The 115,343-nt window shown below is 45.8% G+C and carries 115 protein-coding genes (1 of these 115 running past the window's edge); 5 read left to right on the plus strand and 110 right to left on the minus strand.

The features are described from left to right. From dapA to ACDJ59_RS14880, 74 genes are all read right to left on the minus strand, one after another. Positions 1–814, minus strand: the 5' portion of a protein-coding gene (gene dapA, locus ACDJ59_RS14515; RefSeq protein WP_036670403.1) for a 4-hydroxy-tetrahydrodipicolinate synthase. 65 nt of this gene lie to the left of the window's left edge; the window shows 814 of its 879 coding nt (coding positions 1–814); the start codon lies at positions 812–814; its stop codon lies off the left edge, out of view. Between the two features lie 47 nt (positions 815–861). After that, positions 862–2,082 carry an aspartate kinase gene (gene dapG, locus ACDJ59_RS14520; protein WP_036670402.1) on the minus strand — a complete coding sequence of 407 codons (1,221 nt, stop codon included), beginning with the start codon at positions 2,080–2,082 and terminating at the stop codon, positions 862–864. Positions 2,083–2,460: 378 nt separating this feature from the next. Continuing rightward, entirely contained in the window at positions 2,461–3,057 is a 597-nt protein-coding gene (locus ACDJ59_RS14525) for a dipicolinate synthase subunit B (RefSeq protein ID WP_062833836.1), read from the minus strand. Continuing rightward, positions 3,054–3,953, minus strand: coding sequence for a dipicolinate synthase subunit DpsA (gene dpsA / locus ACDJ59_RS14530; RefSeq protein ID WP_413409601.1), 900 nt, complete (start codon positions 3,951–3,953; stop codon positions 3,054–3,056). Before dpsA ends, ACDJ59_RS14525 begins: the two co-directional genes overlap by 4 nt. Before the next feature lie 156 nt (positions 3,954–4,109). After that, positions 4,110–4,556, minus strand: a complete 447-nt coding sequence (gene dut, locus ACDJ59_RS14535) for a dUTP diphosphatase (RefSeq protein WP_017689132.1) — start codon at positions 4,554–4,556, stop codon at positions 4,110–4,112. Beyond that, a complete protein-coding gene (locus tag ACDJ59_RS14540) occupies positions 4,516–5,799 on the minus strand; it encodes a M16 family metallopeptidase (protein ID WP_076318531.1) in 1,284 nt (427 codons plus the stop codon). Before ACDJ59_RS14540 ends, dut begins: the two co-directional genes overlap by 41 nt. Positions 5,800–5,898: 99 nt before the next feature. Next, positions 5,899–6,894: a polysaccharide deacetylase family protein gene (locus tag ACDJ59_RS14545; protein ID WP_047842504.1), complete on the minus strand. Its 996-nt coding sequence runs from the start codon at positions 6,892–6,894 to the stop codon at positions 5,899–5,901. A 175-nt stretch (positions 6,895–7,069) separates the two neighbouring features. Continuing rightward, positions 7,070–9,172 (minus strand): polyribonucleotide nucleotidyltransferase, encoded by a 2,103-nt coding sequence (gene pnp, locus ACDJ59_RS14550; RefSeq protein WP_413409602.1) that lies wholly within the window; start codon positions 9,170–9,172, stop codon positions 7,070–7,072. A 259-nt stretch (positions 9,173–9,431) separates the two neighbouring features. After that, positions 9,432–9,701 carry a 30S ribosomal protein S15 gene (gene rpsO / locus ACDJ59_RS14555; RefSeq protein ID WP_017689136.1) on the minus strand — a complete coding sequence of 90 codons (270 nt, stop codon included), beginning with the start codon at positions 9,699–9,701 and terminating at the stop codon, positions 9,432–9,434. After that, positions 9,679–9,813 carry a hypothetical protein gene (locus tag ACDJ59_RS14560; RefSeq protein ID WP_268745224.1) on the minus strand — a complete coding sequence of 45 codons (135 nt, stop codon included), beginning with the start codon at positions 9,811–9,813 and terminating at the stop codon, positions 9,679–9,681. Before ACDJ59_RS14560 ends, rpsO begins: the two co-directional genes overlap by 23 nt. A 47-nt stretch (positions 9,814–9,860) precedes the next feature. Continuing rightward, positions 9,861–10,799, minus strand: coding sequence for a bifunctional riboflavin kinase/FAD synthetase (locus ACDJ59_RS14565; RefSeq protein WP_413409603.1), 939 nt, complete (start codon positions 10,797–10,799; stop codon positions 9,861–9,863). A 70-nt stretch (positions 10,800–10,869) separates the two neighbouring features. After that, the gene (gene truB / locus ACDJ59_RS14570; protein WP_076318528.1) at positions 10,870–11,793 is read right to left on the minus strand and encodes a tRNA pseudouridine(55) synthase TruB; all 924 of its coding nucleotides are present in this window, start codon (positions 11,791–11,793) and stop codon (positions 10,870–10,872) included. After that, positions 11,787–12,764 (minus strand): DHH family phosphoesterase, encoded by a 978-nt coding sequence (locus ACDJ59_RS14575; RefSeq protein ID WP_047842502.1) that lies wholly within the window; start codon positions 12,762–12,764, stop codon positions 11,787–11,789. Before ACDJ59_RS14575 ends, truB begins: the two co-directional genes overlap by 7 nt. Before the next feature lie 19 nt (positions 12,765–12,783). Continuing rightward, positions 12,784–13,143 (minus strand): 30S ribosome-binding factor RbfA, encoded by a 360-nt coding sequence (rbfA, locus tag ACDJ59_RS14580; RefSeq protein ID WP_017689140.1) that lies wholly within the window; start codon positions 13,141–13,143, stop codon positions 12,784–12,786. Between the two features lie 25 nt (positions 13,144–13,168). Further along, positions 13,169–15,754, minus strand: coding sequence for a translation initiation factor IF-2 (gene infB, locus ACDJ59_RS14585; RefSeq protein WP_413409605.1), 2,586 nt, complete (start codon positions 15,752–15,754; stop codon positions 13,169–13,171). Next, positions 15,747–16,076, minus strand: coding sequence for a L7Ae/L30e/S12e/Gadd45 family ribosomal protein (locus tag ACDJ59_RS14590; protein WP_017689142.1), 330 nt, complete (start codon positions 16,074–16,076; stop codon positions 15,747–15,749). The genes infB and ACDJ59_RS14590 overlap by 8 nt, the downstream gene beginning before the upstream one ends. Continuing rightward, positions 16,069–16,374 carry an RNase P modulator RnpM gene (gene rnpM / locus ACDJ59_RS14595; RefSeq protein ID WP_036609307.1) on the minus strand — a complete coding sequence of 102 codons (306 nt, stop codon included), beginning with the start codon at positions 16,372–16,374 and terminating at the stop codon, positions 16,069–16,071. The genes ACDJ59_RS14590 and rnpM overlap by 8 nt, the downstream gene beginning before the upstream one ends. A gap of 25 nt (positions 16,375–16,399) precedes the next feature. Beyond that, on the minus strand, positions 16,400–17,497 hold the full coding sequence (gene nusA, locus ACDJ59_RS14600; protein ID WP_036609309.1) for a transcription termination factor NusA: 1,098 nt from the start codon (positions 17,495–17,497) through the stop codon (positions 16,400–16,402). Between the two features lie 123 nt (positions 17,498–17,620). Then, positions 17,621–18,082: a ribosome maturation factor RimP gene (gene rimP, locus ACDJ59_RS14605; RefSeq protein WP_047842499.1), complete on the minus strand. Its 462-nt coding sequence runs from the start codon at positions 18,080–18,082 to the stop codon at positions 17,621–17,623. Between the two features lie 256 nt (positions 18,083–18,338). Beyond that, positions 18,339–22,658 carry a PolC-type DNA polymerase III gene (locus ACDJ59_RS14610; RefSeq protein ID WP_413409609.1) on the minus strand — a complete coding sequence of 1,440 codons (4,320 nt, stop codon included), beginning with the start codon at positions 22,656–22,658 and terminating at the stop codon, positions 18,339–18,341. Between the two features lie 343 nt (positions 22,659–23,001). Beyond that, entirely contained in the window at positions 23,002–24,456 is a 1,455-nt protein-coding gene (proS, locus tag ACDJ59_RS14615; RefSeq protein ID WP_091031854.1) for a proline--tRNA ligase, read from the minus strand. A 62-nt stretch (positions 24,457–24,518) separates the two neighbouring features. Beyond that, positions 24,519–25,790, minus strand: a complete 1,272-nt coding sequence (gene rseP, locus ACDJ59_RS14620) for an RIP metalloprotease RseP (RefSeq protein ID WP_211081632.1) — start codon at positions 25,788–25,790, stop codon at positions 24,519–24,521. A gap of 113 nt (positions 25,791–25,903) precedes the next feature. Beyond that, complete coding sequence (locus ACDJ59_RS14625; RefSeq protein WP_413409612.1) at positions 25,904–27,043, minus strand: 1-deoxy-D-xylulose-5-phosphate reductoisomerase; 1,140 nt, start codon at positions 27,041–27,043, stop codon at positions 25,904–25,906. 70 nt (positions 27,044–27,113) lie between these two features. Next, a complete protein-coding gene (locus tag ACDJ59_RS14630; protein ID WP_413409613.1) occupies positions 27,114–27,908 on the minus strand; it encodes a phosphatidate cytidylyltransferase in 795 nt (264 codons plus the stop codon). Between the two features lie 16 nt (positions 27,909–27,924). Next, positions 27,925–28,692, minus strand: coding sequence for an isoprenyl transferase (locus ACDJ59_RS14635; protein ID WP_017689151.1), 768 nt, complete (start codon positions 28,690–28,692; stop codon positions 27,925–27,927). An 89-nt stretch (positions 28,693–28,781) separates the two neighbouring features. Continuing rightward, entirely contained in the window at positions 28,782–29,336 is a 555-nt protein-coding gene (gene frr / locus ACDJ59_RS14640; RefSeq protein WP_017689152.1) for a ribosome recycling factor, read from the minus strand. Further along, positions 29,336–30,064 (minus strand): UMP kinase, encoded by a 729-nt coding sequence (pyrH, locus tag ACDJ59_RS14645; RefSeq protein WP_017689153.1) that lies wholly within the window; start codon positions 30,062–30,064, stop codon positions 29,336–29,338. The genes frr and pyrH overlap by 1 nt, the downstream gene beginning before the upstream one ends. A 232-nt stretch (positions 30,065–30,296) precedes the next feature. Beyond that, on the minus strand, positions 30,297–30,947 hold the full coding sequence (tsf, locus tag ACDJ59_RS14650; protein ID WP_036609326.1) for a translation elongation factor Ts: 651 nt from the start codon (positions 30,945–30,947) through the stop codon (positions 30,297–30,299). Between the two features lie 115 nt (positions 30,948–31,062). Further along, positions 31,063–31,761 (minus strand): 30S ribosomal protein S2, encoded by a 699-nt coding sequence (gene rpsB, locus ACDJ59_RS14655; RefSeq protein WP_017689155.1) that lies wholly within the window; start codon positions 31,759–31,761, stop codon positions 31,063–31,065. Positions 31,762–32,057: 296 nt separating this feature from the next. Beyond that, positions 32,058–32,684 (minus strand): hypothetical protein, encoded by a 627-nt coding sequence (locus ACDJ59_RS14660; protein WP_413409616.1) that lies wholly within the window; start codon positions 32,682–32,684, stop codon positions 32,058–32,060. 3 nt (positions 32,685–32,687) lie between these two features. Beyond that, entirely contained in the window at positions 32,688–33,272 is a 585-nt protein-coding gene (locus ACDJ59_RS14665; protein WP_036609330.1) for a hypothetical protein, read from the minus strand. 65 nt (positions 33,273–33,337) lie between these two features. Continuing rightward, positions 33,338–33,652, minus strand: coding sequence for a hypothetical protein (locus ACDJ59_RS14670; RefSeq protein WP_036609332.1), 315 nt, complete (start codon positions 33,650–33,652; stop codon positions 33,338–33,340). Between the two features lie 52 nt (positions 33,653–33,704). Beyond that, entirely contained in the window at positions 33,705–35,114 is a 1,410-nt protein-coding gene (locus tag ACDJ59_RS14675; protein WP_413409618.1) for a DUF342 domain-containing protein, read from the minus strand. 62 nt (positions 35,115–35,176) lie between these two features. Further along, entirely contained in the window at positions 35,177–35,965 is a 789-nt protein-coding gene (locus ACDJ59_RS14680; RefSeq protein ID WP_017689160.1) for a FliA/WhiG family RNA polymerase sigma factor, read from the minus strand. 15 nt (positions 35,966–35,980) lie between these two features. Further along, the gene (locus ACDJ59_RS14685; protein WP_017689161.1) at positions 35,981–36,424 is read right to left on the minus strand and encodes a hypothetical protein; all 444 of its coding nucleotides are present in this window, start codon (positions 36,422–36,424) and stop codon (positions 35,981–35,983) included. Positions 36,425–36,428: 4 nt separating this feature from the next. Next, on the minus strand, positions 36,429–36,926 hold the full coding sequence (locus ACDJ59_RS14690; protein WP_017689162.1) for a chemotaxis protein CheD: 498 nt from the start codon (positions 36,924–36,926) through the stop codon (positions 36,429–36,431). Continuing rightward, positions 36,919–37,539: a chemotaxis protein CheC gene (locus tag ACDJ59_RS14695; protein ID WP_413409820.1), complete on the minus strand. Its 621-nt coding sequence runs from the start codon at positions 37,537–37,539 to the stop codon at positions 36,919–36,921. The genes ACDJ59_RS14690 and ACDJ59_RS14695 overlap by 8 nt, the downstream gene beginning before the upstream one ends. Before the next feature lie 10 nt (positions 37,540–37,549). Continuing rightward, complete coding sequence (locus ACDJ59_RS14700; RefSeq protein WP_036609340.1) at positions 37,550–38,011, minus strand: chemotaxis protein CheW; 462 nt, start codon at positions 38,009–38,011, stop codon at positions 37,550–37,552. Positions 38,012–38,052: 41 nt separating this feature from the next. Continuing rightward, positions 38,053–40,125 (minus strand): chemotaxis protein CheA, encoded by a 2,073-nt coding sequence (locus ACDJ59_RS14705; RefSeq protein WP_249911086.1) that lies wholly within the window; start codon positions 40,123–40,125, stop codon positions 38,053–38,055. A 32-nt stretch (positions 40,126–40,157) separates the two neighbouring features. After that, positions 40,158–41,600 carry a chemotaxis-specific protein-glutamate methyltransferase CheB gene (cheB, locus tag ACDJ59_RS14710; protein WP_413409620.1) on the minus strand — a complete coding sequence of 481 codons (1,443 nt, stop codon included), beginning with the start codon at positions 41,598–41,600 and terminating at the stop codon, positions 40,158–40,160. 32 nt (positions 41,601–41,632) lie between these two features. Continuing rightward, positions 41,633–42,520, minus strand: coding sequence for a MinD/ParA family protein (locus ACDJ59_RS14715; RefSeq protein WP_413409622.1), 888 nt, complete (start codon positions 42,518–42,520; stop codon positions 41,633–41,635). Further along, positions 42,517–43,869 carry a flagellar biosynthesis protein FlhF gene (gene flhF, locus ACDJ59_RS14720; protein WP_413409623.1) on the minus strand — a complete coding sequence of 451 codons (1,353 nt, stop codon included), beginning with the start codon at positions 43,867–43,869 and terminating at the stop codon, positions 42,517–42,519. Before flhF ends, ACDJ59_RS14715 begins: the two co-directional genes overlap by 4 nt. Then, positions 43,866–45,899 (minus strand): flagellar biosynthesis protein FlhA, encoded by a 2,034-nt coding sequence (flhA, locus tag ACDJ59_RS14725; RefSeq protein ID WP_036670372.1) that lies wholly within the window; start codon positions 45,897–45,899, stop codon positions 43,866–43,868. The genes flhF and flhA overlap by 4 nt, the downstream gene beginning before the upstream one ends. Positions 45,900–45,924: 25 nt before the next feature. After that, positions 45,925–47,007, minus strand: coding sequence for a flagellar biosynthesis protein FlhB (gene flhB / locus ACDJ59_RS14730; RefSeq protein WP_413409625.1), 1,083 nt, complete (start codon positions 47,005–47,007; stop codon positions 45,925–45,927). Positions 47,008–47,030: 23 nt separating this feature from the next. After that, positions 47,031–47,819, minus strand: coding sequence for a flagellar biosynthetic protein FliR (gene fliR / locus ACDJ59_RS14735; RefSeq protein ID WP_036609353.1), 789 nt, complete (start codon positions 47,817–47,819; stop codon positions 47,031–47,033). 10 nt (positions 47,820–47,829) lie between these two features. Continuing rightward, positions 47,830–48,099: a flagellar biosynthesis protein FliQ gene (fliQ, locus tag ACDJ59_RS14740; RefSeq protein WP_017689172.1), complete on the minus strand. Its 270-nt coding sequence runs from the start codon at positions 48,097–48,099 to the stop codon at positions 47,830–47,832. A 25-nt stretch (positions 48,100–48,124) separates the two neighbouring features. Beyond that, positions 48,125–48,880, minus strand: a complete 756-nt coding sequence (gene fliP / locus ACDJ59_RS14745; RefSeq protein ID WP_413409627.1) for a flagellar type III secretion system pore protein FliP — start codon at positions 48,878–48,880, stop codon at positions 48,125–48,127. Further along, the gene (locus tag ACDJ59_RS14750; RefSeq protein ID WP_100529395.1) at positions 48,877–49,413 is read right to left on the minus strand and encodes a flagellar biosynthetic protein FliO; all 537 of its coding nucleotides are present in this window, start codon (positions 49,411–49,413) and stop codon (positions 48,877–48,879) included. The genes fliP and ACDJ59_RS14750 overlap by 4 nt, the downstream gene beginning before the upstream one ends. Positions 49,414–49,424: 11 nt before the next feature. Beyond that, the gene (locus ACDJ59_RS14755; RefSeq protein ID WP_017689175.1) at positions 49,425–49,790 is read right to left on the minus strand and encodes a response regulator; all 366 of its coding nucleotides are present in this window, start codon (positions 49,788–49,790) and stop codon (positions 49,425–49,427) included. 28 nt (positions 49,791–49,818) lie between these two features. Then, positions 49,819–51,093 (minus strand): flagellar motor switch phosphatase FliY, encoded by a 1,275-nt coding sequence (fliY, locus tag ACDJ59_RS14760; protein ID WP_413409628.1) that lies wholly within the window; start codon positions 51,091–51,093, stop codon positions 49,819–49,821. Next, complete coding sequence (fliM, locus tag ACDJ59_RS14765) at positions 51,083–52,081, minus strand: flagellar motor switch protein FliM (RefSeq protein ID WP_413409629.1); 999 nt, start codon at positions 52,079–52,081, stop codon at positions 51,083–51,085. Before fliM ends, fliY begins: the two co-directional genes overlap by 11 nt. Positions 52,082–52,121: 40 nt before the next feature. Further along, the gene (locus tag ACDJ59_RS14770; protein WP_091017295.1) at positions 52,122–52,583 is read right to left on the minus strand and encodes a flagellar basal body-associated FliL family protein; all 462 of its coding nucleotides are present in this window, start codon (positions 52,581–52,583) and stop codon (positions 52,122–52,124) included. Next, complete coding sequence (locus ACDJ59_RS14775) at positions 52,583–52,804, minus strand: flagellar FlbD family protein (RefSeq protein ID WP_017689179.1); 222 nt, start codon at positions 52,802–52,804, stop codon at positions 52,583–52,585. Before ACDJ59_RS14775 ends, ACDJ59_RS14770 begins: the two co-directional genes overlap by 1 nt. Positions 52,805–52,872: 68 nt before the next feature. Next, complete coding sequence (gene flgG / locus ACDJ59_RS14780) at positions 52,873–53,688, minus strand: flagellar basal body rod protein FlgG (RefSeq protein WP_074094563.1); 816 nt, start codon at positions 53,686–53,688, stop codon at positions 52,873–52,875. Positions 53,689–53,769: 81 nt separating this feature from the next. After that, positions 53,770–54,153, minus strand: a complete 384-nt coding sequence (locus ACDJ59_RS14785) for a TIGR02530 family flagellar biosynthesis protein (RefSeq protein ID WP_047842481.1) — start codon at positions 54,151–54,153, stop codon at positions 53,770–53,772. Further along, a complete protein-coding gene (locus ACDJ59_RS14790; RefSeq protein ID WP_413409631.1) occupies positions 54,150–54,707 on the minus strand; it encodes a flagellar hook capping FlgD N-terminal domain-containing protein in 558 nt (185 codons plus the stop codon). Before ACDJ59_RS14790 ends, ACDJ59_RS14785 begins: the two co-directional genes overlap by 4 nt. Before the next feature lie 19 nt (positions 54,708–54,726). Then, positions 54,727–56,115: a flagellar hook-length control protein FliK gene (locus ACDJ59_RS14795; RefSeq protein WP_413409633.1), complete on the minus strand. Its 1,389-nt coding sequence runs from the start codon at positions 56,113–56,115 to the stop codon at positions 54,727–54,729. Positions 56,116–56,154: 39 nt separating this feature from the next. Then, entirely contained in the window at positions 56,155–57,096 is a 942-nt protein-coding gene (locus ACDJ59_RS14800; RefSeq protein ID WP_413409635.1) for a MotE family protein, read from the minus strand. Between the two features lie 43 nt (positions 57,097–57,139). Continuing rightward, positions 57,140–57,592 (minus strand): flagellar export protein FliJ, encoded by a 453-nt coding sequence (fliJ, locus tag ACDJ59_RS14805; protein WP_413409636.1) that lies wholly within the window; start codon positions 57,590–57,592, stop codon positions 57,140–57,142. A gap of 11 nt (positions 57,593–57,603) precedes the next feature. Further along, positions 57,604–58,923: a flagellar protein export ATPase FliI gene (fliI, locus tag ACDJ59_RS14810; protein WP_036609365.1), complete on the minus strand. Its 1,320-nt coding sequence runs from the start codon at positions 58,921–58,923 to the stop codon at positions 57,604–57,606. Further along, positions 58,910–59,773: a FliH/SctL family protein gene (locus tag ACDJ59_RS14815; RefSeq protein ID WP_413409638.1), complete on the minus strand. Its 864-nt coding sequence runs from the start codon at positions 59,771–59,773 to the stop codon at positions 58,910–58,912. The genes fliI and ACDJ59_RS14815 overlap by 14 nt, the downstream gene beginning before the upstream one ends. Next, positions 59,766–60,782: a flagellar motor switch protein FliG gene (gene fliG / locus ACDJ59_RS14820; protein ID WP_036609368.1), complete on the minus strand. Its 1,017-nt coding sequence runs from the start codon at positions 60,780–60,782 to the stop codon at positions 59,766–59,768. The genes ACDJ59_RS14815 and fliG overlap by 8 nt, the downstream gene beginning before the upstream one ends. An 11-nt stretch (positions 60,783–60,793) precedes the next feature. Then, entirely contained in the window at positions 60,794–62,377 is a 1,584-nt protein-coding gene (gene fliF / locus ACDJ59_RS14825; RefSeq protein WP_413409639.1) for a flagellar basal-body MS-ring/collar protein FliF, read from the minus strand. Between the two features lie 137 nt (positions 62,378–62,514). After that, the gene (fliE, locus tag ACDJ59_RS14830) at positions 62,515–62,826 is read right to left on the minus strand and encodes a flagellar hook-basal body complex protein FliE (RefSeq protein WP_017689190.1); all 312 of its coding nucleotides are present in this window, start codon (positions 62,824–62,826) and stop codon (positions 62,515–62,517) included. 58 nt (positions 62,827–62,884) lie between these two features. Beyond that, positions 62,885–63,334 (minus strand): flagellar basal body rod protein FlgC, encoded by a 450-nt coding sequence (gene flgC, locus ACDJ59_RS14835; protein WP_017689191.1) that lies wholly within the window; start codon positions 63,332–63,334, stop codon positions 62,885–62,887. 6 nt (positions 63,335–63,340) lie between these two features. Beyond that, positions 63,341–63,748: a flagellar basal body rod protein FlgB gene (flgB, locus tag ACDJ59_RS14840; RefSeq protein ID WP_036670359.1), complete on the minus strand. Its 408-nt coding sequence runs from the start codon at positions 63,746–63,748 to the stop codon at positions 63,341–63,343. A 981-nt stretch (positions 63,749–64,729) separates the two neighbouring features. Beyond that, positions 64,730–66,130: an ATP-dependent protease ATPase subunit HslU gene (gene hslU / locus ACDJ59_RS14845; RefSeq protein ID WP_047842474.1), complete on the minus strand. Its 1,401-nt coding sequence runs from the start codon at positions 66,128–66,130 to the stop codon at positions 64,730–64,732. Positions 66,131–66,246: 116 nt separating this feature from the next. Further along, positions 66,247–66,789, minus strand: coding sequence for an ATP-dependent protease subunit HslV (gene hslV / locus ACDJ59_RS14850; RefSeq protein ID WP_017689194.1), 543 nt, complete (start codon positions 66,787–66,789; stop codon positions 66,247–66,249). A gap of 26 nt (positions 66,790–66,815) precedes the next feature. Beyond that, a complete protein-coding gene (gene trmFO / locus ACDJ59_RS14855) occupies positions 66,816–68,159 on the minus strand; it encodes an FADH(2)-oxidizing methylenetetrahydrofolate--tRNA-(uracil(54)-C(5))-methyltransferase TrmFO (protein ID WP_413409641.1) in 1,344 nt (447 codons plus the stop codon). A gap of 51 nt (positions 68,160–68,210) precedes the next feature. After that, a complete protein-coding gene (topA, locus tag ACDJ59_RS14860; RefSeq protein WP_047842473.1) occupies positions 68,211–70,310 on the minus strand; it encodes a type I DNA topoisomerase in 2,100 nt (699 codons plus the stop codon). Between the two features lie 116 nt (positions 70,311–70,426). Further along, complete coding sequence (gene dprA, locus ACDJ59_RS14865; protein WP_413409642.1) at positions 70,427–71,557, minus strand: DNA-processing protein DprA; 1,131 nt, start codon at positions 71,555–71,557, stop codon at positions 70,427–70,429. A gap of 244 nt (positions 71,558–71,801) precedes the next feature. After that, on the minus strand, positions 71,802–72,731 hold the full coding sequence (gene sucD, locus ACDJ59_RS14870; protein WP_036609382.1) for a succinate--CoA ligase subunit alpha: 930 nt from the start codon (positions 72,729–72,731) through the stop codon (positions 71,802–71,804). Positions 72,732–72,794: 63 nt separating this feature from the next. Continuing rightward, positions 72,795–73,955 carry an ADP-forming succinate--CoA ligase subunit beta gene (gene sucC / locus ACDJ59_RS14875; RefSeq protein ID WP_036609384.1) on the minus strand — a complete coding sequence of 387 codons (1,161 nt, stop codon included), beginning with the start codon at positions 73,953–73,955 and terminating at the stop codon, positions 72,795–72,797. Between the two features lie 243 nt (positions 73,956–74,198). Then, positions 74,199–74,654 carry a MarR family winged helix-turn-helix transcriptional regulator gene (locus tag ACDJ59_RS14880; protein ID WP_036609387.1) on the minus strand — a complete coding sequence of 152 codons (456 nt, stop codon included), beginning with the start codon at positions 74,652–74,654 and terminating at the stop codon, positions 74,199–74,201. 478 nt (positions 74,655–75,132) lie between these two features. On the opposite strand from ACDJ59_RS14880, the gene ACDJ59_RS14885 reads away from it, so the two are divergent. Further along, a complete protein-coding gene (locus ACDJ59_RS14885) occupies positions 75,133–76,743 on the plus strand; it encodes a YifB family Mg chelatase-like AAA ATPase (protein WP_413409645.1) in 1,611 nt (536 codons plus the stop codon). 172 nt (positions 76,744–76,915) lie between these two features. Here ACDJ59_RS14885 and ACDJ59_RS14890 read toward each other — a convergent pair whose 3' ends face one another. From ACDJ59_RS14890 to rplS, 10 genes are all read right to left on the minus strand, one after another. Further along, positions 76,916–77,467, minus strand: coding sequence for a nitroreductase (locus ACDJ59_RS14890; protein ID WP_124114062.1), 552 nt, complete (start codon positions 77,465–77,467; stop codon positions 76,916–76,918). Between the two features lie 285 nt (positions 77,468–77,752). Further along, on the minus strand, positions 77,753–78,931 hold the full coding sequence (locus ACDJ59_RS14895; protein WP_413409647.1) for a carboxypeptidase-like regulatory domain-containing protein: 1,179 nt from the start codon (positions 78,929–78,931) through the stop codon (positions 77,753–77,755). Positions 78,932–78,991: 60 nt separating this feature from the next. Then, complete coding sequence (locus tag ACDJ59_RS14900) at positions 78,992–79,153, minus strand: paeninodin family lasso peptide (RefSeq protein ID WP_139331839.1); 162 nt, start codon at positions 79,151–79,153, stop codon at positions 78,992–78,994. Between the two features lie 321 nt (positions 79,154–79,474). After that, positions 79,475–79,873, minus strand: a complete 399-nt coding sequence (locus ACDJ59_RS14905) for a YraN family protein (protein ID WP_100529387.1) — start codon at positions 79,871–79,873, stop codon at positions 79,475–79,477. After that, positions 79,867–80,178 (minus strand): EscU/YscU/HrcU family type III secretion system export apparatus switch protein, encoded by a 312-nt coding sequence (locus tag ACDJ59_RS14910; protein ID WP_036609395.1) that lies wholly within the window; start codon positions 80,176–80,178, stop codon positions 79,867–79,869. Before ACDJ59_RS14910 ends, ACDJ59_RS14905 begins: the two co-directional genes overlap by 7 nt. Then, complete coding sequence (locus ACDJ59_RS14915; protein ID WP_413409648.1) at positions 80,175–82,229, minus strand: DNA ligase; 2,055 nt, start codon at positions 82,227–82,229, stop codon at positions 80,175–80,177. Before ACDJ59_RS14915 ends, ACDJ59_RS14910 begins: the two co-directional genes overlap by 4 nt. Positions 82,230–82,259: 30 nt before the next feature. After that, complete coding sequence (locus ACDJ59_RS14920; RefSeq protein ID WP_091017327.1) at positions 82,260–82,961, minus strand: ribonuclease HII; 702 nt, start codon at positions 82,959–82,961, stop codon at positions 82,260–82,262. Positions 82,962–83,424: 463 nt separating this feature from the next. Then, positions 83,425–84,288: a ribosome biogenesis GTPase YlqF gene (gene ylqF, locus ACDJ59_RS14925; protein WP_036670353.1), complete on the minus strand. Its 864-nt coding sequence runs from the start codon at positions 84,286–84,288 to the stop codon at positions 83,425–83,427. Positions 84,289–84,318: 30 nt separating this feature from the next. Continuing rightward, positions 84,319–84,939 carry a signal peptidase I gene (gene lepB, locus ACDJ59_RS14930; RefSeq protein WP_336765000.1) on the minus strand — a complete coding sequence of 207 codons (621 nt, stop codon included), beginning with the start codon at positions 84,937–84,939 and terminating at the stop codon, positions 84,319–84,321. Positions 84,940–85,296: 357 nt separating this feature from the next. After that, complete coding sequence (rplS, locus tag ACDJ59_RS14935) at positions 85,297–85,638, minus strand: 50S ribosomal protein L19 (protein ID WP_017689212.1); 342 nt, start codon at positions 85,636–85,638, stop codon at positions 85,297–85,299. 357 nt (positions 85,639–85,995) lie between these two features. Here rplS and ACDJ59_RS14940 point away from each other — a divergent pair, with 357 nt between their 5' ends. After that, on the plus strand, positions 85,996–86,961 hold the full coding sequence (locus tag ACDJ59_RS14940; RefSeq protein WP_413409649.1) for a polysaccharide deacetylase family protein: 966 nt from the start codon (positions 85,996–85,998) through the stop codon (positions 86,959–86,961). Between the two features lie 3 nt (positions 86,962–86,964). Here ACDJ59_RS14940 and ACDJ59_RS14945 read toward each other — a convergent pair whose 3' ends face one another. The 21 genes from ACDJ59_RS14945 to ACDJ59_RS15045 all read right to left on the minus strand — a co-directional run bounded on the left by ACDJ59_RS14945 (position 86,965) and on the right by ACDJ59_RS15045 (position 106,977). Next, the gene (locus tag ACDJ59_RS14945; protein ID WP_413409650.1) at positions 86,965–88,212 is read right to left on the minus strand and encodes a hypothetical protein; all 1,248 of its coding nucleotides are present in this window, start codon (positions 88,210–88,212) and stop codon (positions 86,965–86,967) included. 154 nt (positions 88,213–88,366) lie between these two features. After that, the gene (locus tag ACDJ59_RS14950) at positions 88,367–88,741 is read right to left on the minus strand and encodes a glyoxalase (RefSeq protein WP_413409652.1); all 375 of its coding nucleotides are present in this window, start codon (positions 88,739–88,741) and stop codon (positions 88,367–88,369) included. Between the two features lie 198 nt (positions 88,742–88,939). Beyond that, a complete protein-coding gene (trmD, locus tag ACDJ59_RS14955) occupies positions 88,940–89,707 on the minus strand; it encodes a tRNA (guanosine(37)-N1)-methyltransferase TrmD (protein WP_413409654.1) in 768 nt (255 codons plus the stop codon). Between the two features lies 1 nt (position 89,708). After that, complete coding sequence (gene rimM / locus ACDJ59_RS14960; RefSeq protein WP_413409655.1) at positions 89,709–90,221, minus strand: ribosome maturation factor RimM; 513 nt, start codon at positions 90,219–90,221, stop codon at positions 89,709–89,711. Between the two features lie 301 nt (positions 90,222–90,522). After that, on the minus strand, positions 90,523–90,753 hold the full coding sequence (locus tag ACDJ59_RS14965) for a KH domain-containing protein (RefSeq protein ID WP_017689218.1): 231 nt from the start codon (positions 90,751–90,753) through the stop codon (positions 90,523–90,525). Positions 90,754–90,776: 23 nt separating this feature from the next. Continuing rightward, a complete protein-coding gene (rpsP, locus tag ACDJ59_RS14970; protein WP_017689219.1) occupies positions 90,777–91,049 on the minus strand; it encodes a 30S ribosomal protein S16 in 273 nt (90 codons plus the stop codon). A 53-nt stretch (positions 91,050–91,102) separates the two neighbouring features. Further along, positions 91,103–92,482: a signal recognition particle protein gene (ffh, locus tag ACDJ59_RS14975; protein WP_017689220.1), complete on the minus strand. Its 1,380-nt coding sequence runs from the start codon at positions 92,480–92,482 to the stop codon at positions 91,103–91,105. 62 nt (positions 92,483–92,544) lie between these two features. Further along, a complete protein-coding gene (locus ACDJ59_RS14980; protein ID WP_413409656.1) occupies positions 92,545–92,895 on the minus strand; it encodes a putative DNA-binding protein in 351 nt (116 codons plus the stop codon). Between the two features lie 262 nt (positions 92,896–93,157). Further along, entirely contained in the window at positions 93,158–93,805 is a 648-nt protein-coding gene (gene trhA, locus ACDJ59_RS14985) for a PAQR family membrane homeostasis protein TrhA (protein WP_413409657.1), read from the minus strand. Positions 93,806–93,951: 146 nt separating this feature from the next. After that, on the minus strand, positions 93,952–94,965 hold the full coding sequence (ftsY, locus tag ACDJ59_RS14990) for a signal recognition particle-docking protein FtsY (protein ID WP_036609455.1): 1,014 nt from the start codon (positions 94,963–94,965) through the stop codon (positions 93,952–93,954). A 108-nt stretch (positions 94,966–95,073) separates the two neighbouring features. Beyond that, positions 95,074–98,643 (minus strand): chromosome segregation protein SMC, encoded by a 3,570-nt coding sequence (gene smc / locus ACDJ59_RS14995; protein ID WP_413409659.1) that lies wholly within the window; start codon positions 98,641–98,643, stop codon positions 95,074–95,076. Between the two features lie 410 nt (positions 98,644–99,053). Continuing rightward, on the minus strand, positions 99,054–99,758 hold the full coding sequence (gene rnc, locus ACDJ59_RS15000; RefSeq protein WP_036609458.1) for a ribonuclease III: 705 nt from the start codon (positions 99,756–99,758) through the stop codon (positions 99,054–99,056). A gap of 13 nt (positions 99,759–99,771) precedes the next feature. Beyond that, positions 99,772–101,010 (minus strand): beta-ketoacyl-ACP synthase II, encoded by a 1,239-nt coding sequence (fabF, locus tag ACDJ59_RS15005; protein ID WP_036609459.1) that lies wholly within the window; start codon positions 101,008–101,010, stop codon positions 99,772–99,774. A gap of 177 nt (positions 101,011–101,187) precedes the next feature. Next, complete coding sequence (gene acpP, locus ACDJ59_RS15010; RefSeq protein WP_024630176.1) at positions 101,188–101,421, minus strand: acyl carrier protein; 234 nt, start codon at positions 101,419–101,421, stop codon at positions 101,188–101,190. A 152-nt stretch (positions 101,422–101,573) separates the two neighbouring features. Continuing rightward, on the minus strand, positions 101,574–102,323 hold the full coding sequence (gene fabG / locus ACDJ59_RS15015) for a 3-oxoacyl-[acyl-carrier-protein] reductase (protein ID WP_413409660.1): 750 nt from the start codon (positions 102,321–102,323) through the stop codon (positions 101,574–101,576). 37 nt (positions 102,324–102,360) lie between these two features. Beyond that, complete coding sequence (gene fabD / locus ACDJ59_RS15020; RefSeq protein ID WP_413409662.1) at positions 102,361–103,293, minus strand: ACP S-malonyltransferase; 933 nt, start codon at positions 103,291–103,293, stop codon at positions 102,361–102,363. Positions 103,294–103,318: 25 nt separating this feature from the next. Beyond that, on the minus strand, positions 103,319–104,308 hold the full coding sequence (locus ACDJ59_RS15025) for a beta-ketoacyl-ACP synthase III (RefSeq protein WP_036610885.1): 990 nt from the start codon (positions 104,306–104,308) through the stop codon (positions 103,319–103,321). Between the two features lie 8 nt (positions 104,309–104,316). Next, the gene (gene plsX / locus ACDJ59_RS15030) at positions 104,317–105,312 is read right to left on the minus strand and encodes a phosphate acyltransferase PlsX (protein ID WP_413409663.1); all 996 of its coding nucleotides are present in this window, start codon (positions 105,310–105,312) and stop codon (positions 104,317–104,319) included. Further along, positions 105,309–105,857 (minus strand): transcription factor FapR, encoded by a 549-nt coding sequence (fapR, locus tag ACDJ59_RS15035; protein WP_047842457.1) that lies wholly within the window; start codon positions 105,855–105,857, stop codon positions 105,309–105,311. The genes plsX and fapR overlap by 4 nt, the downstream gene beginning before the upstream one ends. Before the next feature lie 372 nt (positions 105,858–106,229). Continuing rightward, entirely contained in the window at positions 106,230–106,403 is a 174-nt protein-coding gene (gene rpmF / locus ACDJ59_RS15040; RefSeq protein WP_017689233.1) for a 50S ribosomal protein L32, read from the minus strand. A 67-nt stretch (positions 106,404–106,470) separates the two neighbouring features. Then, positions 106,471–106,977, minus strand: a complete 507-nt coding sequence (locus tag ACDJ59_RS15045) for a YceD family protein (protein WP_036609465.1) — start codon at positions 106,975–106,977, stop codon at positions 106,471–106,473. Positions 106,978–107,440: 463 nt separating this feature from the next. Here ACDJ59_RS15045 and hmpA point away from each other — a divergent pair, with 463 nt between their 5' ends. Next, positions 107,441–108,676, plus strand: coding sequence for an NO-inducible flavohemoprotein (hmpA, locus tag ACDJ59_RS15050; RefSeq protein WP_413409665.1), 1,236 nt, complete (start codon positions 107,441–107,443; stop codon positions 108,674–108,676). A gap of 218 nt (positions 108,677–108,894) precedes the next feature. Further along, positions 108,895–110,127: a nucleotidyltransferase gene (locus tag ACDJ59_RS15055; RefSeq protein WP_413409666.1), complete on the plus strand. Its 1,233-nt coding sequence runs from the start codon at positions 108,895–108,897 to the stop codon at positions 110,125–110,127. 364 nt (positions 110,128–110,491) lie between these two features. On the opposite strand, the gene ACDJ59_RS15060 is transcribed toward ACDJ59_RS15055, so the two are convergent. Continuing rightward, the gene (locus tag ACDJ59_RS15060) at positions 110,492–111,532 is read right to left on the minus strand and encodes a SepM family pheromone-processing serine protease (protein ID WP_413409667.1); all 1,041 of its coding nucleotides are present in this window, start codon (positions 111,530–111,532) and stop codon (positions 110,492–110,494) included. A gap of 251 nt (positions 111,533–111,783) precedes the next feature. Here ACDJ59_RS15060 and ACDJ59_RS15065 point away from each other — a divergent pair, with 251 nt between their 5' ends. Continuing rightward, positions 111,784–113,121: a nucleoside recognition domain-containing protein gene (locus ACDJ59_RS15065; protein WP_413409669.1), complete on the plus strand. Its 1,338-nt coding sequence runs from the start codon at positions 111,784–111,786 to the stop codon at positions 113,119–113,121. On the opposite strand, the gene coaD is transcribed toward ACDJ59_RS15065, so the two are convergent. The 4 genes from coaD to ACDJ59_RS15085 all read right to left on the minus strand — a co-directional run bounded on the left by coaD (position 113,099) and on the right by ACDJ59_RS15085 (position 115,322). Continuing rightward, the gene (coaD, locus tag ACDJ59_RS15070; RefSeq protein ID WP_085981453.1) at positions 113,099–113,605 is read right to left on the minus strand and encodes a pantetheine-phosphate adenylyltransferase; all 507 of its coding nucleotides are present in this window, start codon (positions 113,603–113,605) and stop codon (positions 113,099–113,101) included. The two genes, ACDJ59_RS15065 and coaD, sit on opposite strands and share 23 nt — an antisense overlap. A 1-nt stretch (position 113,606) precedes the next feature. Beyond that, positions 113,607–114,215 (minus strand): 16S rRNA (guanine(966)-N(2))-methyltransferase RsmD, encoded by a 609-nt coding sequence (gene rsmD, locus ACDJ59_RS15075; RefSeq protein ID WP_413409670.1) that lies wholly within the window; start codon positions 114,213–114,215, stop codon positions 113,607–113,609. A 302-nt stretch (positions 114,216–114,517) separates the two neighbouring features. Beyond that, on the minus strand, positions 114,518–114,952 hold the full coding sequence (locus ACDJ59_RS15080; RefSeq protein WP_413403874.1) for a hypothetical protein: 435 nt from the start codon (positions 114,950–114,952) through the stop codon (positions 114,518–114,520). A gap of 127 nt (positions 114,953–115,079) precedes the next feature. Further along, on the minus strand, positions 115,080–115,322 hold the full coding sequence (locus tag ACDJ59_RS15085; RefSeq protein WP_413403876.1) for a hypothetical protein: 243 nt from the start codon (positions 115,320–115,322) through the stop codon (positions 115,080–115,082). Positions 115,323–115,343 lie beyond the last annotated feature (21 nt).

Here is a 115,343-nt window from a genome sequence, read left to right on the forward strand (position 1 = left end):
GTACGGAACCAACGTCTAGACCACGCAATGTCAGCGCATATTTCACCGCTACGGGGTTTGGTAGAGGCTGTGGACACTCAAACAGGCCTTTGAACACTGGGAACAACTGCTGATGAATCTGAGCAGCCTGAAGAGGTGCTCCGCCATAGAAGGCGTCAATCATTTTCTTCATTTCTGCCCCTACGACATGACTGGCCACACTGACAATTCCATGTGCTCCAACCGCAATCGCTGGCAAGCCTGAAGCATCATCACCGGAATAAACTCTGAAATTTTCTGGAGCACTTGCTGCAATCAGCGTAACCTGCTCCATAGACGCACATTCCTTCGTAGCGACGATGTTAGGAATCTGTGCAAGACGAAGCGTTGTCTCTGCTGACAGGCTGGTTACTGTACGCCCAGGCACGTTGTAGAGCATAATTGGCAGCTTGGTGGAGCCTGCAATCGCTTCAAAATGTTTGAACAAACCTTCTTGGCTAGGTTTGTTGTAATACGGAACAACCAACAATATGCCATCCACTCCGGCACGTTCAGCTTCCTGTGTCAAATGGATGGAATGTGCCGTGTTATTGCTTCCCGTTCCGGCTATAATTTTGCACCGACCGGCCGCATGTTTCACTGCAAATTCGAATAATTGAACTTTCTCAGTATCACTAAGTGTTGGAGACTCCCCTGTTGTTCCAGAAACCACAAGCGTCTCCGACTTTTGATCTACAATCAGATAGTCGATTAGACGTGCCGTTTCCTCCCAATGAATCTCTCCTTGTTCATTGAACGGAGTGACCATTGCTGTAATCAATCTTCCAAAGTCCAATTCGATTCCTCCTTCAAAACAGGTTTGGCTCCTCTAACTTCAGTTATTTACAAATGAAGTTCGAATGAGGCGTGAAGTGCCCTCAGGGCCTGAACCATATCTTCTTTTTTTACGAGTACCCAGATCGTTGTATTCGAATCTGCCGATTGCAGGATCTGAATGTCTGCCAGTGTCAAGGACTCCACGATTCGAGCCATGATTCCAGGTACACCATTAATGCCTCCGCCAATGACGGACACTTTGGCACAACCGGATAGGCTTTGTGGCTTGAGACCTATCTCCTGCAATACCTGTATGGCTTTCTCGGAATCACTGTCAAAAACCGTATAGACAACTCCCGAGGGGGTAACATTAATAAAATCAACGCTGATTGAATTCTCAGCCATGGTTTTGAACACTTTTAGTTGCAATCGATCTGCACCACCACCAGGCACATCCACCGTAATTTGCGTTACATTGCTTACGTAGGCGATGCCTGTTACATAACGGTCAACAATGCCTGTCTGCACATCCTGGAATCCTTCCGGATGCGTAACCAGCGTTCCTTCCGTGTCTGCAAAAGTAGATCTTACCCGCACTGGAATCTGGGATTGCATCGCAATCTCAACCGCACGTGGATGGATTACCTTGGCACCGTGGTGGGCCATGTTACAGATCTCTGCATAACTCACAACAGTCAGTGGACGTGCATCCTCAACAATTCGCGGATCAGCGGTAAGTATCCCGTTCACATCTGTGTAGATATCCACCATTTCAGCACGTAATGCTGCACCGAGAGCTGTAGCAGAAGTATCGCTTCCCCCACGACCCAGTGTCGTGAAGTCTCCGTTCTCTGTCTGCCCCTGGAATCCGGTTACAACAACGACACGCCCAAGCTGAAGCTGCTCCAACACACGAACAGGACGGACATCCAATATCCGGGCATTCCCGAAATTGTCGTCCGTCACAAAACCTGCTTGTGCACCGGTCAGCACTGTAGTTGGAATGCCTTCATGTTCGAGTAAACTGCTCAACGTTGTCGCCGATATGATTTCACCACAGCACAGCAGTAAATCCTTTTCGCGTGCGGATAGTGCGTTTCCGTTCTGTGCAGCCCAGTCCAGCAACGTATCGGTCGCATATGGCTCGCCGCGGCGCCCCATCGCAGACACAACGATGACCAGACTCAATCCTGCTTCAAGTTCACGTTTAACATGACGGAGCACATGCTCTCTCGCCTGAACAGTGGAGAGAGACGTGCCTCCGAATTTCTGTACCATGATACGCATCTTTATTCCTCCATTTGTGTACGCAAGAAGACTGGACACGGGTCAAATCAACAAATGGATCACTCTAGGGAGCGTTCTGATGCGATAATTTCAGCATTTTATACGGCATTCCATGCCGCTCCTTATTTTTTTGTAATTGTCTGGGACAATCGCAAATCAAAGGTCGCGGTTGTTATCGAGGTCATGATGCATACATTCACAATAGACCTCTCCCGCTTGCTTAACCTGTACTGCCTGCAAGCAGGAATGCCTTATAGACAGGAACGTGGACATAGTAACTGTTCAATCCAGCATATTGTCCCCCATGATTTTCTTTGTCTCTCGAACCCTTCTTCATTTCTCCAAGCGCATAAACGTTGTCACCAAATCATTGTTCCATCAAGCCTGTGAAGAACGCTCCACAATCATCGGCTGCAACTGTTTGCCCTCAAGAGCACTCCAGCAAGCCTCTGGAATCAATTCCATTTTGGCGACTAACGAGTTTGGTTTTTTCACTGGATCGTCTTGCCCAAATGGCACAAAATACAAGTATTTAGCCACGAGCAATTTGGCGATATTCGCAGCATTCAAGCCCAGACCGTCATTCGTGGAAATCGCGAGCACAAGTGGACGCTGATTGCGCATCTGCGCTTTGGCTGCCATTAGCACTGGACTGTCGGTCATCGCATTAGCCAGCTTGCTTGTTGTATTCCCTGTGCATGGAGCAATAACCAGCACATCAAGCAGCTTGGAAGGCCCTAATGGCTCCGCTTCAACAATTGTAGAAATGATATCATTACCTGTTATATCTTTCAACTGTTTTTGCCAATTTTGCGCCGTACCGAAGCGTGTATCCGTCGTCAGAACCGAATTCGAAATAATCGGAATGACGTTGGCACCTTCAGCTACGAAGCGGCTAATTACCGGCATAACCTCTTCAAACGTACAATGAGAACCCGTAATTGCATAACCTACCGTTTTTCCCTGCCAGTTCATGATTTAACCTCCCGTGCGTTCTGTTCTTCCAAAAGCAAACGGATCAACGCGTCGGCAATAATGCCGCCAGCCGTTTTGGGAGCAACAATGCCGGGGAGGCCTGGCGCAAGTAGCGCTTTAATACCGCGTTTGTCGGCATACCTGAAATCACAGCCGCCAGGAGCGGATGCGAGGTCGATAATGACAGCCTTTTGCGGCATTCTGGACAGGATTTGTGCTGTGATTATCATAGTCGGTATCGTATTAAAAAGCAAGTCAACTTCCCCGGTCTGAGCGGCCAAATCCGTTGTCATGAAAGGCCTCCAGCCCATTATTGTAGCGCGGGCAGCATCCTCTTCCCGCCTGATTCCCACCCGTACATTTGCTCCAAGTCCCTGCAGTGTTTTGGCCATTGTGAATCCTGTTCGACCAATGCCAAGCACAATGCATTCCGAACCATGGATTGTGAAGTCCGTCTCCCGAATAGCTATGGCGATGGCTCCCTCAGCTGTTGGAATAGAGTTATAAAGTGCAATATCATCACGATCAAGTACTTCAACAAGTCGCAGCCCATTTTCAAGACAAAGTTCGCGCAAGAACGGCTTTGCCATACCTGTGAACACAATACAATGCTCTGGTAATGCTGCAATATGTTCCTTTTTCAAATAGATCGGTGTGTCACTGAATGAAGTACTTACTTTTCCCTGCTCATCGCAACCGACAACAGGCAGTACGAGTACATCTGCGGAAGCAAACACTTCATCCTCCAGTTCCTGGTGCTCGATCCCTGGAATGGAACGCTCTATTTTATCGAAACCCACCACACTTACCGTTGCATCCAGCTCAGCGCACTTTTGAATGACTTCAAGCTGCCGCGCATCTCCGCCCAGGACTACAATCCGGACTCCGGTCAGCATCGGGACGTCACTCCTTTCACCACATGTATGCCTTATCGTATGCAGGGGCCCACAGGGGGGTGAAAACAATAATTGCATTCCACTGTCCGTTTCTCAAATGTAAAAAAGAGCCGCCCCTGTCAGGGACGACTCTAAAGAATGAGTATATTTACGTTCTTATTTCCCGGTATGACCGAATCCACCTTCGCCACGTACCGTTTCCGAAAGTTCATTCACTTCCGTCAATTCAACCGCAGGCACGGTCTGGAAGACGATCTGTGCGATGCGCTCTCCCCGTACAATCGTGAACGGTTCCTGACCCAGATTAATCAACAGCACTTTAACTTCTCCGCGATAATCCGCATCAATGGTCCCCGGTGTGTTGAGGCAAGTAATACCATGTTTGAAAGCCAGTCCGCTCCGAGGACGGATCTGTGCTTCCAATCCAGCTGGCATTGCCATCGCAAGTCCGGTCGGAATCAGTGTACGCTGACCCGGCTGCAGTACAACATCTTCCTGAAGTGCAGCTACTACATCAAAGCCGGATGCCAGCTCCGACATTTTTTGAGGCAGTTTAATATCTTCATTGCCCGGCAGTTTCTGTATTTGAACGTAATGCAACAAAATCATCCCTTCTCAATCCAGCGATCGTTTTATCTGAAGCGCCAACCATAGCAAGTGCAAAAGGTTCAGCAAACATCAGATCAAGTACCGCGTTAATATCGTCCATGGTAACTTGCTCAATTTTGGTGATCATTTCATCCAGCGTATGGTGTCTGCCCAGCATGAGCTCGTTTTTACCCAGACGATTCATGCGACTGCCTGTGCTTTCCAAGCTCAGAATCAAGCTACCTTTCAGCTGTTCTTTTCCTTTACGAAGCTCATCTTCGGACAAGCCGTTTACAGCCAAGTCGCGTAGAACCTCTTTGGTCAGATCGAGCACTTCTTTGGTCTGTTTCGGTGCTGTACCCGCGTATATCGTGAAAAGTCCACTGTCCGCATGAGAGCTATGATAGGAATACACGGAGTACGCAAGACCCCGTTTCTCACGAATTTCCTGGAACAGTCTGGAGCTCATGCCTCCACCAATGGCGTTATTCAGAACAACCATAGCAAATTGCAGCGGATCTCCGATTTTACAGCCCGGGAACGAGATACAGATATGATTCTGTTCCGTTTTCTTTTTGTGAAAGAGCTGCCCGCTTTGGAATGCTGGCATCGTGACTGCTTCCGATACTCCATTTACATCAAAAGCACCAAAATGCTTCTCCATCAGATCGATTACACTGTCATCAATATTACCCGCGATACTAATGACCGTGTTCTCAATCGTGTAATGCTCCTTCATATATGCACGCAGATGGCTGGAATCCATCGCTTTGAGACGTTCTTCCGTACCCAGGATTGGGTATGCGAGTGGATGCTCACCATAGGCGGCCAAGGCCATCAGATCATGAACCATATCATCAGGCGTATCTTCATACATCGAGATTTCTTCCAGAATGACGTTTTTCTCCTTGATCAATTCACCATCATCCATTTTGGAGCGGAAAAACATATCAGACAATACATCAACCGCAATCGGCAAATGTTCATCCAATACTTTAGCATAATAACACGTGTATTCTTTGGAAGTGAATGCATTCACGTTACCGCCAATCGCATCGAACTGCTCCGCAATCGCCTTGGCATCATAACGATCTGTTCCCTTGAATAACATGTGTTCAATAAAATGTGATACTCCGTTACTTGCAGGTTGCTCATTGCGCGAACCTGTCTTGACCCATATTCCGAAAGACACAGAACGGCAGGTCGGTATCTGTTCCATGACAACTCTGAGGCCATTGCCCAGCTGAATTTTTTTCATGGTTGGCCCTCCTACATCTCTATAATTGCGTTGATCTCAACCTTGAAATTGAAATCGACATTTGGTTCCAACTGTTTGATATTAACAAAAAAACAACGTTCACTCAACCGCAGAGGTATTTACACGTTCCGAAGACAGCGTTTCACTTACTGTTCCGAGCACCAGACCCTTGGCCCGTATGGATTGAATCATGCCCTTTAAAGCTCCCGAGGAAGCAGCTGTAGGGTGCATTAGAATTAACGTTCCAGCCTCGGTATTTTTAGCAATTTTGGCAACAACGGCATCCGGACTTGGCTTACGCCAATCCACAGTATCTACTGTCCATAACACGGTTTGCAGTCCCATGGATGAAGCAATGTCAACGGTCTTCTGATTAAAGTCACCGGAAGGCGGAGCAAACCAACGATTCTCTACGCCCAGTGTTTTATGGAGCAGATCCTGGGTTTTGCTAATTTCCAGCTTGGCCCGTTCTGCGCTCAATCGACTCATATTAGGGTGAGAATATGCATGGTTGGACATCTCATGCCCACGCTTCTGAATTTCTTTGGCCAGTTCAACATTTTTGCTTAACCAACTTCCATCCAGAAAAAAAGTAGCCTTCACTTTCTCGGCATCGAGCGTATCCAGCATCGGTTTGATGTATTCGTTCCCCCAAGCCACATTAATCATAAAAGAAACCATCGGTTTGTTTGCATTCCCCCGATAGATCGGATGTGCACCCAAATCCTTAAGCTGGATCTCCGGCTCAATCTGACGGTAGACATACGCTATTTTGGTATTCAACGTTCCACTCAGCGCCTTACGGTATGTCGCTTCCACATCAATCTCCATGCCATTATAACCAGGAATTGCTTTCCATACCCGATCCACTCTGGCATTTACCGGAGCAATTTTCGTTTCAGCCGCTTTATCCCGAATCGCAGACAAAAGCGCATCTTCTCCAGTTGCCTCCTTAAACATATCAAAAGCATTTTGCGTACCTGGCCCATCACGGATCTCCGTAATGTATGTACGTACACTGCCAACTTGTCCGATCAATATGACCGCAGTCACACCCGCCAGAACAGCCGCCAGCTTTTTGGATTGGTTTCCCACAGCTCCATCCTCCCGCCGTCTTTGTCCCCATCATATGAGGACAAGGGCAAAAATATGAATGCTAAGCCATGGTTTCATCCTTGCTTTACGTATTTAAACGTTAAAAAAAGAGCCAGAAATTCACATTCTGTCTCTTCATTCAATCTATCCATTTATAACCTGTCGCTTCGGTATCCTAGGATTGAGCCGGAGCTTCAGCAGTCAAAACTGCTTTACGGGACAAGTTGATTCGACCTTGTGGGTCAATTTCCGTTACTTTTACCGTAATGGAATCACCGATAGCTACAACATCTTCCACTTTGGCAACACGTTCAGTTGACAGTTGCGAGATGTGTACCAGACCTTCTTTGTTTGGAAGTACTTCAACAAATGCACCGAATTTCTCTACGCGTTTTACTTTGCCGACATAAATCTCGCCGACCAATACTTCGCGCACAATACCTTCGATGATCGCTTTGGCTTTATCATTCATCTCCTGGTTGGAAGAAGCGATAAAGACACGTCCATCCTGTTCAATATCAATTTTAACACCGGTTTCTTCGATGATTTTATTGATAATTTTACCACCTGCACCGATAACATCACGGATTTTGTCCGGATTGATATGCATCGTTGTAATTTTAGGCGCATATTGTGATAACTGCTCACGTGGAGTTTTCAAAATTTCGTTCATTTTGCCCAAAATGTGCATACGGCCTTCTTTGGCTTGCGTCAATGCATCAGACAAAATTTGACGATTAATACCAGCAATTTTAATGTCCATTTGAATTGCGGTTACACCTTCTGGTGTTCCTGCTACCTTGAAGTCCATATCACCGAGGTGATCTTCCATACCTTGAATATCACTCAGAATGGATACATGATCTCCATCTTTGATCAGACCCATAGCCACACCCGCAACCGGAGCTTTGATTGGAACACCTGCATCCATCATAGCTAAAGTGCTGGCACAGATACTTGCCTGAGATGATGAGCCGTTGGATTCCAGAACTTCAGATACCAAACGAATCGTGTACGGGAAATCCGTTTCGGAAGGGATCACTTTGGAAAGAGCGCGCTCACCCAGTGCACCATGTCCGATTTCGCGACGACCTGGAGCACGCAATGGACGCGCTTCGCCTACGCTGAATGGTGGGAAGTTATAGTGATGCATGAATCGTTTCGTTTCTTCAAGACTGATTCCGTCCAAAATCTGAACATCACCCAGTGCACCCAGTGTACAAACACTAAGTGCTTGCGTTTGACCGCGCGTAAACAGTCCTGTACCATGTGCACGTGGCAGCAGAGATGTATCACATTCAATTGGGCGAATTTCAGCAAGTCCACGTCCATCCGGACGAACTTTATCATGCGTGATCAGACGACGCACTTCTTCTTTGACGATATCGTGCAGAACTTCCTTCACGTCTTTGAACAATTCCGGACTTTCAATATATTTCTCTTCAAAGTGAGCAACGGTTTCGTCATTCACTACATCGATTGCATCTTGACGAGCATGCTTCTCGGCGATTTTAACCGCTTCGACCAGACGAGCGCTGGCGAATTCACGCACACTGCTGTTAACTTCAGCATTAACGGTACGCAACTTAACAGCCATTTTTTCTTGTCCAGCAACTTGTACAAGTTGTTCGATTACAGCAATAATATTTTGGATCTCATCATGTCCAAACATGATTGCTTCGAGCATCACTTCTTCCGGCACTTCGTTTGCTTCGGCCTCAACCATCATGATGGCATTTTTGGTTCCTGCAACGACCAGTTCAATATCACTGACTTCAAGCTGTGCAATCGTTGGGTTAATGATGAACTCGCCATCAATACGTCCCACTTTCACGCCACCAATCGGTCCGCTGAATGGAACATCCGAAATGCTCAATGCTGCTGATGTACCAATCATTGCAGCGATTTGCGGTTCGCAATCCTGATCCACACTCATAACGATATTCAGAACTTGTACATCATTCCGGAAGCCTTCCGGGAACAAAGGACGAATTGGACGGTCTGTCAGACGGCTTGAAAGAATGGCTTTCTCACTCGGTCTGCCTTCACGTTTAATAAATCCTCCCGGGATTTTACCTACGGCGTACAATCTTTCTTCATAGTTCACCGTTAATGGGAAAAAGTCCAGATCTTTCGGCTCACTTGATGCTGTCACGGTACACAATACCACGGTATCCCCGTATGTTACCTTAACGGCAGCATTAGCCTGCTTGGCCAAACGCCCGGTCTCAAGCGTAAGCTTTCTTCCACCAAGCTGCATTTCAACACGCTGTTCCATGAAACCCCTCCTTTTATTCGTTCCTAATTCAATGGATTCTGCATATTCACAGTATTTCCTGCTTGTCCTGCATTCATTAGCTATGTATGGAACTTTCAACATGCTAACCTGCACAACAAAAGCTCCTCACGGAGCCCCATCTACAAATATATGGCAACATGTTCATCTACAAAACAACCCGGCTGTAAGTTCCGCTTGTCCTTTTAGACAAAAGAATGACGGATAACAGCCAGGTTGATTTTGAAAACATGTACGATAATTAACGACGCAATCCGAGTTTTTCGATCAGTGCGCTGTAACGTTTAACATCTTTGTTTTTCACATAAGCCAAAAGCTTACGACGTTGACCTACCATTTTCAAAAGTCCACGACGTGAGTGGTGGTCTTTCTTATGCGTACGCAAGTGGTCTGTCAAACTTGTGATGTTTTCCGTAAGGATAGCAACTTGCACCTCTGGAGATCCTGTATCGGACTCGTGAGTTTTGTGCTCGTCGATCAGTTGTTGTTTACGTTCTTGAGTCAATGCCATCCTGTTCACCTCCTTCAATATAATCGCCATTAGCCTCGTCACCGCCGGTGAGAGCAAGCAACCAAGCCAAGGTTAATGTTGCCTCAATCGACAACGTAGTACAGTATATCATAATTGCCTAGTTAAAGTAAATGTAAACATGCATTTAATCCTGAACCTTTAAGATAACAGGCGGCCGGCAGTTAATGCATCTTCACGAATCTGGCTAATCAATGCCTCAATGGAGTCAAACTTTCGTTCTGCACGAATATAGTGAACGAGCTCAACCTTTAGTTCCTGGTCATACAAGTGTCCATCAAAATCAAGCAGGTGCACTTCAAACGTAGGTTTCATCCCACTTTCGTGAAACGTAGGTTTCACACCGAGATTCATTACGCCATGCAGTTCCTGTTCGCCATACTGCACACGAACAGCGTAAACACCCTTCGACGGGGTAACGTAATGATCCGTGAGTTCAAGGTTCGCTGTAGGGAATCCAATCGTTCGTCCACGCTTCTCCCCGTGAATGACGGTTCCTCTGATGCTGTAAGGTCGGCCAAGCCACTGACTGGCCTCATCCATCTCCCCACGCTTCAATAGGCCACGAATGAGAGAACTGCTCACTTTTTCACCATTTAACAAGAAAGGGGGAACGGTTTCTACCATCATCTCTCCTTCTCCCAAAGTACGAAGAAGTTGTTCATCCCCTGCACCCTTGTGACCAAAACGGAAGTCAAAACCCACCACCGCTGTTCGTGTCTGAAGAGGAATCAACAAGTCGTGTACGAATTGTTGCGGCGTCAACCGTGAGAAATCTTCATTAAACTCCACCACATAGAGTACATCAACGCCCATTCCTGCCAAGATGTCTTCTTTATCTCTCAAGGGAGTTAAATAACCCTCGTAATCCCCTTTGCGCATAACTTCCTTCGGATGTGGATGAAAGGTCATAACCGCTGCCTGCATGCCCGTTTCCCGCGCAATGCGGACAGCTGATAAAATGACACTTGCATGTCCGAGATGCAGTCCGTCGAATTGACCAATCGCAAGCACTTGGGGCAGTGTGCTCAGCTCAGTCGAATGTAACGTCTGCGGATAGGTTAGCATTACGGTTTTCACAATCATTCACCTGCATTTCACTAGATAGGCCAAGCTTGAGCATCACCACAACTTCAAGCCCGAAACCTCTTTATTCCGGCAAAAAGACTTTAACTGCCCTCACCGTTGGTTTTAGTTCATCCCGTTCAAATATCCCCAGAAACGTACCATCCTGAGCATACAACCGCAATAAACCAGGTTGCTCTACAGGCGGTTCCAGAAGACGCGCAGACAGTTTCTGACCTTGAAGTGCTCCTTTGGCCTGTTCTTCTCCAACCTTGTGGGCCGGAATTGAAGCAATAGCCTCGTCAACAGGAATCAGCGCCTCCGCCAAAGTCCCGTCAGCCATCAGTTGTTCCACTTCTTCAATACGAAGACAACGATCTGCAGAGATACCTGCCGATATCGTACGCTCCAGTTGAACCATGGTTGATGGATATCCAAGTTGCCGGCCAATGTCTACACACAATGTCCGAATATAAGTACCTTTTGAACATAAGGCCCGGAAGGATATATCGGTGGTCTCACCCTGAGTCTCAATCCCTGTAAGTTCGAGCTCATAGATTGTGACCTCACGGCTCTTACGCTCTACCGTCTTACCTTCACGAGCAAGCTCATAAAGACGTTTGCCGTCTACCTTTACCGCAGAATACATGGGTGGCACCTGTGAGATCGTGCCCAGAAACTGCTCAAGTACCTGTTGAACCTGTTCCTGTGTTACTTCCACAGTCGTTTCAGCCCGCTCAATGACTTCCCCTGTCATATCCTCTGTGTCAGTAGACAGTCCCAATCTGAGCGTAGCCAGATACTCCTTCGGAAGCTCCTGCATATACTCCACCACACGTGTCGCCCGTCCAAGACAGAGCGGCAGAACGCCTGTAACTTGTGGGTCAAGTGTGCCCGTATGCCCAATGCGTTTCATTTTGAGAATGCGACGCATTTTGGCTACAACATCATGAGAAGTAAATCCCGCCGGTTTATATACCGGAAGTACACCTTCAAATGGCTTTACCATTGTGAATTCACCTGCTTCAGTACTTTTGCGATAATATCATCAAGTCTGCCTTCCAGACGACATCCGGCTGCGAGCACATGCCCGCCTCCGCCAAAGGTCTGTGCTAGTGCAGCAACATCAATCTTACCAGCTGAACGCAAAGAAACCTTAACTGCATTCTCGTTGATAACTTTGAAAAAGATACCAACTTCCACGCCCTGAATGTTGCGCGGATAGTTCACTACCCCTTCAAGATCTTCATTAGCTGCTCCACAAGCCACCATATCATCTGGTGTAATAACAACCCAGGCTATCTTTCCATCATCTGTCATCTGCAGGCTTGATAGTGCCTGATTCAAAATCCGAACTTGCGGAAGAGTCACCTGCTCCAACAAGGTCTGGGCGAGATAGGGTCCATCCACGCCATGTTCAAGCAGTCTCGAGGCCGTTGTCATTACATTTGGGCTGGTGTTGGCATAGCGGAATCCACCTGTATCGGTAAGCAATCCTGTATAAACTGCCGTCGCAACATCTTTATCCCATGTTACTTGGAACAGGTTAAGAAAATCGAACAAGATTTCAGCCGTTGCAGCAGCATCAGACTTAATGATGTTGACTGTACCATAACCGTCATTTGTAGGGTGATGATCAATATTCAAGATAACAGCATCTTCTTCGAAATAATGACGTGTCAAACCTACTCTGGCAAAGTCTGCACAATCCACACAGATAACAGCTTTATATTTTCGCTGCGGTGGTTGTTCGGTCATGTTCACAATGTTGCCTGCTTCCCACAAAAATTGCATGCGCCCGGGGATTTCACCTTCATTAATCATCGTGAATGTCTTACCCAGACATGACAGCAGCCAGCCCACCGTTACCGTCGAGCTGACTGCGTCACCGTCCGGCTGTACATGCGACACGACCAGGTAATCATCATGCTCCAGCAGAAATTGCTTTCCGGCCTGGAGCGCCTGTTCATAAGTGTGCATTGCCGTCTCCTCTATTCTGTTACTGGGATTCGTTCTTGTCGGAACCAATATCGCCAAGCAGCTTCTCGATTCGGCTGCCATAAGCGATGGATTCGTCAATCTTGAATATCAACTCGGGAACATGCCGGAACCGGATACGTTTGCCCAGCTCCGAACGCAAAAATCCATTTGCTTTTGCCAGAGCTTTCAGCGTGTTATCTTTTTGTTCCTGTTCACCGAAGACACTCAGATAAACTTTGGCTTGCGACAAGTCTCCTGTCACTTCGACTCCCGTTACCGTAATAAAGCCGATACGTGGATCTTTCAGTTCAGACTGGATGAGCAGACTTATTTCTTTCTTAATCTGCTCGCCCACTCTACCTGTACGAATCTTAGCCATCGTTGTTCACCTCATGCTTCCTTGCTTATCGTTGTACTGTCTCCATAATGAAAGCTTCGATAACGTCGCCTTCTTTGAGATCATTATATTTATCAAGTGTGATACCGCACTCGTAACCTTGTGCTACTTCTTTGGCATCATCTTTATAACGTTTCAGGGAATCCAGCTTACCTTCGTAAAGGACAATGCCATCACGAATCAGGCGTGCTTCCGCAGAACGCGTAATTTTACCCGAGGTAACCATACAACCAGCGATGGTACCCACTTTACTGATGGAGAACGTGCTCCGAACTTCAGCATGACCGATAACTTTTTCTTTGTAGATCGGATCAAGCATACCTTTCATCGCTTGTTCAATTTCTTCGATAACACTGTAGATCACGCGATGCAGACGAATGTCTACTTGCTCTTGATCTGCAGTTGATTTCGCCTGGTTATCAGGACGAACGTTGAAACCGATCACGATAGCATTGGATGCTGCAGCTAAAATGATGTCGGATTCTGTGATTGCACCAGCGCCGCTATGAATGATTTTCACGCGTACACCTTCAACTTCGATCTTCGCAAGGGAACCTTTCAATGCTTCAACCGAACCTTGTACATCACCTTTGATGATTACGTTCAGATCTTTGATCTCGCCATCTTTGATGTGCTGGAACAGATCATCCAACGTTACGCGAGTATGTGTACCCAGATCGGATTCACGTTGCGTAATCGCACGTTTGTCAGCGATGGAACGCGCTTTGCGCTCATCTTCAAACACCATGAATGGATCTCCCGCACCTGGAACTTCAGTCAGACCTGTGATTTCTACAGGTGTTGAAGGTCCAGCTTCTTTCAATTTGCGACCTTTGTCATTGACCATCGCACGAACACGACCGAAGCAGTTACCTGCAACGAAAGCATCGCCGACTTTCAATGTACCGTGCTGTACGAGGATACGTGCAACTGGGCCACGTCCTTTATCCAGCTCGGCTTCAATCACTGTACCACGGGCACGTTTGTCCGGGTTCGCTTTGTATTCGTTCACTTCTGCAACGAGCAGAATCATTTCAAGCAGACCTTCCAGACCCATTCTTTGTTTCGCTGACACGTTAACAAAGATGGTATCTCCGCCCCACTCTTCCGGAACGAGTTCATAGCTGGTTAATTCTTGTTTCACTTTATCTGGATCAGCGCCCGGCTTGTCAATTTTGTTGACAGCCACGATGATTGGTAGCCCAGCAGCTTTGGCATGGTTAATCGCCTCAATGGTCTGTGGCATAACACCGTCATCCGCAGCTACGACAATAATCGTCATATCCGTAACTTGTGCGCCACGTGCACGCATCGCTGTAAACGCTTCGTGACCCGGAGTATCCAAGAACGTGATTTTTTTGTTGTTAATTTCAACTTGATAAGCACCGATATGTTGCGTGATTCCGCCTGCTTCGCCATCGGATACATTCGTGGAACGAATCGCATCCAGCAAAGTAGTTTTACCATGGTCAACGTGACCCATGATCGTAACTACTGGTGGACGAGCCTGCAAGTCAGCAGCATCATCATTCTCTTCCAGTGTTTCGAAACGGTCATCTTCAAGCACAATCTTCACTTCAACCTCAACACCGAATTCACCTGAAAGCAGAAGGATCGTTTCGATATCAAGTTCTTGGTTGATTGTTGCCATAACGCCCATAGCGATGAGCTTTTTGATAACTTCGGAAGCATCCTTATGGAGCAACTTCGCTGTTTCACCAACGGTCATATCACCACGAACGATGATTTTCTTAGGTGTGTTATCAATTTTCTCACGTTGTTGGTACTGTTGTTGATTTCTGTTGCGGTTGTTCTTGCCACCACGGTTACCACGGAAGTTACCGCCACGGTTGTCATCATAACGACGTCCACCGCCACCGCTGTTCGAACGGTTACCACTATTGTTGTTGCTGCCAGTAGTACCACCTGGGCCGCTTCTACGTTGGCCTTGTCCTTGGCTCTGACCTTGGCCACCGCTACGGTTGCCAGCAGTACCTGTATTACCACCGCTGTTAGGGCCTGAAGTTCTTACTTGACCGCCACCGCTGTTATTCGGACGTTGACCCGTTCCTTGCGGACGGGATGCAGTACTGCTTTGTCCACCTTGAGCTGGTCTTGGACGGTTAGTTGATTGTCCTCCTTGGCTTGAGCCTTGGGAAGAGTTCGTTCTGTTGCGACTGTCTTGGCCGCTGGGTCTTTGAGTGCCATTGTTATTGTTGGAATTTGGTCTATTGTTCATACCTACCTGCTTTTCCTGTTGTATTTTTGTTTGTACGGGACTACCGGATGGGTTGCTGCTAATCGGCGTGTTCACTCCGCCGGCCGGCTTGTTGCTGTCCACTGGTTTGTCACTACGTACTGCCGAAGTTGCAACTGGTTTTGCATCGTTGCCTTGTTTCGAAGCAGCAGTGGATTTTATATCTTTAAAAAATTGTTCCACCTTACCGACTGAACCATTCTCCATGACACTCATATGATTGTTTACGGGAATTTCCAGCTTTTTAAGAATGGTTATAATTTCTTTACTACTCATATTAAGGGACTTCGCATATTCATAAACCCGCAATTTATCCTTGTTTTCCTGTTTACTCAATATACTCCACCTCCGACATTATACCGACTTGCTTGGAGATCATTTTTGCAAACCCTCGATCCGTTACTGCAAGAACAACACGCGTGTCTTTACCGATACTTGAACCCAGACTATCCCGGTCAAATCCGATCAACAGAGGAACCTTATAAGTTCCGCATTTATCGCGAAATTTCTTTTGTGTATTGGCTGAGGCGTCACCCGCAACAATAACCATTTTAGCTTCGGAAGAACGGATCGCTTTAAGTACAATTTCTTCACCTGTTACAAGTTTACCTGCACGCATAGAGAGTCCCAAATAAGACAGCGTTTTAATATTAGTCATGTTCACGCTCCTGTGCTGCTATGAATTCATCCTCAACCGCGATGAAGTCAGCTGCTAATTGCTCGTAAATTTCAGGTGAGACTTTGCCTTTTAACGCCCGATCCAAAGCCCGGTTTTTGAGTGCGAGCTTAAAACAGGACTCTTTGCCGCATAAATAGGCACCACGTCCGGATTTTTTGCCAGTCAAATCGATCAGCACTTCATCCTCTGGCGTTTTAACAATGCGAATCAGCTGCTTTTTGGGCATCATTTCTTGGCATGCCACACATTTGCGCAGCGGCACTTTTTTTGGTTTCATACGTCAGCGCCCCCCGTACTTTACTTTAGTCGACGGAGACGGAATCCTGATGCATTTCAGAAGAAGAATCTTTTTCTCTGCCGAATTCCTGTTCCGCCTGGCTCTCGCTCTTAATGTCGATTTTCCAGCCGGTTAATTTGGCTGCCAATCTGGCATTTTGGCCTTTGATACCAATTGCGAGCGACAGTTGATAGTCCGGAACGATAACCCGAGCCATCTTTTCTTCCTCAAATACATGAACTTCCAATACTTTGGAAGGACTCAGTGCATTAGCAACATATTCGTCTACCTGATCGGAGAAACGAACGATGTCGATTTTTTCACCGCGCAGCTCACCCACAATGGTCTGCACGCGCATTCCCCTAGGACCTACACAAGATCCAACTGGATCAACTTCCTCGTTGCGGGAATGAACGGCAATCTTGGAGCGGAACCCTGCTTCGCGAGCGACGGAGCGAATTTCAACTACACCGTCAAAGATCTCAGGCACTTCCAGTTCAAAGAGACGTTTCAAGAGGCCCGGATGGGTACGGGACAAAATGATTTGCGGCCCTTTCGTCGTATTCTCGACCTTGGTGATATACGCCTTAATACGGTCACCATGAACAAACTTCTCGTTCGGCATCAATTCGGTCAGCGGTAAAGCCGCTTCGATTTTGCCCAGATCGATGTAGATATTGCGCAAATCCTGACGCTGCACCACTCCCGTAACGATATCTTCTTCCTTATCTACGAAAGCGTTGTAGATCAGGCCGCGTTCGGCTTCACGAATCCGCTGGGTCACTACCTGTTTGGCAGTTTGTGCCGCGATACGTCCGAAATCACGCGGCGTAACTTCAATCTCCGCAATATCTTCCAGCTGGAAGTGTGGGTTGATTTCTCGTGCAGCAGGCAATGAAATTTCGGTACGTGAATCCAGGACTTCTTCCACGATCAATTTACGGGCATACACCCGAATAACTCCCGTATTACGGTTCATGTCAACACGCACATTCTGGGCCGTGTTGAAATTCCGCTTGTAGCTGGAAATTAGTGCAGCCTCGATCGCTTCAAACAGCACATCCTTGCTGATCCCTTTTTCCCGTTCCAATTCATTCATTGCTTCAATAAAATCCGTACTCATGAATGTTGATCCCCCTTTCAAACATGGCATCTCATACGTAAAACGGCGAAAGGCTCTGAACTCATGAGCACCTTGCCGTTATCGTGAGATGTGTCTTTTTCATTAATAAAGTGAACAAGGCACTTAAAACAAAATAGCTAGGCGCGCACTGGCAACCTTATCATAAGAAATGGCATGCTGTTTTTTGCCTGCTTCGATCACGAGTTCCTCGTCATCAAAGGAAAGCAGCTTGCCTTCAAATTCCTTCAATCCGTTCACCGGCTCGTAGGTTGTAACAAAAACATTTTTGCCTACAGCTTTGGTAACGTCCTCAGGTTTTTTCAGTGGACGCTCCGCACCGGGAGAAGACACTTCAAGGAAATAGATGGTTGGAATCGGATCGTTCTCATCCAGCTTGGCGCTCAGCTTTTCGCTGATCAAGACACAATCGTCGATGTCGATGCCACCCTCTTTGTCGACATACACCCGTAAAAACCAGTTGCTGCCTTCTTTGACGTATTCGATGTCAACCAGCTCGAAGCCTTGTTCGTTCAAGTAGGGTTGGATCATTTCTTCCACGGTAGATTTAATGTTCGTTGTGCTCAAAACCAATAACCTCCAACTTAGGTTACACCAGCAAAAAAGCACTGGCAGATTATTCAATACCCAAGATTCTTGTATACCAAAGACTAAAGAGTGGGTTTCCCCACTCTTTAGAAATTCGTACTATCTCGTTCACTTCAAAAATTATAACATAGTCTGGTAATAGTGACAAGTAAGCGATGCTTCAGGCAGTTTACTTACTAATGAAGGAAAAATTACGTTCCCCCAACAATCGCTAAGGTTAGATCCAAATTCAATCCTAGAAAAGGGAAAGCTGATTGCTCTCTGGCAAGCCACGGAAACATCCCATATTCGACAGGAGTTCAACAATGGTCTTACTTGCTTTCGACTTCTGCTGGAAATCTTCCACCGACAGGAATTCACCATGATCTCTTGCCGCAGCGATATTGCGAGCTGCATTATCCCCGATTCCTGCCAAAGCTGAAAATGGAGGGATTAGTGTTTTTCCGTCAACGATGAACTTCGTCGCTTCCGAACGGTATAAGTCAATGGATTTCAGCGAGAATCCGCGTGCTGCCATTTCCAGACCCATTTCCAGGACAGGTAACATGTTTTTCTCTTTTGGAGGTGCCTGGAAACCTAATTGCTCAATTTCCATAATTTTGCGATAGATCGCGTCATATCCCTGACACATCAGTTCGATATCAATCTCATCCGCCCTAACGGTAAAGTAAGTTGCGTAATATTCAATCGGATGATACAGCTTGAAGAACGCCGTACGTACTGCCGAAATAACATAAGCGGCCGCGTGAGCCTTCGGGAACATGTACTGGATTTTGAGGCACGAATCAATGTACCATTGAGGCACTTTACAATTCTTCATCTCGTCAATCCATTCCTGTGGCAGACCCCGTCCCTTACGAACACTCTCGGTAATCTTAAATGCCAGACTTGCGTCCATTCCCGTTTTATAGATCAGGAATAACATGATATCATCCCGACAACCAATTACCGTCTTAATGTTACACGTTCCGTTCTTAATCAGATCCTGAGCGTTTCCAAGCCATACCCCTGTACCATGGGACAATCCGGAAATCTGCAGCAAATCGGCAAAAGACGTCGGCTGGGATTCAACAAGCATCTGACGTACAAACTTCGTTCCCATCTCTGGCACGCCAAACGTTGCGACTGGCGACCTAATCTGTTCCGGTGTAACACCCAGAGCTTCGGTTGAGTTAAACATGCTCATGACTTTCGGATCATTCATCGGAATGGTCGTTGGATCGACCCCTGTCAAATCCTGCAACATCCGCATCATAGTTGGGTCATCGTGCCCCAGAATATCAAGTTTCAGCAAGTTTTCTTCAAAAGCATGATAATCAAAGTGTGTCGTTTTCCACTCCGCATTAACGTCGTCAGCCGGAAACTGAACAGGTGTAACGTCTTCGACCTCGATATAATCAGGTACTACGACAATACCACCGGGATGCTGGCCAGTACTCCGTTTCACCCCAGTACAGCCAGAGGCCAAACGATTCAATTCAGCTCCACGCCATTTCTTCTGATGATGTTCCTCGTACTTCTTGGCAAAACCAAATGCTGTTTTCTCAGCCACCGTACCGATGGTCCCCGCACGGAAAACACTCTTCTCACTAAATAGTACTTTCGTATAGTTATGAGCATGAGGCTGATAATCACCAGAGAAGTTCAAGTCAATATCGGGAACTTTATCTCCTTTAAATCCAAGGAAGGTCTCAAACGGAATATCCTGGCCTTCTCCTTTAAGTGTGCCACCACAATCCGGACACTCTTTCTCTGGAAGGTCAAATCCACTCCGAACACTGCCGTCCAGGAACCACTCGCTGTGTTTGCATTCTGAATTCACACAAATATAATGAGCAGGTAGTGGATTAACCTCGGATATACCCAGGAATGTAGCAACAACAGAGGAGCCAACCGATCCCCGCGAACCTACGAGGTAACCATCCTGATTCGATTTTTTAACCAAGCGTTCCGAGATCAGATAGTTGGCAGAAAAACCGTATTTAATAATTGGAATGAGCTCTTTCTCTAGTCGTGCAACGATTACTTCTGGTAATTCCTCGCCATAGATAGACTTGGCAGTGTCATAGCAGGTATTACGGATTTCTTCGTCCGCACCTTCCAGAATTGGAGTAAACAGTTTGTCCGGGAATAACTTAATTTCCTCAAATCGATCAGATAACTCTACCGTATTTGTAACAACGACTTCGTAAGCTTTATCTTGGCCCAGGAACTGGAACTCTTCCAGCATTTCCTCTGTCGTTCTGAAATGTGCATCCGGTTTACGTTGATCTTTGAGTGGACTAAAACCTGTAATTCCGTGAATGGTGATATCTCGATATAACTTGTCACGCGGTTCCAAATAGTGCACGTTACCTGTGGCTATGACTGGTTTATTAAATTTTGCGCCTATATCAATGACTTTACGGATCGCTGTTTTGATTTCTTCGGGTGTAGCCACCAACCCTTTATCCACCAAATGCATATACATGGTAAGTGGTTGAATCTCCAGTATGTCATAGAACTCAGCGATCTCTTCCGCTTCTTCGAGCGATTTGTTAAGCACCGCTTCGAAAAACTCCCCTTTTTCACAGCCCGATATAATAACAAGGCCTTCACGCAAATTAATCAGTTTCGATTTGGGAATGCACGGTACCCGCTTAAAATGTTCCGTATGAGAGAGAGATACCAGCTTATATAAATTTTTCTTACCGACATCATTCAATGCATAGATTCCACAATGGAAAGGTCTTGTATTCGACAAGTCGACACCTACATAATCGTTCAAGCGATCAAGCCTAGTTAAACCTTTCATCTGAGCAGCATCATTTAATAATCCGATCAGTATACCCGCGAGTGCAATCGTATCATCAATGGCACGGTGATGACTTTCGAGTCCGACCTTATATTTATCCGCCATCGTATTCAGACGGTGGTTCTTATTTTTCGGAAATAACAATCTCGCCAGTTCCAATGTGTCAAGAACCGGGTTAGGAAGTTCTGGCAATCCAATTTGCTTTAGGGAAGCCTGGATAAAGCCCATGTCAAAACGTGCATTATGCGCAACAAGCACACCATCACCAGCAAACTGCACAAAATCACGAATAACAGGCTCCAGCTCAGGTGCGTCTTTTACCATGTCATCATTAATATTGGTCAATTGCTGAATGTTGTAGGGAATGCGTTCATGCGGATTTACAAACGTCGCAAATCGGTCGATTTCTTTACCATCTTGCATTTTCACTGCTGCAATCTCAATGATTTTGTTCTGTGTTACCGACAAACCTGTGGTCTCGATATCAAATACGATGTATGTTGCTGTTTGGAGATCCAACGGCTGAGGAGCCATTACAACGGCAACAGAGTCATTCACAACATTGGCCTCAAGGCCGTAGATCATCTTAATCCCGTTTTTCTTAGCAGCCTTGGAAGCCTCGGGATATACCTGCACCCCACCATGATCACTGACAGCAATCGCTTTATGTCCCCACTCTGCTGCCATTTTCACGTATTTGTCGATTGAAGTTACAGCATCCATCGTACTCATCGTAGAGTGCAAATGGAACTCCACCCGTTTCTCTGGTGCATTATCTTTGCGAGACGGCGGTGCTTTAACTTCAATCAAATCCGAAGGAATCATGGCGAGTTCAGGAATTTGCATAAACCGGTCATATTCTACACGACCACGCACTTTTACCCATTTACCGTTAGCCAACAAACTGAGAATTTTAACATCCTCTTTTGTTTTGGCAAACATCTTCATTTGCATGGAGTCCGTGAAGTCGGTCAGGTAGAAGGTAAACAACGTATTTCCGTTTCGCAATTCTTTACGATCCAGTCCAAACACCGAACCTTGAAGCGTGACCTTTTTCTCTTCATCCTGGATTTCCTGCATGGGTACTGCTGGCTCCTTGATGTCATAACCCATTTGCAAACGCAGATCACCCTGCTCCTCATCCACCGGGATTTCTGTGTCCACTTCACTCATCATCTTCTCGATGACCTCAAGTTCTTCTACACGTTTTTGGGCCTGGAACTGTTCCATGGCCTCTTTATTACTTCCCACTTCACCCACTTGCATCTTGATGCGAAGAGGTAGATGAAAGTATTTGTCATAGAATTTTGTAATAGCTTGATCAATCTGTTTCTTACGAGCCAATTCCATCGACGTTGCATCACTCATTGTCAGTTGTAGAAGATCCTCTTCGCATTCAAAGGTTGTCCGGTTCATCCAACCATTTACAGATGGAATCTCACGGGTAACCCACTCGAGAAACAGATTCCAATATTCACTGACGATATCACCATTTTGTACTTGGTCCGTGTATTTGAAGCCAAATGAAATTTTGGCGATATGATTCATTTTCTCTTGAATATGCAGGCAAAATGTGCGATAGATTGGAGCGGGTACCAACATATCCTTTGCAATCAGAATATTCCATTCCCGATTACTTCGATTGGTCTCTACTTGCTCAATCCATCCATCCAAAAAATAGGGCTCTAACAGACCAGCCGGAAGCTCTGCCTGTTTCATCAACAACTCAAACCGTTTTCTTTTCTCCTCGAATCCGCTCATCGTGTTCCTCCTTGTACCCCCTTAAAGCATGAAAAGCCCCTGCATTCAAAAATGTCACCGATCCGAACTCGCACCGACTCATTTTATCCGACAGAAGCTCTCCATTCATTACTCTTACAGTCCGTACGTGCCATTATATACATTGAACAAAAAGATATTTACACTTACCACTCCGATAACAGAACAACCTTCCGATCGCTGTTACCCCCAGATTTTTTGATTCCCTTTTACAAAGGGGAAAATCCGGGGATAAAGGCGAACGCTTCGCTTCTTCAGGTTATTTCTGTTCTCTACGTTCTCATGTAAATGTTTAGTTCAATGTATATAGTCAAGTGATCCTGACTTAGTATGCTCTTGCAAACACAACCGTGTGTTCTGCCTGTTCACCACAAGCCAGGCACGTATGCTTTTCTTCCGCAGGCTGGAACGGAATGTTCCGGCTTGTTGCACCTGTGACTTCTCTTACTTTATCTTCGCAAGCTTCTGAACCGCACCATCCAGCCAGTGTAAACCCGCGTTTATTTTCCATCAGTTCTTTCATCTCATCGAGTGTATCCACGGAGTAGAAATTATCCGACATAAATGTGCGAGCACGCTCTAACATATCTACCTGGATCTGTGTCAGCATTGCCTGGATCTCTTCTACCAGGTTCGCTTGTTCTACAACTTTCTTCTCACCTGTGATCCGTGATACGAGTACACAAACGCCATTTTCCATATCACGTGGACCAATCTCCAGACGAATCGGAACACCGCGCATCTCGTATTCATTGAATTTCCAACCCGGGCGAACATCGCTGCGATCATCCATTTTCACACGGACTCCAGCTTTTTTCAACTCAGTGAACAATTCATCTGCACGCCCAACCACAGCATCACGCGTTTTCGGAGGTCCAATTGGAATCATGACCACTTGAGTCGGTGCTACTTTAGGAGGAAGTACGAGACCACGGTCATCTCCATGAACCATAATTAATGCACCGATCAAACGTGTGCTTACTCCCCATGAAGTAGTGTAAGCCAGCTCGAGCACATTATTCCGGCTAAGATACTGGATTTCAAATGCTTTTGCAAAGTTCGTTCCCATATAGTGAGATGTACCTGCTTGTACAGCACGTCCATCCTTCATCATGGCTTCAATCGAGTACGTATCCACCGCACCCGCAAACTTCTCGGATTTGGTTTTCTGACCCACAATTACAGGAATAGCCAAGTATTCCTCAACCACTTCACGATAAATCTCCAGCATTTTCATCGTTTCTTCACGTGCTTCTTCTTCCGTCTCATGCGCTGTATGACCTTCCTGCCACAGGAACTCACTTGTGCGAAGGAAAGGCAACGTTCTTTTTTCCCAACGAACTACGTTAGCCCACTGGTTGATCAGTACCGGAAGATCCCGATAAGACTGAATCCACTTGGAATACATGTGACCAATAATCGTTTCGGATGTAGGACGGATTGCCAGACGTTCTTCCAACTTCTCTCCGCCAGCTTCAGTAACCCATGGTAATTCAGGGTTAAAACCTTCCACGTGCTCTTTTTCCTTTTGAAAGAAGCTCTCAGGAATGAACATCGGGAAGTACGCATTGCGATGGCCCGTTTCCCGGAAACGACGATCCAACTCATCCTTAATATGTTCCCAGATTTCAAAGCCGTCTGGTTTGAACACAATACAACCGCGTACGGGTGCATAGTCCATGAGATCAGCTTTTTTGATAACATCAATGTACCAGCGTGAGAAATCCTCACCCTGTGGTGTGATTTCAGTCACGAACTGTTTATCATTTTCCTTTGACATAAGACTCCAGCGTCCTCCCATAACGACTATCTCTGAATGTCCAGAGCGTAGTCCAACCGTAATTATCCGTTAATTAAACGTAATATATCATTGTAAGTTACTGCCAGCATCAACACAAACAACATCGCAAATCCGATGAAATGCACCATGCCTTCGCGATTGGGATCAACAGGTCTGCCGCGCAGCGCTTCAATTCCCAAAAATACCAGACGGCTGCCGTCCAGTGCAGGTATTGGTAGCAAGTTAAATATCCCAAGATACAGACTCAAAATTGCTGCCCATCTCGTTAACTGTTCAATCCCTTGTTTAGCAATTTGCCCTGTCACTTCAAATGTACGAACTGGGCCACCAATATCATCCATGTTGAATTGATTGATCAGATGTTTAAAACCTTCAAATATTATTTTGGTTGTATCAACCATGGCCACGCCTGAGACTTTAAATGTCTCTACAAATCCAACAGATCGGGTTGGTAACGTAGGTACGATTCCCACTTTACCGCCCTCTTGTCCTTCTACAGCACGTGGAGTAATCGTTATATTAAACGTATCCGAACCCCGGCGCAGCGTCCATTCCATCGGCTTATCTTTGGAATCGGCAATCATCGACACCATTTTTTGTGAATCCGTACCAATAGCAGTACCATTGATGGTTTCGATAATATCGCCCTTTTGCAGGTTCGCCTGATCGGCTGCCCCACCTTCAAGCACTTCACCAATTTGAAGATTTTTTGGATTTTCCACCGGAACTCCTGCCATCTGGGCATATACAGCAAACAGCACAAAGGCCAAGATAAAGTTCATGAGTGGGCCCGCAAAAATAGCCAATGCACGCTGTCCAACGGTTTTGCTGCCGAATTGACGATCTTTCGGTGCAATCTGCGTTTGTTTACCACGACTTACCAACATTGCTTGAGGATGAATACGATACTCCTGAATCTCTCCATCTACATCAAGTTGAAGCTTCAGCGCTCTCTCCATATCAATGGAGATGACTTCACCACGTATTACATTTTTACGGTTATCCAACTGATCCAGATAGATCATCTTCACCTGGTCATCCGCTGATCTTACCGCGATGGTCTGTCCTTCCTGGATCTCTACCAGTTCCGGATCTTCCCCTGCCATCCGTGCATATCCACCAAAAGGCAACAAACGCAATGTAAACTGGGTCTCGTTTCTTTTATATGAGAACAATTTGGGACCAAAACCGATCGCAAACTCCCGTACAAGAATACCGGCGCGTTTGGCAAAATAATAATGCCCCCATTCATGAACCGTCACGATGACAAAGAACATGAGCACCGTTAGAAATACCACTTGTATGGTTTCCAATCCCTATCCATCCTCCTTCACGGCACATACCGCAGTCTGTCCCTCTAGATTATCATTATTCTCTGATGCCGCACAAGAGAATCACTTCTTCCAATTTGTTATGAAAAAAGAGATTACAGACTGGCCGCAAGCTTACGGCTCTCCTGATCACAACGTGCGATCTCCTGCAGATCAGGCTCGTCCACATTGTGGTGTGCTTCCAGCACAGAAGCAATAATATCTTCTATTTTAAGGAATGAAATCTCTTTACGCAAGAAACGGGCTACAGCAACCTCGTTGGCTGCATTAAACGCCGTTGTTGCGGTTCCTCCCATTTTACCACACTCATACGCCATTCTTAAACACGGGAACCGTTCCATATCCATATCACGGAAATGTAATTTCCCAGCTTGAGCAAGAGACAGACGCTGTGCCGGTGATGGCAAGCGGTCAGGGTAAGTCAGTGCATATTGAATTGGCACACGCATATCCGGATTCCCCAGTTGTGCGATGATGCTTGTGTCATCAAATTCCACATATGAATGAATAACACTCTCTGGGTGAAGCAATACATTAATCTGATCATATTGAAGACCAAATAACCAATGTGCTTCAATGACCTCAAGTCCCTTGTTTACCATCGTTGCCGAGTCTATCGTGATTTTGGAGCCCATTGACCAATTTGGATGTTTAAGCGCATCCTCTATAGTCACGTTCTTCAACTGTTCACGGGTAAGATCACGGAATGATCCGCCTGAAGCAGTGAGTGTAATGCCTGCCAAGCGTTCTCTGTTTTCACCATTCAAGCATTGGAATATAGCAGAGTGTTCACTATCAACGGGCAATAAAGAGACTCCTTTTGCAGCCGCTCTTGTCGTGACGATATGCCCCGCTGTAACCAATGTCTCCTTGTTGGCCAGTCCGATCTGTTTGCCTGCGTCTATGGCAGCAAGCGTTGACTCCAATCCAACACTGCCCACCACCGCTGTAACAACCGTATGCGCATCGGTTCCTGCCGCAACTTCTACGAGTCCTTCGTTGCCATAAAATAGTTGCGTTCCTGCTGGCAAATGTGGAGCTATCTTCTCCGCCAGTTCTTTGGACCCCACCGATACCTTCTTCGGTCGGTAACGTTTGGTTTGTTCGATCAGCAGGTCTGTATTGCCTCCGGCAGCCAGTCCCTCCACTTGAAAGAGTTCTGGATGCATGTCAACTACATCCAGTGTCTGGGTTCCAATGGAACCGGTTGACCCGAGAATCGCAATTTTTTTCATGCTGCACCTCATCTTTAATTATCCAATGCCTACGGCGAACAATGCTGTTATCTCAGACTCATGTTCTTCTTTAGTAGGGCAGTAGCATTAGTATATGTACGAATGGAAAAACAACAATCCAGCTGTCGCACCGATCAAGAATGCCTCCATGCCCTGGGAGAAGACTGCCTGAATCCTTGATATTATATACACGTTTGTATGCAGACTGGATCAAGTCACCCATCTGACCTACAACTGCACAGGCAATTCCGATCACAATCGCTCTCTGCCAGGAAAGCAAACCATCTGATACTAATGCAAAAATAACAGAAGTAACAATTGCAATTACGATACCACCCAGTGCACCCTCTATAGTCTTGTTTGGACTGATGGAAGGCCACAGTTTGTTTTTACCAATGAGTTTCCCTACAAAATAAGCTCCTGCATCACTGGCCCATATGGAGCTCAGCAACAGGAACGTCCAGAACAACCCATGATGCAGATGTCTGGATTCTGCAATGTAATAGAAACCGATCCCTATATACAACACGCCGAGGAAAAGCATGGCCACTGTATTCACGGGAACCTTATTTTTGGTGACAACCGAAGCTGTCATCAGTACAAGCATTACGATCCAGATGACCTGAAATAAGGATAGCGGTCTTGCCTCCCAAAGCATTTCCCAAGGAAACACAATGGCAAAAACACCAGCATATCCAATCAGGGCCACACCTGAAAAAGGCATCACCCCGGTCATTTTAACAAATTCATAATAACCGATGAGAGCCATAAGCAATACCAAACCATGGTACCAGGGTCCGCCCAGCATGCAAAAACCTAAAAACAACACACCTGCTATGATTCCTGTCGTTAGTCGCTGTTTCAACGGCTTCATCCTCCATCTATTTCAAACCGCCGTAACGCCTTGTTCTGCGCTGATATTCGGCTACTGCTTCAAGCAAATGCTTTTTGCCAAATTCGGGCCAGTATATATCCGTAAACCATAATTCACTATATGCAAGCTGCCAAAGCATAAAGTTGCTTAATCTCAACTCTCCGCTCGTCCGGATCAGTAGATCCGGATCAGGCATGTCAACCGTCAGCATATGTCTATCAATGAGTTCAGGTGTTATATCCTCTGCCGATAGTTCCCCCGATTTCACCTGCAGAGCGATCTGTTTAACACAGTCCGTCATTTCACGACGACTTCCATAGTTCATTGCAAAGTTCAAAACGAGACCTGTATTATGTTCCGTGAGACGAATGGCTTCCCGCAAGGCATTAATGGTATGAGAAGGTAAATGTTCCTCTTGACCCATCATGCGAATGCGCACATTTTTTTCTATAAGTTCATCCAGCTCTATGGCTAGAAATTCTTGCGGAAGTCGCATCAGAAAATCCACTTCTTCTTTTGGACGCGTCCAGTTTTCTGTCGAAAAAGCGTACATCGTCAGATATTTGATGCCCAGTTCATCCGCCGCGATGGTCGCACGTTTGACCGCCTTCATGCCATTTTGGTGCCCGGCTATACGCGGGAGTCCCAAACGTTTGGCCCATCGTCCATTGCCGTCCATGATGATGGCGACGTGCTGCGGGATATTGTCCTCGGATATAGTCAGCGTTTCCTGCTTGTCAGCCCCATTCCACCACGACCGAACCCGTTTGATCATTCCTGTTCCTCCAAAATCCCTGAAGTTTCTTTATCTGAAGCTTGGAAAAAGAGACAAAACCCCACCGTATTGGAGGGGCTGCGCTTGTCTTACACTTCCATGATTTCTTTTTCTTTGGCAGCGAGTACCTTATCGACTTCAGCAATAAACTTGTCGGTCGATTTTTGGATATCATCTTGATGTCTCCGGGATTCATCCTCGGAAATATCTGACTTTTCCATTTTCTTAATGTCATCATTCGCATCACGGCGAATGTTACGAATCGCTACTTTACCTTCTTCACCGAACTTCTTCGTCAGCTTAACAAGTTCCGCTCTACGTTCTTCCGTCAATGCCGGAATAGACAAACGGATCATGCTACCATCATTGGCTGGAGTAAGACCCAGATCTGATTTCATGATGGCACGCTCGATGTCACCCATGGAGGATTTGTCCCAAGGCTGAATCATCAGTGTACGGGAATCCGGAGTACTAATATTAGCGAGTTGATTCAATGGCGTCATTGCCCCATAATACTCTACCTGAATTCGGTCCAGAAGAGCTGGAGTTGCGCGGCCTGCACGCAAAGTAGCCAGGTCACGACGCAATGCTTGAATTGCTTTTTCCATACGCTCTTCGGCATGTTGTTTAACCGCTTGTGGCATTAATCTACACTCCCTTTAACGATTGTTCCGATACGTTCGCCCAGAACAACACGTTTGATGTTACCTTGTTCCGTAATGGCAAATACGATCAACGGGATGTTGTTGTCCTTACAAAGCGAGGATGCCGTCGAATCCATTACACCAAGGTCTTTGTTAAGAATATCCATATAAGTCAACTGATCAAATTTCACAGCTGTACTGTCCTTAAACGGATCTGCTGAGTATACACCATCAACTTTATTTTTGGCCATCAAGATAACTTCTGCTTCAATCTCCGCTGCGCGCAGTGCTGCTGTTGTATCCGTGGAAAAGAACGGGTTACCTGTACCTGCTGCAAAAATAACGACCCGGCCTTTCTCCAGATGGCGAATAGCTCTACGACGAATATAAGGCTCTGCAATCTGTTGCATTGCAATAGATGTCTGTACACGCGTAGGCACTTCAATCTGTTCCAAAGCATCCTGCAGTGCCAGCGAGTTCATTACTGTCGCCAGCATACCCATATAATCGGCAGTTGCACGATCGATGCCGTTTTCGCTACCGGCAATTCCACGCCAGATGTTTCCGCCGCCACATACAATAGCAACCTGTACACCAAGTGCAACAACCTCTTTTACCTGTTGGGCAATCGACGAGATCGTATCTGCATCAATACCATAGCCGTTTTGACCGGAAAGAGACTCTCCGCTGACCTTTAAGACAACACGTTTAAATACTGGCTGTTCCAATTATTCACCCTCCACTTTGAATCGAACACGCTTAGTGTTCAACCAACAAAACTTCTCGCGCATGGCCTCCTGCTTAAAAAGAAAGGAACACAGTTGTGTTCCGCTCTTTTAGGAAAAACGTTTAACCGGTAAGGCACTGTTTTCCTGAGATATAAGGGAGTTTACGCTTCGAAGTTTCATCATTCTTATATCTTCGAAAATCAATTCTGCTCGCCGGTTTATAGAAACCGTCTTATTTGTTTACTTGGGACATAACTTCTTCTACGAAGTTGTCTACTTTTTTCTCAAGACCTTCACCCAGTTCGTAACGAACGAAACGACGGATGGAGATGTTTTCACCAATTTGGCTGATTTTTTCGTTCAGCAATTGAGAGATCGTTTTGTCTGGATCTTTAACGAAAGTTTGTTCCAACAGGCAGTACTCTTCGTAGTATTTACCGATACGGCCTTCAACCATTTTTTCAATGATTTTCTCTGGTTTGCCTTCGTTAAGAGCTTGAGCTTTCAGGATTTCTTTTTCTTTTTCCAGCTCATCTGCAGGAACTTCTTCGCGTGTAACGAATTTAGGATTAGCTGCAGCGATTTGCATAGCTACATCTTTAACGAAATCCTTAAATTGATCCGTTTTACCAACGAAGTCTGTTTCACAGTTAACTTCAACCAAGACACCAATACGTCCACCAGCGTGGATGTAAGATTCAACAACGCCTTCAGTTGCTGCACGGCCTGCTTTGCTTGCTGCTGCAGAAAGACCTTTCTCACGCAACAATTCAGCCGCTTTTGTTACATCACCGTTTGCTTCTTCCAGTGCTTTTTTGCAATCGAGCATACCAGCGCCCGTTCTTTCGCGAAGTTCTTTTACTGCACTCGCATTAACTGCCATTATAAATTCCCTCCAACATTAAGTATTGTGCGTACACTCTAAAAAAAGGGCAGTGAGAGGTTATCCACCTGCCAACCACCCTTTTCATTTAGTTTATAACATATGTTCGAATCTATTAAGCGGAAGTTTCTTCGCCTTGGTTAGCTTCGATTACAGCATCAGCCATTTTACCTGTCAGCAATTTAACAGCGCGGATCGCGTCGTCATTACCTGGGATAACATAATCGATCTCATCCGGATCGCAGTTAGTATCAACGATACCTACAATTGGGATACCCAATTTGCGAGCTTCCGCAACAGCGATACGCTCTTTGCGTGGATCGATGATGAACAGGGCGCTTGGCAGGCCTTTCATATTTTTAATACCGCCCAAGAATTTCTCCAGACGATCTTTTTCTTTGCGAAGCAAGATTACTTCTTTTTTAGGCAATACAGCGAATGTACCGTCTTCTTCCCAAGCTTCCAACTGTTTCAAACGATCAATACGTTTTTGAATAGTTTGGAAGTTAGTCAGGGTACCGCCGAGCCAGCGTTGGTTAATGTAGAATTGACCAGCACGTTCAGCTTCTTCTTTAACAGAATCTTGAGCTTGTTTCTTAGTGCCCACGAAAAGAATTTTACCATTCTCTCCTGCGATTCCTTTAACGAAATTGTAAGCCTCTTCGACTTTTTTCACCGTTTTTTGCAAATCGATGATGTAAATTCCGTTTCTTTCAGTGAAGATATAACGATCCATTTTTGGGTTCCAACGACGAGTTTGGTGACCGAAGTGTACCCCAGCTTCGAGAAGCTGCTTCATGGAGATTACTGCCATCTTCACACACCTCCTAATATGGTTTTTATTGTGTCCTCCGCCGGCATCATTTTTCGCCAAGACTCTCCATAAGGAAAGCACCCTCAACAAAATTAGCACATGCGTGTGTTTTAACACCGTTATCTAATATAGCATAACTGACTGTCCGATGCAACAGTCTTTGAAGCTAAAATCTACTTTTCGTTTTTTGCTAGTATCGAATCATTTTAAACTTGATATGTAACTCAGGCGCTAATTATTATCAAGCTTTGAAAATGTACCGTTTAATACGCAAAAACCGTCCTGTCCGAGCATGCTCAGTTTGACGGTTCTTTCGTAATTTTTGCGATAATGGATTTGAAACTTTCGCCTTTTTCAAGCGCATAGGTACCCACCTGGATTTTAGTATTGATTCGCTCAGCCTTGCCAGCCTTTATGAATGCTTGAGCATCATCTACGATTCCGGCGGTTTTTAGGTTTGCTGCAACGATCGCCAAGCTATTGCCTGAACGTACTTTGAATGATACTGTTGCGCCTTTCGGATTGCTCGGCGTTACAGGTTCTGTTGTCTTCGGCTCAGTTATCTCTTTTTGCCCTTCACCTTCACTTGCAGTAGGCTCTTGTGGCTTCTCAGGCTCTGCAGGTGTTTCCGTAGAGGTTACTGTCTCAGGTGGTGTTGCTGTTTCCCCTTGCAACTCACTGCTTTCTTGCTTTTTTTTCTCTACCCACTCAGCTTCTGTGTACAATTCCTCTTCAGAACCGATCACCTTCATATCCAGGCTTTTTGCGGCTGTTTCAAGCTGTTCTTTGGTCATATTGGCGGTCTGCTCGGGGTCCAGATTACTATCCGACAATGCATTTTGTCCAACTGTGGCCAGTTGAAGCAAAACCGCACCAATAATCATACCGCTCCCCAGACCAATCCATAAGGATCGCTTGTCCATGACTTAGCTTTCCTCCCGTTCTGCCAGTTGCAGTATTAACTGTACCTCACCACGCTGAATGCCTGTCTGCTTGGATATGGCATCCATCGACTTACCTTCAGCATGTAGATTAAAGAGTTCTGCATATCGATCTTTAATCGATTCACGCCCAGGCAAAGATTCGACTTCACTGGTCTGTTGGTCTGCTTCTAACGCCTGCTGGGCCGCCTCTGCTTGTACACTTTTCACGAGCGCTTGTGCTTGCAGACCTTCGGAAGATTGTACGGATACATTACCGGAGTGTGGAACAGGTGATGCGACAGCTTCATTCTTTTTGCTCTGTTCCAGCTGATCCAACCGCTGCTGTAATTCCTGAAGTTGCAATTGCATACGTTGATCGGCTGCTGTCGCTTCTCCCTTCATTTCAGCCACACGTTGAATAAGAGCATCATTATCATTTTCGATCTCGGTCATGTAGTGTTCAAGCGTAGATTCCATCTCCTGCACCAGTTGATGCCCAGGCTCTTGCGCCTTGTTTTTCCGTGGCATAATACAAGCGTATGCGATGGCGCAGGCCCCTAATATGACAATAATGATCCATGGTGACAAATTGGGTTCTCTCCTTCTGATTCAACCATCGGTGCGCAAAACTGCATGTCCATAACAACCGTTTATTATAAAGACAGATCTATGTGTTTTCCCTTGTACGGGTGCTCTGCAGGTTTGACAGTTTCTTGAGCCTGAGCCGTCTCCTGTCCATCGGAACCACTCTGCTGATCCCCATCATGGTTATGACCATCACGCACCGAAGTCTGTGAAGTTTCGTCCATTGCTTCACTTCGTTGCCTTGCTTCATTTGCTTCTTTCGACGTTTGCTCTGCCAAAAGATTCTGATCCGTAATCGGTCGCTGCTGGGCTTCACTTTGATAACGTCCCGCTTCACTTGTTCGTGGTACCGCAATCTGCAACTCAACTGCTTTGAAACTCATACGCTCACCTCACGGTTTCGAATGGATTTCTTCCTGTGCCTGAATGCTGTACTTAAACGTATGGAACCATCGTAATATCACCATCGTGATAATAAAATGAAATTCGACTCACTGGATCTTTAATAAATTTCGTGTATCTGCCGATAACTATTTTAGAGCCTCCATAAATCATCTTCAGAATATCAACACGAGCATTACTTGTATCTTCAAGTGCCTTTTCAATTTCAAAGATACGCATTTTCGTTTCTTCACTTATACGAAGAGCAGATTTCTGCGTAGCATTCAGCTTGATTCGCATCGACATCTTATCTGGAGTTAGTTGTCCAGCGGCAGCTAATTGATCCAGCAATGTCAAAGCTTTCTTCGTTTTGTCCAAGGAATCCATCTGCTCTCTGACTTCCTTGCGCAAATCATTGAGTTCGTTACGCAGCTTTGGTAGCACACCAACTTCAATGGAAGTGACCGTGGACATGCTGTTGCCCACAACACGCGCTGAGACGTTCTGACCAGCCTGGATCGAGCCACCAACAATAAGACCCTTGGTTCCCGCACAGATGACACCGTGGCCAGCACGAATATTGGAATGCATAATACTTTGGGAAACCAGAACATCTTCACCGGCATCTACGTTGCCTTCTTGAATGAAAGTACATTTAACATTATGGCCTGCTTGTACCAGTCCTTTGTTATAACCAATAATACCACCGGTAATTTCGATTGAGCCGCCTGCTTCCAGTTCAGCTCCTTCGACACCTCCGACGACACGAATGTCACCTGCTGCTTTTACTTTAAATCCGGTAAGTACATTGCCTCGTATGACAACTGTGCCTACAAAATCGATATTACCGTTATTGTAGTCAACGTCACCATTGACTTCATAAACCGGAAACACATTCAGTTTGTTACCGTCCGTTTTGGTAACCAGCCCATCCAGTGCAGCATACATCGCAGAACCATCCGGATTAATCACAACGTTTTTCCCAACTTTAAACCGAGCTTCTTTTCCCGGACGATAAGGAATTTCCTCACCCGTTACTGCCCTGCCTGGTATGCCATCGCTAGGAGCGATCCGCTCTGCAATGATCTGACCACTACGAACATTGTTTAACCGTGTCACTTCTTTGTAATCGACAGTTCCATCTTCCGATTCCAGTGGTCGTCGTTCATTCGTATCGTCCATTCCAACCAGAACCTTGATGAAGCCATCTGTTCCTTGAATGGGAGCAACACCTTTTGCAATCTTGTATTTATCTTTCAAATAGGTTTCAGGGTTGCTCACAAAAAGTAATAATGCCTCTCGCGATACACCTTGTTTGATGCCCTTGTTCGCCACAAATTGTTCAAGTTCATCGATCGTGCAGGCAAAGCCTTCTTCCTCTTTGGAAAATTCAAGGTAGGCTGTGCATTTGTCGTCCGATAAAACAATGTTTAAACATTGTTCCAAAGCAGTCCGCTGTGTCACCGCAATTCTTCCCCCTTTTAGACTTTCCACTCCCCAAACTCCAATGATATTACTTCTCTCTATTAATCTTTACGCATCAACAAATCTTTCTGTTTGTCCAACGTGCCGCGTAATCGTAATATTGCCTTGGAATGTAACTGGGATATACGAGACGGAGAAAGAGACATAACCTCAGCAATTTCACTAAGAGAAAGATCTTCGTAATACAATAGTGAAACAACCGTTCTCTCTTTTACCGTCAACTTGTCAAGCCCTTGCACCAAAGCTTCCTTCAAATAAAACTCATTCACTTTATAATCCGGATTTTTGGCTTTCTCATCCACCATCAAAGACAGACGAGTCTCAGACTCTTCCTCACGAATTGGGTCCTCCAGCGAGCAAAGTGACATGACTGCCACTTCCTGAAGCATATGTTGAAAATCTTTAGTGGATACGTCCAAGTACTCGCTCATTTCCTCATCACTAACAGACCTGAGATAACTTTGTTCCAGCTGTTGGTAGGCGTCTTCAATTCGCTTGGCCTTCTCCCGCACAGAACGCGGAACCCAATCACCTTGACGCAGTCCGTCAAGAATGGCTCCGCGGACCCTCCATGATGCATAAGTTTCAAATTGCAGACCACGTTCATAGTCGAACTTCTCCAATGCATCAATTAACCCCATAACGCCATTGCTCTCCAAGTCATCCTTGGGAACATTTTTGGGCAAACCAACAGCCAGTCGACCGGATACATAATTTACAATATGAAGATACTTTTCAATCAAAGTTTTCTTGGCTTCAAGATCTCCATGTTCTTTCCACTTTTCCCACAGATCAGAATGGTTCAAATGTGAAGCTTTACGCTCGTTCAATTGCTTTCACCCTCCTTATTTGTCTGTCAGGTGACGAACGGCCTGCGCCAATTCCTCCGGATCCTTGGTCCGGACAAGTTTAGGCGGATCCAAAGGGGCGAATCCCGTTGGAGCTTTCGTCTCAGATGGCGGAAGATCGTCCCCAGATGAAGCGTTCTGTCCACTCTTGAGCAAATCATTCAGCTCTTGTCCATCGTCTTCGATTTTAATGTCCACCTGTGAACCTCTTTGATCTTGAGCACTTGGTGAATCATAACCATACCCATTTCCCTCGATCTGAGGGTTCAGCAGCAATCCCAATCCCCAGCGTAAACCATATGCAAGGACAAACCAGGCTACGAATCCGATCAATCCGCGAATTAAACTGGTCATCAGCACATTGCTGCTGTATGCTACAAAAAAAGTAAGAATAAACCCAACGATGCCTGCTCCAAGATTAATGCGGTAGTTTCCTATCATAGTCTTATAGTTCCTTTACACCCATTTGTACGCTTCGAATAGTCAAAAGTCCAGTTTCACAATCCATCTCAATCGTTCGTCCATAATTCCCACCCGTATCTTCTGCTAGAAGAGGGATATTGAGTTTTTGAAGCCACTCTCGACAAGAATCTGCATTCCTTGGTCCAATACGCATTGTATCTCCAGCGCCAGCAAAGGCAAACATCTGAGAGCCTCCGGCCATTTTAGACACAATACGTGAGTGAGAAGCGCCTAGTTTAATCATCTTTTCCAAAAGCTCAGGCAACGCCGTATCCGCATATTTCGCAGTGTTCAGTTTCCCTTCACGGGCGATCTCTGAAGTAGGAAGCATGACATGCGCCATTCCAGCCAGCTTCAAATGTGGGTCATACATTGTTAATCCCACACACGAACCCAAGCCAGTCGTACGGATTACACCAGGAAGATGAGCGATGTTTAAATCCGCCATACCGACTTTAACGACGCTTTTGTCCTCAATCATGGCTCAGTGGCACCCCTAGCGATTCAAATATCTTTGCAAAGGATGGTGGATCCGGAATGAGGAAAAACTGACCCTCAACTTGATCTTCACCTTCAAAGAAAGATGTGTCAATCAACAATGCACTGTCACCCATCTCGCCAAATTGCAGCAAGCCATAACTTAGAATGGCACCTGCCATGTCGATGGCAAGTCCAGGGACAGTTGGATACATAGACAACTTTGTGAAATCTGCCAAAGAAGAAAGATAGGATCCAGCCAAAATATTTCCAATTTCGGAAAGCGCTGATTGTTCCATATCTGTAAAAGCGAGTCCTTCTTTCAGATCAAACCCGGCAAGTCTATTCAACAACATTTTAGCAGCCTCTGGTGTCATCATAAAGAAAAGATTTCCCGGTGCTTCGCCTTCTACACGAAGAAACACGGTAACCACGATGCGTTCATCTCCGCCCACTTTTTCGGCAACTTCTTCAAAAGGCAGCATTTGTACTGTAGGTACACCCATGTCAATCGGTCTGTTGAGGAGTTGAGACAACGCCGTTGCGGCGTTGCCTGCTCCAATGTTACCGACCTCTTTGAGCACATCCATCTGGAATACCTCAAATCGGTTGAACATCTCCACGGTACTAGCCCTCAACACTTTCCAGCTGTACAATCTCGCTTTTATTTAATACTTCGTTTAGGTTGAGCATGATCAGCAAGCGTGAATCCTCCAATTTGGCCACACCACGCAGGTATCTAGCTTTGACACCGCCAACCACTTCTGGTGGGCTATCGATCGCACTGCTCTTGATATCAATAACATCATTAGCAGAATCTACGATAAAGCCAACTTGCATGTCGTCTACACCTACGATAACAATACGAGTCTGATCCGTGTATTCCGTTTCCGGAAGGGAGAAACGACCGCGTAGATCAATGACTGGAATTACAACACCGCGTAGATTAATAACTCCTTTTACAAAGGAAAGTGTCTTGGGAACACGGGTAATTGGCATCATGCGCTCAATCGTCTGAACCTTGTCTACCTCAATACCATACTCTTCGGAACCCAATTTAAAGACGATGACTTTCAACTCTTCTTCCATGTAAAAAACCTCCCTATTAAATGTAAGACTTAGCTCTGTGCTTATTTAATAAATGCATTAGGATCAAGAATCAGGGCTACTTGTCCATCTCCGAGAATGGTTGCTCCAGAGATTCCTTCAATAGCAGGAAGATAGGTTCCCATTGATTTGAGAACAATCTCACTTTGTCCAATAAATTCTTCAACAGCTACGGCTGCAAGACGGTCGCCTTTGCGAATCACGACAATTTCTGTTTCTTGCTCATCAGCGTCATTGAAATCCGGTACAGAGAATACTTCGCTCAAAGACAAGTACGGAATCAGTGACTCACGGAACGTGATCATTTTATTGCCGTGAATATTACGAACTTGCTCACGTTGTACAATGGCCGTCTCTACAATGGAGGACAACGGAACAGCATATTTCTCTGAACCAAGTCGTACAAGCATTGCAGCAATAATGGATAGTGTCAACGGAAGCTGAACAGAGAAGTTCGTGCCTTTGCCTGGAGTTGAATGAATCGTTACATTACCGCCAAGCGAAGTGATCTTCGATTTTACTACATCCAAGCCAACGCCCCGGCCAGAGATATCCGAGATAATATCAGCAGTACTAAAACCAGGTGCGAACAACAGTTGATTCACTTCATCATCACTCATCTTGGCACCTTGTTCTTCGGTTACAACACCACGTTTGATCGCGGTTTTCAAAAGCTTGTCGCGATAGATACCTTTACCATCATCTTCAATCTCGATAAATACGTGATTTCCACTGTGGAAGGCACGCAGGTTTACTGTACCCATCTCTGGTTTACCTGCAGCTACACGCTCTGAAATAGATTCCACACCATGGTCAACCGCGTTACGCAGTAAATGCACAAGCGGATCACCAATCTCATCAATTACCGTTCGATCCAGTTCCGTCTCAGCACCTGTAATCACCAGATCGATTTTTTTATCAAGTGTCTTAGCCAGATCACGGATCATGCGCGGGAATCGATTAAATACGGTATCTACCGGAACCATCCGCAATTTCAGTACAATATTTTGCAAATCTGTGCTAACTCGACTTAAATGAGCTACTGTATCGGATAAATCATTGTTGCCTGTCTCACTGGCCAGTTGCTCCAGACGTGAACGGTCAATCAACAATTCACTGAACAGGTTCATCAATACGTCAAGACGTTCAATATCCACACGAATGGTACGTGAAGGTGCAGCAGCTTGCTTCGGTGCAGCTGTTTTAGCTGGTGCCGTTGTGGTTTCTTCTTTGGGTACAGAATTCTTATCCGGCGAAGCAACCTCAGCTACAGCTGTTGGTGCGGGTGGCGCTTCAACTGTAGCTGCTACCTGATTGGCCATCTGCTGAAGAGTCTCCTGATCCAGTTGAATGAGCTTTGCACTTTCAATTTCAGAGATACTCATGATGCCTTCTTCCAGTTCGTGCGCCTCTTTAGTTGTTATGTAATACAACGAGAAACTGCGCTCAAACTTCTCCTGCTCAATATCCTGAACGGATGGGTAAGCCTTAACCACTTCACCTGAACGTTCCAGCATATCAAAGACCATATAAGCCCGTACACCTTTTAACTGGCTATGTTCGCTAACAAGCACATCCACGTAGAACACACGATGACCTTCGGCGATCGACTGATCCAGCACTGAATATTGGAATTCATCCAGCTCCACAGCCGAAGAGATTGAAGCATTAGCCGGCTTGTTTGTTTCTGTAGCAGGTCCATTTCCGTTTGTCATTTCACCATTTTCAATGGCTTGAAGTGAAGCTACGATTGACGACACATCTGCTTTACCTTGTCCACCTTCGGTAATATCCTGAACCATGGTTTCCAAAGCATCCAGACTCTTGAACATGGTATCAAAAATGTAATCCTGCATTTTCAACTTCTCATTACGAACCAGATCCAACACATTTTCCATTTTATGTGTCAGTGATGCCAAATCTTCAAAGCCCATAGTTGCTGCCATACCCTTCAAGGTATGAGCAGAGCGGAATATAACCTGAACTATGCCCAGGTCTTCCGGATTGCCTTCAAGTTGAAGCATGTTTTCGTTAAGCGATTGCAGATGATCATTAGACTCATCAATAAACATGGATAAATATTGGTTCATGTCCATTGTGAGGCACCTCCTCCGTGAGTTACACTCCGTTATTTCACTGCTTGAACAAGTTTAGAAGCAATCTCCTGCAATGGCAGAAGATGACGAACGCATTGCAGCTCTACAGCAGAACGCGGCATACCATATACAACACATGTTTCTTCATTCTCGGCAAAGGTTGATGTAACTCCAGCTTCGTATAATCTCTTCATCATACGTGCTCCATCACTTCCCATTCCCGTTAGCAAAACAAGATGCCTTTGTAAAGATGTAAACGGCAGAAGTGACTCAAACATCGTATCCACTGAAGGTCTATGTCCATTCACTGGTTGATCTTCAGTCAACTTCACGATAAACTTCCCGTCTGCTGTTTTGTTAACTTTCACATGGAATCCGCCGGGTGCTATATAGGCGGTTCCTTTTTTCAGAACCATGCCCTCTTCAGCTTCAACCACATGCAGTGGACTGAATGTATTTAATCGTTGAGCCAGAGAACGTGTGAAATTGGGCGGCATATGCTGCACAATAATGACCGGTGCAGGCAAATCAGCAGGCAACTGCTCGAGCAATGTCTTGAGAGCCCTCGGTCCACCCGTAGAACAACCTATTGCCACAAGTTTGTTGAATGGTCCTTCCAGCCCCCCTCCACCTTTGGGAACAGGATTAGGCTTGATTACATCCTTGGCTTTTGCAGAGGCAGAAGTTGCTGCTATTTGATCAGCTGCCACTCTAGCTGCATTAGGTAGTCGAACTTCCTTTGGAGTCTGTACTGGATTAGCTGACCTCACTGCTTTTTCTGCCTTCGTCCCCACATTACGCTCAGCCTTTGGCAAAGGCTCCGGTTTATTCTCTACGCGACCTGGTTTTGAAGGTGACAATGGTTCAATTGGTTTCTTTGCTTTGGCCTGAAAGGCTTCAGTCCGCTCTCGAAGAGAGCGTTGAATCGTCTCGACAGGTTCGATCGTTTTTTTCACAGGCTCCGCTCGATCCCTAGCCGGCAGTTCTTTCTGCACTGGCTGAGTTGGGGGAGCAACTGCTCCTCGCAACATGTCTCTATTTTTCATGGATAACTCACGATCAGCTTTTCTTTTGATCTCATTCATCGCAGCTCGCATGCGCTCAACCAAGGCTTTACCAACTTGAGCAATATCCTGGTCATGTGAAATAGACGGTTTGCGAATGAAGTCAAATGCCCCAGCTTCAAGCGCCATAATGGTTTCTTTCATGCCTTGTTCATTGATACCAGAGAGCATAATCACAGGAACGAAAGATTCCTTCATAATTGATTTTAATGCATCCAACCCATTCATTTCGGGCATCTCAACGTCCATTGTAATAATATCGGGTTTCAATTCTAGTGATTTTTGAATCGCTTCTCTACCGTTTGATGCCGTTGCCGTAACCTTGAATTCTGGATCCGCTTGGATCAAATCCGTAACAATCTTACGCATAAAAGCGGAATCATCGACAACCAATACTTGATACGCCGCCATGTTGTGTCACCCCTGTTTCCTTTATTCAGAAATCATGTTGTCCGTTTAAGCCACTTATTCATAAATCCCCTGATTCCTGTCAAGGTTCCGTATCCTGGAGTTGCAGGTACAGCCAGATAACGAAGAGCAAGTTTCTCTATATCTTTAGAGGCTTTGGCATTGGGATAAGCCAGACTATAGGGCATTTGCCTTTTAACCGCCTTGACTACCTGGGCGTCTTCTGAAATATACCCAAGCAGCGGAATATCCGTCTGCAAAAACCGCCTCGCCACTCCAGCTATTTTTTCTGCCACCCGTTCCGCTTCTCGTTCGTCTTCCACCCGGTTAACGATCATCCGAAAGGGCGTAGCATTTTCCTGGCCGTGCATAACTTTGACTAAAGCATAAGCATCGGTTATTGAAGTCGGTTCAGGTGTAGTTATAATCAGGCATTCATCAGCAGCACCGATGAACTTCATATTCTCTCTGGAGAGTCCTGCCCCAGTGTCAAAGATGACATAATTCATTTCCTGGGCAATATCCTCGACTTGACTGGCGAAAAACTCCAGATCACGATCAGACAATGAGAACAACTCTTTCATGCCCGATCCTCCAGCAATGTAAGGCAAGCCACTGGCACCCAGTTGTATGATTTCCCTTATGGATTTTTGTCGGTACAACAGGTGGTAAAGATTATAGGAAGAAGACGTACCCATAAGAACATCAATATTAGCCATTCCAATATCAGCATCAAATACAAGTACCTTTTGCCCCAAAGCCTGCAATGCCAAGGCAAAGTTCAGTGTGAAATTGGATTTACCAACACCTCCCTTACCACTGGCCACAGTAATGATTTTCGAGGATCGAATATCTCGCTCAATGCCTTCCAATTCCAATGGCGCGGAGACCATACTTCGAAGTGCAGCTGCCTGATCCTTCATTGTGACCATTCTCCCAGCAACTGTTTGGACAACGAATCTGCATCTGGTTTCAACAAATCGTCCGGAACATTTTGTCCATTTGCCACATATGCGAGCTTGAGTGGAAAACGGTGCAACAAGTTAAATAGCGGACCGCAGCTCCCAGTCTCATCCATTTTGGTGAAAATCACCTTATCCAGTCCATATTTACTGAAATGTTCCGTGATCTGCACCATATCAGCACTTTTGGAAGTCATACTCATGACCAGAAAGGTTTCGCTATTCTCTACAGGAGCAAGCAAACTTTGCAGTTCTGAAACAAGTAATTCATTTCTGTAGTTTCTACCCGCTGTATCCATAAAGATCAAATCACAATTCTCTAATCGAGAAATGGCACGTTGTGTATCACCGGGCGATTGCACCACCTCAAGTGGAACATTCAGTATAGATGCATACGTTCTAAGCTGTTCTACCGCCGAGATCCGATACGTATCTGATGTAATGAATCCAACTTTACGCTGTTTTTTGAACATTTGTTCAGCTGCCAATTTTGCAATTGTCGTAGTTTTCCCTACACCGGTTGGTCCAGCTACATAGACGATTCGCGTGGTAGGAAGAATGCCTTCTTCAATACGTTGCTCCAAAAAGTGCATGACCTCAAGCTTCACTATTTGCTCTACATCCTGTTCTTTCAATCCATCCTCAGACCATTTTGCTTGAATTGAATCAAACCAGGATTCCCATACTTCAGGCCAAACGTCCTGTTCTGTCAAACGTTCTCGGATCGTATGCAGTTCCTCTGGCACAGGGTCCGCAGAAGTACCTTGCTTTGAAAGCCTGGTCACCATCTGTTTAAGATCCTGTAATTCAGTCATCAACTTATCCTGCTGCAGGTCTGAACCTGTTGGCTTCGGACCAGTTGTTGAACCCGAAAAATCCGCCCCTTGCGGTCGCGGTTTATGATCCGTGCTTGAAGAACCTGAGCCGCTGTCTATGTTTGAACCGATATTACGCGATTCAAACACAGACGGTGCAGCCGCAGATTGGTCCTGTACACTTTGATCAGCTGTATTCGTTGTCACAGACTCATCAGAAGCCGCAACAAACGAACGAGCTGTTTGCCGATAAGCCTCAGGTACAAATGAACGAGGTACAGGTGTGAATTGATTTTGTACTGGCTTTGTTGTTTGCTTGTTTTCTTCCTTATCCACTGCAGCTACAACTTCGATCCGTTTTTTGCGAAACATTCCCATTACACCGCCCACCTTAATTTCTTTGGTGGACAGAATAACGGCATCACTTCCCAGGTCTTTGCGAATTTGAAGCATAGCTTCGGGCATGGTCTCAACAACGTATTGTTTTACTCTCATAAGTTCACCACCCCGATACTTTGAATTTCAACATTCGGCTCCAACTCGCTGTAGGAAAGCACAGGAATGTCCTGCATAGTACGTTCAATAACCTGACGCAGATACATCCGAATGGTTGGAGAAGTTAATACAACAGGTTGTTGACCTGATTGAATCAAACGGTTCACTTGTTCACTGAGCTTCTGATATACACTTTGTGTAGATACAGGGTCTAGCGCAAGATAACTGCCTTGATCCGATTGTTGCACACTTTCAGCAATTTTCTTCTCAAGACCAGGTCCAACCGTGATCACTCGAAGTGTCTCACCTTTCTGTGAGAACTGCTGAGTAATCTGACGTGAGAGGGATTGTCTGACGTATTCAGTCAGCACATCAGGATCCTTCGTATACGTACCATAGTCAGCCAGTGTCTCGAAGATGGTAACCATATCTCGAATAGATATTTTCTCACGCAATAACTTGGCAAGCACTTTCTGTACATCACCAATGGAAAGTAGAGAAGGGATCAGTTCATCCACAAGGGCAGAATAGTTCTCTCTGAGATTATCCACAAGTGCTTTTGTCTCTTGTCTTCCAAGTAACTCATGCGCATGTTTCTTAATCAGTTCCGTCAGATGTGTAGCCACAACGGAAGGTGGATCAACGACCGTATATCCTGCAAGTTCCGCTCTGTCTTTGGTCACTTCATCTATCCATAGTGCTGGAAGTCCAAAAGCAGGCTCCGTCGTTTCAATACCTGTCACAGACTCCTCATCATAGCCAGGACTCATGGCAAGGTAATGATTCAACAACAGTTCTCCGCCACCTACCACATTACCCTTGATTTTGATAACATACTCATTGGGTCTGAGCTGGATATTATCTCGAATCCGTATGACCGGAACGACCAACCCCAGTTCAAGAGCACACTGCCTCCGAATCATAATGATCCGATCCAATAAGTCCCCACCCTGCTGATTATCAGCAAGCGGGATTAAACCATAACCAAATTCAAACTCAATAGGGTCCACCTGAAGCAGGTTAATTACACTTTCAGGACTTCTAACCTCTTCAATCTGCTGTTCTTCTTCCAACTGTTCTTCCGCTACTTGTTTCAAATTCAGATTATTCTGCATACGCCACGCGGCATATGCCAACACACCTGCCAACGGAAGGGTAGTAATAACATGAATTGGTGTGAAGAAACCGAGCATGGCAATAACGAAAGCTACGATATAAATTAGTATTGGATATGTAAACAGTTGCCCCGTAATATCATCTGCCAGGTTTCCTTCTGAAGACGCTCTGGTGACGATAAGTCCTGCTGCTGTGGAAATAAGCAGAGCAGGGATTTGGCTTACCAATCCATCTCCGATAGTCAGTACAGAGTACGTTGACATTGCATCTGCAAAAGCCATCCCATGCACAGTCATACCGATAATAAATCCACCAATGAGATTGATCAGGAGGATGATAATACTTGCAATTGCGTCACCTTTTACGAATTTACTTGCTCCATCCATCGCTCCATAGAAATCGGCTTCACGTTCAATTTTGGAACGACGCTCACGAGCTTGTTGCTCGTTGATCAGACCCGCATTCAGATCCGCATCAATACTCATTTGTTTACCAGGCATCGCATCGAGAGTGAATCGGGCAGCAACTTCAGCTACGCGCTCAGACCCCTTTGTAATAACGATAAACTGAACGACAACGAGGATCAAAAACACGATAAATCCAATTGCAATTTGCCCTCCAGCAATCCAGCTACCAAAGGTAGCAACTACAGCTCCTGCATCCCCTTCACCAAGAATTAGCTTGGTAGTCGAAATGTTCAGAGCCAGTCGGAATAGTGTAGTGATCAACAACAAAGCTGGAAAAATAGAAAACTGCAACGCTTCTTTGCTGTTCATTGCAACAAGGAGTATCATCAGTGCAATTGAAATATTGACGACCAGCAACAAGTCCAACAGCCAGGTTGGGATCGGAAGAATCATCATCAACACAATGCCAATGATACCCGCAAGGACAGCTATATCTTTAATCTTCAATGAATGTACGGCCTCCGATCCCCTTTTATTTCGTTCTGCCCTTTAGTTTATATACATAAGCCAGCACTTCAGCTACCGCTTGAAACAAATCGGCCGGTATAGCGTCACCAATCTCGGCTCTCTGGAACAATGCCCGTGCCAGCGGCTTGTTTTCCATCGTAATAACACCGTTTTCTTTGGCTATTTCCTTAATACGCAAGGCGACATAATCCTGACCTTTGGCAATAATCTGTGGTGCCTCCATCTCGGAACCTTCATACTTTAGCGCAACCGCAAAGTGGGTCGGGTTCGTGATGATTACATCCGCATTTGGCACTTCCTGCATCATACGCTGCATAGCCATACGACGCTGGCGTTCCCGGATTTTACCTTTGATCAGCGGATCACCTTCCATTTTCTTGTACTCGTCTTTGATGTCTTGCTTGGACATACGAATCTTCTTCTCATGGTCATACTTTTGATACATGTAATCAAATATCGCAAGTATCATTAATGCCACTGCAATCTTGATACCAAGACTTAAAGTGATCGACGCAGCGAAATGTAAAATAGCATCTAATGAAAAATGAGAAAGTGAAGCAATATCTGACTGGTAGCCTTTAATTGTACTGTAAACGAGATAACCGATAATCGACATTTTCAAAATGGATTTAGCAAATTCCACTAATGAGCGGAGAGAGAATATATTTTTGAAACCTTTAATCGGGTCCAGTTTCTCAAGTTTTGGCTTCAAACCTTCCCCTATAAGAAGAAAACCAACTTGCATGTAGTTAACGATCAAAGCAACCAGTAACGCACCCAGCAAAACGGGAGCGATCAATAACAAAACTTCAATGCCATAGCGCATCATAAGCGCCATCACATTCTCTCCGGTGATATCCATACTCAATCGATTGATGAAGATATCTGTAAACAGACGAACTATACGTTCTTTATAAAAATTACTGAATACCATCATGATCAAAAACACGATTAGGAGAATGGATGCGCCAGATAGTTCAGCGCTTTTTACAACCTGTCCTTTTTTTCGTGTATCCTGTCTCTTTTTCGGGGTAGCTTTCTCCGTCTTCTCCCCTGAAAACAACTGGAGGTCGAGTTGAAGTTTCATCCGTGTCTTTTCCTCCGTTTCACTCAGCCGGGCCTTTGTCCAATGGTTCCAAGCAATTTTTCCATCGATCTGAATATCGCTTCGAACAATTGACTAAATACAAAGGAGAAACTGGGAACCAGCAAAAGCAAAATAGCAAGACCAACGAGTAACTTAAGCGGCAACCCAACTGCAAATACATTAAATTGAGGAGCAGTTTTGGCCAAAAAACCCAATCCAACATCCGTCAAAAACAACGCAACTACAATCGGAGCCGACATCTGAAAAGCCAGCATAAATGATTGACCTAAGGTCTGAATCAAAAATTCAGCAATACTTCCATCTGCCAACCGTAGGAAAAACACATTAGATAATGGTACCCACCGGTAACTGTAAACTATCGCATCCAGCAAATAATGGTGACCATTCATCGTCAGAAACAGAAGCATAGCAAATGCATACTTCAAGTTACCCGTAAGTGGAGCTGAAGCACCTGTCATTGGATCGTATACATTGGCCATACCAAAACCGATCTGTAGATCGATAAAGGTCCCCGCAGTCTGAACAGCCGTCATCAACAGATAAGCCACAAAACCTAAAAGCAGGCCAATTAGAATCTCTCTGATGATCAATAAGACATAACTCAGGTCTGTGGGTACGGTCTGGTCTATTCCGTAAATCAGATAGACAGATAATGTGACAAATGCAGAGATACCTATTTTAACTGAAGCCGGCACATTTCGAGCCGAAAAAACTGGCGCAGTTACAAAAAATGATGTGATTCGACAAAACATAAGCAGAGCGACAGGGAAACTTTGCAACAATGTCTCCATCTGCTAAAGCCTACCCTATGTATCTGTATAGATTATCGAGAATGTTAAACGTAAAATCGACCAAGATATTTAAGATCCAAGGTCCAAACAAAAGTACTGACAGAAGTACGGCAACAATCTTGGGTACAAAAGCTAATGTTTGTTCCTGAATTTGAGTTGTCGCTTGAAAAATACTGATTGCAAGTCCTACAACCAGAGCTAGTATAAGCATGGGTGCACTGGCCAGCAATGACGTGTATACCGCTTTCCCGGCCAGACCGATAATAAATTCCGAAGTCATGACCGTCCTCCTTTAACTTTCCGGATCAAGTGTTAAAACTCAGTAACAGTGACTTGACAACCAGATACCACCCGTCCACAAGGACAAAGAGCAGTATTTTGAAAGGTAATGAGATCATGACCGGCGGTAGCATCATCATCCCCATTGCCATGAGTGTACTCGCGACAACAATGTCTATAACCAGAAACGGAATAAAAATCATAAACCCCATCTGGAATGCTGTCTTCAACTCACTGATTACATATGCCGGCACCATAACAGTAATTGGGATATCCTGATAGGTCTTTGGTTGTTCAGTCTGATTGTACTTCATAAACAGCAGAAGATCTTTTTCTCTGGTGTGACTAAACATAAATTTCTTCATGGGATCCGCTGCTTTTTCAAGTGCCTCGGTTTGCGTAAGCTCTCCCTGGAGATAGGGCTGAAGCGCTACCTGATTTATGGAAGACAACGTTGGCGACATAATGAAAAGTGTCAGAAATAGCGCCAAACCAACCAGCACCTGATTGGGTGGCATTTGTTGTGTACCCAAAGATGTACGTATAAAACCGAGCACAATCACAATCCGAGTAAAACTGGTCATCAGTACAAGCATTGCTGGAGCAATACTAAGCACCGTAATTAACAGAATGATGGACAGTGAACTCGTGCTTGGTGTTCCTCCATCACCGTTTCCAATCTGAATATCAATATTCGGAATGGGTTCGGAAAAGGCAACCGTTACAGATGCCAGACTGATAAGTCCTAATAAACAACACGCTAGCCAAATCTTTTTCTTCATGAATCCCTCGACCGATCTGTAGTATTGTCTTTATCCAGGAGCTTTTCCATCTTCTCTTTACGGTTAGGCATCTGCCGAAGTTTGGATTCAAACATTTCGTGAAAAGAAGTTGTGTCCTCTAGTTCCATTTCCCGCGGCGGTTCTTCTTTACGGAAACGTTTTGTGAGCTTGGCAATGAGAGGTGAGAGATTTCCTTGTTGTGCAGCAGCATCTCGTTCGAAGGAATCAATGATTCTTTGGGCCTCTTCCAGATCCGAAACCTTATCTATCAACTGGATGTCTTCACCTACACCAAGCAGATATACACATCCACCAATTTCCATAATTTGCAACGACTTGTTTTGCCCCAGTCCAACTCCGCCCAGGGTACGAATTGTGCCGTGCCGGAACATTTGCTGATTCCTTTTGTTTAGAAAACGGATCAGATAAACAATAAGGGCCAGGATGACGGCCAGGACAACAATCACCCATACAAGCTGTAAATAATAATTACTTCCCACGCCAGCTCCTCCTGGAATATCACCCTGAGCCATCATCATGTCTCTTAAACGCCCAGTGTCTTGCTGATCGCTTCGATAACCCGGTCAGATTGGAACGGTTTAACGATAAAGTCTTTGGCACCTGCTTGAATAGCATCGATTACCATCGCTTGTTGACCCATCGCGGAGCACATAATTACTTTAGCGTTAGCATCAATCTTCTTGATTTCTTTCAAAGCTGCAATGCCGTCCATCTCAGGCATCGTAATATCCATTGTGATCAGATCCGGACGAAGCTCTTTAAATTTCTCAATTGCTTGTGAGCCATCCTGTGCCTCACCAACAACCTCATATCCATTTTTGGACAAAATGTCCCGGATCATCATTCTCATAAATGCAGCGTCGTCTACGACTAAAATTCGGTTTGCCATCTTGATTCAAGTCCTCCCTAAATTGTGCTTATTGTAATTTCTGAATTCGGTCCCATTGGCTAACGATATCTATAACACGAACACCAAAGTTTTCGTCAATAACGACAACTTCTCCCTTGGCGATCAGTTTGTTATTCACCAAAATATCGACAGGTTCCCCGGCTAACTTATCCAGTTCGACAATCGAACCCTGTGACAGTTCCAAAATATCTTTAATTTGCTTCTGGGTCCTTCCTAATTCTACGGTGACTTTAAGGGGAATGTCCATCAATAAATTCAAATTGTTTTCGTCTACCTGACCATACGCGCCATTTTGCAAATTGGCGAATTGAACTGGTTGTACGTTAACATTCCTATTTGGCATTCCACCGTAATGTTGAGGTGCACCATAAGGTTGCTGCGGGGGCATGCCATACGGCTGCTGTGGCGGCATTCCTTGAGGCATACCCATCGGGGCCTGTCCATATCCGTTATAGTCCTGAGCAGGCTGTTGTGGAGCCTGTGGAGCCTGTTGGTGCTGAACGGGCGGCTGCTCCGTAACCGGTGGTGGCGTTGCTGGTACAGCTGCTGGCGCAGGTTCAGGTGTTGATGCCACTGGTGCGCTGGCAGTTGACTCCTGAGCGCCTCCAATCAGCATATCTACCATGCTTTTGGCAAAATGTACTGGAAGCAACTGCATCAGATTGGAATCGATCAGATCCCCGATTAACAAACGAAATGAAACTTGGATAAGGGTCTCATCTGCTGGAAGATTACTTACACCCTCTCCACTCTCCAGATTGAGAATATCGATTCCCGGAGGGGAAATATTCACAAAACGATTAAAAATCGTGGACATTGAGGTTGCAGAGGAACCCATCATCTGGTTCATCGCTTCCTGTACCGCACTAATATGGATTTCATTCAGTTCTTCATCGACCGGATTTCCTTCGCCACCCAGCATCAAATCAGCGATGACTTGAGCATCTCTCTTCTTGATAACAAGTGAGTTAATGCCTTCGAATCCATCCACGTAATTCACATGAACGGCAACATGCGGCTTAGGAAAAGCTTCTTCAAACTGCGTTCGACTAATGATAGAAACTTTAGGTGTTGTAATATCTACTTTGAGGCCTAATAGCGTGGATAAAGCTGTTGCCGCGCTACCAAATGTAATGTTACCAATCTCCCCCAAGGCATCCTGCTCCAGCTCGGTCAAAAAATCATCAACCGTCTTTTCAGCGGGTTCCGAGCTGTTTATCGATTCCGATTGCCTGAGCAAAGCATCGATTTCTTCTTGGGATAAATAATCCTTACTCGTCAAATTCTTCAACTCCTTCGGTGACAATCTTGTCTATTTGCACAGCCACACGGTCTTTGATTGTCCCCGGACTGCCCATGTATTTCAGTTTGTCACCCACTTTAATGGAAAGTCCCTCATCAACTGGTTTGTTCAACGTAATGACATCGCCAACGGACAGACCCAGAAATTCTGCAATTGAAATTCTCGATTCTCCCAATTCCGCAACGATTGGTAACTTGGCTTTGTTCACACGCTCTTTTAGAGCATCATACTCCTCCGGAGCTCTCGTTTTCTTCTCCGAAACAAACCACTGATGAGTTGACAACCGTGACATAATAGGTTCAAGAACGACATGCGGTATACATAGATTGATCATGCCTGTCGTGTCACCAATTTTGGTACTGAGCGAGATCAGAGCAATGGTCTCATTGGGAGATACAATCTGCATAAATTGCGGATTGGTCTCGAGCGCTTCCATCCTCGGGGTAATATCCAACACGGTCTTCCATGCCTCTTGCAAACTTTCAAATGCACGACTGAATATTCGTTCCATAATGGTCGTCTCAATCTCCGTCATCGATGCGATCTTGGTTGGAGCAGTTCCGGTTCCACCAAGCAGGCGATCCAACATCGCATATCCCACGTTTGGATGGACTTCCATCACCATTCGTCCCTGTAGTGGCTCCGCTTCAAAAATGTTCAATATCGTCATCTTAGGAATAGAACGGATAAACTCATCATAAGGCAACTGTTCGACCTGAACGACATTGATTTGAACGAACGTCCGCAGTTGGGCTGAAAAATAAGTGGTGAGAAAGCGTGCAAAGTTCTCGTGAATACGGGTCAAACTTCGAATATGATCTTTGGAGAAACGCACTGCCCGCTTAAAATCGTATGATCTAATTTTCTTCTGAGTATCTTCCTTCTTCAATTCTTCTGCGTCCATCTCACCAGAAGAAAGGGCTGCTAATAGGGCATCAATCTCATTCTGTGATAATACATCCACCATGTTCTCACCCCCTTACAGGTCTACAGCATGTTCTGTTCATTTACATCGTTGCTATCACAATGGATGAAAAGCTCGTACTACTTAAATTACTTTCTGGTAAAGCTTCATTAATAAGACCTGTTAATTTCTCATTAAATAGTATCCGACCCTTTGCTGTAGCCAGTTCATCAGACTTCGTATCTGCAAGCGTCTGAATGATAATCGGTTTTACGACAATTTCTTTAATTTTCTCGAAATCTTCCTTGGCTTTTACGTCAGCCAACTTGAATGAGAAGCTAACGACAATAACATGATCTGTATCAGCCAAATTGGTTTTAATTTCTCCAAGCTCAGAGGAAACTTCTACAATCTCATCCGCAGTCATCTTCTTGGCTTCTGAAGCTGCCGCCGTATGTGTGTCGTCCTTATTCCCGTTCTGTCCTTGCATAAATACAAACACAACCACCACAATGAGTGTTATCGCCAGCAACATGGTTGCAAGCCAGGGCATCATTTTTTTCATCAGGATTCCTCCGTTTGCTGCACTTTAATAGTGGCTGCCTGAACCCCGATTTCACGGTTGTAATCTTTAATTTTGGAAATAACGTCAGCGGCTTTTTCAAGCACAATCAGTCTCTTTCCAGTTACCAGAGTAATATACGTATCCGGCGTCTCTTCCACAATTTCAACCATCAGCGCATTTAACCACATGGGAGAACCATTTAACCGCGTAACCGAAATCATGCTAAGCCCCCTTGATCAGAGTGGGAGGAGCAAGCTCCCCCACGTTTTAAAAATTCATTAATCAGCTATTAACGTTTCAGGTTAACAACTTCCTGAAGTATTTCATCCGACGTTGTAATGATCCGGGAGTTTGCCTGGAATCCACGTTGAGCTACAATCATCTCAGTAAACTCTCCTGTCAGATCCACGTTAGACATCTCGAGCTGTCCTGTGATAATAGAGCCAGTTCCATTTTCGGCATCATTCGCTGTCAAAATTTCAAGCTCACCATCGGGATTAGCATTTGCTGTCATACGGTATAGATTACCGCCGATCTTCTCTAAACCTTCCGGATTGACCACTTTTCCGATACCAAGTTGTGCTCCCGCTTCAACTGTTCCATCCGCCATAGTTTGATTGATCGTACCATCCTGACCAATCGTGAAGGAAACAACATCATCAGGTATCGTGATATTTCCACCACCGTTATCCAGAACAAACAATCCATCCGATGTCAAAAGGTTACGTGCAGCATCCACATGGAAATCCCCCGCACGAGTCAGGTAAGGCACTTCCTGATCTTCACTCAAACGTACCAAGAAGAATCCATCTCCATTAATCCGCATATCTGTTGGGTTGTTTGTTGTCATTGGACTTCCCGCCAAATGTAATGTATCAATAGAGCCTACAGATACACCTAGACCAATTTGTTTTGCATTCACACCACCGGTTGCATCACCAGGTGCAGTCACACCTGAAGTGGTTTGGCTCATAATATCTTTGAACATAACCCGACTGCCTTTGAAGCCAACCGTGTTTACGTTCGCAATATTGTTACCAATTACGTCGAGTTTTGTTTGGAAACCCCGCATCCCGGAAACGCCTGAGTACATTGATTTCAACATTTTTAAAAATCCTCCCAGTCTTCATTTGGTTACCGCATCAGTCGGTCAGCGGCATTCCGGCTCCCGAGAAGGGCCAGCCGGTCAAGAAATGATTACGGCACTATCAATCTGAGTGAACACATTGTCCTTCATGCTCTCACTATCCATAGCTGTAACCACAGTACGATTTTTGACATTGACGATAAAAGCCATATCCTGCATTAAAATCAATGACTCTTTGGCTCCTTTGGCAGCAGCTTTGTCCAAAGCAGAACCAATCTGTTCCATTTGCTCGGTCTTGAGTTCAATACCACGCTGTTCCAATCGTTTGGCAGCATGATTGCTCAATTTCAGAAGGTTATCTTCCAGCACCTTTGCAAAAGGTTTTTCGGGTATAGCCGAAGCTTCTCCCGTTTTGGGTCTTTGAAGCATATTCGGTGTAATCGGGCCTGCGTATAATTGTCCAACCGTTATGCGATCACTCATATCGTTTTCCCGCTATCTTCCGTATCACCCGTTTCAGCGGATGATTCAACTTCCTGGCTCTCGTTCGTTTCAGGGGTTTCATCCTGAACGTTCTGTACCGGAGTTTGACTCTCTTCTGCCTGTTTTGGATAATTCACCTGAATGATCTCATCCAGCTTAATCTCGTCGTTGCCCACTTTTGCGTATTGAACGCTATCTCTTACAATGATGGAATCTACAATACCCTGACGAAGAGTTCCGTTATCATCTTTATTAGAAGAAAGCCAACTTACCTCCATGCCAATCATACCGGATACAGCACCAAGGGACTGGTTCAATGTTTTAAGCTGCGTAGAAATATTGACCAGTTGTTCCACTGAGCTGAACTGTGCCATTTGAGCGATAAATTCCTTATCCTCCATTGGCTGCATCGGGTCTTGATTTTGCAGCTGGGTAATCAGGATTTTTAGAAACTGATCTTTACCCAATTCTTTTGTTGCTGCACTTGTGGTTGCTTTATTGGCTGCCGAATAGTTCGGCCAGGTATTATTCATTGAAACATTTTCATTAGCCATTTACTCACCTCATTTCTGTTTAAGCCTCAGCACTAAACGTATCTCTCTGTAATTCGTTTCCTTCGACTTGCTCGCTACGCCAGTTACGCAATTCTTCTTGAATCCCTGCTGTAGCTATAGCATCATCCGATTGTTCCTCACGCTCACGCGAACGACGTTGTTGCTGAGAGTTACTTCCCGGCTGACGGCCTCCGTCCTGATACATCTGTGATCCGATTGAACTGTTCTGGGTAACCTCAAGTCGTTCCACTTGAATTCCCTGGGCTTGAAGTGAAGAACGTAGCTGCGTCATTTGTTGTTCAAGCATGTCTTTAGCCATCGTATGTTCAGTCATAAACCGTGCAACCAACTGCCCGTTCTGCAAGGTAATTTGAACATCCAATTTACCTAGATGCTCAGGCCGAAGTGAGATGGTCGCCTCGGAAAATCCTTTTTGCTGGACAATATCCAGCTTATTAACAACAAACTGTGTCATTTCCTTGGCAAACTGTGATGTTTGCATTACAGGTTCAGCCGGTTTTCCTGCTGTAGTACCTGATGAACGCAAGGACAGCTCTCCTGCAGTAATGATGGTTGAGTGTTCCACTTCTCCACCTGCATTTGAAGCAGATGTTGTCTCAGCCTCAGCTTTCACCTGGGTTCCAGAATTCGCCACTGCCGCAACAAGAACTTGTGGTACGACCGAATCCTGTTTGGATGTTTGAAGCGAAGTACTTGGAGCGACTTGTGCAGTCTGATCCTTAACTGCAGTCAATGTATCCAGTATGGATTTCAGTTCAGTCCATCCTTTGTTACTAGTGGTATCCACTCCAGCCTCTTGAAGCTGACTCTGCAGAGATTGTAACAAATGTTTGAATTCAGGAGCGTTCTTCGCAACGTTACTCTCAGGATCATTCATTCCAGCTACTAATTGTGTAAGCATATCTTGCAGAACAAAACGTACTGCTGCCGGATGCTGCGACAGTTCAATTGCGGGTACTGTTTTTACGCTTTCCGCTCCGTTCGAAGACTCGTCGGAACCTTCTTCATTAGTACCTGAAGGATTACTTAATTGTGTATACATCTGTTGAATCAGAGTTTGCAAACCTGCAAGTAGAGCTGGGTCATTTTCCAAAGCTTCGTCAAGTGAATCCAAGTCCGTGAACAACGAATTCAGTATATCTGTGATTGATGCCGCTTCTCCTTCTTCACTTGTAGCAAAGGAAAACACCAACGGATTGGCAGTTAAGCTTCCAGTAGCGCTTGAACTATCACCTTCTGTGTTTCCTCCAGATAACGATTGTGCAAGAGTTTGGAGAAATTCACCGCTAGCACCTGCAGCTGAACCTTTCGATTGTGCTCCGGTTGTCTGACCTGCTCCTGTTGCTTTTGCAGATGCTGTGGATGCCATTTGATATACAATCGACATTTATTTTCACCTCCTCTCGGTTATACAGTGTAATCAGATCTACTTGTTACCCATTAATCTGTTCAAAATTTTTGCAGTTTCAACCGAGTCCTCTGAAGACATGTTCTCAAGCAATTGAGAGCGTGTTGCATCATCCACTGAATTCAGAATGGTCAATGTTTTGTCAGGACTTAACTTGTATGTTTCCAATAATAGCTTGGCACCACTTGAAGCAGACATCGAAGCAAATGTTTGACTAAGCTGGTTTTTATCCAGGTTTTTGCTTGTGGTTGTGGATGCAGTTGAAGTTGCTGCGGTTTCTTTCTGCAATCTGGATTGCAGCGCATCCAGTGCCAGATCCCCGGACGGTTTAGCATCCTTCATCATCATAGTGACATCGGCTGCTGTTTTCGGGTCCATCTTTTCAAGCACCTTGGTCCGAGCAGATGACTGCATGGCATTCAACAACAATACCATTTCCTCATTCGTCATATTTTGCAAAATCGGTGCAGCTTTGCTTGGGCTCATGTCAGCATACATTTTAGCCAAATCTTTGATTTGTTTCTGATAATCAGATTCCGTTTCCGGCGTTGCTGCTGTAGCCGTTTCAGCCGCTTTTTCCGCATCATCCAACTTCTTCTGAAGGTCCGTGGCCTTCTTTGCTTCAGTTGTTGTCGCTTCCTGTGCTGCCTTGAGCTCTGTTTCTTTGGCAGTTACTTGGGATTTCAGCTTTTCGATTGTGGCTTCAGCACTTTCAACCTGCTGCTCACTCTTCTCCAGCTTCTCCTTCTCAGGATCCAGTACAGGATCAGGTACCCATTCCTTGACTACCGGTATCTTGTTGGCGAATTCAAACAAATTATTACGAATATCTACATTAAATAGCGTAAGTAGTACACCTAGCAATACTACGGTGAATACAATCGGGATTGAAATCATGAGAAACTTTTCCCAACCGCCTCCCGACTCTTTTTCCATGTCGCTATCATCTTTAACAGCCATCGTTCATTCCTCCTTCACGAGACAACTTCGCGTCCGGCTCACATCAATTCGCGCGTCCGGCTTTGGCAGCGAAGCGTACAGTAGCCATCTCGTCCAGATCGTTCTGTTCCCGGAGGAGCATCTCCTGCTGAAATTTGTTTTTCGCCTTGTCTCTCGCTCCAAGCCATACTTTTTCATCAACCATCTTACCGTTCAGAAACGTCTGATTCCGTTGCACATTGACCTGAGCATGTTTAACATCACTGTTTTTGCGTGAAATGCACTCGTCAAGGTGATGTACATAACGCTGCATCTCCTGCAGACTGTTTACAGACGCTGTATTTTCCGTAGCAGATTGGATAATGCCGATCAGATTACTTCTGTCGTTCAGAAGTTGTATCAGATGTTCTTCCTCCGTCTGAAGTTTACCGATCGCTGTGGATAACATCCACTCTGCCTGTGTTTTTTCATTACTCTTCAGGTCAACAACTTTCTGGAAATGATATCGAAATTTCATCGTTTACCCATTCATCTCCTTGCAAATTCAAGAATCAAACGTTCCTGTACTTCACTTAAAGTGACTTTCTCGTCGACTTTCTGCTTGGTAAAGTTCCATATACTATCAATCTGGTCTATCGATTCATCTATGGCTGCATTTGATCCCCGCTGGTAAGCTCCAATATTGATCAAATCTTCCGATTCTTTGTACACAGCCATCAAACGTTTCATATTATTAACGGCTTCCAACTGCTCTTCCGGAGCAATATCCTTCATAACACGACTTATGCTGGCTAACACATCAATCGCTGGAAAATGACCTTTATTTGCAATGGATCGATTTAACACAATGTGTCCATCCAGAATACCCCTTACCGCATCCGCGATTGGTTCATTCATGTCATCCCCATCGACCAGAACGGTGTAAAAGGCTGTAATCGAACCGGTAGGTCCTGTACCCGCCCGTTCAAGCAGTTTGGGCAAACTTGCAAAAACCGATGGCGTATATCCTCTCATTGCCGGAGGTTCACCTACGGCCAGACCCACTTCCCTTTGTGCCATAGCATATCGGGTTACCGAATCCATCATGAGCATCACGTTCATTCCACGATCTCGGAAATACTCTGCAATAGTGGTCGCAATAACTGCTCCCTTAATCCGAATCAGGGCAGGCTGATCTGAAGTTGCAACAATGACTACGGAGCGTTCCAGTCCTTCCGGACCCAGATCCCGTTCAATAAAGTCACGTACCTCACGTCCACGCTCACCCACAAGCGCGATGACATTGACATCAGCTGCTGTATTACGAGCAATCATGCCCATCAGTGTACTCTTACCAACACCAGAACCAGCAAAAATACCTACACGCTGTCCCTTACCTACGGTCAACAATCCGTCGATAGCCCTTACACCAACACCCATCGTTTCAAGTACACGTGGACGATCCATTGGATTAACAGGAGTATTGGAGGTAGAATACATCGGCATTCTGGATGGGAGAAGGGAACCGTCTAGCGGCTGCCCAAGTCCGTCCAGCACTTTACCGAGCAATTCGGAGCCTACCTGAACGCCGAGTGGTTTACCCGTACCTACTACATCGCAACCAGGACCGATGGATTGAAGTTCCCCCAGTGGCATAAGCAGCACTTTGTTATCTCGAAACCCAACAACTTCGGCCTGAAGAGGCTTGGCCGATTTACCAGGATAGATATAACATACGTCACCGATACTTGCATCTGGCCCTTCTGACTCCACCATAAGACCAATGACCTGAGTAACCTTGCCGTTAATACGAACAGGATCGAATTGGCGCAAATGTTCCATATATCGCTGTGAACTAAGAACCTTCATGTTGATTTTTTCGCTCCTCATCCTCAAGTGCTATGCGGACCAGTTCTTTTTTAATCTCAGCAAGCTGTGTATCAATTCTCGCATCTACACTTCCGAACGAAGAACGAATGACACATCCCTTATCTTTGACCGTTGAATCAGGCAAAATCTGCAACTCTGCCTGAGAGTCAATGGACAGAGACAATTCTTCACGAGCTGCCTGTACAAATGTAAACTGATCAGGTGCCACACAGAGTGTGATCAAACCCTGCTCCCGTTTACGTGACAAACTCTGACGAATCAGTTCCAATGTATGATCGGGTTCAATGGTAAGTTGCTTATCAATGACTTTCTCAGCGATCCCGCAAGCGAGCTCCACGAGGAACGGTTCGGCTTCCTGAATGATCTGATCTTTAGCTACATAAGCTTCCTTGAGCACTTCCTGGGCTTCATTCATCATCTTTTCGATCTGCACCTGGAGATCCAGTTCAGCTTGTACTTTGCCTTCTTCAAAACCCTGTTGGAAACCTTGTGAACGAAGTGCTTCGGTCAGATGTTCATCCTGTTGTCGTTGTTCCTGCCACCAGCTATCAATCTGTTCACGGGCTTCTTGAAGCATGCGCTCTGCTTCTTCCGAAGCTTCACGTACTTGCTTTTCTGCAAACTCCTTGGCATCTTCCAGCATCTCTGCGGTGAGACGTTGTGTTTCTTCGTCCACGCGTGCTTGAAGCGTTTCTGCTTCAGAACCTTCAGCACTATCAACGTATAATTCCGTTTCAGACTCCTCGGCATCACCATAATGATGATGATTTTCAAGTTTTTTACGGTCATCAACCGGTACATACTGGAAAGATTTAATCAAATTAGACAATGATATCATCTCCTCCACCGCGTGCGATAATGATCTCACCGGCTTCTTCCAATCTGCGTATCGTTCCTACAATGCGTGTCTGAGCTTCTTCAACATCACGCAATCGCACAGGTCCCATGAATTCCATCTCTTCTTTGAATGTCTCGGACATCCGTTTCGACATATTCCGGAACACGGCATCCCGAACTTCTTCGCTTGCCACTTTGAGTGCGAGTTGCAGATCTGCGTTGTCGATATCCCGAATAATGCGCTGAATCGAACGATCATCCACATTGACGATATCTTCGAATACAAACATGCGTTTTTTGATTTCCTCTGCAAGCTCCGGATCCTGAATCTCGAGCGAGTCCAAAATGGTACGCTCTGTCCCCCGATCGACTCCGTTCAGAATCTGAACGATCGATTCGATACCACCCGCATTCGTGTAATCCTGCGTTACGGTAGAAGATAGCTTTTGTTCCAGAACCCGCTCCACTTGAGAGATAACTTCTGGCGAAGTACTATCCATAACTGCAACGCGGCGAGCGACATCTGCCTGCTTCTCTTGTGGCAAAGATGACAGAATCGCTGCAGCTTGTTCGAATTGCAGGTAAGACAGAACCAGGGCAATCGTTTGTGGGCTTTCATTCTGAATAAAGTTCAAAATTTGGTTCGGATCTGCTTTGCGCGCAAAGTCAAATGGTCTGACTTGCAGCGTAGCTGTCAAACGATTAATGACTTCAAGTGCTTTTGATGAACCCAGAGCTTTCTCCAGGATTTCTCTGGCGTAATTGATACCGCCCTGAGAGATATATTCCTGCGCCAGACAGATCTGGTGAAACTCGGCCATGATCATATCCTTTTCGGAAGAATCAACTTTGCGAACGTTGGCAATCTCCAACGTAAGTTGCTCAATCTCCTCATCACGCAGATGTTTGAAGATCTGAGCCGATACTTCCGGACCTAATGTAATCAACAATATTGCTGCTTTTTGTTTGCCAGTCAAACCTTGACTGCTTGCCTTTGCCAATGCGCTCACCTCTATTCGTCAGCCAGCCATGTACGCAGCAGATTGACGAATTCGTCTGGCTTTTTCTTGGCCAAACTCTCCAATTGTTTGCGCACCTGACTTTCGTTCGTTACACTGTCCAGCGTAATGGACGGGAACTCTGTTGCTATTGGAAGAGGAATCTCTTCTTCTTCGACTTCGTTTTGTTTGCGGCGACGGCGTACTAACAAAATAACTACCGCTGCGATCAATGCCGCTATGAGTGCGCCTCCACCCCACATCATCGTTGAGGAGAGCTGGAAACCTGTATTGTCTGCAGAGGCAGACTGGAATCCTTGCGACATGACTGAAACTTTCTTTGTCAGATCGGCGTCACTTATTACAGTGCCTGAGTCTGCCAGTGAAGCACGAACAATGTTAACCAAAATGTTCTCAATTGCGTCCTGAACCGGTCCCTGTAATTCTGTTTCTCCATTCGGTGGTTCAACTGCAACGTTAATGGTTAAGTCTTTTACAGTATACGGACTGGAAATGATATCCTTGGCGATTCGATTAACATCGTAGTTTATAGTGCTTGATGATTCTTCGGAGGTAGAGTTACCGGTTGCATCAGATGATGGGTAACCCGGAACTTCCTCTTGTCCTGTGCCAGCAACACCACCTGTTGGGTTGCTTGCGCCAGTGTAGCTCTTTTGAATCTCCTGCACACTGATCTCGATGCCTTTCATATTATCTACATCAACAGGTGTGACCAGATTTTCCTTACGTGTTTCTTTGTCAAAATTAAGCTTGGAGGCTACCAAAACATTAACTTTGTCTTCGCCTACAATCTGGGAAAGGAATTGCTTTACGTTATTACGGACATCGTTTTCAAACTTTTTCTGTAGTGCCATGTTCTCTTGAACTTCGGAAGACAACCCGCCACTGCCACCTCGGGCAGTTGGAATCAATTCTGCTTCATCTGTGTTCGTAATTGTGATGTTCTCAACAGGAAGATTAGGAATTGCAGTCTTAACCAAGTTAAAGTAGCCGTCTACCGCTGCCTGATTTGGATGATAACCCGGTTTGAATTGGAGAGCTACCGATGCTGATGCTTTGTCTTGTTCTTCTAAACCAGCAAAAATGTTATCTTTCGGCATATTCACGAGTACTTTAGCATCCTGTATCCCTTGCATCCGCTGAAGTAACTGTTCAACTTCTCCGTTTATAGCGTTGTTGTACTTTACATCAAACTCTTTATCCGTCATCCCGATGGGGGATGATGACTCCTCGAATGACTTATACCCCAATGAACCATTCTGAATAATCCCTTGAGATCCAACGTTCACCTTTGCAATTGCAACACTTGTACTCGGTACGGATATGGTCTTGCCATCTGAACTTAATTTGTATGGAATGCTAGATGAATCGAGATAACTGATAACGCCCGCTGAATCACTTGCATTCAAATCTGTAAAAGCAACTTCATATTCCGTCTTGGACAATTGCATCGTGAGTACAACTGCAGCCAAAATCAGGAACAGGAAGGTGGATATAAATAATACTTTTTGCTTTTTGCTAAAACTATTCCAATACAGGGATGCCTTATCCCTGTACTGGGCGATTCTCTCATTCACTCTGTCACCCCATCCGAAACTTTGCTTAGTCTGTCCTTACTCAACCCTAGCCGTTTCATAGGTTGACGATCAGGAGCAGCATCGCAGCTGCTTTGTTGTAATGATCAGCGCTATTATCGAAGCGCAAGTAGGTTATTTTATAACTGCGTTCGCATAACTTCTTGGTATGCTTCGACCACTTTGTTTCGGACTTGAGTTGTGAGTTGTAGGCTTAACAAGGCCTGTTCTGAAGCAATCATCACTTGATCCACATTCGCTTTGCCGACCAAAAATTGATTCGACATTTCATGCGATTGAGCCTCCTGTGCTGCAACGGACCCTAATGCATTCTGTAAGTATGTACCGAAGCTCTGAATGGTTTCGGCTGGTGTAGAAGGCTTACTTTCGGTTGCACTCTTCATCTGTAGCGGTTGTATCCCCTGTGTGCTAAACATGTTGTTCTGAATCATTAATGTCCCTCCCCTTCATCCCTGGTTTGTATTTTTCTTATTTTCATTTCTAAGCAGATTATCTTCCAATCTCCAAAGCTTTGGAGATCATCGCTTTGGTTGAATTCAGTGCTGTTACGTTTGCTTCATAGGAACGGGAAGCAGAGATCATGTCGACCATTTCTTTCGCAATATCCACATTAGGCATAAATACATATCCTTCTGCATTGGCATCCGGATGAGAAGGGTCATACACAGGCTTCAAAGGTGACTGATCCTCGCGAATCTCGGTTACTCTTACGCCATCTCCTGAACCGCTACCTCTCATCTGATTTTGCAGCATCGTACCAAATGACGTTTTATTCGGCTCAAGCACAACCATTTTACGTTTGTAAGGGACCGCTTCACCATTGGATACGCTCGCGCGCGTCGTCTCTGCGTTGGCAATGTTGGAAGATATAACGTCCATCCGCAACCGTTGGGCTGTCAGAGCTGAGCTACTGATACTAAAACTATTACTAATGTTCAATTTAGGTTATCTCCCTTCCACGCCAACACGCATGATTTTAATTTGTTCGTTCACTTGCTGAATATAAGCGTTATAACGTAACTGATTCTCCGCCAGAAGACTCATTTCTCTGTCTATATCGACATTGTTTTCGTTGTTATTCATGGAGGTTGACTGGTCCATATTAACTACTGGCGTGGGTACGGAAGAGGAAGGACCTATGACAAAATGCCTTGCATCAGTTACTTTACCCTTAAGAACAGGCATATCTCCATTCATTTGCCCTTGCAACATTTCTTCAAAAGAAACGTCCGAGCGCTTGAAATACGGGGTATCGGCGTTCGCGATGTTGTCAGCAATTGTTCGTTGTCTGATATTGGACGCATCGAGTGCACCTTGCAATCTTTTAAAGCTAATATCGTTTAAAAGATTCACAATCCCCCTCCTCTCTTTAGAAGTTATGGAAAAAGATTGTATCTTTTCCCTTGAAAATTCTTATGTTTTTTTCGACAAAAACATTCGTCTTTACACGGTTTTCTAGGACTTAAGTAGAATTAACTCTGATGTTGTCGTATAACATAAGTTTCTTCGAGTTTGGGATTTATTACAATAAGAAAAAAGCCCTATCTTTTCTGAAAGACAGGGCTTTTTGTGTATTTTCTGCAAATTATGAATTTTTTCGTAAATGTTCGGGCCCAAAACAAAAGTATGTTAATACTCTCCCTTATTGTTCTTAAACATTCTTAAAATAAAAAAAAACTTTCAAGTCTCAACATGAGCTTATAATGCCCGTAATTATGTATATTTCCGAATATTTCATAGTTGGTAATGTTAGAATTTTTTGCCGTTATACTAAGGGTTTATGGACAATATGATAGGTATACATACAAAGCTGTATATTAATCAATTGACAAGTTATCTTTCAAGAATGAAGAAAACTTGTCCTTCCTACACAACACTTTCTTAACAATTAAGTGGAGTCTATATATTTTAATTTTAAGAAAACAATTAGTGGCTTCACACTTTTCTACAATTCATCATTTTGCGCATTTACGCAACATTTACCAATCTATTGACTAAACCGATGACCAGACTTGGAATAATGAAAATCCTTTTAATGGGAATCATTGGGAATGAAAACAAGGAACAACTACCACTCCGATAGGTTTTAACTCCGTATACATGCGGCACAAGTCCTAGGTTTTGTCGATCCGTATAACAACCCCACATCTTTTATCGGTTGTAACATCAAAATCCTTTAGATACAAACAAAAATAAACGATATGCGTCAAGTAAGAGGGCCTTTGTGATTCGTTAAAGGATTGCTACCCTTTGTGGATCACACAAATGTTCTCTACTCTCGTGCATACCGTTCATTTATAGCATCATTATAACAATTCCATTGCTAGACCTATGTTACAGGATATACTGGCTCAAATCACGATCAAGCGCAATATCATTTAATTTCTCCCGGACATACTCCGGAGTGATCACCATACGTTCCAGTGTAAGCTCAGGTGCCTCAAAGGATAAATCCTCCAAAAGCTTTTCAAGAATCGTATGCAATCGACGTGCACCTATATTTTCTGTATTTTGATTGACGGATTCAGCCAATTTGGCAATCTCGCGAATGGCCTCATCCGAGAACTCAATCTCAATATTCTCTGTGCGCAACAGATCAACATACTGCTTGGTCAGTGCATTTTGGGGTTCAGTCAGAATGGATACAAACTCCTCCAGTGTTAGACTGCTTAGTTCCACACGAATCGGGAAGCGTCCCTGAAGCTCAGGAATCAAATCAGAGGGTTTGGCGACATGGAATGCGCCAGCTGCCATAAACAGAATATAGTCCGTTTTGACAGGACCATATTTCGTCATTACTGTAGAGCCCTCTACGATAGGCAGTATATCACGTTGCACACCCTCACGGGATACATCAGGACCACTACCGCGCCCTTGACTGGCGACCTTGTCAATTTCATCTATGAAAATGATACCTGTCTGCTCTGCTCGACGAATGGATTCTTGTGTAACATCATCCATATCGATCAATTTTCCTGCTTCTTCCTGGATCAACACTTTGCGCGCTTCTTTAATAGCGAGCTTGCGCTTTTTCGTACGACGAGGTAAGAGGCTGCCAAACATCTCCTGCATATTCATGCCCATCTGATCATTACCTTGTCCAGCAAACATGTCCATCATGTTAGGCGCAGTGTCTTCGACATCAATCTCAATGATGTCATCCTCCAACTTGCCGGACAACAGATCAAACTTGATCTTACGGCGGCGTTCGGCAACCCCAGTATCCGGTTCTGGCTCATCCTGTTCCTGAACGTTGTTGCCATTATTACCAAAGATCATCTCAAAGGGATTACGCTGACTCTTGGACTTAGACTGTGAAGGAGCCAAAATATGTACAATTCGCTCATTGGCAGCTTCTTCAGCTTTGTCCTTCACTTTTTCAGTCCGCTCCAACTTCACCATCCGCAGTGATGTCTCAATCAGATCACGCACCATCGATTCAACGTCACGGCCAACGTAACCTACTTCAGTGAACTTGGTAGCTTCCACTTTCACAAATGGCGCACCTACCAGTTTAGCGAGGCGACGAGCGATTTCCGTTTTACCCACACCGGTAGGTCCAATCATCAAGATATTTTTAGGCACAATGTCGTCCTGAGTGTGCTCAGGCAAAAGGCTACGCCGATAACGATTACGAAGGGCTACGGCTACCGATTTTTTAGCTTTCTTTTGACCTACAATATACTTGTCAAGCTCTGCAACAATCTGTCTCGGTGTTAACGCTTGAGTATTCATATTGCTTCCCTCCTACCAGTATGTTGAATTTATTTTTCCTAACAAGGACAAAGAATCCCCTAGACGTCCTGGAGCAGATTACAGAATCATGCTCCACTACGGGAGATTTCTTTGGCTTATAACTCTTCTACAATAATATTATTATTGGTATATACACATAACTCCGAGGCAATCTGAAGTGATTCACGCGCAATATCTTTCGCTTCCAGGTTTACTGCATGACGTTTCAACGCACGCGCAGCAGATAAGGCAAAGTTTCCACCTGATCCGATAGCAATAACGTCATCATCCGGTTCAATAATCTCCCCGCCGCCTGAAATGAGCAGCATACCTGATTTGTCCATCACAATCAACAGCGCCTCAAGCTTACGCAAGATCCGATCCTGACGCCAATCCTTGGCAAGTTCTACAGCAGCACGCTGCAAGTTACCATGGTGCTCCTCCAGCTTACCTTCGAATTTCTCAAACAGGGTGATCGCATCCGCCACAGAACCAGCAAAGCCAGCAACAACCTGTCCGCGGTACAAACGTCTTACCTTCTTGGCTGTATTCTTCATCACAACGCTTTGGCCCATGGTCACCTGACCATCTCCTGCGATTGCAGCCTTACCATTATGACGAACAGCACAGATCGTTGTAGCATGAAATGACATATCCATGATATCAGCATCCTCCCACGAATAATTTATACGCGTTCCGGAACAGTTAGACCTTCTGCCGCAGCAAAACTGGTGATGCCATCCAGGGCACGCTGTGCAAGAGCTTCATTTTTTTCCTTTTTGTTACGAATCTTTGTTTCAAGCTTCGGCAACAAACCAAAGTTTGCGTTCATTGGCTGGAAGTGTTTGAAGTCAGCAGTTGTAATATACTGAGCCATACTGCCAAGTGTTGTTTCTGCCGGCAATACCACCAGTTCCTGCCCAAGTGCTGCTTTGGCTGCGTTCATGCCGGCAATAAGTCCTGATGCAGCAGATTCCACATATCCTTCTACACCCGTCATCTGACCTGCAAAGAACAGGTTTGGACGCTCTTTAAACTGATACGTCGGAAGAAGCAGTTTAGGAGAGTTAATAAATGTATTACGGTGCATTACGCCATAACGAACGAACTCTGCATTTTCAAGTCCAGGAATAAGAGAAAAGACACGTTTCTGTTCTCCCCATTTTAGATGTGTCTGGAAGCCCACCAAGTTATACAGGGTTCCAGCTGCATTGTCCTGTCTAAGCTGAACAACCGCATGTGGCAACTCTCCTGTATGAGGGTTAACCAGACCTACCGGTTTCATTGGACCAAACAGAGCCGTCTGTTTTCCGCGTTTCATCATCACTTCGATTGGCATACAGCCTTCAAAGTAGATTTCTTTCTCAAACTCTTTTAATTGAGCAACCTCAGCAGTAATGAGAGCTTCATAGAAGACATCAAACTCTTCTTCTGTCATCGGACAGTTCAGATATGCCGCTTCGCCCTTATCATAACGGGAAGCCAGATACACTTTGTTCATATCAATTGAATCTTTTTCGATGATCGGCGCAGCTGCATCATAGAAGTAGAAATACTCTTCCCCCATTAGTGCCTTGATTTGCTCAGACAATGCAGGTGAGGTCAGCGGGCCCGTTGCAACAACAACGATGCCATCTTCCGGCAGAGAAGTTAATTCCTCATTCACCACTTCGATGAGCGGATGCTGGTACAACGTGGATGTAATCTCACCTGAAAATCCATCCCGGTCCACAGCAAGTGCCCCACCTGCAGGAACTGCATGTTTGTCTGCTGCTGACAATACGAGAGAATTGAGCATTCTCATTTCTTCTTTTAACACACCCACTGCATTGGTCAATCCATTCGCACGCAGCGAGTTGCTACATACCAGTTCTGCAAATTTATCCGTATGATGGGCTGGCGTTTTCACAACAGGTCTCATCTCGTATAATTTCACGCGTACGCCGCGACTTGCAATCTGCCAGGCCGCTTCTGTTCCTGCCAGCCCGGCACCAATAACGGTTACTTGTTGTTCATTCGTCAAAATCATTTACCCCCATAAAACAATTTCAAAATTCACTAAATTTGATTCGCATATATATTAATCTGCTGATTCGTCATCCGGTTCATCCACCGGCTCCTGATGATCACATGAAGTACACTGCAATCGTGCTCCCTTTTTGTTCCGCTTTTCAATCATTAGCGATCCGCAACTTGGACATGGTTTGGCTGAAGGTCTGTCCCATGAGACAAAATCACATTCAGGATATTTGTCACAACCGTAGAAAATACGTCCTTTTTTGCTACGACGCTCAACAACATGACCTTCCTTACACTTCGGACAAGTCACGCCGATATCCTTGATAATCGGTTTGGTATTCCGGCAATCAGGGAAGCCAGAGCACGCAAGAAACTTGCCAAAACGTCCGAGTTTATAAACCAGCGGTTTGCCGCACTTCTCACAGATCTCATCCGATACTTCGTCTTCAATCTCGATTTCTTTCATTTCTTCTTCCGCAAACTCAAGGCGTTTCTCAAAAGATTCATAGAATTCTGCGAGCACTTTGACCCAATCCTCGGAACCTTCCTCCACATGGTCAAGATCACCTTCCATGTTTGCGGTGAACTCTACATTCAGGATTTCAGGGAAAAACTCTTCCATCTGTTCAATGACCAGTTCACCAAGCTCCGTTGGCATGAATTTCTTTTCCTCTATCGCAACATATCCGCGCTTCTGAATGGTCTCCAGTGTTGGCGCATATGTACTCGGACGCCCTATACCCAATTCCTCAAGCGTCTTAACCAACCTTGCCTCCGTATAACGGGGTGGCGGTTGTGTAAAATGCTGTTTTGGCTCAATCTCCTGCTTCTCAAGCACATCTCCACTTTTCAACGGAGGCAGCAGACGATCTTCATCGGTTGTACCATCGTCGTTTCCTTCAACATATACCTTCATGAAACCTTGGAACCGTACCTTCGAACCTGCTGCACGAAAAATGGTGTCCCCCGCAGCAATATCTACAGAGAGTGTATCCAGAATAGCCGAAGACATTTGGCTCGCTACAAAACGTTCCCATACCAGTTTATACAACCGGAACTGATCGCGACTCATGAATGACTTGATTGAGTCAGGGTCACGCAGAATTGAAGTTGGACGAATCGCTTCATGCGCATCCTGAGCATTAGCTGCTTTTTTAGAATAGTTTCGTGGAGTCTCAGGTGCAAATGGCTCACCATACTTACCAACGATATATTCTTTGGCTTCTTCTTGTGCAGATGCCGCAATTCGTGTGGAGTCCGTACGCATATACGTGATGAGACCTACTGTGCCTTCTTTTCCAAGGTCTACACCTTCATATAGTTGTTGGGCGACCGACATCGTCTTGGAAGCTCTGAAATTCAATTTACGCGCCGCTTCCTGTTGCAGAGAACTCGTCGTAAACGGGGCGGAAGGGTTACGGCTCCGTTCTTTCTCTTTAACTTCCTTGATCGTAAAGTCTGCACCTTCGATCTGTTTCAGGATCGCTTGCACTTCCGCTTCACTGCCCAGCTCTGTTTTGGCCCCGTTCAGTTTATGAAACTTGGCTTCAAACGGATTGCCGTCTGCTGTCAGTTTGGCGGTAATGCTCCAGTATTCTTCCGGCTCAAAATCATCAATTTCATTTTCACGATCTAAAATGATTTTAACAGCCACGGACTGAACCCGGCCTGCAGACAAACCTTTTTTCACTTTCTTCCATAATAACGGACTAATTTTATATCCAACGAGCCGATCCAGAATACGTCTTGCCTGCTGCGCGTTAACCAAATCCATATTGATTTTCCGCGGCGTTTTGAACGCATCTTTGACCGCCTGTTTTGTAATTTCATTAAATACTACCCGGCAATCTGCCGTATCGTCCAGTTCAAGGGCATGGGCCAAATGCCATGCGATAGCTTCACCTTCGCGATCCGGGTCAGCTGCGAGATACACTTTTTTCACTTTCTTCCGTGCATCCTTCAGTTCTTTCAAAATTGAACCTTTGCCGCGGATCGTAATATATTTCGGATTAAAATCATTCTCTACCTCAACGCCGATCTGACTCTTTGGCAAATCGCGAATATGCCCCATCGAAGCTTTTACGATGAACTTGCTGCCTAAATATTTGCCTATCGTCTTCGCCTTTGAGGGCGACTCCACGATTACGAGTGCATCCGCCATAGGTTCATCCTCCTCTCAGTCATGAAACTGTCATGAAACTGTTTCTGTAAGCTTATGCATAGTTAATAACTTCTGCTAATTATATATTTCCACGCACTACGTAGGTTGTAGCTTCGTCATACCCTCGCGTATTTAGTGCCTGGTAATTGGCTAATCTGCTTTTTTATGATTAAAGATAACAGAACTGAATGCAAATGTCCAAAATCCCAACCAAGCAGCTCAACCAGTTGATCCAATGATTGTTCTCCCTGTTCCAACAGATAAATCACACGTTGTTCATCTGGAGAGAGCTTAACCTCAGCGAATATCCCTCGCCCGGAAGGATCGCTTGTTTCGGTCGAACGTCCTCTATTGTAAGGAAGTTGTTCTGCATTTGGCAAGCCCAATCGATACTCTTCCAATACATCTGCTGCACAAGTGACCAATTTGGCCCCTTGACGGATAAGATTGTGTGCTCCCCGACTTTTCGGCGATGTAATAGGTCCAGGGACTGCAAATACATCCCTGCCTGCTTCAAGCGCAGCATCTGCTGTAATGAGTGAACCACTGCGAATGTCAGCCTCAACAACCAATGTTCCCAGTGTCAGACCGGCAATGATTCGATTCCGTTCCGGAAATAATCCCTGGCGCGCTCTCGTACCTGGTGGATATTCCGACAAAAGCAGCCCCGTCTCCGTGATTCGTTCAGCGAGGCTTGTATTTTCGGGTGGGTATATATTATCAATCCCTGTTCCGAATACTGCAATCGTTTTTCCTTTAGCACGTAGTACTGCCTCATGACATACGCTATCAATACCGCGGGCAAGCCCGCTTACAATCGTCAGTCCTGCATTGCATAATTGCTCTGCCAGCTTTTCTCCAACTTTGCGCCCATACACGGTTGGCATACGAGTTCCCACCATGGCAATAGACGAATTGTGTAGCAAACTAACATCCCCTCGAGCATACATTACCCAGGGAGGCTGAACGGTTTCCTTCATTAATATAGGATAATTCTGATCCAGATAAGTAATAACCTCTATCCCCTGATTGTAAACGTGTTCTCTTTTACTCTCAATCCAGTCGATAGTAAATTGGCTAGCCAAACGTGCAGCTTGATCTTTGCGCAAGCCTGCTGCGACCCAGTCGCTTTCCCCATAATTCAATAGATCGGGTAATTCATGTTGTCCCAAAATCAGTTTCGAGATTGTTTTTTTACCAATACCCTCCATCTCATGCAACCCAAACAAGATCCATCGTTCTTCCATACCATAAACCTCCCAAAGCGGGAAGAGATCTTCCCTCATATTGTGTGTTAAGTGACCACGGAATGCAAGCGTTTACGCAGATGAGGGACAATTCCTCCCCCTTTTCCCGTAAAAAAAACGCAAAAAAGCAACCCTTCGCCCTGTTCAAGGGCAAAAGGTTGCTTACCTTTTCCGTAACCATAATAGTCGGTCTACCAGAAATAAATCATTTCCGAACCGTTTCTTCTATTATAACGAAAAAGAATTAATGTGTCGTGCACAAATTCAAAATACCGCGTTCCTCAAGTACACTCACCAAAGTCGAACCCATCTCAGCAGGAGTTGGTGCTACTTTGATTCCACATGATTCCAGCTTTGCAATTTTCTCTTTAGCTGTACCTTTACCGCCAGAGATAATAGCGCCAGCATGGCCCATCCGTTTGCCTGGAGGCGCTGTTACGCCACCGATAAAGCCAACAACCGGTTTGGTCATGTTTTCACGTACCCAATCTGCAGCATCCTCTTCAGCTGTACCACCAATCTCACCAATCATGATGACCGCATGAGTCTGTGGATCTTCATTAAACCGTTTGAGGATATCAATGAACTCGGAGCCTTTTACAGGGTCTCCCCCAATTCCTACAGCAGAAGATTGTCCAATGCCACGAGTCGTCAGTTGATGAACGGCTTCATAGGTAAGTGTTCCACTACGGGAAACAACGCCTACGTGCCCTGCCATATGGATATAACCAGGCATGATACCTATTTTACATTCGCCTGGTGTAATGACACCTGGACAGTTTGGTCCGATCAGGACGGTATTTTTACCTTCCATGAAGCGGTCAACCTTGATCATGTCAAGAACCGGAATACCTTCTGTAATACAGATTACGAGGTCCAGCTCAGCATCAACAGCTTCCATAATGGAATCTGCTGCAAATGCAGGAGGAACGTAAATGACGCTCGCTGTTGCGCCTGTAGCTTCCTTCGCTTCCTGCACAGTGTTGAACACCGGCAGACTAGCTACTGTACCGTCTTCCAACGTGATATCCACATTAGTTCCGCCTTTACCCGGTGTAACTCCGCCTACCATCTGGGTTCCGTAGTCCAATGCGCCCTTCGTGTGGAACATTCCCGTTGAACCCGTAATGCCTTGCGTAATGACTTTTGTATTTTTATCGATCAAAATACTCACGTTGCTTCACATCCTTACGGTTATTTTTCAATTCCCGGACAGCTCCGGTACTAAGGAATGAACTTATTTTACGAGGGCAACAATTTTCTGTGCACCATCGGCCATGGAATCAGCAGGAACGATATTCAGGCCAGATTCACCCAGAATACGTTTGCCAAGCTCCACGTTAGTTCCTTCAAGACGAACAACCAGCGGTTTGGTCAGGCCAAGCTGCTTCGCGGCTTCAACAACACCATTGGCGATAACATCACAGCGCATGATGCCACCGAAAATGTTAACAAAGATCCCAGCTACTTTGGCATCGGACAAGATGATCTTAAATGCTTCAGTCACCTTCTCCGTTGTTGCACCGCCCCCAACGTCAAGGAAGTTGGCCGGGTCTCCACCGTAGTATTTGATAATGTCCATCGTTGCCATCGCAAGTCCCGCACCATTGACCATACAGCCGATGTTGCCATCAAGTGCTATGTAGCTGAGGTCGTATTTGGAAGCTTCGATTTCTTTTTCATCCTCTTCATCCAGGTCACGCAGTTCCAAAATGTCTTTGTGACGGAACAGGGCGTTGGAGTCAAAGTTCAATTTCGCATCTAGCGCGATAACGTTTCCATCTCCGGTAACAACGAGAGGATTGATCTCGGCAATAGAGCAATCTTTTTCGACAAATGCAGTGTACAGCGCGAGCATGAACTTAACAGCTTTGTTCACCAGTTCATTCGGAATCTTAATGCTGTAAGCCAGTTTACGGGCCTGGAACACTTGCAATCCAATGGCAGGGTCAATGATTTCTTTGAAAATTTTCTCAGGTGTAGCTTCAGCTACTTCTTCAATCTCAGTACCGCCTTCTTCGGAAGCCATCATAACTACACGGCCTGTGGCACGGTCCACAACAACACCCACATAATACTCTTTGCGGATATCGCATCCTTCTTCAATCAGAAGACGTTTCACTTCTTTACCTTCTGGTCCAGTCTGGTGTGTTACCAATACTTTGCCCAGAATTTCGGAAGCATAGGCACGAACTTCATCCGTACTCTTTGCCACTTTTACGCCGCCGGCTTTACCCCGACCACCTGCGTGAATTTGCGCTTTAACAACAGTCACCGGACTGCCCAGTGCCTCTGCGGCCGCAACCGCTTCATCGACTGTATAAGCAACCTTTCCGTTTGGAACGGTAACTCCATACTGTTTCAGTACTTCTTTTCCTTGATATTCATGGATATTCATTCTCGAATCCTCCTATCAACATGACTGCAACAAGGCGGGTTGGTAGACTAACAAAAGACAAATGTTGACTATTTTCACTCAAGCCCAATTCATTGTAACACGTTTTTAAAACGCTTTCCTTAAAAAACTAATGGTTAATAGACAGTATTTTGATATGAGTATGATCCCATATTGTGAATGTTTGGGTAAATATGGGAAAAACCCCAGCTAAAAGCCAAGGTTTCCTCGATGTAAAACTGCATTTTATTTTTTGGCTGCGTTAGTGTTGGTTTCGTGAACTTTCTCCAGCAATCCTTTGAACTGACCCAGCAATGTTTCAAACTCTGTACTGTTCAAACACGCATCTCCCTGAATGGATTCAGGTATGGATAATGCCTTGTTCCGCAACTCACGGCCCGAGTCGGTTAATGTAATTAATACTTTTCGTTCATCCTGAGCCGAGCGTTCGCGATTAATAAGTCCTGCTGACTGCAAACGTTTGAGAAGTGGTGTCAACGTTCCCGAATCAAGATAGAGAGCCTCCCCGATCTCCTTAACCGTACATTCTTCACGTTCCCACAAAACCATCAACACCAAATACTGGGAATATGTTACGCCAAGTACCTCCAGATAAGGCTGGTACATCTTCGTAATCTCACGTGAACAAGCATATATGGCAAAGCATAATTGGTTATCCAGCTTCAAACTGTCAGTCTGCATATGTCTTTCTCACCTGCCTATTGTGCAATCTATTCCTAATAATACAGGAACTATAGATCTATACTATCACAAAATAGAAAAAAAACAGAATAATTGAGCACAAATGATTTTACTATTCAATTTAATTATGATAAATTAGATTGTGTAAAATATAAATATAGATAGATAATCAGCAGTTCATTCCATGATTTAACAACAATAATAGATAAGTCCAGCGAACAGATTCAAGCTTTCTCGGGTCAAATTTAATAATCATAATGAAAGTTTATACGTAACGATTTTCGCCAAAGCTATTTAATGTTTTCCTTCCAGAACTAAAATTCAGGGATCAGGAAAGATGACTACAGCAATGATAATGACAGGTTGACTCCATGATTCCTTTTATATAAAATGCTTAGTAGAAGCTGAGGAAGCACCTTAATTCGTAGACTGGCCCGTATTATGCGGAGTCAAGTATCGAGTGAGGTGTTTCTTTGTTATGTACGGAAAATTACACAGTGCGTGTTTGTACGGAATCGATGGTGTTCTGATCGAGGTGGAAACCGATTTATCCAATGGTCTGCCACAGACATCCATCATCGGTTTACCGGATTCAGCCATTCGTGAGGCCGTTGAACGTGTCCGTGCAGCGATTAAAAACTGCGGATATCAGTATCCTTTACAGCGAATCACAATCAATCTTGCCCCCGCTGATCTACGCAAGGAAGGATCTTCCTTTGATCTAGCCATCGCTATTGGTTTACTTATGACAAGCGGTCAGCTTGTACTTCCTCCCCAGGAACGGACACTAGTGGTTGGCGAGCTGGCGTTGGACGGTTCGATCAGGTCCGTGCCAGGCATTTTATCCATGGTGGATCTGGCCAAACGACAAGGCTTTACGTCCGTGCTCCTGCCTTTGGATAACGTAGAGGAAGCGTCACTGATTCGAGGTATCCAGGTGTTTGGCATTCGTCATTTACAGGATATTGCACCAGAAAACTTAGATCAATCTGGGAGTTCGGTTGGAGTGCCAAATAAAGCCAATACAGGACCAGTCGTGTTGAAAAATTATGCACACCTCGCTGCTCCTATAACTGATAAGACTCATAAGATGGCGGATAGGAAGCCAAGACAAACACCATTATTTGCAGATGACTATAGCGATGTTCTGGGGCAGCATCATGTAAAACGCGCGCTTATGATTGCTGCAGCCGGCATGCATAATATACTGCTCGTTGGACCGCCAGGCACGGGCAAAACGATGTTAATCAAACGTCTGCCTTCCATCCTTCCTCCTTTGTCAGAAGATGAAGCGTTGGAAGTCACCAAAGTATTAAGTGCCGCTGGCAAATTGAAAGAAGCGCCTCAAGGCCTGATTGCAGACAGACCTTTTCGCTCCCCTCACCACACGATATCCACCTCTGGTCTGATTGGAGGCGGTGGTATCCCAAAACCGGGTGAAGTGAGCCTTGCCCACCGGGGCATATTGTTTCTGGATGAATTACCTGAATTCCAGCGTCAAGTGCTGGAGGTATTAAGGCAGCCGTTAGAGGATCGCACAGTGACAATTAGTCGGGCACGGGCTGCTTTCACCTTTCCGGCCCAGTTTATGCTTGCATGTTCCATGAATCCCTGTCCCTGCGGATATTTGTCCGCTCATTCGGAGGAGCAACGCTGCATATGTAGTCCAGCCCGTGTTGCCGCGTACCGAGCCAAAATTTCAGGACCACTGCTGGACCGCATTGATCTTCAGGTTGAGGTTCCTCCACCTGGCGAGTGGCGCAAGTCTGCTGCTTCCCCTTCCTCTGAAGAAATGCAGGCAAAAGTGATCCATGCTCATCAAATTCAGGCTACACGTTATGCCAAAAGTTCGGTTCGTTGGAATAGCCAGCTTTCGGGCACGCTTTTGCGACGAACGATCCATCTCCCCCAAGAGGCAGAGCAACTGTTAGAGCAAACGCTGCAAACGTTAAACCTGAGCATGCGTGCACATGATCGGATTATCAAGATGGCACAGACCATTGCCGATCTGGACCATGAAGGTGAAATTGTGACAGCTCATGTGGCTGAAGCCATCCAGTATCGTCAATTGGATCTTAATTTATTTTGAGAAGCGTATGGAGGAAGATCGAGAAGGATTCCTTATGCAGATTCTACAACGCGGATACGCCAACATGACAAAAAACGTACAAGCCCTTCTCTTCTGTGAAGAAAGGTACTTGTACGTAGATTTCCCTGTAAACGTAAGGGGATCTTATATAGCTAAGGTCTACAATAATTTATTATTCAAAAAGAGTGAGTTTGTCCTTAGCTGGTGTGCGTTCTTTGGCAGAAGGAATAACATCAGGATATCCCATATAAATCATACCTACGATTTTCTCTCCCGCCTCTATTCCAAGCGGTTTGCGGAATTTGGGAGCGTACAAGAATGGCTTGGTCACCCAGAACGTTCCAATGTCTTCACTCCAGGCTGCAAGCATAAAGTTCTGAACCAATGCACTGACCGCAGCAAAGTCTTCGTCCCAGATATTCTGTCTTGGATCTTCTTCCAGCACGACAAGCATAACGGATGGAACTTGCATAATATTGGGTGAGAATTTGTTGTCTTCTCCCATTTCTGCATCAATAGCCTCCGCCAGTTTCTTCCGTCCATTTCCGGTAAACAACAAAAATCTCCAAGGTTCACGCAGTTTATGGTTAGGAGCCCAGACTGCGGTGTCCAGCAATTCTATAATCTGCTGTGTAGGAACAGCTTCTTTTTTAAATTTTTTCACCGTACGACGGTTTTGAATCGCATTTCTGACTTCATTTATTGTTTTCGTAGCTTTACTCATCGGCCGTACCTCCTGTTTATTATATGATTTGTAACCCTAACGATGGTTTAGGTCTGGAACAATTCGTTTATGACAAATCAAAAGATTAAACCTCCAGATTACATCCTTGATTATACACCCTTCTGTTCACGAGATTCAAAGGGAAGGCGTCGACTACTAGGGCTACAGGTATTAAAAACGGTAAAGACGGCTCCGAATCCTGATCTACCGAGGGCGATCATCATGTCGGAGCCGTCTAATTAGATTAGCATCTTATACAAAGCACATTATCATATCAATGATGAATCAATATGAACCTGCGCCTTCAAATGTGCCATTAACAAAATCCATTTTGTTGTACTTCTCCTGGTTACCTGTAACATCTGTACTGTAGTACTCTACCACCTTGACATCGGGAGCATAAAACTTGACGGGTCCTTCATACGTGTTCCACGCTCCCCCATTGATTCGATATTGCGTTATTTTTACGCCCGAACCTTTGACTTCGTCCGTTGCCTGAAGTCTGAATGTAAATCCTTTGATGTATACCTTCCCGTTCACAGTATCTGTAATAGGAACTAATCTGTACTTGGTTACTGGAGGTGTAATATCTGCATCTTTCTTAAGTACGATATTAAACGTATTATGATCTCCTTGTACGAGGGTAACGTTCTGAGTCGATTTTAAGTACCCTGCTGCTTCACCCGTTATTGTTCTGGTGCCTGTTGGCACGCGCTTTATGAAATAATTTCCTTGAGCATCCGTTGTTGTTGTTGCCGAGCCTCCGGCATTAACTTTAGCTCCACTTACTGGATTGCCCGCCTCATCTACTACTTTCCCCCGCACATGTGCGGCTTCTGTCAAAACAACATCTTCGATTAAGGTTTTTCCAGCCTGAACATTCAAACGATCCTGTTCATAAAGCATATAATCCGCAGAATCTACCCAGATCGCAATGTTTGGATTGTAGTCAAAATCAAGCCCAGTAACGGCATACCGGCCTTGCTGATCTGTTTTAACCGGGCGATCCAAGGCTCCTGTTACTTTGACCAGGGCATCTAGAATCGGTTTGCCTGTTTGATCAGTTACAGACCCTACAATCGTAGAAGGTTCATATAGCTCGAAATTAACCAGAATCTGTTCCCCTTCTGACAAATAGTAGGTATTACGGTGCCTGTCTGTCACATAGCCCTCTGCTTCAATTATAAAGCTTATTTCCGTATAATCCTGGACAGACTCAAGTATAGAATAACTTCCATTGCCATCTGTCTTTACGCTTTTTTCAGTTTCTTCCCCTTGATATCTAAGGGAATACTTGATTGTGGCATCCTGGATAGGAAACCCTTCAAGATCAGTAACTTTACCTGATACACTTGCCTGGGTAGATGGATCGGCATAAGAAACTCCGGAATACATGATTCCAAACAAAATGAAACATAAAGATAGTGTACTTAGTCGAATTATCCATTTGATACTCGTCTGCATCTTCTCACTACACCTCACCATTTATTTTATTGGTCAAACATTCCTCTTTAACCTCTTAAATTAACTGACCATAAGTTCAAGCTTCCAGAATTCTCCGTCCCAAACATATTGCCAAATCCCCTGTCCACCGTTCATGGTCTCGCTGATATCCAGCACTTCCATCCGAGGGCACTCCCATACTTGTTTTACTGTGTTGTTCGAAGTATTCTGAAGCTCTTTCATACATCTCACCAACCTCTCTTTAAATTTCAACTTTCTTAGTTTATTACAAATGATACATTTTGTATCTATAAATTTCTGAAATACAATGATTTTATTATCAATGTGCTATCCTCTGTTTAGTGATTTCATAGTTAAATCAAAAAAAGCCGCAGCTCCTGTATAAATAGGAAATACGGCTTTAGTATATTAACTAATTCCAAAACTAAAACGAATGCAAAGATAAGACATAATTAAACTTGTACTTCGAAATCACTAACCGACTCACATTAAAAAAGATACATTTCGTATCGCATAATACAACAATAACTTCTAGTGTAATTCTTAAAAAGCATTAACAATATGATTCACAGAGACAATCTCTCCTGCTTGATCAAGCATTACGGCAATTACATCAAAACGGATCTGAAGTTCCGTCTCTCCCGTCATTTGCAAATAAACGGATGCGGTTGAACGCACCTGCTGCATTTTACGCATATCAACCGATTCCTGAGGTGTACCGTACTGAGCGGCTCCACTTCTGCTTCTTACTTCCACAAAGACAATCAGGCCCTCGCAGGAAGCAATGATGTCAATCTCACCGCTACGACAACGCCAGTTCTGTCTAATGATCCGATAATCGTGCTCTCGCAACCATTGACAGGCAGCCTCTTCACCTAATCGGCCTTTCTGCTGTCGTGTGAGCTTTAATCCTGGCTCCTGACCCAATCTACGTTCTACCATGACTCATTTTCCTCACGTCCTGAGGCCATGCGATCTGCACGGTAGACGTACGTTAGCACCTCTGCGACCAGTTGATACAGTTCTGCCGGAATCTGTTCATCCAGATCCAACTTGGAGAGTACCTCCACAAGTGCTGCATCCTCCTGAACAGCCACGCCGTTTTCTCTGGCTTTATCCAGAATGGCTTCTGCCACTTTGCCGCGCCCCTTGGCTACAACAACAGGCGCTTCGCTCTCTCCAGGGACATATTTTAGGGCAACCGCCTTTTTGGAGAGCAGGTCCGGTTGTGACGACTCGTCTTTCATACCTTCAAGTCCACCCCTTTGTATCGTTCAGGACTATAGTCCGAGGCCCTCGTTTTTCGTTCCGCGCCCGGTTCCTGTCCCACAGGCCACGGTTCCGCCTTGAAGGTCAGCAGTTGATAGCCCAGCTTGTCCAATGCCTGATGGATTACCTCTCGTCCGCTCTCCAGAAGCGGTCCCATTCCTTCGCGATCATTCAATACACGCAGACTGACAATGTTATTAACCACATGGACATCTACCAGAGTAGGCCCAAGACTTTTCATGTCCAGATCAAACCATAGACGGCAGTTGGACGCATCCAGCTCTCCACGAGATCCACGACGTGATTGAATCTGAACAGACGCCGTTTCTTCCCCGTCCGGTCCAGTGATTGGTATAAACCAGTGCATCTGTGCAAATGTAGCACTGCGATCTGTCGTCAGCAATAACTGCTGACCTGTCAGATATTGCACGGCCTGTCCGGCGGCATCCTTAAGCGCCGCCGGTGCACCTTCGCTGCTGGCAAGCTGCAGCAGCAAGCCCTTCAGCGTGTCCGCATTCGCCGGACTCGCCGCATCCCCCACGCGCGGCTGCGCTGCCGCGCCGTGAACGGCCTGCTGCTCGTGCTCCGCACCGAGCAGCTTCAGCACGCGCCCCACCCACGGGTCCCCCTCGTGGGTGACAGGCGCGTGCACTGCCGCAGCTCCCGCAGGTGCTGCGGCATTACCGCCAGCCGGCGGCGCATCAGCGCCGGCTGGCAACGGCTGCGGCACGCCTCCGGCAGCCGCAGCCGCCTGGCCGCCCTGCGATGCAGGGGCGGCCTGTGCTGCCGCACCAGGCTGTGCCGGTGCGGCAGTGGACGCGCTGCGCAGGGCGTCCAGCAGCGCCAGCAGCTTGGGCGCCAGCTGCGCAGCCGTAGGCGCTGCTGGCGCCCAAGCTGCTGCGGACGGCGTCCCCGCAGCAGCAGGCGTTTCAGCGCGGCCGTCAATCCGCACGGCCGCGCCTGCTTCAGGCTGGCCCGCAATTACACGGCCAGCCACAGATTCTGCTGCCGCCCCTGGTGTACCAGGGCGGCTCCCGACTTGGCCCGCGTCAGCCCCGCTCGGGCTCTCGCCAGGTATTCCGGTTCCAGACGGAATACCTGCGCCCCCTTTTCCAGCCGTTTCAACGTTGCTGGCAATTGCCTTGGCCCCGGCTTCAGCATTTCCTGTGCCTCCGCCGGTCTGCACGTTTCCTTTCACCGCAGTACCTGCATCGTCTGCCCCGCCATCCGTCATGGATATAGATCCTGCCAATGCGGCTTGTCCTTGTTGCGTTGACAAAGCAGGTGTTCCGGTTCCAGTCACCTGACGACCATTGCCTAGTGCAGCCAATCCTTCTTCCGTCTGTGATGCATTGGGTAATACAGGTGCGCCAGCCACGACTGCTGGTTTCAACGTAGCAGATTGTTCTCCAGGCAATAGTGGTTTACCAGTTGTTTGAGTCAGCATCGTTTCCAACTGGTCAGCCAACCCGCTTAACAACTGGTGCAGAGGGGGGCCAAAGACCGTCTGGTGTAATCCTTTTACTGTTTCCGCTGTAACCGGGAGACCACGCTGAAAAGCAATTCCCGTCGCCTGCACCCATTCTTCCACAGGTACCTGTGCAGGTTTAGCAGTCATCATATTCTGGACCATAGCCACATTATCCTTCGTTAGCGGCAATCCGCTACGCTGCATGGCAAGTAACAGTTCCCGGTTCCCTTTTGTATCCGGCAGTCCTACATCCTTAAGCAGGTTGTTCAGCGAAGCTTGTGGCAGCTCAGCAAGTGTACCCGTCATAGGTTTCATTACCGTTATGCCATTTTCACCTGGAGGCTGCACTTGAAGCAACGTGGTCTCACCCGGACGGAGTGGAGTCTCCAACTTGGCGCGCACTTGCACACCTTGAATCTGCAGAACTGCTTCTCCCCCATCATCGGATACACTAACGACGGAGCCACGAACCACCTGACCTTCCTTTAATTCAAGCGGTTTGGCATTGCCGGGCTTACTGTCTCCCATTAACCCCTTTATCATGGAACCGATATTCAAATCTCTCCCCCTCCTTTCTTCAAACCTGTGTTAAAACAAAGATTGCTGCTCTCCAAGCAGGTTGCCCAGAAAACTGCGCCGATGCATCGGGGTTGCCCCCAATGCCATAATTTGCTCCCGATGAACTTTTGTTGCATATCCTTTATGTATCGACAAACCATATTCCGGATATAACGTATCCCATTCTTCCTTACACAGCCGATCTCGCGTTACCTTGGCAATAATAGATGCCGCTGCGATCGATTGACTATTAGCATCACCTTTAATAATGGACAGTTGAGGTACATTCACATCCACCTTCTCGGCATCCACCAGCATATAATCAGGAGTTTCTCCCAATGCTTCAACCGCACGTTTCATCGCAAGTCTCGCAGCCTGCTTGATGTTAAGCCGATCAATTGTCTCTGCATCCGCGTACCCGATACCTACCGCCAGCGCTTTTTCCATAATGATGTCATATAATGCATCACGTTTTTTCTCCGTTAATTTCTTGGAGTCATTCACGCCTTCCAGAATGAGATCCTTCGGTAAAATAACCGCCGCTGCGACAACATCCCCAAACAAACAGCCCCGTCCTACTTCATCAATGCCAGCAATACGTTCAAATCCACTGTCCCAATACTCCCGCTCATAGAGCAACAGATCTCGAGGTTCACTGGCTTCTTTTTTCTTCTTTGGTCCAATCGGGGTATCCAGTAGATTCAACCCGATCTCTTCATTATTTTCAAACATAATACTCATCTCCTCTACCCACGCTTTTTCAGCATGCGTATCACTTACAACTTTTTTATAATATAGACGTAGATACTCTGTCTTTTGTTCTGTACAACCTGTCTCTCTCAGCAAAACTTTTCCTTGAGATTTACAATATAAAGATAGTGATGTCTTCATTTATCGGTATTTGATGGTTTAAATTGAATATATCAGACCTCGTCTAATTTAAATTGCACCACCATTTATCATAGCACGATTTAGATGCACCTGATATATAGGTCAGCCAATTCCATAAAGCGTACTGTTCTTCAAACCTCTTCCATTTTATCGTTTTCGACGTATGTTCCAGCTCTACTTCCGCGTTTGTATACACAAAAAACGACCGCTCCCGGTAATCCGGTAACGGCCGCTTCTTTCGGCACTTGTATATATGAAATGAACAGATAAAGATAATGATCTCCATCGTGTAGAGTCCATTTTTTTAATAGGGAGCTTCCATAGAGAAACGTCCCATTTTACCCGCTCGCAGTTCACGCAGAAATGCTCGTGATGCCTTTTCCAGATCAATACGTCCACCGCTTACAACGCAACCACGTATACGGCCGACTTGTTCCATAATCGCAATAACACTGTCTGAATCATCTGCATCCTTGGAGAACTCCTGAAGTCCGTATCTCTCTTCAAGGGCGTCCCAGTAATAACGCATCAGGTAACTGATTCCAAAAAAGGCGATATCCTCTGCATTCAAAATTTCCTCTTTGATCGCACCAGTTACGGCAAGACGATAACCTACATTTTGATCTTCGAACTTAGGCCAAAGAATACCTGGAGTATCCAATAACTCCATTTCTTTGCCTACCTTGATCCACTGTTGCCCCTTCGTCACACCAGGACGATCTCCTGTTAACGCAATACTCCGTCCAGCCAGTCGGTTAATCAGTGTTGATTTACCTACATTGGGAATCCCTACGATCAACCCGCGAACCGCACGAGGATTAATCCCTTTAGCAATTTGACGGTCAATTTTTTCTTTAAGAAGAAGCTTGGCCTGCACGGGAATATCTTTAACATTGGTTCCCGTCGAAGCATCTACAGGAAAAGCGGTAATTCCTTCTTTTTTGAAATATTCAATCCATTCTTGCGTCACTTTTGCATCTGCCAAATCCGATTTGTTCAACAAAATCATCCGGGGTTTATCCAGCAATATTTCGTCAATCATTGGATTACGGCTGGAGACAGGCAGACGGGCATCCAATAGTTCGATGACCACGTCGATGAGCTTTAACTTATCCTGAATCTGGCGTCTGGCTCGAGTCATATGACCTGGAAACCATTGTATCGTCAACTTGTCTTCACCTCATTATTTACTTCAATTTCAGTGGTTGATCCACTTAATCTCACCAATCGGCCAGAAAATCACATCTGCACGACCAATAATATCTTTTAACGAAACATAACCGATCATACGGCTGTCTGTACTATTTGGACGGTTATCTCCCATGACAAACACATGACCTGCCGGCACTTTGCCATCAGGGAACTGTTCATTCGGGAAATCCTTCACGTTATAGGTTCCACCATTTGCTTCAGCTGCATCAATGGCTCCTTGAATATACGTTTCATCAACCTTTTTACCGTTAACCATCACGGTATCGTCTTGAACCTCAACGGTATCACCTTCTACAGCAATAACACGTTTAATGAAATCTCGACCTTCGGATGGTACGTGGAAGACGATAACTTCACCGCGCTTCGGTTCTCTGATATCATATAAGATTTCGTTGACGATCACACGTTCACCCGTTTCAAAGTTCGGCTGCATGGACGGACCGTCCACAACAAACGGTTTGAAGAGCAACCACCGAATGAGAATGACGAGAACTAATGCGATAACAATGGCTTTAAGCCATTCAACAATTTCATTTTTGGCTTTTTTGGATCGACTGTCTTTCTCTTCGGCAGGATTGCCCCGGTCCTGTTGAACTTCTTGTTCCATTCAAGATCTTCCTCTCTTCACAGTACATGTTTATAGCAGTACACACATCCAGCATTCTGTATCGTTCCAATAACTCAATGGATGGATACAAAACATTCACATCAGTTATGTAATCTTACACCAAGCATTACAGTACATTTAATCCACAATTCAAATGCCTTCAAGAGGTTGTTCAAAAAGTCGGTACTGAAACCGGTCGTTTGAACACGCACTTCAATAACTGATTTTACAAGCCTCCCGGACTATTCCCCGCATGTGTTGCCATACCATTTTACTCGGAAGTGTACCTCCGGTTCAACTTTTCCCGGACAAAAACGAAAAGGGCTTGTCTCCAAGCCCTTCCCGGTATCCGTTATATTAACGAATTTCTTTAATTCTCGCTGCTTTACCGCGTAGTTCACGAAGATAATAAAGCTTCGCACGACGAACTTTACCACGGCGAGCCACTTCGATTCTATCGATTTTAGGGGAATGAAGCGGGAAAGCTCTTTCCACACCTACACCGTAAGAAATTTTACGAACTGTAAAAGTCTCACTGATTCCACCACCACGGCGTTTAATCACAACACCTTCGAACAATTGGATACGCTCGCGAGTTCCCTCGATTACCTTAACGTGCACTTTCAAAGTGTCACCAGGACGAAAACTCGGAAGATCCTTGCGAAGTTGTTCTTGTGTAATCGCTTGAACGATATTCATCTATGACTCCCTCCTTCCATACAGGCGTTCATACTTCTTCCAGAGATCACCTTGTCTCCTTCATCATCCATAGAGGACCGCCGTATTCCACATAACAGACTTATTGTATCACGCAGCATATCAAAACACAAGAGAAATTAAACAAGAGCCTATTGTTCAATCTGCCACTCTGAAACTCATCCATCACATGTTAACTTCATTCTAAAATACATTCTCCCACATGGACATATGGACAGTGAATCAACGCTCTCATCTGCAAGTCAACCTGATACAGGAAAAAATACTGTAACTTCCAGTGTAGTAATATCGTCTATGATATAACTTATTGACCACTTTAAAAGGAGAATCCCAAGACTTATGAAATATTGGAAAAAGATCACACTTGCCTTACTCGCCATGCTCACATGCTCCATTACACTATATTCATATGCCGTAACTCACCCAACGAATGCACTGTCACACAAAGCCTGCACATCCTGGGACATAGTCAAACGCAAAGCATTCGAGCTGTCACACACTGACTTCTCTAACCAATCTGCGCTGGATCGTTCTACCTTTAGGATTGAACAAGGTACCGCTACAGAAGTTCCTGTGCTGATGTATCATTACATAGAGCCCAAACTGAATAATCACGAGACAGATAATAAATCCATCATTAATCTGGAGGATTTTGAGCAAAATATGAAATACCTGCATGATGAAGGCTACCACACGATTACACTGGATCAGCTTGAGCAATATGTTAGCGGGAAGATTTCCCTGCCACAGAAGTCCATTGTGATTACCTTTGATGATGGATACCAGAACAATTATACATTAGCTTACCCTGTGCTTCAGAAATATAATTTTCATGCCTCGCTGTTTGTCATAGGCAGTAAAATTCAGGATCAACCTTCGGTATTTGAGCCCGCCATCAACAGTTTCATCTCCAAGCCAGAGATGCAGGCAGCAACCGACGTATTTGAGTTCAACAGCCATACCTATAACCTGCATCATAAGGGATTTATGCGCTGTGGGAACAGCGTACCTGTCGGTCTGGACACCAGTCTTCTGGATGATGATATCCAGCAAATGAAGGAAACCGGAATAGACACACCTTATTTGGCCTATCCTTTTGGTTATACCAGCACACAGATGATCTACAAGTTACAGCAACATGGATATCGCATGGCTTTTACCGTAAAGTCTGGATTTGTGCATCCAGGAGATCATCCCATGAGGCTGCCTCGCTTGACGGTCACGACAGGTACTGATTTGGCGACGTTGCTTCAACCCGAATCCAGTCCGCAGAACGAATTACCTGCATCGGAGAATGATCAGTAAAATCTAGATTTTAACTTCACCGCCCGGATACAGAGTCGAGCTATACAGCCTTTTGAGCTGAGGCTTGGCTCTTTTTGCATCGGTAAGTGATAATGTCATCGGAGAGCTGGAATAAATCACTGCTTCCTCTGCGTCATAGATGATGATCTGTTCTTTCCCCGTCTGAACCAGGTCTGCATGCACCGCATATCCCTCTTTCGGGAATTCAGTAACCGTTTTCATATCTCCATCTACCAAAGAAGGCAACACATCTCCACCTCGGCGATACGCCAAAATATAATCGAGTCCACCCTCATCCCAGTTACACACAGGCTCTATAATGGTTAACCAGCCCCGAGTTGTGCGGTTTTCTTTCCATATTTCTTTACCAGCGCTATCCAGCATGAACATTCCATCCTTACCATGCTCATCCCCCCGGACAATCCGGTCCAGACCTGCAATCTGTAAACCTTCCATTCCAGTACAAAAATGGCCTAACGCAATATGCTGTGATTCAATTGAATCTTCATAACGCCACTTCTCATTACCATAGCGGTCCATCATGACCGTGACACTGCCACCAATGACAACCTCGACTTGCCCATTACCGTCAACGTCTCCAAACCATATACAATCGGCATGATCATCAAGATTCTGACAAGACCATAATAATGTCCCATCATGATCCAGCATGTCATATCCGGCCATCACTTCATCTTTCCCATCTCCATCGATATCGTATAGCCATGGAAAATGTCCTGGATTCCCTTCATGCTTCCATAACAAATTAAAATCATGGTCGAGTGCCCATAAAGTCTTATAGCGGTCTTTCAGTATAATGTCCATTCTCTGCTGGTTACCCGTCAGGTTGGCGAGAATAATGCAGTCATGTGCTTCATCACCTGGCAGATCACGTGTTTCTTTGATCTCTCCGGTCCGGCCATCCAACACGAGAAATTGTTTGTCCATCACACACAATACTTCATTATTTCCATCTCCATCCCAATCTGCGATCTGAGCGGGATAGTCTGAACCCGGCCCCCCTGCATCGGGATCAGGAGTTCCAACTTGCCATAGTAATGTCCCTTCCAGATCAAACGCAGTCAAACAACATACCTGATGCGGGACATACCGATCGTCTATGCCCCCATCTGCCTGTACAAGCAACATTTCAAGTCTGCCGTCTCCATTCAGATCTCCCAAAAGCATTTTGCAGCGTTCTCCGGCTTCGCTAATATCTAGTCTGGTGATTTCATAAGGCTGATGATTCATAACCTTCCTCCTCAGCTTATCGTTGTTATTCAGATCCAGCTGAGTTCACCATAAAGAAAACCCCTTATTTTTACAACCCTATTATGTGGTCATGCAAAAAAGTTCAAAGCTGCAAAAAAGTGCCAACGTAATTAAAAGATTTAAATGAATGATTTTAAACCCACTCTAAAAACTCAAGGCGATTGCCAAAAGGATCATTTATATAGAAACGTTTCACACCTTCATCTGCCCTTGCTTCGTCATCGACAATATGAATTTGGTTATGAATGAGAAGATCACGCAACTGATCCAAATGTTGTACATGAAATGCCGGATGAGCTTTTCTAGCGGGAATAAAATCTTTTTGTACCCCAATATGCACTTGGTGTCTGCCACACTCGAACCATACACCACCCCGTTTTCTCAGAATTTCAGGTTTGGGAATCTCCGTCCAGCCTAACACGTTATTGAAAAAAAGACGCGCCTCCGCTTCACAAAATTCTGGTGCTGCGAGCTGAATATGATCAAGACCAATAATATTGTAAGTCATTCACACATCGCCTTTTGTTTCACTTAATGAAACTTAGTTTCATTATTTATACTTGTATTTTATAAAATATACTAATGAAAATCCAGTATTCTTTTCAATGTACACAAAAAAAGCCAACCTTTAGTATCAAGGTAGGCCCTTTCAAACTTTGGAAAATAATATTTCCGTGTTTATACGAAACATATACGATACATATACTTACTCTGTGCTATGTTTACGGTTTGAGTGTATCTTTTTCAACCAAATACGTTCTTTATCCGTCAAATCAGCCGTTTCCAACATCTCCGGTCTACGCTCTAACGTACGAAGCAAAGATTGTTCTCTACGCCACGCCTCAATGTTCAGGTGATGTCCTGACAACAGCATATCCGGTACTTTCATGCCCCTAAACTCGGGTGGACGTGTGTAGTGTGGGTATTCGAGTAGTCCAGTGCTGAATGAATCGGTTACTGCGCTTGTCTCATTGCCAAGCACACCGGGAATAAGGCGTACGATGCTGTCGATCGCAACCATAGCAGGTAACTCCCCACCCGTGAGTACGTAATCACCAATGGATAGTTCATCCGTCACGAGAAATTCGCGGATGCGCTCATCGTAACCTTCATAATGTCCACATATAAAAATCAGATGATCTTCCTGTACAAGTTCTTCTGCTTTTTTCTGTGTAAACGTCTCACCTTGCGGACACATTAAAATGATACGTGGAGCTTTCATCGATGCCGCAGCTTCTCCGCGTTGCTCCAGTACATCTTCAACAGCAGCAAAGATCGGATCTGGTTTCAGCACCATGCCTCCACCCCCACCGTAAGGAGCATCATCGACCGTATTGTGCTTATTTGTCGCATAATTACGGAAGTTGGTTGCACCGAGGGACACCAGCCCCTTCGTTTGGGCTTTACCCAGAATGCTTGCTCCGAATACGCCATCAAACATCTCCGGGAATAGTGTTAATACATCCACTTTCATGTTACAGCAGCCCTTCCATCAGGTGAATCTTCACTTGCTGCTGTTCGATGTCCACATCAAGTACTACATCATCAATAACGGGAATCAGCACTTCTTTACCTGCTGGCGTTTTGACAACCCATACATCATTGGCACCTGGAGTCAAAATTTCAGAGATGGTTCCAAGCGTTTCACCCTCTTCGGTGATAACCGAACACCCAACGATTTGATGGAAGTAGTATTCACCTTCCTCCAGCTCAGCCAAGTTCTCTTTTAACACTTTAGCCATGCCGCCTTTAAACTTCTCTACTTCATTAATATTGCCGTACTCTTTCAGACGAAGAATATACATATTCTTATGCAAACGTGCAGATTCCACGTTAACCACGACTGGATGATTATCTGGTGTAAAGAAAAACAACTCTGCATTTTTCGCGAAACGCACTTCCGGGAAATCGGTTAAAGGCATGATTCTCACCTCACCGCGAATTCCATGCGTATTGACGATTTTGCCTACATTCATAAAGTCTGCCATAAATCCTCCTACGAAATTAAATCAAACTAAACAGCTACTTCGACTCTCGTATGGTCGTTCCGGCGACGGTTCGTTCTTTCGATCGCTGTTACCCCCTCATTTTTCGAACTTACTTTAAAAGGTGAAAATGAGGTGATAAAGGCGAACGCTAACGCTTCTCCAGAATCGATCCCGTCCCCTGCACTGCTCCGAAGTCACTCATACCCAAATATATTTTAATTCAATATCTAATCCAACATATTAAGTTCAGCATGCACGAAAAGGGGCTAGGACATGCATCCTAACCCCCTTTCGTATATCTTTAAGATATGATATCAACGGTAACCCGTTTATCCATCTTAACTGCTGCTGATGTGACGACCGTACGAAGTGATTTCGCGATTCGTCCCTGTTTACCAATTACCTTCCCGACATCGTCAGGATGAACAGTTAACTCATAAACGACAAGCCGGTCTTTCTCAACCGTCCGAACCGTCACATCTTCCGGATGATCGACTAAAGCCTTAGCAATTATGCTTACTAATTCTTCCATAGATGACCCTCCGAATCAGCACTTTATTTAGATAATTTAGACTCGTGGAACTTCTTCATCACGCCCGCTTTGCTAAGCAAGTTGCGGACAGTGTCAGATGCTTGTGCACCGTTTTGAAGCCATGCCAATGCTTTATCTTCATCGATCTTAACAACAGCCGGTTGTTCAACCGGGTTGTAGTAACCGATCTCCTCGATAAAACGACCGTCACGTGGGGAACGGGAATCCGATACCACTACGCGATAGAAAGGAGCTTTGTGAGCACCCATACGTTTCAGACGAATACGAACTGCCATTTGAAAATTCACCTCCTTCAATGAAATCTGTATATGATCCAGCTTCGCTTAAATCAACGGAAAGGAAACTTCATTCCTTTACCCATACCTTTAAGCTGCTTCATCGCTTTATTTTTACCGCCGCCTTTAGGTCCCATCATATCCGAGAACTGTTTCATCATGCGGCGCATCTCATCAAATTGCTTGATCAGACGATTTACTTCAGCCAGAGATGTTCCGCTTCCGGTAGCAATACGCTTCCGGCGGCTATGGTTGATCATGTCCGGGTTACGTTTCTCTTCGGTCGTCATTGAGTAAACGATCGCTTCGATCCGGCCCATCTGTTTATCATCAACCTTCAGATCCTTGGCTTGTTTCATCTTGCCCATGCCGGGGATCATATCCATGATCTGATCGATTGGTCCCAGCTTTTTGACCTGATCCATCTGCTCCAGGAAATCTTCAAACGTGAATTCTGCATTACGCATCTTCCGTTCCATTTCCTTGGCTTTATCGGTATCAATGTTTAATTGTGCTTTCTCAATCAGAGATAACATATCACCCATACCGAGGATCCGTGAAGCCATACGTTCCGGGTGGAACGGCTCCAAAGCGTCAAGTTTCTCTCCAAGGGAAGCAAACTTGATTGGACAACCCGTAACTGCTTTGACGGAAAGCGCAGCACCACCACGAGTATCTCCATCCAGCTTTGTCAGGACAACCCCGGTCAGATTAAGTTGCTGATTAAAGTGTTCTGCTACGTTAACCGCATCCTGACCTGTCATGCTGTCTACAACAAGCAGTACTTCATCCGGATTCACTACGCTGTGAATCTGGCGAAGTTCTTCCATCAGTTCTTCATCAACATGCAGACGTCCAGCTGTATCGATAATAACATAGTCATTACCATTATCTTTGGCATGTTGAAGACCTTGACGTGCGATCTCAACAGGGCTTGTCTGATCTCCCAGTGTGAATACAGGCGCTTTGATCTGCTCGCCAAGTACTTGCAACTGTTTGATCGCTGCCGGACGATAAATATCTCCTGCAACAAGCAATGGTCTGCTGTTTTGCTTTTGCAGCATTTTAGCCAGTTTACCCGATGTGGTTGTTTTACCAGCACCCTGCAAACCAACCATCATCAGCACCGTAGGCGGTTTGTTTGCTTTAGCCAGTTTCGCTTGGCTTCCACCCATCAAATCCGTTAGTTCCTTGTTAACGATGTCGATGATGACCATTCCTGGCGTGAAGCTCTCCATCACTTCTTTACCAACAGCCTTCTCTTTCACCTTGGCGATGAATTCCTTGACCACTTTGAAGTTTACATCCGCTTCGAGCAATGCCAGACGTACCTCGCGCATAGCCTCGGCTACATCTTCATCAGACACCTTGCCTTTGCCGCGCAGCTTGCTGAACACATTCTGTAATCGGGTCGTTAATCCTTCAAATGCCATGATCCCACCTCCTTAAGCTTTAATACTGTTTTCAAGACCGATACGTTCCGCTCAGCCAATTTTCATTCACTAAGCTGAGCAACGATATCGTGTATTTGTTTGTTGTTATCAATGGAGACGCCTGCGCGTTCCAATGCATTTTTCAAATCTTCAAGATTGCGATTACGCCGTTCATGCTTTTCCAGCAAGCCCAGCTTGCTTTCGTAATTTTCCAGCACTTGTTCGGCACGCTTGATATGCTCGTATACCGCCTGGCGGCTGATCTCAAACTCGGCTGCAATTTCACCAAGTGAAAAATCGTCATGAAAGTAATACTTTAGAAAAGTCTGCTGTTTCTCGGTAAGTAACAATTCATAAAAAGCAAACAGCAAGTTAATTCGGTTTGTCTTCTCAAGCCGATTTTCTTGACTCACATCGGGGCACTCCCTTCGTCAAGGAAAAACACTTTACACTCTTGCAACGTTCCTAATAATACCTAAAACAAATCAGGTTGTCAAGCAAAAATACTTGTCACAATAAAAACAGCACTGATGATATGTTATTTCGATGTTTAACGGGTGGTTTATGCCCTTTTTCACTACAAGCAAATCCTGTCTGTATCTCTGCGACCCACCTCTATGTAGAAGAAAAAACGAATGCGTCTCAGTCCGTGGAGATGCATCCGTTTATGGTGTTCTAACGAAGTGGCGTCAGGTACAACAGTACCATAAAGAAATGAAGAATACTGCCTGCTAACACAAAGAGATGCCAAATCGCATGGTGGTACGGAAATCCACGCCATACATAAAAGAGCGTACCCAGTGTATACATCAGGCCTCCAGCAACCAGCAGCACAATGCCGCCTGTAGGAATGGCAGCCATAAGTGGTTGCCAGGCAATAACGATGAGCCAGCCCATCGCAATATAGAAAATCGTGGACATGAATAGAAACTTTTTCGTAAAAAATGCCTTAAAGATCACACCGAATAATGCGATACCCCAGATTATACCAAACAGGGTCCATCCAAGTGTACCGCGAACAGCAATAAATAAAAGCGGAGTGTACGATCCCGCAATAAACAAATAAATGGAAGAATGGTCAAAAATCTCAAATAAATCTTTCACTTTTCCATCTTTCCATGCATGCACGAGTGTAGAGCTTGTATAGAGCAGCAGCATGCTGATCCCATAGATCGTGAAACTGACCACATGCCAAGCCGTGCCTTTCATACTTGAAAATACAATCAATATCACCAGTGCAGCTACACTGAGTGCAGCGCCGATTCCATGTGTCACCGCATTGGCGACTTCTTCACGGCGAGAATAGGTATACGTATTGGCCATTTTCAACCGTCCTTTCTAACCCTTTAACATTGCCTGCTTTATTCCTCCATTATACACGTATTGCCAGTGACATTACACGTGACACTTATCACGTATATCACTGGCAATACGGTTAACATTATTAATTCATTCTATTGTTAATGATTCTAGGAATTAGCTTCCTCTTCTTCAGCACTTTCCGCTGGCTGTTCCTGGATTAATCCGGCGAACAAAGCATGCACAAATTGCTCCGAGTCAAACGGCTGCAGATCATCAATTTTCTCACCCAGTCCTACGAGCTTCACAGGCAAGTCCAGCTCCTGACGGATCGCAACAACGATCCCCCCTTTGGCTGTTCCATCCAGTTTCGTCAGTACGAGGCCAGTTACGCCGCTTTTCTCACCGAAAAGTTTGGCTTGGTTCAAAGCATTTTGACCTGTTGTTGCATCCAGTACCATCAGTACTTCATGCGGAGCATCCGGAATTTCACGCTGAATGACACGATAGATCTTGTTTAGCTCGTCCATCAGGTTAGATTTGTTTTGCAGACGACCTGCTGTATCACAGAGCAGAACATCCGCACCCCGTTGTTTCGCTGCCTGTACCGCATCATACATAACCGCTGCTGGATCAGAACCAGATTGCTGTTTGATCACATCGACACCGGCACGTTGCCCCCATACTTCCAGCTGTTCAATGGCTCCGGCACGGAACGTATCTCCGGCTGCCATGATGACTTTTTTACCTTGTTGTTTAAATCGATGTGCCAGCTTGCCAATCGTTGTTGTTTTACCAACACCGTTAACACCAACAAACAAAATGACGGTAATGCCATCCGGGTTCATTTTCAATTCGTTATTCTGTTCACCGCGAAGAAGACCCGTCAGTTTCTCGGACAATACAGGCTGCAGCTCAGCCGCATCCTCAATTTTGCGTTTTTTCACCTCAACGCGCAGGTCTTCGATCAGATTCATGACTGTATTCACACCAACGTCTGCTCCGATCAAAATCTCTTCCAGTTCTTCATAGAATTCTTCATCGATTTTTTTGCGGCGGATTACGAGATCCGACACTTTTTCCACTAACCCTTTACGTGTCTTTTCCAATCCATCCTTGAACTGTTTGGTGACCGACTCCGTTTTGCTTGCAATGCTGTCTCTAAGCTTTTTAAAAAAACTCATAAAGCCCCTCCATCGTGTACATAATCTAAGCGCTTTTGCAAAAATGCTCAATCTGAATGATTTTCAATGATTACAATGAGTTCGTTTGTCTCGCAGGTTTGGATCAGATCAGGCAATTACTGCTTCCTCATCTTCCAGTTTAACCGAAACAAGCTTGGATACTCCGCCCTCTTCCATTGTAACACCGTACAGCACATCTGCCTCTTCCATCGTACCTTTACGATGGGTAACAACGATAAACTGTGTCTGTTCGGAGAATTCACGCAAGTACTGGGCAAAACGTACCACGTTAGCTTCGTCCAGTGCTGCCTCTACTTCATCCAACACGCAGAATGGTACAGGTTTCACATGCAGAATAGCAAATAATAAAGCCATCGCCGTTAAAGCCCGCTCCCCACCGGATAACAGTTGCAGGTTTTGCAGTTTCTTGCCTGGTGGCTGAGCCACGATATCTATTCCCGTTTCAAGCAAGCGCTCCGGGTCCATCAGAACAAGGTCAGCACGTCCCCCGCCAAACAACTTGCTAAACACGGTACCGAACTCACGGCGGATGGCATCAAACGTAATCTTGAATCGCTTCGCCATCTCGTCTTCCATTTCCCGAATAACCTGATACAACGTTGTTTTAGCTTCAACCAGGTCATTCTTCTGTTCACTCAGGAACTCGTATCGCTCATTGACTCGCTGGAACTCCTCAATCGCTCCCAAGTTCACATCACCCAGGGCGGATATACTGCGCTTCAGCTTCTGTACCTCTGCCTGTGTATGCTCCACGTCTTCCGGCACGGGATAGCGCTCTTTGGCCAGTTCATAGCCCAGTTCGTATTCATCCGTCAGTTTTCGCAGTATATTTTCCAGCTCAACATCCAGCCGGTTCACGGAAATTTCCGTCTGTCGCATCTGCTCTTCCACAGCTTTTAACTGCGTGCGCTGTTCCTTCGTTTCGCTCTCGGCAAACTCAAGCTTTTTCGACAACTCACTTCGGGCAGCACGTTTGAAGTCCAACTCCTGGGAAGCTTCCGCTTTTTTCAGCTTGTACTGGTTCAGATCTTCAATCTGTTTAACACTCTCGGTCTGTGTTTTCTTGAGATCTGCTTCCATCGAAGCCAGCAACGTACGATTCTGACGAAGATCTTTCACCAGCGACTCCACTTCCCGCTCCAGACGTCGCAATTGTTCCCCATTGGAGAATCGCTCCTGATCAAGCTTGCCTTCGCGCACTTTCAATTCGGTGAGTTGGCTCTGCAATTCTTCCTTCGCGGATTCATTGGCTTTCCGAGCAAACTCAGCTGCATGAATGGCACGATGAGTCGCTTTTTCTTCCTCTTCAAGCTGCTCCAGCTTCTTCACAGCGACGATGCGAGCCGTATCCAGCTCTTTGATCTCTTCGGTAAAGCCGCTCTTCTCCTGCCCGGCAACGGCAACCTGTTCAAGCACATGGCGAAGCTCATGCTCTACCTGTTTCATTTCCATCGAAGCCTGCTGTTCTGCATTTCGGGTATCATCACCGGACTGACGAAGTTCATCCAGTTTGTCCTGACACTGCTCCAGTTGAACTTTTACATCATCCACACTGCGATGCAGTTTCACGATTTGATTTTCCGTATCCAAAATATCCTGGTCGAGCTGGTCCAGCTGCCGTTTCCGGCTGAGCAGACTCACATTTTTCTTGTGCTGGCTACCACCTGTCATGGAACCACCCGCATTGACCACGTCACCTTCAAGCGTCACAACCCGGAAACGATACTGGCAGCGAGCCGCAATTTTATTCGCAACCTCCAGCGTTTCGGCAATAATAACATTACCGAGCAAGCTGCCAATGATTGAAGCATATTTGGATTCGAATTGTACAAGATCAGCACCGATCCCCACAAAACCCTCCATACCTTCGATCATGGAACGTTCAGCCGCTCCAATGGCACGAGGACGAATGACATCCAAAGGCAGGAACGTTGCACGCCCCAACTGGCGTTGCTTCAGAAAAGCAATTGCCTGTCTGGAAACTGATTCATTTTCCATGACCACATGTTGCAAGGATGCTCCCATTGCTGTTTCTACCGCAAGTTCGATCTTCTCGGGAACTTTAACGAGTTCAGCCACAGCTCCATGAACACCGCTCAGCGTACCTTTACGCGAAGCTTTGAGGACCTCCTTGACACCCAACATGAATCCGTCAAAATCATCCTGCATCTCTTTCATCGTATCGCGGCGGGAGACTTGAGCTTCACGCTTCTGTTCCCATTTACGGACCGTACCCCGACTTTCTTCGAGCAGCTTCTGCAACGACTGGAGTCGTTCACTTTCCGTAATGTAACCACCACGTAGATCACTGATTTCTTTGCCCAAACGAACAACTTTTTTCTCAATGTCCGCTTTACGACTTTCCAGTGTCTCTTTTTGATCTTCCCATTTGCCCGATTCCTCAGCCGCGCGATTCATTCTGCGCTCCAGCGTTTCTTTCTGCTGGTCCACGTAACGAATTTCATTGCGTGTCTGAGCCATCTGATTCATCAGTTCCAGCAAGTTGCCTTTGAGGCTTTCCTCTTGCTGTTGACTAATGCCACCTGTAACACCGATGAGTTTGGCTTCTTCCTGAGACAACTGATTTCTCACATCATTCAGTTCATGCTCAAGTTTGCCAAACTTCTCACGCAGTGCAAGCAGTTCGGTTTCCCGTTCGCGATGTCTCTCTTCACTGGCAGCAAGTGTTACTTTGAGTTGCTCCTGATTTGTTTGCAGATGGTGGGAGCGCTCCTTGAGCAATTCTCCAAGCCCTTCACTTTTCTCTGTCGCTTCACTGAATTGTAATAAAGCGGCTTGCAGTTGCTCTGTCTCTGTTTCCAGGATACGCAGCGCATTCCGATCATTTTCGAGCTTGGCATCATGCGTAGAGACAATTGCCGCCAGTCCAACCTCTTCCTGTTTTAGCGATTGCAGGCGCTCATTTGCCTTACTCCAGGAAGCATGAATCTGTTCGATCTGGTACACATACATGGAAATTTCCTGCGATTTGAGCTGAGAACGAAGTTCTTTATAGTGGATCGCTCTCTCCGATTGTTCCTTCAGCGGACCAATCTGATCTTCCAGTTCAGTCACCAGATCATGAATACGCAACAAATTCTGCTCTGTCTCATCCAGTTTGCGCGTCGCATCCCGCTTGCGGGATTTATATTTAACGATACCTGAAGCTTCTTCAAAGATACCTCTGCGATCCTCTGAACGGGTACTCAGAATCTCTTCGATTCGCCCCTGTCCAATAATCGAGTAGGCTTCCTTACCGATGCCGGTATCCATAAACAACTCCGTGATATCCTTCAAACGACAAGATTGCTTGTTAATAAAATATTCACTATCTCCGCTGCGATGTACACGACGAGTCACCGTCACCTCACCGAAATCCAATGCAAGTGCGTGATCCTCGTTATCGAGTGTTAGCGACACCTCACCGAAATTAACGGCCTTCCGTGCGTCACTGCCTGCAAAGATGATATCTTCCATCTTGCCACCACGCAGCGACTTGGCACTTTGTTCCCCCAAAACCCAGCGAATTCCGTCCGATATATTACTCTTTCCACTTCCGTTCGGACCTACAACAGCCGTAATGCCACGAACGAACTCCATCTCCGTTTTGTCGGCGAATGACTTGAATCCACCCAATTCAATCCGTTTTAAAAACATAGGGTTTCTCGTCACCTCCTCTTGCAAATTTCAAGTATTGCATTCAAGCGCCTAAATAAAATGAACCATTGCTATTACACATGATCACTCCAATTGCAGTACCATCCTCCGATCGCTCTTATCCCCAGATTTTCTTGATTCCCTTATCCAAGGGAAAAATCCGTTGATAAATGCGGAGCGTATGCTTCCGATGTAGCTTTCTTTCAGAAAGCTTTTAGCGTTGCTTCTTCGAATTGGTTCTGCACTCTTCGTTTTGTGTAAAATAACGTTCACTTATTTAGTTAACGGTCAGGTAACCTTCTCCTGAACCTCTTTACAAAAAAAAGAGCAAAAAGCAGTCCGGCCGATTACTTCCGCCGGGGCGGACCCGCGGGCTGCTCTTTGCTCTTCGTTTGTCTATGCGCTATCGGTTAAGCTCCGGCTTCCGGAAGCTTCAGTCGATCAAGTGCTGCAGATGCAGCCTGTTGTTCCGCTTCCTTTTTGGAACGTCCTGTACCTCTGCCAAGCCGTTCTTGACCCATATGGACCTCCGAGACAAACTCACGTTCATGGGCAGGTCCCCGTTCCTCAACGATACGGTATTCCAAAGCTCCCATATTGTGATGCTGAGTAAGTTCCTGCAGTTCCGTTTTGTAATCACTCATTTGCAGCTTGCTGCCCAATACGATTAATGGGAAGACATGCTGATCAAGAAATGTCCGAACAGGCGCAAGCCCCTGATCCAGATACAATGCACCAATGAAAGATTCAAACACATCCGCCAGCAGAGCCGGCCGTGTCCGTCCTCCAGTTAGTTCCTCACCTTTACCAAGAAGTACATACTGCCCAAAACCCAACACTTCAGCAAATTTGACGAGGGAAGGCTCACAGACAATGGATGCCCGCAGCTTAGTTAATTCACCTTCCGGACGGTTAGGATACAAATGATACAAGTACTCCGATACAGTCAGTTCCAGCACGGCATCGCCCAGAAACTCCAGGCGCTCGTTGTCCTGATGCTGACTGAACCGGTGTTCGTTTACATAAGAAGCATGGGTAAACGCTTGTTTTAAAAGCTGCCTGTTGTCAAATTTGATTTGAAGTTTATGTTGTAACTGCTTCAGATCTTCACTCAAACGAACTAGCCCCTTATGCTTCAAATTTTTTGAGAATAATGGTGGCATTGTGACCGCCGAATCCAAATGAATTGGACATGGCAATATTAACTTTGGTTTGACGTGGAACATTTGGTACATAATCCAGATCACATTCCGGGTCCTGATTTTCCAGGTTAATCGTTGGAGCCAGCGTCTGATGTGTCAGTGACAATCCGCAGATAACCGCTTCTACACCACCAGCAGCGCCAAGCATGTGGCCCGTCATGGATTTAGTGGAACTCACGGCGAGCTTGTACGCATGATCACCAAACGCCTTTTTGATCGCAAGCGTTTCGGATCTGTCGCCTACAGGCGTCGAAGTTCCGTGTGCATTAATGTAGTCCACTTCTTCAGGCTCAATACCTGCATTACGAAGTGCCATCTTCATGCAACGTGCTGCTCCATCCGGATCTGGTTCTGTCATGTGATGTGCATCACCTGTCAGACCGTAACCGATCACTTCACCATAAATGCGTGCACCACGTTTTTGAGCATGTTCCAGGGATTCCAGAATCATAACACCAGCGCCTTCGCCCATAACAAAACCATCACGTTCTGTATCAAAAGGACGGCTTGACTTGGCAGGATCATCATTACGTGTAGACATTGCGCGCATCGCACAGAACCCTGCAAGACCCGTTGGTCTGATTGTTGCTTCCGCACCACCACAGATCATGGCATCTGCATCACCATTGGCAATCAGCTTGAAGGAATCTCCGATGGAGTGTGTACCTGTTGCACAAGCGGTAACAACGTTAATGTTAGGACCCTTAGCACCAAGAGAAATGGACATTTGGCCTGAAGCCATGTTGGAGATCATCATGGGAATAAAGAATGGGCTTACCCGTTTTGGACCTTTTTGCAATAATGCATTATGTTGGTCCTCCCACGTACCCAATCCACCAATACCTGATCCGATGGATACACCGAAACGCTCTGCATCAATATTCTCGTTAATTTTCAGACCACTGTCTTCAACGGCTTTGAAGCCAGCTGCCACAGCGAACTGTACAAAACGATCCATTTTGCGAGCATCCTTGCGATCCATATATTCTTCCGGGTTGAAATCCTTGATCTCGGCTGCAATCTGTGTCGTGTATTCACTAACATCAAACGCCTCAATCTGAGAAATTCCGGACTTTCCTGCCATTAAACTGCCCCAGAACGTTTCCAAATCTTTTCCGAGCGATGTCATTACGCCCATTCCGGTAATTACTACTCTTTGTTTCAAACCGAGTCACCTCTATATCGACTGCATTACGCAAGTATTTTGTGGGAATATCCGCAAACAGACATCTATTCAACCAAGATAGGCTTGCTTAAGTAGAGCTGCTTGCGGAATGAGAAAAACCAATGAATGATGAGAAGTCCCGCCTGTTCGAAAACATGTGCGGGACTAAAAATGACTTTAGGTATGAGATTGTATGTAGTTTACAACTTCACCTACGGTCGTGATTTTTTCTGCATCTTCATCAGAGATTTCCAAATCAAATTCATCTTCCAATTCCATGACCAATTCCACTACATCCAAAGAATCAGCACCCAAATCTTCTTTGAAAGATGCTTCAAGTGTAACTTCAGCTTCGTCTGCGCCCAAGCGGTCGACGACGATGCGTTTTACACGCTCCAATACATCGGACATCCGGTTCACCTCCTTCTTTGGTATTATACGAGAATCGCAGGCAAAATGCCATAGAAGACATATGCGGCTCCCGGCCGGGGAACCCGGCCTTTCTCCGGCATTTCGGATCGTCCAGCGCCTGTTCCCCGACTATTGTTCAAGTCCGGGAAGAATTACATGTACATGCCACCATCGACATGCAGCGTCTGCCCTGTCATATAAGATGAAGCCTGTGAAGCCAGGAACGTGACTACACCGGCGATTTCATCCGGCTGACCCAAACGGGACAACGGAATACCACTTAGCATACCGTCCACCAGCTCCTGGGACAACTCTTTTGTCATATCTGTCTCAATGAAACCTGGTGCAACACAGTTAACTGTGATTCCACGAGAAGCCAGTTCACGAGCAGATGCCTTTGTCAGGCCAATGACTCCTGCCTTGGCAGCAACATAGTTCGCTTGTCCAGCATTACCGAGCACACCTACAACCGAGGAGATATTGATAATTCTTCCCGACCGTTGTTTCATCATTGGACGTGTAACCGCCTTAAGGCAGTTAAACACACCTTTGAGATTGGTTTCAATAACCTGATCGAATTCTTCCTCTTTCATACGCATGATCAGATTATCACGGGTAATACCGGCATTGTTCACCAGAATATCAACGTTGCCCCATGCTTCGAGTGTAGCTTTGACCATTTGTTCAGCTTCATCCATCACGCCAACATTGGCTTGAAGTGTAATCGCCTTGACTCCTTTGGCACGAATCTCTTCCGCCACTTCCTCAGCTGCCGCTTGGCTACCCGCATAATTCACGGCTACGTTCGCTCCAGCTTCTGCAAGTGCCAGTGCAATACTCCGCCCAATGCCCCGGGATGCACCGGTAACGAGTGCATTTTTACCTTCTAATGGTTTAGACATAATCATTCCTCCTTTCCCCAAATCTAATCCCTGCTAATCACTTCAACGCACTTGCCGTTGCTTCGAGCGTTTCAAGACTGTTCACATTGTACAGTTTTACGGTTTTATCTGTTTTTTTAATCAAACCGGTCAATACACTGCCAGATCCAATCTCGATGAACGTATCCACGCCTTGCTCAATAAGCCATGTCACACTGTCTTCCCATAATACAGGAGAATAGACCTGAGCTGTCAACAAATCCTGAACCTGTCCATCCTCTGTAGGTCTTGCAGTCACATTAGCGACTACAGGGACCGCTGCCGGTGAGAACGTAACGGTTTTCAGTTTCTCTGCCAGCTTCTCAGCTGCACCCTTCATCAATGAAGAGTGGAACGGACCGCTTACTTCCAATGCAATGGCGCGTTTACCACCTGCTTCTTTCACTCGTTCCGAGACAGCAGCTACGCCTTCCTTCACACCAGAAATGACGATTTGTCCCGGACAATTAATGTTGGCAAGTTCAACCGCATGGCCACTTTCAGATACGTCACGGCAAAGCACCCCCAGCGCTTCCCGATCCGCACCCAACACAGCAGCCATCGCTCCTTGTCCACCCGGTACTGCCTGTTCCATATACTGACCACGTGCCCGCACAGTGCTCACTGCGTCAGCAAACGAAAGAACGCCCGCTGCCACCAGTGCACTGTATTCTCCCAGACTGTGTCCAGCCGTATAGTCAGGCTGAATTCCTTTTTCTTTGAAAGCTTCTAGCAAGGCAATACTTGCTGTCAAAAGAGCCGGTTGTGTATTTGATGTCTGTTTCAACTCGGTCTCCGGTCCTTCAAATACAAGGTTGCTCAGCGAGAAACCCAATGTTTCATCTGCTGTGCGAAAAATCTCGGTTGCCGCAGGCACGGACTCATACGCGTCCTTGGCCATGCCTACAGCCTGTGATCCCTGTCCGGGAAATACAAATGCTATTTTACCCATCTCATTCATCTCCCAGATGTCTATTTTACCAAACGAGTACCGATGCACCCCATGTCAAACCGCCACCGAATCCAACCATCAGAACGGTATCTCCGGCTTTCATGCGACCTTCCTCCGCTGCTTCCACCAGAGCAAGCGGGATGGAAGCAGCAGATGTGTTTGCATACTTATCCACGTTGACTACAACCTTTTCTTCAGGAAGTTCAAGGCGTTGCATCGCAGATTGGATAATCCGAATATTCGCTTGGTGAGGAACAAACAGATCCACATCCGTACGCTCCATACCAGCCTTGCGTAATACCTCAATGGTAGCCGTCCCCATGACACGTACCGCAAACTTAAACACTTCACGACCGTTCATGTTGATGTAATGTTTTTTATTTTCAACGGTCTCTGCAGTAGCAGGCAGTCGGGAACCGCCGCCTTCCATCTGAAGAAGACTACCGCCAGCACCTTCGGCACCGAGATCGAATGCTTTGAATCCGCGACCTTCCGGAACTTCACCAACAACTACCGCCCCTGCTCCATCACCAAAGAGGACACAAGTGTTACGGTCTGTATAATCCGTAATACGAGACAAGCAGTCCGCACCAATGACAAGTGCATTGTTGTACATACCGCTTTGGATGAAGCTCGTAGCACTAGCCAAACCGTATACAAATCCGGAACAAGCAGCCGACAGATCAAATGCCGCGGCACCTTTTGCACCCAATTTGTCCTGCAAGATGCAGGCTGTCGATGGGAACGAAGAATCCGGAGTAATGGTTGCAACAATAATCAGATCAAGATCACTGCCCGTCATGCCTGCAGATTCAAGGGCTTTAATAGCCGCTTCATATGCCAGATCAGAAGTTGCCTGATCCGGTGCAGCGATGTGACGCTCTTTGATTCCTGTACGACTGACGATCCACTCGTCATTGGTATCGACCATTTTCTCCAGATCGCTATTTGTCAAAATTTTCTCAGGCACATATTTCCCTGTACCAATAATCCCTACTGGGCGCAAATTATTCATATCGTCACTCACTTCCCGCTAATTTCCTTAGATATGCTCTCTACCAGCTGATTCTGCACTGCAATCCGAGCTTGGCGCACAGCATTTTTGATGGCATTGCCATCAGCAGATCCATGACTTTTCACAACTAGTCTGCTCAAACCGAGGAGTGGCGCTCCGCCATGCTCCGTATAATCCAGCTTTCGTTTCAACCCACGCAGCTCAGGCATTAGTACAGCTGCAGCCAGTTTACTTTTGAGAGAAGATGAAAATTGTTCCTTAAGCAAGGCGAAAATGGCACCTGCTGTGCCTTCCAGCGACTTCAGCAGTATATTTCCTGCAAAACCGTCACATACAAGCACATCACAAGCACCAGTCAGCACATCACGTGCCTCAACATTACCGACAAAACGAATTGGGAGTTGTTCCAGTAAAGGGTATGCATGTTTGGTTAACTCATTTCCCTTGCCTGGCTCTGTTCCTACATTGAGCAAGCCCACTCGTGGGGACTGAATGCCCTGTACTTTTTGCCGATACAAACTGCCCATCAGGCCATATTGTGCAAGGTGCTCCGGTTTGGCATCCATATTCGCTCCTAGATCCAGCGCAAGCACACCTACATCATCAATCGTTGGAATCATAGGCGCAAGCGCAGGACGTTCAATGCCTGCCATGCGACCTACAACAAGCAACCCCGCTGTCATGAGCGCTCCAGTATTGCCCGCCGAGATCATCGCGTCCGCTTCGCCCTCTTTCAGCATGCGGCCTGCGACCACCATGGAGGCATCCTTCTTGCGACGCACTGCTTTGACGGGTTCATCATCCGAACCAATAACTTCGGAAGCATGCCGGACCGTAAGATTGGCAGGTCTAACACCTGACTGACTCAAAAGAGGTTCCAGCTTGGCTTCATCGCCGATCAGGACGATCTGTGTATCCGCCCATTCCGTGGCTGCGGCAATCGCACCTTCTACCGTTGATGCAGGTGCATTGTCGCCTCCCATGGCATCAATGACGATTTTCATTCCAAATGACCTCCTTCTCCGCTGTCTTCTCCACCTGAATGGTAGATTACAAAGTTGCCTTGAAACACCATTTCTTCACCTACATAAGTGAATACTTCCACTTTGGCTTTGCCCTTTTGACCCGGGATCGATCTCACATAAGCCTTTGCAATACATTTCTCTCCCAAATGAACCGAACGGACAAAGCGAATGTCTGCTGATGCAGTCAACGCGATCTCGTCATTAATAATCGCTACAGCCAAGGAGTTGGCCTGTGCAAAGACATAGTGTCCGCGTGCAATCCCTGTTCTGGAAAACACATGTTCTTCCTTAATCTCAAACAGGGAAATCCCGCTCTTATCCAGTTGCAGATCCACAATATCACCGATAATCTCATGCAAGGGCAACGAGCGTACCTGATCATACGAGAGCTCTGCCATCAGTTTCATCCGCTCCCGAAGTTCGGGTATTCCAAGTTCCAGCCTGTCAAGACGAATCGTCTGAATACTCACCTTCAATTGGCGTGTAAGTTCCTGATCCGTCACAAACGGGTTCTCTTCTATCATTCTGGTTAACTGCTGTTGCCTCTGTCTCTTCGGTACACGTTCGATGCCTGACACCCCCCGCTGTATCGTTTACGGAACCGTCCCGTCCGGCCAGTTCAACCATTCTTTCGTGTTGCTTCTATAGTTGCATCCCTGGTCACCAGGGTCGTTCTCAAACGGATTATGGTTCATCTATATGTAACGTCAAATCTTAGAACCTGGTACTAAACTATAGTATATCTCATCCCGTGTCAAAAAGAAAGACTGGCCTAACAAAAACAATTCACCCTTCTGGTGCAAGGATTTCATGCTTGTTAGCTCACTCTACCTACACTCTCTAATCCAAAAAAAGTAGCACCTCATCGAAATGAAGTGCTACTTAATGTCCAACTATTATTGAGAGATGATCTCTCTTGCTTTGTACGTTCCGCACACTTTGCACACGTGGTGACTAAGTTTAAGTTCGCCACATTGTTCACATTTCACCATGCCCGGTACAGCCAATTTAAAGTGAGTGCGACGTTTGTCGCGACGCGTCTTGGACGTTCTCCGTTGAGGTACTGCCATTATTCCCACCTCCTTATCAAAATCAACCTTTGCAGGTAGTCTTAAAATGTTCGATTTTCAATCATGCTCATTTAAAAAAATCCTTGAGCCCTGCAAGCCGCGGATCAATAACCTCGTTATCACAACCGCAGTCACCTTCGTTCAGCTCATGGCCACACTTGGGGCATAACCCTTTGCATGTATCGCTACATAGCGGTATAAACGGAAGATCCAGCAGAAAAGCTTCCTCGGCATAACCCTTCAGATCAACGCTATCTCCATCCACATAGAGCGTATCATCGTCTTCGTGTAATCCCTCTGGCTGTTTTCCCTGCTTGAATTGCTCATGAAAATCAATATGAAAATGTTCATTGATCGGCTTAAGACAACGGGAGCACAACATGTCCACTCCTACAGTCAGCTTGCCATGAACATCCACAACGTCACCTTCTCTGAATTCTGCAGATAAGTCCGCAGTCAGCGGGGTAACGGCTGTGATATCTTGTCGGTTAGAAACCAGTTCCTTGATTTCCCACTGTTCGTTAAACTTCAGGGGACCATCACTGGTAGCCACTTTACGAAATGGCATTAACATTTCCATCACTCCAAACGAAACCAATTTCATAATTCGTATCAAACGTATCACGACAGTTATACAGGTCAAGCCTGCTTTTGTAAAGCAATAAATCCTGACTGTATGTATTCTGACGAATCTTCGTTAAAAGTATTATGAAATTGACTTAACAAACAAAAATCATTATACCGATTTTTCAAGACGTTTGTCAACACTTTTAACTTTACACCCTATTTTAAAACCAATGGCCCAGAACCGTTTACTCCATCTGGTCTATTATAGACTCACTTCAAGATAAACTACAAGTCGTCATTTTAATTGTAGTTCCTTGCAAATAGCGGTCACATTTCCTTAACGTTTAGTGTGATCTATATCACACAGACCCGCTTGTCCCCTATCTATACTTGCTATAAACCGAAGCATGATCAGCTCCATGACCGATTTATTATCCAACTATTTCATATCATATCGGGAGGGAAAATGTATGTTAAGCGAGTACACAATTAGAGTCATTAAATCTACAGTACCCGTACTTGAAGTCCACGGCGAAGCGATCACACGCCATTTCTATGAAACGATGTTCGTAGCTCATCCGGAACTACTGAATATTTTCAATCATGCAAATCAGAAACAGGGACGACAGCAAGCCGCCCTCGCCAATATGGTATACACCGCTGCCCTGCATATCGATAATCTGTCCTCCATTCTGCCTGCCGTCCGGCAAGTTGCACATAAACATCGCAGTCTGGGTATCGTTCCCGAGCAATATGTGATTGTTGGCACCTATCTGCTTCAAGCCATCAAAGATGTACTTGGAGACGCGGCAACGGATGAAATTATCACGGCGTGGGGTGAAGCCTACAATGTCATTGCAGACGCCTTTATCGGGATCGAACAGAACATGTATACGGAAGCGGAAAACCAGACGGGTGACTGGGAAGGGTTCCGTACCTTCAAAGTTGCCAAGAAAGTGCAGGAAAGTGAAATCATCACCTCCTTTTACCTCGTTCCAGACGATGGTCAGCCCATTGCCAGTTATGAACCAGGACAATACATCAGTATCAAAATCAAACCAGAGGCACAGTCATTTACCCAGATTCGTCAGTATAGCCTTTCAGATACCCCGGGTAAACCCTACTATCGCATTTCCGTTAAACGTGAGCGAGGTGTATTAGAGCGCCCTGACGGAGTTATATCCACGTATCTCCACGATCACATTGAAGAAGGCAGTCTGGTGGAGCTATCCGCTCCTGCTGGGGACTTCACGCTGAATGCAGACGATAAACGACCTGTTGTTCTCCTGAGTGGTGGTGTCGGTCTAACGCCCATGATCAGTATGTTAAATACGCTGGTTAACTTGAATGAAAATCGCAACATTACATTTTTGCATGCAAGTCCCAATGGTCAATCGCACGCGTTCCGTGATCATGTGAACAGTCTGGCCAAACGCAATCAGGGCGTTAAAGCTTATTATTGTTATACTCAACCTGAGAATGCTGATCGTGAAAATGAGTGTTTTCATAAGGAAGGTTATATGGATGCGGTCTGGCTTCGTCAAGTGATTGATGAACTGGATTCCACTTATTATCTGTGCGGACCGGTTTCGTTCATGCGGGCAGTGTATACGGAACTTCAGGCGCTTGGTGTTGCATCGGACAACATTCATTATGAATTTTTTGGGCCGAAAGCAAGTCTATCTCCCACGCCGGAAAGTGTCTAAGCGTGCTGATTTATTAAGTTGAAGAGGTCGTTCTCCGATTATCGAAAATGTGTAATATACAATAGATTTGCAGGCACAGTCTGACATTCGTTGATGTTGGATTTGTGCCTTTTTCTTGTCTGAATTGGTGCATGATTTGATCTAATACATGACATCCCCTATGATGGAATGGATGTTATACATACTCGGTTATCCAATCGAAAGGAGTACGTCTAATCATGAAAGCCGTAGGCGTCATTGTTGAATATAACCCCTTGCACAATGGGCATGTCTATCATTTGCAAGAAGCACGGCGGCTAAGCGGCGCAGACGCCGTTGTTGCGGTCATGAGCGGCCCTTTTCTCCAGCGTGGCGAACCCGCCATCGTGGGTAAAAGGGCGCGCACCGAGATGGCGCTGCACGCAGGCGCGGATCTCGTGCTTGAACTGCCGGTGGCTTACGCAGTCCAACCGGCCGAGTGGTTTGCCTTCGGTGCGGTCTCGCTGCTGCACCGCACCGGCGTTGTGGACTCGCTCTGCTTTGGCAGCGAGTCCGGCGACCTGGACAGCCTGCAGCGCATTGCGCGCGTGCTGGCTGTGGAGCCCGCAGGGATGCGCGAGGACATCGCGCGCCGCCTGCGGGAAGGCGCCAGCTACCCCGCCGCGTACGCAGGCGCGGCGGCGGCGCTGGCGCCCGGCGGCGTCGATGCTCACGACGCCGCTGCACTGCTGGAGCAGCCCAACAATTCGCTTGGGCTGCACTACCTGATCGCGCTGCAACGACTTGGCAGCGCGATCCAGCCCTTTACGGCGGCGCGTACCGGTGCCGCGTATCATGAGGCGACGCCCGGGCCGGGGGCGATCGCCAGTGCCACAGCCGTCCGCCGCCTGCTGATGGCGGACGGACCCAACGCCGCCGCGCCATACGTGCCGGCGGCAACCCTTGCCATTCTGCATCGCGAATGGCAGGAAGGGCGCGCTCCCATACACTGGGAGCGCTTTGCGCAGCCGCTGTTGCACCTTGCGGCCACCCGCCGCGCCTCCGAGCTGGAACGCATCGCCGAAGTCACGGAAGGCCTGGAACACCGGCTGAGCCGTGCACTCGCTCAGCTCCCGGAGCCTTCAGTCGAAGCACTCCTGAATGCAATGAAGACCAAACGATACACACGCACCAAACTCCAGCGTATGCTCGCCCACTTGCTCCTGAATCACACCAAAGCCGAGTGTTCACCAGAGCAATTGGCTGCCGGACCTGGATATCTCCGAGTCCTCGGATTTAATACTCAAGGGCAGAGCCTACTTAAACAAATGAAGAAGACTGCGTCGCTTCCTGTTGTACTGAAACCGTCGACGTTCACACACAATCAACTTGAACTGGATATACAAGCTCAGGTTGCGTATGGGCTCGCTTGGGAGCATAAGGACACACGCAAGATGTTCAGTGACTACTATGAGTCGCCTGTGAGACTGTAATCCGCTTTTGACCATAAGGCTTCATCTCTATAGAGCTTTTTATTCCATCATCAAACAGATCATTGATATCCACTATTCCACACTCAACTATACAATTGAAATATCCCCTTGCTGCGCGCCGCTCAGGCACCTCGCAACAAGGGGATTTCCTTATTCACTTCTCTTATTCTCTTCTCTTGTTCTCTTAATTCTTGTTCTCTTATAACTTTTGGGTATCTCTACCCCTTTAGGTCTAGTGAGTCTGTTGATCTTCTCAAATCTCTTGATCACACTTCATTCCACTGTAATCAATTATTCCGATTTCATCCGTTCTTTATCCATCCGGTTCAACGTTGGCTCGATCTCTTCCCGCCCGTTTAAAATCCTATGATTTTACGGACAAGGTTTTCAAATAAGCCAGCGCATCATCCACCGTGCTCACAGGCACAAGTTTCATTTTGGTGCCGATCTGTTCAGCCTTGGCTGCTGCTTCCTTATAGTTATCCTTCGGCACAAAGAATATCTCTGCTTCTTTCCGATCAGCGGCTACAATCTTGTGTACTACACCACCAATGGCACCCACCACACCGTCCTTGGTAATGGTGCCTGTACCCGCAATTCGATGCCCCTTGGTCAGATCTCCAGGTGTTAACTGGTTATAGATCTCCAACGTAAACATCAAGCCGGCAGACGGGCCACCAACCTGAGTGTCGGTAAAGGAGATCTGTTTGTCTGGCTCTTCAGCTTTCACCTTCTGAACCGTACCAATCATTACTCCGAGTCCCGGGCGGGTTTCACCCGTTTTACTGTCTTTTACCTGAATCAGTTTCACGTCCCGGCTAATGGTCTCTCCACCACGTTCCAGTTGCATTTCAACCGTATCTCCGACCTTTTTATCTTTTAACTCGGCAGAAAGCACGGTATTATCCGGCGTAGCTGTTCCGTTCACTCCCAGAATGATATCTCCCGGAGCAATGTCTCCTTCCGGTTTTGGATCTTCGGACAGTCCAAATACAAAGATATGTTCAGGTACAATAGAGTAAGTCACACCAGCCTGCTCATATGCAGCCTCCATTGCGGAGGATTGTGAGTCACTCATGAACCACACCTGTTCGGCAGAGTATTCCGCTTCGCTTTTGCCGCGCAGTCGGTCTTCCTTTTTATCCACTTGAGCATTTTTATTGAACAGAGAGGTTCCTAGCAAAAACACATTGGCATATGTTGCCGACACGGTTGTCATCATGAACACACCGTGTTCTTCCTGGTCTCCACCCTTAACGGTTACCATTGGTTTTACTTCATCTGCACTGCCAGGCATATATATGATATACGGCGTTGGCATGTACACGGCAACATAGACGACCAGAGCCACCACGATCACAAAGATCGAAGCTCTGAATCCGCCAGATTTCCGAATCCGATTCATCGCATGAGCCTCCGTTCTTTGTATCTCTATATAAGCTGAACTCTACACTAATCAGCGATCGTAATTCCATCTTGTTTAATCATTTTTTTCAAGTCTAACACTCTGGTCCTTGTGCATACAATGGTACAGGCCGGATAGGCCGCTGTATACAATAGCCTGTCCGGTCAAGGCCGAACCGCCCTTCGGGCGTCATTCGGCCGTCCATAACGATTCAGATGCCAAATCGGCGTTATCTGATATGAGGTGAAACGATGACATTACAGAGCGAGGTTAGAGATTCTGGCCCGTTACGAACGATAATGCTAAGTACCGGCGCTTTAATGTTGGTCATTGCGGTAGTTGCTTCCCCCAAAGAAGCATTTGATGCCTCTATTCAAGGTCTGGATATATGGTGGAAAATCATCTTCCCTGCCATGCTCCCGTTCCTCATGTTATCCCAAATGCTCACTGCGTCTGGTTTCACCCACGCGATCGGCGCCTTGCTCGGACCGTTAATGCAACGCTGGTTCAGACTTCCAGGCAACGCAGGTCTGGCAATTGCCGTTGGCATGTGCGGCGGATTCCCCGCAGGAGCAGATGCGGTATCCCGTTTATTTCAGGATAGACAAATTACCGCCAAGCAGGCGGTTGTCCTTGCGGCGGCATCTCATTTTGCCAATCCAATGATGATCATACTGGTCGTTGGTGCTGCTTTTCTTCACCAGCCAGCGGCCGGATATTTTCTACTCGTGGTCCACTGGATCAGCGGCTGGATTGCTGCCATTCTTGCCACACGTCTCCTGCCAGCACCGGGTAACCAGAAAGACAGAGTTAGCTCGACAGCCGTACAAGCAGATAACAGCTCTCTTGATTCTCAGCCTGCAAGTCCTACAAGTTCCACAGCTCGCTCATCTGCACCCCACCACGCAACGAACAAACGACGCAGTATATGGTCTGATATGATGATTGCAGCGAGGGAAGCCCATCGTCGTGATGGAAGAGGATTTGGCAAACTTCTCGGTGACACCGTATCCCAAGCTGTGCAGACCTTAATGATGACTGGGGGATACATGATCGGTTTTGCCGTATTTATCCGGTTGGTCTCCCTTTATCTAACTCCTGGGTCCTCTGCTGCGCTGTGGCCAGCCTTCTTCGAGCTTCACCTCGGCACCTATCATTTGAGCCAGACTTCATTAACACCCATGCTGCTCATGTCTCTACTTGCAGCCGTTCTGGGATGGGGTGGTTTATGCTCCCATCTGCAAGTCTCTGCTGTCTTGAAAACAACTGGTCCGGGCAGCAAATCGATGTTGTACTTTGCTGGAGTTCGTCTGACTCATGGATTAATCGCCTTTTTCATCAGTCTGTTCCTATGGATGCCGTTCAGCCGTTATAGCACAGAAGTCTGGACCACATTACAGACGAATGCAGAGCAGGACCTCTCAACACCATTCGGTTGGCTATTCATACATAGTCCAGGTAACACATACACGATCAACACCATTTGGAGTGTCTTCCCTGCTGCATGCATGGGTCTTGCGTTACTTCTTGCAGTCATGGTTAGTCTATCAGGTCTTACCTTCTGGTTTAACCGCCGGTTTTCTCGCTGATTTTCTGACGGAGCGCAGCTTCCACTTCAGGTGAGACAAGATCTGTAACATCTCCATGATAATGAGCGATTTCTTTGACGATGCTGGAACTTAAATAGGAATACTTCGGATTTGTCATCATAAATATGGTTTCCGCATCCGGGTTCAACTTGCTATTGGTCGACGCCAATTGCAACTCGTATTCAAAATCAGTTACCGAGCGTATACCACGAACGATGACCTGAGCTTCCTTTTGCCGGACGTAATTGGCTGTCAGATCGCGGAAACTGTCCACTTCGACATTCGGTAGATGGCGGGTTACTTCCGTAATCAGTTCCTTGCGTTCCTCCACCGTAAACAGCGGATTTTTGCTCATATTGTTCAACACAGCCACAATGACGCGATCAAATTGCTTCGACGCTCTGGCGATAATATCCAGATGCCCCATCGTTACGGGATCAAAACTTCCAGGATATACGGCGATCCGTTCCTGTCGATGTATCATTTCAGTCATGAGGAGCCTCCTCTTCCGGTGTAATGGATTCTCCATCTTCAACTGCTTCTGGCGCATAATAATAGATGGATACTGCCGTCTCCCCATACAAAGCCTTGCGCGTTTGTTCAAACGGGCCGAATTGCTCAGGGTAATCATGTTTGGATTCATATTCAAGCACGATGGTTGCTTCGGGTTCCAAAAGTTCCAGTTCGTGCATGGTTAGCATCAACTCGTGCCCGTTCTTCATGCGATATGGCGGGTCGAGAAACACCAGATCAAACGTTGTGCCTCGTTTGGCGAGTGCCTTCAATGCCCGACCTGCATCATTACGATATACAGCCGCCTGGTCTTCCAGCTTGGTTGCCTTCAGATTCAAGCGGATAACTTCAATACTTTTCGATTCCAAATCAACAAAAACAGCCTTGTCCATGCCGCGGCTCAGCGCCTCAATACCGAGACCTCCACTGCCTGCAAACAGATCCAATGCTGTGCCGCCCTCAAAATAAGGACCAACCATGCTAAATAACGCTTCCTTCACCTTGTCGGTGGTCGGCCGCGTACCCGTGCCAGGAACAGCCTTCAGCGGCCTGCCTTTTGCACTCCCAGATACCACTCTCACTTGACGAGTCACCTTTTCTCTATGTAAGTTTATTGATACGACTATCGTACCACACTCGGGTTCAGTTTGAAAAATGTGGGGTCTTCATTTCCCTTGGAAAATTGTTGACGAATTGTTGACGCATATGTATAAAAAGGAAACAATCGGGCGATTCTATAATTATCGACATCACAAGTGTCGTAGACAACCGCGGAGAAGACTTACGTTTCCCCATAAGCTCTTCGTCCGGTTTCTCCTCTCCCATGAAAAAGAAGCTCTCGAAAGAGGGCTTCTTTTTGTTGTTTATGTTTTCATTTATTTTGCTAGTTATACTTTTCTTCAAATTCACTTATGTCGGCTTGCTCTTCGGTCTGCAACCATCCAATCTCCCTCAGCCACATGCCCATATCTGCGATAAACTCATTCACGTTTAGATGTTCAATCTTGTACTTCGGGATCTTTTCACTCAAAAAAGCATAAAACTCATGGCTTAAGACATACCGTTGTTTGCTTTTGCTTAATGCCTTATACCGATCCTCGCTGACAACCAGATCAAAATAGATGACATTCTCCTTCTTCACATGCCTGACCGTGGACCTTCTCTCGTATTCCTCAGGGAGACACCTGAAAACAAAGAATAGTTCAATATCAACTATTTGATATTTGCTTTCTGCTTGATCAAAAACAGGCTGCAACTCATCCGATAGATTGGCAACCCGCGTTAAACCTGAAGTATCTATCGATTTGCCAATAATCATAATTGAACTCCTCCCTATTCATTTTCACCATTCATAATGCAACTAAAAAAGGTTGACTAGTGATGTAATCTCCGTCAACCTTTCCTATGTTCATCCTTCTTGTGCCTTACCCCAACATAGCAAGATCTTACGAGTTCAGCTCTCGATGTTTTCGATTGGAAAGTCGTAAATTGATCAATGGAATGATAAGTAAAACAACCGGCAAGAGAAGATTTATCGAACCCGTCTTAATCATCATGAAGGTAATAAACAGCACGGCGAGCCAGGTTATAATCTCCATCATTTCATATTTGGTTAACGTCAGCTTGAAAGCTTTTTTCGAAATGAAACGAATCAAGAAATAAGCGATCAAGCTATAGAACAGGACCATTCCCAAGATAGCAACAAGGAT

This window comes from Paenibacillus amylolyticus (genome assembly GCF_047302515.1).
GTDB classification, from domain to species: Bacteria; Bacillota; Bacilli; order Paenibacillales; family Paenibacillaceae; genus Paenibacillus; species Paenibacillus amylolyticus_G.

Bases quoted from the DNA above. Each gene is read 5' to 3' on its own strand.
- ACDJ59_RS14910 (WP_036609395.1), bottom strand. From the start codon at position 80,178: ATGAAAGACGAGTCGTCACAACCGGACCTGCTCTCCAAAAAGGCGGTT.
- rpsB (WP_017689155.1), bottom strand. From the start codon at position 31,761: ATGGCAGTAATCTCCATGAAGCAGCTTCTCGAAGCTGGGGTACACTTC.
- ACDJ59_RS15055 (WP_413409666.1), top strand. From the start codon at position 108,895: ATGAAAGCCGTAGGCGTCATTGTTGAATATAACCCCTTGCACAATGGG.
- ACDJ59_RS14750 (WP_100529395.1), bottom strand. From the start codon at position 49,413: ATGGCTCAGGGTGATATTCCAGGAGGAGCTGGCGTGGGAAGTAATTAT.
- rimM (WP_413409655.1), bottom strand. From the start codon at position 90,221: ATGGCAGACTTTATGAATGTAGGCAAAATCGTCAATACGCATGGAATT.
- fliI (WP_036609365.1), bottom strand. From the start codon at position 58,923: ATGAAGGTTCTTAGTTCACAGCGATATATGGAACATTTGCGCCAATTC.
- ACDJ59_RS14965 (WP_017689218.1), bottom strand. From the start codon at position 90,753: ATGGAAGAATTAGTAAGCATAATTGCTAAGGCTTTAGTCGATCATCCG.
- cheB (WP_413409620.1), bottom strand. From the start codon at position 41,600: ATGGCGGCGTATCAAGTATTGGTTGTCGATGATTCCGCTTTTATGCGT.
- ACDJ59_RS14755 (WP_017689175.1), bottom strand. From the start codon at position 49,790: ATGGCAAACCGAATTTTAGTCGTAGACGACGCTGCATTTATGAGAATG.
- lepB (WP_336765000.1), bottom strand. From the start codon at position 84,939: ATGGAACAAGAAGTTCAACAGGACCGGGGCAATCCTGCCGAAGAGAAA.
- ACDJ59_RS15045 (WP_036609465.1), bottom strand. From the start codon at position 106,977: ATGTTAATGCCATTTCGTAAAGTGGCTACCAGTGATGGTCCCCTGAAG.
- ACDJ59_RS14590 (WP_017689142.1), bottom strand. From the start codon at position 16,076: ATGACTAATATTAAAACGCTGTCTTATTTGGGACTCTCTATGCGTGCA.
- ACDJ59_RS14885 (WP_413409645.1), top strand. From the start codon at position 75,133: ATGTACGGAAAATTACACAGTGCGTGTTTGTACGGAATCGATGGTGTT.
- ACDJ59_RS14890 (WP_124114062.1), bottom strand. From the start codon at position 77,467: ATGAGTAAAGCTACGAAAACAATAAATGAAGTCAGAAATGCGATTCAA.
- ACDJ59_RS15085 (WP_413403876.1), bottom strand. From the start codon at position 115,322: ATGGTCCTGTTCTATAGCTTGATCGCTTATTTCTTGATTCGTTTCATT.
- ACDJ59_RS14880 (WP_036609387.1), bottom strand. From the start codon at position 74,654: ATGCAGACTGACAGTTTGAAGCTGGATAACCAATTATGCTTTGCCATA.
- hslV (WP_017689194.1), bottom strand. From the start codon at position 66,789: ATGGATATGTCATTTCATGCTACAACGATCTGTGCTGTTCGTCATAAT.
- ACDJ59_RS14800 (WP_413409635.1), bottom strand. From the start codon at position 57,096: ATGGCTGTTAAAGATGATAGCGACATGGAAAAAGAGTCGGGAGGCGGT.
- proS (WP_091031854.1), bottom strand. From the start codon at position 24,456: ATGTCAAAGGAAAATGATAAACAGTTCGTGACTGAAATCACACCACAG.
- ACDJ59_RS14920 (WP_091017327.1), bottom strand. From the start codon at position 82,961: ATGTTTGAAAATAATGAAGAGATCGGGTTGAATCTACTGGATACCCCG.
- dapG (WP_036670402.1), bottom strand. From the start codon at position 2,082: ATGCGTATCATGGTACAGAAATTCGGAGGCACGTCTCTCTCCACTGTT.
- ACDJ59_RS14905 (WP_100529387.1), bottom strand. From the start codon at position 79,873: ATGGTAGAACGTAGATTGGGTCAGGAGCCAGGATTAAAGCTCACACGA.
- ACDJ59_RS14900 (WP_139331839.1), bottom strand. From the start codon at position 79,153: ATGAAAGAGCTTCAGAATACTTCGAACAACACAGTAAAACAAGTATGG.
- ACDJ59_RS14950 (WP_413409652.1), bottom strand. From the start codon at position 88,741: ATGACTTACAATATTATTGGTCTTGATCATATTCAGCTCGCAGCACCA.
- ACDJ59_RS14770 (WP_091017295.1), bottom strand. From the start codon at position 52,583: ATGAAAAAAATGATGCCCTGGCTTGCAACCATGTTGCTGGCGATAACA.
- ACDJ59_RS14610 (WP_413409609.1), bottom strand. From the start codon at position 22,658: ATGAGCGGATTCGAGGAGAAAAGAAAACGGTTTGAGTTGTTGATGAAA.
- rbfA (WP_017689140.1), bottom strand. From the start codon at position 13,143: ATGGCTAAGATTCGTACAGGTAGAGTGGGCGAGCAGATTAAGAAAGAA.
- ffh (WP_017689220.1), bottom strand. From the start codon at position 92,482: ATGGCATTTGAAGGATTAACGACCCGATTACAGAATGTGTTCAGCAAG.
- ACDJ59_RS15065 (WP_413409669.1), top strand. From the start codon at position 111,784: ATGACATTACAGAGCGAGGTTAGAGATTCTGGCCCGTTACGAACGATA.
- hmpA (WP_413409665.1), top strand. From the start codon at position 107,441: ATGTTAAGCGAGTACACAATTAGAGTCATTAAATCTACAGTACCCGTA.
- rpsO (WP_017689136.1), bottom strand. From the start codon at position 9,701: ATGGCATTGACTCAAGAACGTAAACAACAACTGATCGACGAGCACAAA.
- fabD (WP_413409662.1), bottom strand. From the start codon at position 103,293: ATGGGTAAAATAGCATTTGTATTTCCCGGACAGGGATCACAGGCTGTA.
- flhF (WP_413409623.1), bottom strand. From the start codon at position 43,869: ATGAGAGTAAAACAATACGTTGTTGAGACCATGCCCGAAGCTATGCTT.
- ACDJ59_RS14700 (WP_036609340.1), bottom strand. From the start codon at position 38,011: ATGGAAGAAGAGTTGAAAGTCATCGTCTTTAAATTGGGTTCCGAAGAG.
- ACDJ59_RS15060 (WP_413409667.1), bottom strand. From the start codon at position 111,532: ATGAATCGGATTCGGAAATCTGGCGGATTCAGAGCTTCGATCTTTGTG.
- trmD (WP_413409654.1), bottom strand. From the start codon at position 89,707: ATGAAAGTGGATGTATTAACACTATTCCCGGAGATGTTTGATGGCGTA.
- rplS (WP_017689212.1), bottom strand. From the start codon at position 85,638: ATGAATATCGTTCAAGCGATTACACAAGAACAACTTCGCAAGGATCTT.
- rpmF (WP_017689233.1), bottom strand. From the start codon at position 106,403: ATGGCAGTACCTCAACGGAGAACGTCCAAGACGCGTCGCGACAAACGT.
- ACDJ59_RS14660 (WP_413409616.1), bottom strand. From the start codon at position 32,684: ATGGACAAGCGATCCTTATGGATTGGTCTGGGGAGCGGTATGATTATT.
- ACDJ59_RS14795 (WP_413409633.1), bottom strand. From the start codon at position 56,115: ATGTCGATTGTATATCAAATGGCATCCACAGCATCTGCAAAAGCAACA.
- fliP (WP_413409627.1), bottom strand. From the start codon at position 48,880: ATGAAGAAAAAGATTTGGCTAGCGTGTTGTTTATTAGGACTTATCAGT.
- ACDJ59_RS14670 (WP_036609332.1), bottom strand. From the start codon at position 33,652: ATGAGTTTCAAAGCAGTTGAGTTGCAGATTGCGGTACCACGAACAAGT.
- ACDJ59_RS14560 (WP_268745224.1), bottom strand. From the start codon at position 9,813: ATGATATACTGTACTACGTTGTCGATTGAGGCAACATTAACCTTGGCT.
- ACDJ59_RS14635 (WP_017689151.1), bottom strand. From the start codon at position 28,692: ATGATCAAACGGGTTCGGTCGTGGTGGAATGGGGCTGACAAGCAGGAA.
- ACDJ59_RS14940 (WP_413409649.1), top strand. From the start codon at position 85,996: ATGAAATATTGGAAAAAGATCACACTTGCCTTACTCGCCATGCTCACA.
- fabG (WP_413409660.1), bottom strand. From the start codon at position 102,323: ATGTCTAAACCATTAGAAGGTAAAAATGCACTCGTTACCGGTGCATCC.
- ACDJ59_RS14685 (WP_017689161.1), bottom strand. From the start codon at position 36,424: ATGATAGGAAACTACCGCATTAATCTTGGAGCAGGCATCGTTGGGTTT.
- dpsA (WP_413409601.1), bottom strand. From the start codon at position 3,953: ATGCTGACCGGAGTCCGGATTGTAGTCCTGGGCGGAGATGCGCGGCAG.
- coaD (WP_085981453.1), bottom strand. From the start codon at position 113,605: ATGATACATCGACAGGAACGGATCGCCGTATATCCTGGAAGTTTTGAT.
- rnpM (WP_036609307.1), bottom strand. From the start codon at position 16,374: ATGAAACCAAAAAAAGTGCCGCTGCGCAAATGTGTGGCATGCCAAGAA.
- ACDJ59_RS14540 (WP_076318531.1), bottom strand. From the start codon at position 5,799: ATGAAAAAAATTCAGCTGGGCAATGGCCTCAGAGTTGTCATGGAACAG.
- acpP (WP_024630176.1), bottom strand. From the start codon at position 101,421: ATGTCCGATGTATTGGAGCGTGTAAAACGCATCGTCGTCGACCGCTTG.
- flgG (WP_074094563.1), bottom strand. From the start codon at position 53,688: ATGTTGAAATCAATGTACTCAGGCGTTTCCGGGATGCGGGGTTTCCAA.
- ACDJ59_RS14625 (WP_413409612.1), bottom strand. From the start codon at position 27,043: ATGAAAAAAATTGCGATTCTCGGGTCAACCGGTTCCATTGGAACCCAG.
- ACDJ59_RS14525 (WP_062833836.1), bottom strand. From the start codon at position 3,057: ATGAACTGGCAGGGAAAAACGGTAGGTTATGCAATTACGGGTTCTCAT.
- plsX (WP_413409663.1), bottom strand. From the start codon at position 105,312: ATGAAAATCGTCATTGATGCCATGGGAGGCGACAATGCACCTGCATCA.
- ACDJ59_RS14945 (WP_413409650.1), bottom strand. From the start codon at position 88,212: ATGAATCATCAGCCTTATGAAATCACCAGACTAGATATTAGCGAAGCC.
- ACDJ59_RS14895 (WP_413409647.1), bottom strand. From the start codon at position 78,931: ATGCAGACGAGTATCAAATGGATAATTCGACTAAGTACACTATCTTTA.
- ACDJ59_RS14790 (WP_413409631.1), bottom strand. From the start codon at position 54,707: ATGGCTAATGAAAATGTTTCAATGAATAATACCTGGCCGAACTATTCG.
- fliQ (WP_017689172.1), bottom strand. From the start codon at position 48,099: ATGACTTCGGAATTTATTATCGGTCTGGCCGGGAAAGCGGTATACACG.
- ACDJ59_RS14705 (WP_249911086.1), bottom strand. From the start codon at position 40,125: ATGGACATGAACCAATATTTATCCATGTTTATTGATGAGTCTAATGAT.
- nusA (WP_036609309.1), bottom strand. From the start codon at position 17,497: ATGAGTACGGATTTTATTGAAGCAATGAATGAATTGGAACGGGAAAAA.
- ACDJ59_RS14690 (WP_017689162.1), bottom strand. From the start codon at position 36,926: ATGATTGAGGACAAAAGCGTCGTTAAAGTCGGTATGGCGGATTTAAAC.
- ACDJ59_RS15025 (WP_036610885.1), bottom strand. From the start codon at position 104,308: ATGAATAATTTGCGCCCAGTAGGGATTATTGGTACAGGGAAATATGTG.
- pnp (WP_413409602.1), bottom strand. From the start codon at position 9,172: ATGGAACAGCGTGTTGAAATGCAGCTTGGTGGAAGAAAGCTTACGCTT.
- fapR (WP_047842457.1), bottom strand. From the start codon at position 105,857: ATGATAGAAGAGAACCCGTTTGTGACGGATCAGGAACTTACACGCCAA.
- ACDJ59_RS14785 (WP_047842481.1), bottom strand. From the start codon at position 54,153: ATGAGTGATCGCATAACGGTTGGACAATTATACGCAGGCCCGATTACA.
- fliR (WP_036609353.1), bottom strand. From the start codon at position 47,819: ATGGAGACATTGTTGCAAAGTTTCCCTGTCGCTCTGCTTATGTTTTGT.
- flhB (WP_413409625.1), bottom strand. From the start codon at position 47,007: ATGAAACTTCAACTCGACCTCCAGTTGTTTTCAGGGGAGAAGACGGAG.
- smc (WP_413409659.1), bottom strand. From the start codon at position 98,643: ATGTTTTTAAAACGGATTGAATTGGGTGGATTCAAGTCATTCGCCGAC.
- frr (WP_017689152.1), bottom strand. From the start codon at position 29,336: ATGCCACAAGCGGTTAAACAACATGCCGAAGAGCGTATGGAAAAAGCA.
- trmFO (WP_413409641.1), bottom strand. From the start codon at position 68,159: ATGATTTTGACGAATGAACAACAAGTAACCGTTATTGGTGCCGGGCTG.
- ACDJ59_RS14575 (WP_047842502.1), bottom strand. From the start codon at position 12,764: ATGCACACTTATGAACAGGCGCTCCAGGCCGGAAAGCAATTTCTGCTG.
- ACDJ59_RS14715 (WP_413409622.1), bottom strand. From the start codon at position 42,520: ATGAAGGATCAGGCAGCTGCACTTCGAAGTATGGTCTCCGCGCCATTG.
- dprA (WP_413409642.1), bottom strand. From the start codon at position 71,557: ATGGAAGAACGATGGATCTTGTTTGGGTTGCATGAGATGGAGGGTATT.
- tsf (WP_036609326.1), bottom strand. From the start codon at position 30,947: ATGGCAGTTAATGCGAGTGCAGTAAAAGAACTTCGCGAAAGAACGGGC.
- ftsY (WP_036609455.1), bottom strand. From the start codon at position 94,965: ATGAGTTTTTTTAAAAAGCTTAGAGACAGCATTGCAAGCAAAACGGAG.
- hslU (WP_047842474.1), bottom strand. From the start codon at position 66,130: ATGAATACTCAAGCGTTAACACCGAGACAGATTGTTGCAGAGCTTGAC.
- truB (WP_076318528.1), bottom strand. From the start codon at position 11,793: ATGGTAAAGCCATTTGAAGGTGTACTTCCGGTATATAAACCGGCGGGA.
- rpsP (WP_017689219.1), bottom strand. From the start codon at position 91,049: ATGGCAGTTCGTATTCGTCTGAAACGTATGGGTGCTCACAAAGCTCCT.
- sucC (WP_036609384.1), bottom strand. From the start codon at position 73,955: ATGAATATCCATGAATATCAAGGAAAAGAAGTACTGAAACAGTATGGA.
- topA (WP_047842473.1), bottom strand. From the start codon at position 70,310: ATGGCGGATGCACTCGTAATCGTGGAGTCGCCCTCAAAGGCGAAGACG.
- fliJ (WP_413409636.1), bottom strand. From the start codon at position 57,592: ATGAAATTTCGATATCATTTCCAGAAAGTTGTTGACCTGAAGAGTAAT.
- ACDJ59_RS14695 (WP_413409820.1), bottom strand. From the start codon at position 37,539: ATGTTCAACCGATTTGAGGTATTCCAGATGGATGTGCTCAAAGAGGTC.
- ACDJ59_RS15080 (WP_413403874.1), bottom strand. From the start codon at position 114,952: ATGATTATTGGCAAATCGATAGATACTTCAGGTTTAACGCGGGTTGCC.
- ACDJ59_RS14775 (WP_017689179.1), bottom strand. From the start codon at position 52,804: ATGATTTCGGTTACGCGGTTAAATGGTTCTCCCATGTGGTTAAATGCG.
- fliE (WP_017689190.1), bottom strand. From the start codon at position 62,826: ATGATTCAGAACAACATGTTTAGCACACAGGGGATACAACCGCTACAG.
- fliM (WP_413409629.1), bottom strand. From the start codon at position 52,081: ATGGTGGATGTATTATCACAGAATGAGATTGATGCCCTATTAGCAGCC.
- trhA (WP_413409657.1), bottom strand. From the start codon at position 93,805: ATGGCCAATACGTATACCTATTCTCGCCGTGAAGAAGTCGCCAATGCG.